Consider the following 115,026-nt stretch of genomic DNA (forward strand, 5'->3'; position numbering starts at 1 on the left):
ACCGACGGCTCAGAACTGTCCGCCCATGCTGTCACCCATGCATTGAACCTGGCTAAAGCCACCGGCGCCAAACTGCTGGCTTTGCGCGTCATTCCCCGGTACCGCCAAAGTTACCTGGAAGGAGGCCCGATTCTGGATCAAAAACTCGATAGCCGCATCGAAGCATCCTGGGTGGAACACGCACAATCCGAACTGGCCGCAGTCAAGCAGGCCGGTAAAGATATTGGCGTGTCTGTCAAAGGCCTGGTGGTGAAATCAGAACTGGTAGCCGATGCAATCATCGCCACTGCCGAAAAACAAAAGGCCGACTTGATCGTCATGTCCTCGCACGGACGCAAAGGCTATAAACGTCTGTTGCTGGGCAGCGAAACCCAGCACGTATTGACGTATTCGGAAATTCCCGTGTTGGTCATCCGCAAAAAAGCCAAGAAAAAATAACACGCGACCAAGCATCTAAACGCAAACTCCGGTTTGCGTTTTTGATTCTCAGGAGGCTTGCATGAGCGTCAGCACACAGGAAAAACGTCGCCGTTTTCGGGCCTTGCATGAAAATGGCCTACTGATTCTGCCCAATCCCTGGGACATAGGCAGTGCCCGCCGGCTCGAGCGCATGGGCGCTCAAGCCCTTGCAAGCAGCAGCGCCGCGTTTGCCTGGTCCAGAGGATTGGAAGACTTTGAAGTGGGGCGCGACGCCCTGCTCGGCCACTTGCGCGAGCTGAGCGCCTGTACCAGCCTGCCCATCAACGCCGACTTTGAAAATGGCTTTGCCGATGAGCCCGAACACGTGGCCACTAACGTCAGTCTGGCCATTGAAACCGGCATCGCCGGTTTGTCCATTGAAGATCGGCAGACGCAGGGCCTGTATGACCTGGATCTGGCCGTTGCCCGGATGCGAGCCGCCAAACAAGCGATTCGCGAGAGTGGTGAGGATGTCATGCTGGTGGGCCGCTGTGAAGGCCTATTGATCGGTGCGCTCAGCCTGGAGGAGACCATAGCAAGACTACAGGCCTTTGCGGCGGCCGGGGCTGACGTGGTTTACGCCCCCGGTTTGCGAGTGCTGGACGACATCGCCCGTCTTGTTCGGGCACTGGCCCCTACCCCGGTCAATGTTCTGCTGATCAACCCCGGCCTGACCGTGCCCGATCTGGCCGCCATAGGTGTGCGACGAGTCAGCACCGGTTCCCAACTGGCCTTGGCAAGTTGGAATCATTTCGAACAAGTGAGCCTGCAACTGCTGGAGCAAGGCCACCTGCCCCCCACTGCAGCGCATCGCCCTTGGCCTTAGCGTGCCGTGACAGACCGGGCAGGCATAAAAAAGCGCAAGCAACCGGGCTTGCGCTTTTTAAGCTCTCAGTCAGAACTCAACTGTCCTGATTCTGCTCGCTGGAAGTGTCCGCCTTGGACTTCTGATCGGCTTCCACGACAGCTTTCTTGGGAGCCACCCAATTCAAGGGCTCGACCTCAAAGGCTTGCTTACGACGTACTGGTTTCGATTTGCTCACGAATAACTCCTGCTCAATATCGACAGGGGGCGCTGCCCTTAGCACCCCGATTTCTTTATTATATCAATGATTAGACCACAAATCAATTCCACACGCGTTATAAGCGCATTATCAGATCAAATTAGACGACGTTGAGCAAAAATAAAAGAAATTAAAACCTAGCTTTTCATAGACAAAAAGGACATCGACTTCTTCGCCCTGCCTTGCTGGCAGGAACCGAACAAGGCCCGGCCCTCCCCTCTCGCTTCACAAGTTGGATTACAACAATAAAGAGACCACGACATGCGCGATTCACACCCCACCGACCACCTGGATCGATCCTTGCGCAGTTTTCTGCGTATTGCACAATTAGGCTCCGTCAGCAAAGCGGCTGAAGATTTAGGACTGAGCCAATCGAGTCTGAGCAAACAACTGAGCGCACTGGAGCAAAGCCTGGGCCAGACGCTATTTATCCGCACCGGACGCGGCGTCAGCCTGAACGATGCCGGCGAGCTACTGCGCCAGGCAATTGAACCGGCATACAGCCGCATTGACAGCGCTATCCACGCCGTGCGCCAGGAACATGGCATCCATTCGGGCACGGTACGGCTGGCGACGGTGCATACCCTAAGCTACTACTTCATGTCGGATGTTGCAGCCGCTTTCATGAGCACCCACCCTGGCGTGAACTTGTCTCTGTTGGGGCGCAGCTCACCAGAAGTGGTGGCCTTGGTCGAAAGCGGCAAAGCCGACGTAGGATTTGTCTACGATTCGGCCGTAGACTGCGGAGGGCTGATTTCCCATTCTTTGTTTGACGATCATATGTGCCGCATCTCTGCCAGACACGAGGCCGTGCCCAGCACGGACCTCCGTCATCAGGACTTGCGCCTGATTGGTTTTCCGCCCCACTATGCCCTGCGCCGCATGATTCACAGCAGCGGGCTGCATCCCGAGTTTGTGGCTGAGGTCGAGACTATAGACGCCATGTTGCGACTGGTGGCGTCCGGACTGGGCGACTGTATTTTGCCCAGCCGTATTCCCGACACCTTGCTGCACGAGCATCAACTGCATAAATACCCCATCGAGCTCCCCAGCCTACAACGTCGGGTGGTGGCGATCTTGCGGGCAGACCGTGACCCACAAGCCCTGACCTCACGGCTGCTCGAATGTGCTTTACGCATAGCTCAAAGCGTGTGACAAGACACTGCAACAAGAGCGTGTCACAAGGGCTCGTTACAGATAGCCAAGCCGTAAAAAAACGGGCCTGACGACCGACATTTCAAGTCTGGAAATTGCCCAGAATCTTGAAGGCCCATCACCTGGCCCGCTCACTTAACGGCTCTAGCCCAAGGCCGGGTTCCCTCTGCGGCCTTGGATTGCACACTGCTTTATTTACTGTGCCACGCAGTCCACGTAGTAGCGTTTCTGACCAGTGGCATCCACCTCTTCCACGAAACCGTGAATATCAGTCCCAAAACCCGGGCACTGACGATGCAGTTCACGCGAGAACTTCAGGAAGTCCACAATCGTTTTGTTGAACGCTTCACCGGGGATCAGCAATGGAATACCCGGTGGGTACGGTGTAATCAGGTTCGTGGTGACACGACCTTCCAATTGATCGATCTCCACGCGCTCTGTGCGGCGCTGCGCAATGCAGGCAAAGGCATCCGCCGGACGCATGACCGGCACCACATCGGACAGGTACATATCGGTCATCAGGCGGGCAATGTCGTGCTTGGCGTAAAGCTGATGCACATGCTGACACAAGTCGCGCAAGCCCATTTCCTCGTAGCACGGGTACTGGCGCGCAAACTGCGGCAGGACACGCCAGACTGGCAAGTTGCGGTCATAGTCATCCTTGAATTGCTGCAGGGCAGTCACCAGGGAATTCCAGCGGCCTTTGGTAATGCCAATCGTGAACATGATGAAAAAGCTGTAGAGCCCAATCTTCTCCACGATCACGCCGCGCTGCGCCAGGAACTTGGTCACGATGGAGGCGGGAATGCCGGTTTCCCCGAATGCCCCCTTCAGATCCAGGCCGGGTGTGACAATCGTTGCCTTGATCGGGTCCAGCATATTGAAGCCGTCTGCCAGGGGACCAAAACCGTGCCATTCGCTATGCTCGGGATCGTCCGTGATGATCCAGTCCTCGGGCTGGCCCACCCCATCTTCGGCCAAGGTCGGCGGACCCCAGACTTTGAACCACCAATCGTCCTCATCGAACTGGGATTCCACCTTGCGCATGGCGCGGCGAAAATCCAGTGCCTCGATAATGCTCTCCTCGACCAGCACGCGACCGCCGGGCGGCTCCATCATGGCGGCCGCCACATCGCAAGAGGCGATGATCGCGTACTGCGGGCTGGTGCTGGTATGCATCAGATAGGCTTCATTGAACAAGTGGCGGTCCAGGCTACGGGTAACCGAATCCTGAGCCAGCACATGGCTGGCCTGACTCAGACCAGCCAGTAATTTGTGCGTGGACTGGGTGGAGAACACCATCGTCTCTTGAGGACGCGGGCGGTTCTTGCCCATGGCATGAAACTGACCATAGAAAGGATGAAACGCCGCGTGCGGAATCCAGGCTTCGTCAAAGTGCAGCACTTCCACATAACCATCCACCGCATTTTTGATGACCTGAGTGTCATAGATGATGCCGTCGTAGGTGGACTGAGTCAGCGTCAGCACACGCGGTTTCACCGTATCGGCATCCAGATGAGACAGCAACGGATGGTTGCGGATCTTCTCGCGAATGGTTTCGATATCAAATTCGCTACGCGCAATGGGGCCGATAATCCCGAAGTGATTACGAGTCGGACGCAAAAACACCGGAATGGCACCGGTCATCACAATGCTGTGCAGGATGGACTTGTGGCAGTTGCGGTCGACGACCACCACATCACCCGGTGCCACAGCATGGTGCCAGACAATCTTGTTACTGGTGCTCGTGCCGTTGGTCACGAAAAAGCAATGGTCAGCATTGAAGATGCGCGCCGCATTGCGTTCGCTGGCACCAATGGCACCGTTGTGATCGAGCAATTGGCCCAGTTCCTCGACGGCATTGCAGACGTCGGCCCGCAGCATGTTTTCACCAAAGAACTGGTGAAAAATCTGCCCCACCGGGCTTTTCAGAAAGGCCACGCCACCGGAGTGACCGGGGCAGTGCCAGGAATAGGAGCCGTCCTCGGCGTAATCGAGCAAGGCTTTCAAAAAGGGGGGTTTGACCCCTTCCACGTAACTGCGCGCCTCCCGCACGATGTGACGCGCCACGAACTCGGGCGTGTCCTCGAACATGTGAATGACGCCTTGCAGCTCGCGCAAAATATCGTTTGGCATATGACGAGCGGTTTTGGTCTCGCCATAGACATAAATAGGCACATCGGTATTGCGCCGGCGAACAGCCCGGATAAAGGCACGCAGATTGACCAGCGCAGGCGCACTGTCTCCATCTTGCGTGAACTCCTCATCATCGATGGACAAAATAAACGCACTGGCACGACTTTGCTGCTGGGCAAACTGACTCAGATCGCCATAACTGGTGGTTCCCAACACCTCGAAGCCCTCGGCCTCGATCGCATCTGCTAATACACGAATGCTCAGACCAGACGCATTTTCAGAACGAAAATCCTCATCGATGATCACAATGGGGAATTGATATTGCATGCCATGTCCTTAATACAAGGGAGTGCCGCAGGGGGCGGCAAAAAAAGGGAGGGACGCCAGTCGCTTTTGTGCTGCAGATCGTACCGATTTTCACGTCCCGTCATTTGACACTTGCTTTTCCCTACGTCCTTGGGCATAATTTTACATGTCCCAGGACAAAACAAAAGGCGTGGTGACAGATTGGCTATGTGACGGACTGCAAATCCGTTCAGGTTGGTTCGATTCCAGCACACGCCTCCATCTTGCTTGCATTCAAGACCGACAAAACTGGCTTAAGTTCCGGTTTGATGCACACAGAAAAAGTCGCCTTTAGGGCGATTTTTTTATTCACTTTTCCTGGGCTGCAAATCGGCACACTCTGCGCTGCGGCCAAGCATTTTCATCCCACTTGGCCCACCAATCCAACTTGGCCTGCAATTTAACACAAGCACGCGCGTGATCTGCGCAAAAAGCCCGCTTTTTCGTGCCCTAAAAACATCACTGCGCATGCAAGACCTGCGAGGTCTTGAACCCTGTCTTTGGAGCTGTTACATGCAAATAATGAACAGTGAAACTCCTGGCCTCACGTGTCTGCTTTTTACTACGACCTAGTACAAACATCCGCCATCCGTATTTGATTCACCCCCGCAAGCCTGCTGGCTTTAAAACCAGCCTTTGGCCTGCGCTGATATGATGGCGGCATTCGCGCATGCTCCAGGTCATCGAGCGGCTTTGTCCGCCCTGCTGGCCGCCTCTGCCTCACCCATAACCATAAGACCGTCTGCAAACGGTTTTCACCGATTCAAGTCGATTGTCGAACACCATGAAATTAACCACCTGGAACGTCAATTCTCTGAACGTTCGTCTTCCCCAAGTGCTGGACTGGCTGGCAGCCAACCCCGTTGATGTACTTTGTCTTCAGGAATTGAAACTGCCGGACGAACGTTTTCCTTTGGAGGCCTTTCAGGAAATGGGCTATCACGCGCATTGGGCTGGTCAGAAGACGTATAACGGCGTGGCCTTGATTTCCCGCGAGCCAGGCACGGACGTACAACGCAATCTGCCCAATTACGAGGACCCCCAGCAACGGCTGCTGGCTGCCACCTACCCCTCGCCGGATGGCCCGGTCCGTGTCGTCAGCGCCTATTGCCCGAACGGGCAATCGCTGGACAGCGACAAATACAGCTACAAGCTGGAATGGTTCGCCGCCTTGCACGACTGGCTGGAAAAAGAATTGCAGCAGTACCCCCGACTGGCTATTTTGGGCGACTATAATATTGCCCCGGCCGACCAGGATGTCTACGATCCCGTGAAATGGGGGGTGGATGTGCTGGTCTCCCCGCCCGAGCGCGCGGCGTTCGAGCGCCTGCTGGCTCTGGGACTACATGATGCCTACCGTCTGTTTGAGCAAGAGGGCAGCCCGTTCACCTGGTGGGACTATCGCCGTTTTGCGTTTCGCCGTGATGCCGGGCTGCGTATTGACCATGCCCTGCTGTCTGATGAACTGAAGGCGCGCTGTCTGGCCTGCGAGATTGACCGTGAGCCACGCGCCAATGAGCAACCTTCGGATCACGCCCCCGTTACCGCCATCCTGTCTTTTAGCTGACACACTCACTTCATTATGCAAATTCAAAGCCAAATCATCGAGCAGACCGACTCGGCCTATGTGCTTGAGATCACCTTGGAAGAGGAACACAAGGTCTGGGCCTATCTGGCCGTCAGCGAACCTGATCTGGATGCGGTTGCCACCATTGTGCCTCCCGAACAATTCGAGGCAGGAGGCGATGTGCATGTCATGGCCATTGCTCAGGCAACGGACGCCCCGCAGGAAGTGGAAGCCGTGCTGTTTTCCATGAACCCCAACGATACGGTCGTCTTTCTGTGCGCCGACACGGCCAGTGTGCAGGCTGTCCTGAATGAGTTTGGGCAGACCGACCCAGACAGCCATTAATTTTTTTATAAAAACACCACTATTTGAGTCCGCTCTCCATGTCCACGAGCTATCCTGGCACCGTTTTTATGGTTGTCGCCCCTAGCGGGGCCGGCAAATCCAGTCTGGTCAACGCCCTGTTGACCAACGATTCCAACATCATGCTGTCCATCTCGGCCACCACGCGCGCGCCGCGTCCCGGAGAGAGTCACGGCGAGCACTATTTCTTCGTGGATAAACCACGTTTTGAGCAGATGTGTGCTGACAACGCCATGCTGGAATGGGCTAAAGTCCATGACAACTACTATGGCACCCCGCGCGAACCCATTCAGAAAGCCTTGCAAGAAGGCCGTGATGTGTTGCTGGAAATCGATTGGCAAGGCGCTCGTCTGGCCCGAGCCCATTTTCCTGAGGCCGTAGGCATTTTCATCCTGCCGCCCTCCTTACCCACCTTGCAGGCGCGTTTACGCAAACGCGGCCAGGACAGCGAAGAGACGATCGCCCGTCGCCTGGAGGCGGCCGAGCACGAAATCGCCCATGTTCACGACTGTCAATATGCTATTATCAATGAGGATTTTGATACGGCATTACAGCAGCTATTGAGTATTGTGCAGGCCAGTCGTTTGCGCACTGCCACTCAGTCAGTACGGCATCGCCAACTCTTTCAACAATTAGGCGCAAATGCCCTGCTGAACCAGGGCTGATCTCCTTCTTATTTCTTTTTGATAACAGGTCTACTATGGCTCGCATCACTATCGAGGACTGCCTGGAGCAGGTCCCTAATCGTTTCAAGCTCACTTTGGCCGCAGCTTACCGTGCGCGTGAACTGGCCCAAGGCCACGAACCACGCCTGGAGAGCAAGAACAAGCCTACGGTTACCGCCTTGCGAGAAATTGCCTCGGGCGCGACCGGTCTGGAAATGCTGCGTAAAGTTCCTACCTGATCGACACGGGCGGAGCACAGTATGGCATTTTCTGGTTTACGGGGCGCATCGTCTGGGCTGTTGGCCGTCCTTAAAAAAGGTTCACGGCTAGGGCGGCGCAAGCCTAAAGAGAAGACGCCCGCGGCCCAGGCATCGGCCGTGCCAGACAGCGCCAACCCGCCGATTGCCTCGCTGGCTCCCCTCACCAAGATCATCTCGCAGTACCTGGACCCCAAAGATGTGGAACGGGTACGCGAAGCCTACCGCTTCTCCGACCAGGCGCATCTGGGGCAGTTTCGCGCCAGTGGTGAACCCTATATCTCGCACCCGATTGCGGTTACGGAAATCTGTGCCGGCTGGAAGCTGGATACCGATGCCCTGATGTCAGCCCTGCTGCACGACGTGATCGAAGATCAGGATGTCACCAAGCAGGAACTGGCCGAGAAGTTTGGTACAGATGTAGCCGAGATCGTGGATGGCCTGTCCAAACTGGAACGGCTGGAGTTTGCCACCAAAACGCAACAGCAAGCTGACAGCTTTCGCAAGATGCTGCTGGCCATGTCGCGCGATGTACGCGTCATCCTGATCAAGCTGGCTGACCGCTTGCACAATATGCGTACGCTGGACGCGGTCAAGCCCGAAAAGCGCCGCCGTGTGGCCCAGGAAACCCTGGACATTTATGCTCCGATTGCACATCGTCTGGGCTTGAATGCCCTGTTTCGCGAGCTGCAAGACCGCTGCTTCAAGGCCATCTATCCCAACCGCTATAAAGTGCTGCACAAGGCCTTGCTGGCTGCGCGTGGCAACCGCCGAGAAGTCTTGAGCAAGATCACCGAAGCCGTCAAGATTGCCTTGCCGGCTGCCGGGATTGATGCCGAAATTTCCGGCCGCGAAAAGTCGCTCTACAGCATTTTCTGCAAGATGGTCGAGCAGAAGAAATCCTTTTCGGATGTGCTGGACATTTACGGCTTTCGCGTCATTGTGCATACCTTGCCCGAGTGCTACCTGTCTTTGGGCACCCTGCACCAGCTCTATCGCCCCGTGCCAGGGAAATTCAAGGACTACATTGCCATCCCTAAAGTAAATGGCTATCAGTCCCTGCACACAACCTTGATTGGCCCCTACGGCACCCCCGTCGAGTTCCAGTTCCGCACGCGTGAAATGGACCATGTGGCCGAGGAAGGTGTCGCCTCTCACTGGCTGTACAAAGAAGATGACGTCACCCTGAACGATCTGCAAAAGCGCACACACCGCTGGCTGCAGTCCTTGCTGGATATTCAAAGCCAGACGGGTGACTCCACGGAGTTTCTGGAACACGTCAAGGTTGACCTGTTTCCCGATGCCGTTTACGTTCACACGCCTAAAGGCAAGATTATTTCTCTGCCACGCGGCGCGACGCCAGTCGACTTTGCCTACAGCATCCATACGGATATTGGCAATCACGCCGTGGCGTCCAAGATCAATGGCGAGTTCGCCCCCTTGCGCACTGAGCTGAAAAGCGGTGACTCGGTGGAGATCATTACCTCCCCGGCTGCCCGACCCAGTGCCCAATGGTTGAACTACGTCCGTTCGGGCCGCGCCCGTTCGGAGATTCGCCACTACCTGCGCACCGTCAAATACGAGGAATCCGTCGCCTTTGGCCGTCGCCTGCTCGATCAGGCCTTCGACCAGCTAGGTTTGCCTCACGCCACAGACGACGATCCCAACTGGGACAAACTGGCCAAGGGATCGGGCGCCGCATCCCGTGAAGAAATTCTGGCCGATATCGGTTTGGGCAAACGTCTGGCCGCCGTGGTAGCCCGGCGCTTTGCCCCGGAAAACCCTTTGCTGGAAACAACAGCTGCTGAATTTGACGAAATCAGCGCCAACACCTCGGCCCCTATTCTGATTCATGGCAACGAAGGTCAAGCCGTGCAACTGGCCCCCTGCTGTGGGCCTTTGCCTGGTGACGCCATTATTGGGGGGATTCGCCTGGGCCATGGCCTGGTAGTGCACATGGCGGAATGCGCGGTGGCACAGCGCGCCCAGGCCAAGGAGCCGGAGCGTTGGGTGCCGGTGATGTGGGACAGTAATACCGCCCGCCATCTGTCCACCCGACTGGATGTCACCACCATTAATGAACGGGGCGTTCTGGGGCGTCTGGCCGCTGAAATTACCGATGCCGACTCCAACATCTTGCACATCTCCATGCCCGACGAGTCGGCAGCCACTTCCGTACTGCATCTGACCGTTCAGGTGGACAGTCGTACTCATCTGGCCCGCGTTATCCGGGCGATTCGACACGTTCCTCAGGTTCAGAAGATTGTGCGTGTCAAAGGCTAAGCCCATCCGCCCAAGCAAGGTCTGCCCTTAAAACAAAAAAGCCTACTGACAACAGTAGGCTTTTTGTTGGCTTGCCGCCTCAGTCAGCGCGTAGATATCGGCCTACCGTGAAAAAGACAAGCGCGGGCCACAGCATTCAGACCCCGACATAGGCCGTGCACAAGCCATAGGCCACCACGCCCAGCAATGTTGATCCCGCAATCCCCCCTGGCCAGCGACGGCCCAGCAGGACGCCGGCCAGGCCGGCCAGCAAAGGGGGCAAATCCAGGGCCAACTGATCGGGACGCAGCAAGGATATCAAGGACACGACCAATAAGGACACCACGCCCGCAGGACCAATCGCACCGAACAAACGGGGCCAGATCGAAATACGACTGGGATCAGCTTTGGGCTGACGTCCCCCAAGGCGCAAAGGTAGATAGCGAATCAAAAATGTGCCCAGTCCAGCCAGCACAACCATGAGCAGGAAACTCCAGTCCATCTCCACCCCCTACGCGCGGCGCAAAGCCATCAAACCCCCGGCCAGCATGCCCACAATAATGGCCAAGTACGAGGGCAGCAAAGTCATGGCAAGCAAGGCTCCCAACGCCGCAGCCAGCAGCACGGCCATGGGTGCCGAGCGGCGGATTTCCAGCAGCAAGGCAAAAAACAGCGCTGGCAGAACAAAGCCCAAGGTTTTTTCCAAAACCGGTGACTGCCCCAACAAGTCGCTGGCAAAATACGCGCCTACCGCCGTACCCAGCACCCAGGACAGATACGATCCCAGTTGCAAACCGCAATACCAGGACTCCTGTTCCAGGGGTGGTTGACGCGCTATGCCGGCCGCAGAGGCCGCAAACACCTCATCGGTCAGGCCAGGAGCCAAAAACAGGCTGGAGACCGTCCTGGGACCGGTAAAAAAACCCATCAGGCTGGGGCCATAAAACACATGACGCAGGTTCATTACCAGCACAATCCCCAAAATACTGGGATAGGCGGCACCAGCAAGCAGCAGGCTGATCAATATAAACTGGCTGGCGCCGGCGTACACGACCAGAGACACCAACACCGCCAACCACGGCGACAGACCCGCATGCACGGCAGCCAAACCAAACGAAATGGCGACGGGCACATAGCCCAGAGCAATGGAGGCGCTGTCGCGCAAACCACGTCGATACGCCGAACCGATCATCATGAAAAACCTTGTTGCGCCTGTCTAGGCCTGAAAAGCACCAATAAAGATCGCTGGATCTACCCGAGCATTGTTCAGACTGACATTCCAGTGCAAGTGAGGGCCAGTTGCACGGCCCGTCGCACCCGAACGTGCCACCACATCACCCCTGCTGACGCGGTCGCCCACTCGTACATCAAAGGTCGACAAGTGGCAGAACATGGTGATCAGGCCCTGACCATGATCAACAAATACAGTTTTGCCGTTGAAGAAGTAATCCGCCACGATGGTCACGATTCCGTCTGCCGGCACCTTGACCGCCGTGCCGGTCGGCGCTGCGAAGTCCAGGCCGGAATGGGGGTTGCGCTCTTCACCGTTGAAGAAACGGCGTAGACCGAAAGGACTGGTCAGACGCCCCGGCACTGGTTTTTCAAAAACCACATTGCTGGGTCCCTCTTCGCGGAAACTGGCATAAGCCTGCATCTGCTCTTCGTACTCACGCTCGAAACGGGCCTGCTGTTGCGGGTCCGGATTCACATGGGACTTGTTCTTAAGGGTGATACGCTGCTCACGATACCGTTTGCTGCCCACCTGGAACCCCACCGCAGGCTGGCCTTGCACCACGAGGCTGTGTTGACCAGGCCGTGTTTTCAGGTCCAGGCCCACAATGGCTTTCCAATGCCGGTCAGCATCCTGAATCACCAGGACACGCTGGCCGTTAAAGTTCGCTACCGGCATCGTGGCGGCCGTTCCCAAGTCCAGCACGGCCACTCCGCCCGGCACTGGGTGGTGAAGCGTACGTTCGATGAATGTGCCCGCAGGCGGCGCCGCGTGGGCCCACCACGGAGCGGTCAAGCCCCAAACAGTTGCGGCGCCTATAAGGCGCCGCCGTACCATCGAAATATCCGTGTGAGTCATGCTCATACTCTTTGAAAATGCCCCTGGAGCCCACGGGCTCCAGAGTTGTGTCGTGTGATGCGCGTCGCCTTATTCGTTATCGCCGCTAGCGCTCAACTCTTTTTCCGCCTCGGGCAGAAGCTGAACCTTTTCCTCAACACGCATGGCCTGCAACACAGCCTGCGTCTCGGTACGAGCCATGGCTTGTGTCAGTTGTGCAGTCAGCATGTCCAGACCAGGATTGCCCGCCTTGCCAGGCTGATGGCTCAAAATCTGCACCACCGTGTAGCCCTGGGGCTGACGATCACCTACATAGGCGGGCAGCTTGTCCACCGGATTGGCAAGCACCTTGTTCAACAAAGCCTCATCCATCTCCGGGAACTCGGCACGGCTCACGGCAAACTGGGCCGAGAAATTCTCAGGCTCTGCCCCCGCCTGCAGCTCCTTCAAGTAGTCCTCACCGGCCTGAACGGCCAATGCAGCAGCTTTTTCACGACGCAGGTTTTCTTCGGCAATACCGCGCACCTTATCCAGTGCCGGCACATGCGCTTGCTTCACATCCACAACGCGCAGCGCGATCAACGTGTCTGGCGAGACTTCCACGACACCCGCATTCTTACGCGAGGCCATGGCTTCAGCGTTGAACAAGGCCTGCCGCACGCGACTGTCATCGAGCACGGCCGCATCGGGACTGTCGGCCGCAGCCAGTTCACCGTCAACCTGGGAAGCCGGAATCAAACCCTGACGGCTGACGCCTTGGGCCTGCTTCAGGGTCAGCCCCAGTGCATTGGCGGCCGCTTCCAGATTGTCTTCATTTTCGTATACCAGATTGGTCAGCTTGCTGGCCATATCGGCAAAGCGCTCCGAGGCCAGCTGTTTGCGCACTTCATCCTGCACCTTGCTACGGGCTTGCTCAAAGGACTCACCTTGTTCTGGCTGAACCTCATTGCTCTTGAAGATATGAAAACCATTAGGCCCTTCGATCACGCCCGACACATCGCCTTTTTTCAAGGCGAACACGGCGTTCTCCAGCACGCTGGGCCAGGAACCTTTGCTGACCCACCCCAGTTCCCCGCCTTCACGGGCGCTACCCTCGTCCTGGGAATGGGCGCGGGCCAAATCGGCAAAACTCTCTTTATCGGCCTGTGCCTTTTCAGCCAGCTCGCGCGCCTTGGTCTGGGCCGCTTCGCGTTCGCTGTCAGAGGTGCCAGCCGGCAAGGTCACCAGAATATGACTGATATTGACCCGACCGGCCTGCACATAACGCGCCTTGTTTTGCTCGTAGTATTGCTTGAGCTGCTCATCGGTCGGGGTGGGCAAATCCTTGGAGGCCGCCGCTTCATTGAGCAGCAGATATTCCACCTTGACTTGCTCGGGCAGTTCCAACGATTGCTTGTTCGCGTCATACCAGGCTTGCAAGTCGGCATCACTGATCTGCACCTTGGATTCAAAGTCACGAGTCAGGAAGCTGCGAACACGCACGCCACGCTCTTCCGTCAGCGCGATCTCCAGCTTGTTCATCACGCTGGGCAGCATGGAGGCGCTGGCTGCCACTGGGCCGAGAACACGTTGCAGGGCCAACTGGCCACGCTGGCTTTGTTCGAAATCGCGGGTATTGATACCGGCCGAGGCCAATACCTGGCTATACAGAGCCGGCGAAAAGACGCCATTTTCCTGAAACTCCGGCATGGAGGCAATGTAATCGCGCAGCGCAATGTCAGACACGTTGAAGCGGTCAGCAGTAGCCACTTCAATTTGTACTCGCTGATCGATCAAAGACTCCAGCAAAGCACGACGGCTCTCTATGCTGTCGGCCTGGGCCAGATCAAAACCGGAAGGATTGTTGCGCTGCATATCATCGAGCTGCATGCGGCGCGCACGATCAAATTCCTGGCTGGTAATAGCGCTATCGCCAACTTTGACAATATCGCTATCGCCAGAAACATAGCTGGAGTAGCCGCTGACGCCAATCAGTACAAAAGACGGCAGAATCAGCACTAACAACACCAGCTGCATGACGCGTTGGTTCTTACGGATAATCTCGAACATTAATCATCACCTACTTTCGCTTGCAGCAAGGTGCTGCGGGCGGCGCATCAGACCGGAGAGAGAGCCCGGCTCGGCCTGAAAATATACCGTGTTTGAATCAAGTGTGTTTGGCTTAAACTGTGGCTTCACGAAGTGCCCAACAGCGCTCAAAATAGGGCGTTATGAGTACTTGATGTGGCCTAGGATCGGATTGTAAATCCAAAACCTTAACCGTACAGTGTACAGCCCCGGTTAAAATAGTACATTGGCTTTTTATCACGCCGCTTGCGAGTCCGCCATGCCTTCAATGAATCATCACTGGCCCTACCCCGCTTTGATCGCCCACCGTGGTGCAGGCAAGATTGCGCCGGAAAATACCCTGGCCGCCATTCGGGTCGGTACACAGAACGGTTTTCGCATGATGGAGTACGACGTCAAACTGAGCCGTGATGGGGTTCCCGTGCTGCTGCACGACGACACGCTGGAGCGCACGTCCAATGGACAAGGCTTGGCCTCCCGACTGACACTGGCCGAACTGTCCGCCCTGGACTTTGGCGCCTGGCATTCCTCGGCCTATGCTGGAGAGCCCATACCCACTCTAGGTTCGATTGCCGCCTTTACCCTGGCCAATCAGGTTCACAGCAATATCGAAATCAAGCCCACCACGGGACACGAGGCGGAAACCGGACGTCAGGTCGCCCTGGCTGCCCAGGCTTTATGGGCTCAGGCCAGCCTGCCTCCGCTGCTGTCCTCTTTTTCCGAAGTCGCTCTGGAGGCGGCGCAGCAAGCCGCACCTACCTTGCCCCGAGCCCTACTGATTGAAGAGGAAGTTCCTGCTGATTGGCCGGAGCGTCTGGAGCGTCTGGGCTGTATGGGGCTGAATCTGAACGACCGCTTTGTCAGCCAGGCCCTGGTGCAGGCGGTCCGTAGCAAAGGCTATACCGTCGCCGTCTGGACCGTGAACGACGCCGAGCGAGTGCGCGAACTGCTGGACTGGGGATGCAATGCCATCTTCACCGATAAGGTCACCACGATCCGCCCCGACACGCTTTAACTCAACCGCAACACCAGGATTTCTTTTGTTCAGCTATCGTCACGCTTTTCACGCCGGCAACCACGCGGATGTACTCAAACACGCCACCTTGCTGCATATTTTCAATTATTACGCTCACAAAGACAGCGCGTTCAGCATCATCGACACCCACTGCGGTGCTGGTATCTATGATCTGGAACACGACTGGGCGCAAACCAAAGGCGAGTTCTACGACGGCCTGGACCGCGTCTTGCAGCAAGATGAGTACCCGGAGCTGGTGGAGCACTATATTGACGCCATTGCCGACCTGAATCCGGACGGAACCGCCCGCTATTATCCCGGTTCTCCCTGGCTGGCCCTGATGCATCTGCGTGCGCAAGACAGCTTTCATGGCTTCGAGTTGCACCCGACTGAATTTGACGTTTTGAGCACGAACGTGGCGCGACTGTTTCCTCAAGGAAACCGCCGGGTGCGCCTCTATCAGGAAAATGGCTTTGAACAGCTGGGACGGCTACTGCCGCCGCCATCACGACGCGCCATCGTGGTAATGGACCCTTCGTACGAGGCCAAGTCCGACTATCAGCAAGTCTTGAACAGCGTCAGAAACGCCCTCAAGCGTTTTGCCCAGGCCTGCATGGTCGTGTGGTATCCGATTGTGCAACGCCCCGAAGTACAGGCCTTGCAACGCAAGCTGGAGCAACTGGAGACACCTTGGCTGCATGTGAGCCTGACGGTTCGTGCTCCGGCCAAAAATGGTTTGGGTTTGCATGGCAGTGGCCTGTTCATCAGCAATCCTCCCTGGACGCTGCTCAACGCTCTGGAACAAAGCATGCCTTGGTTAACAAAAACGCTGGCCCAGGATGACAAGGCCAGCTTTCAACTTCGTCATTCGGGGCTGTAAACCGCCCCGTTTGCCTTTAGGCCAGACGCTCGGACTCTTTCATGTAGCGCCACTGGCCCATAGGCAGATCACCCAGCACCAGTTCGCCAATACGCACGCGCTTCAGGCCCACCACTTTCAGGCCAACCAGTTCACACATGCGGCGAATCTGGCGTTTCTTGCCTTCGCGCAAGATGAAACGCAGCTGATCATCGTTTTGCCAGGACACTTGGGCGGGCAGCAAAGGCTTGCCATCCAGGCTCAAACCAAAGTTCAGCAGCTCCAGCCCCCGTTCGCTGAGCTTGCCGGTCACTCGCACCAGATATTCCTTGTCGATGACCGAGTCTTCGCCAATAATCTGGCGCGCAATACGACCGTCCTGTGTCAGGATCAGCAAACCGGTGGAGTCAATGTCCAGACGGCCTGCAGGCGCCAGACCGCGCAAATGCGCCGGGTCAAAGCGTTGACTGCCACGGCCGCCCTTGTATTGGTTGGCGGCACTGATCAGCGACACCGCATTGCGGTAACCGGCCTCGGCCTGTCCCGACACATAACCCACGGGCTTGTGCAGCAAGATGGTGGCACGTTGAGTCTGACGCTGACGCGCCTGCTTTTCCAGTGTGATTTTCTGATTGGGGTAGGCTTTGCTCCCCAATTCAGAGACGATTTGACCGTCCACACGGACCCAGCCGCGCTCGATAAAAGCGTCCGCCTCACGGCGTGAACACATGCCGCGCTGGGCCATCAATTTTGAGATACGTTCTTTTTCCATGAGCGCTATTTTATGGCTTTGGCGATAATACAGGACATGAAATTTCCCTCCAGCATAAAAAAACCTTGGCATGCGCAGGTCCACCCCAGCGCAAGCCCTGCTCAAAAGTACTGGCTTCATCGTCCGGGCGCCCTGACCGCGGGCCTGCGTCGGCTGGGCCTGGTCCATCTGGACGTCGTGCGCGAATACGCCTGCCGCCTGAACCCGCAAGAGGCCGCTTTGATCCGAAAGCCGCCGGGCACGCTGGCCTGGGTACGGGAAGTGTCCATGAGCGTGGACGGAATCCGCTGCGTGGTCGCCCGCAGTTTCACGCCCTTGGCTGCCTCCCACAGTGTCTGGCAAGGCATACGACGGCTGCGCAGCCGCCCGCTGGCCGACATGCTTTATAACGATGCCCAGATACAACGCTCGGCCTTTCTCAGTTGCCGTTTACATCGCGGCATGAGCTTTTTCCGCAGTGTTGAGCGTGCCTGCAAACAGGATAAGGAGCCGGTACCCCACGCGCCGCTGATTCTGTCACGCTGCTCGGTTTTCTGGCGCCACGGTCAGCCCCTTTTGGTGGCCGAGTCCTTCATGCCCGCCTTCTGGGATCACGGTGCTACACTGGCTTAGTCATATTTCGACATTAGTTAATAATACTGAGTTATATAACGAGCCTAACCATGCCCACGCAAGTCGATCAAAGCCGCCGCAACGCCTTTATTCTGTCTGGAATGCAAGCGCTGGGGGGAGCAAATCCGGCATTGGTGGTGGCCTTGAGCAGTCTGGTCGGCCAGAAAATGGCCAGCAGCCCCGATCTGGCAACCTTGCCGGTGGGTATTTTCAATCTGGGCTTGGCAGTCGGTATTTTGCCGGCCGCCTATCTGATGCGCCGCCTGGGACGCCAGGGCGGCTACCTGATTGGCGCCTTGCTGGGTGTCGCAGCGGGTCTGCTGGCCGCTGCAGGAATCTATGGCCTGTCCTTTGCCATGTTCTGCATGGGCACACTGCTGGCCGGATTCTATGCTTCCTACGTGCAAAGTTATCGTTTCGCCGCCGCCGACGAGGCCAGCGAGATCTTCCGACCCAAAGCAATCTCCTGGGTGATGGCCGGTGGGCTGCTCGGCGCCATTATCGCCACCCAGACCATTATCCATACGCAAGACATCTGGCCTGACCATCCTTTTGCCGCTGCCTTCCTGGCACAAGCCGCCTTGGCAGCTCTGGTGTTGCCTTTCGCCTTCAGCTTGCGTCTGGCACCCGGTACACGCCACCAGCGGCAGAAAGTGCCCTATACCGGCCGCCCCTCGCGCGAGATTGCCTCCAATAGCTACTTCATCATTGCCCTGATCGCCGGGGTCGCCTCTTATGTGCTGATGAACTTTCTGATGACGGCCTCGCCCTTGGCTATGGTCATGCATGGCCACAGCCTTAAAGAATCCACGCTGGGCATTCAATGGCATATTCTGGCCATGTTCGGCCCCAGTTTTTTCACCGGCCATCTGATCAAGCGCTTTGGCAAGATCCCGGTCACCTTTGTGGGTGTGCTTTTGCTGGGTCTGGCCAGCATGGTGGCTTTACTGGGCATGACCGTACCGCACTTTTGGGTCAGTTTGATTTTGCTGGGGCTGGGCTGGAACTTCGGCTTTATCGGCGCTACCAATATGGTGGTGGATTGCTACCGCCCTGAAGAGCGTAGCCGGGTGCAGGCCCTGAATGATTTCATCATCTTTACCTGTGTGGCCTTGTCCTCCTTCACCTCGGGCCGTGTGCTGGCCGTGTATGGCTGGTATGGCGTCAACACCTGGACTTTACCGATTTCCGCCGTGGTGATGCTGGCTCTGGCCTGGTTGTACTTCAAGAACAAGCGTCAGCCCTACTTCGCCAGTTAAGCAAAGCGACAACCGCAAAGCGACGGCTCATGGAAAACGGCCCCAAAGCCCTGGATGGAACCCTGGCTTTGGGGCCGTTCTTCTTGCGTTCAAATCATCGGCAAATAAGGCGGCTTGGGCCCGCGTGGAAACTGGGCATCCAGTGCCTGAATATGCTCGGGCTGCAATATCAGATCCCCAGCAGCCGCATTTTGCTGGGCATGAGCCGCACGTGATGCCTTGGGAATCACAAACACATGGGGGTCACGCAGCAAAAAGGCCAAAGCTACTTGACGCGCGGTGGCCTGATATTGGGTGGCAATCTCGGCCAACAAGGCCCCGCCTTCAGAATCCGGCTCCGGAAAATCATCATGACCGAAGGGACTGTACGCCACCACGCTAACTTGATGCTCCTGACACCAGGGCATGACCGCGTGTTCAATCGCACGCTCATTCAGGTGATACAAAACCTGATTGCAGGCGATCTCGCCCGGGCCCACGATGTCGTACAGCGCTTCCAGTTCCGGCACGTCAAAATTGCTGACGCCCCATTGCTTGATCTTGCCTTGCTGCACCAGCTTGTCAAAGGCTGCGCAGGTTTCTTCCAAAGGAATCTGGCCCGGCCAATGCAATAAGTACAGATCCAGATAATCGGTGCCCAGACGCTTTAGGCTGGCCTCGCAAGCGCGGATCACGCCCTGCCTACTGGCATTGAAGGGCAAGACCTTAGACACCAGAAACGCCTCATGGCGACGACCTTGCAAGGCCTGCCCGATCAGGCTTTCTGCCTGACCATCCCCATACATTTCTGCCGTGTCGATATGGTTCATTCCTGCATCCAGGCCCGCCCGAAAGGCCGCAATACTCTGCGCCCGATCCGACTGCTCGACATACCAGCTGCCTTGTCCCACGCGCGAGACGCGCGAAGCGGAACCCAAGGGTGCGTATCGCATCAGTCCGTCCTTATCGTGCTGCGCTCAGAGCCCGAGATACCGGGACACGAGTGCCTGTTAGAGCGCATCGCGGCCGCTTTCCGAGGTACGAATACGGATAGCCTGTTCGACCGGCGTCACAAAAATTTTGCCATCGCCAATCTTGCCGGTATGAGCCGCTTTGATAATGGCTTCGATGATGGCATCACAGCGATCTGCCGCCACCACAATATCCACACGAATCTTGGGCAGAAAGTCCACCACGTATTCAGCCCCGCGATACAGCTCGGTGTGGCCTTTCTGACGGCCAAAGCCCTTGACCTCGGTCACGGTCAAGCCGTTCACATCCAGCTCTGCCAGAGCCTCACGTACTTCATCCAGCTTGAAAGGTTTGATAATGGCCGTAATTTGTTTCATGGTTACTCACACGTCAAATTGAAAGAGATTCTTTGCCACTGTCCCGCAAGGAGCGGTGACTTTCTGCTGCCAGGCTCAGGCCCAGACTCAGATCCCGGCCAGTAGGCGACTGGAACAGACGCAAACCGATTTCAGGCAGCACCGCCAGAAAGTGATCAAAAATATCGCCCTGGATACGCTCATGGTCCACCCAGGCCGTTTTATTGGTAAAGCAATACACCTCGACAGGAATACCCTCGGCAGTCGGCTCCATCATGCGCACCATCTGAATCATGTCCTGATGGATTTCAGCATGGCGCTTGATATAGGCCATGCAGTAGGCGCGAAACGTACCCAGATTGGTCAAGCGGCGATAGTTGACCGCATCCATGCCCGCACGGCTGAGCTCCTGGTTGGAGCGCTCCAGATCTTCTTTTTTCTCGTTCAGATAATCGCGCAGCAAGGCAAAACGCGACAGGCTGTCCACTTCGGAAGGGGTCAAGAACCGCACGCTGGACGCATCAATACTCAAGGTGCGCTTGATCCGTCGCCCACCAGACTCGAACATCTGGCGCCAGTTGCGATAACTTTCGGAAAACAGCTTGTAGGTCGGAATGGTAGTGACCGTCTTGTCCCAGTTCTGCACCTTGACGGTATGCAAAGCGATATCAATCACAAAGCCATCCGCACCGGCCTGTTTCATCTCGATCCAGTCACCAATGCGCAGCATGTCATTGGTGCTCATTTGCGTACTGGCCACCAGCGACAGCAAAGTGTCTTTGAAAACCAGCAGCAATACCGCCGACAGCGCGCCCAGACCGGAGAGCAGCAGCACAGGGGATTGGTCCAGAATAATGGAGATCATGACGATGATGCCCACCGCCCAGACCGCGATCTTGGCAACCTCCACGTATCCCTTGATGGATTTGGTGCGCCCTTTGCTGGAGTTGGCATAGACCTCTTGCCAGGCCCCCAGCAAACTGACAATTGCCATGATGAAAAAGACCAGAAAGCCCAGCAGAGCCACGCGCTCGACCACCTCCAGCAAGGTCTTGGTCAACGGCAGCAACGTCAGGTTGGAGCTGACCACCAACAAGGGCACGGCATACCCCACATTGCGCACGAAGCGCTTTTTAACCAAAGCCCGCGCCCAATCATCCTTGCCTGCCACTTTCAACAAACGCCGTACCAGACGGGAAAGCACCGACGTGGTCAACCAGCTGACAATCCAGACCAGCACGGTCAGCATGGCCAGGCCGGCCAGGATCTGTACCCAGCGATCCTGCGGTAAATACGCCTCGATCCATTGCCAGCCCAACAAATCGGCAAAGGTGCGTTCTTGCTCCATGTCGTGTTCCTTATCCAGCCAGCCCCAAAAAGGTCTGCCTGGTTTCCTAGAGTCTGAAAACTCTCTAATATACTGCACAGCGTCTGTTTCCTGCGGGACTGGATGACCTGCGTTCGTCCGTCCGATCCACTATAATTGCCCTCTATGTCAACACACACCCCCCCCTCTTCCCAAGACCAGTTTGCCAATAAAGCCATGGCCTGGTCGGCTCGTTTTTCCGAGCCCGTCTCTGATCTTGTCAAACGCTACACAGCGTCGGTGGACTTTGACAAGCGCATGGCCCGCTTTGATATTCAGGGTTCCCTGGCCCACGCCAGCATGCTGGCTGCTGTCGGTGTGATCACCGAGCAGGACAAAGCCGACATTGAGCGCGGCATGAGCCAGATTCTGGACGAAATCGCCCAAGGCCAGTTCCAGTGGTTGCTGGATCTGGAAGACGTGCACCTGAACATTGAAAAGCGCCTGGTCGAGCTGATTGGCGATGCCGGCAAACGCCTGCACACGGGCCGTTCGCGCAATGACCAGGTGGCAACCGACATTCGCCTGTGGCTGCGCAATGAAATCGACATTGCCCTGGACCTGCTGGCCCAGATGCAGCGCAAGCTGGCCGAGCTGGCCCTGGCCCAGGCAGATACAATTTTGCCCGGCTTTACCCACCTGCAAGTGGCCCAGCCCGTCACATTTGGCCACCATTTGCTGGCTTACGCCGAAATGTTCCAGCGCGATGCCGAGCGTCTGCAAGACTGCCGCAAACGCGTGAACCGTCTGCCTTTGGGCGCTGCCGCCCTGGCCGGTACCAGCTACCCCATCGACCGCGAAATGGTTGCCAAGCTGCTGAACTTTGACGATGTGTGCCGCAACTCGCTGGATGCTGTGTCGGACCGCGACTTCGCCATCGAATTCTGCGCCGCTGCTGCCCTGATCATGACGCACATCTCCCGCTTCTCCGAGGAGCTGGTGCTGTGGATGAGCCCACGCGTGGGATTTATCGATCTGGCCGACCGCTTTTGCACCGGCAGCTCCATCATGCCGCAAAAGAAAAACCCCGACGTTCCCGAGCTGGCCCGTGGCAAGACGGGTCGCGTCAATGGTCACCTGATCGCCTTGCTGACCTTGATGAAAGGCCAACCGCTGGCCTACAACAAGGACAACCAGGAAGACAAGGAAGGTCTGTTCGATTCGGCTGATACCATTCGCGACACCCTGACCATTTTTGTCGACCTGATCTCCGGCATCAAGGTCAAGCCAGAAGCGATGCGCGCCGCCGCCCTGCAAGGCTTTGCAACCGCTACCGATCTGGCCGACTACCTGGTCAAGAAAGGCCTGCCGTTCCGTGACGCCCACGAAACCGTGGCCCTGGCCGTACGCGAGTGCGAACAACTGGGCTGCGATCTGGCTGATCTGAACCTGGAACAGCTGCAGAAATTCGACAGCCGTATCGAGTCGGACATTTTTGGCGTGCTGACACTGGAAGGCTCGGTCGCTTCGCGCAAACACATCGGTGGCACCGCCCCCGAGCGTGTCCGCATCGAGGCACAGCGCATTCTGGATCGTATTCCAGGCTGATAAGTAGCGACAGCTGAATGCTGAAAAACCGCTCCTGAATATCAGGAGCGGTTTTTTTGTCTTAACTCAGATTGGATCTGACATGTACTGTCAGCTGAGTTAGGGGTAGTCCGCAACTTCTGCTTTCGGCCACTAGCTGTCGGTCACACTTGGAAAAAGTGAACGCTTAATGTTTGAAATAAAAGGGGGGGCCGACGACATTTCTATTCATCAAACTAATTAGCCGATTGCTTGCTCAATAGCCTGTATTAGTGGGTCGAACTCGCTGCTAATTTCCTCTATATATCGCTCGATTGCGAGAGTTCGAATAACCTCCACTTCGGCTTCGGCCTCTTTAGCTATGCAAGCTGCAACTGCGTGATGATCTTTGACCTCATCACGCAGAAGAATCCAATCTACGTCAACCCCATACTTATTCCTCATCAGCGCCCGAACTGCGGTATGACTGAAGACTTCAACCTCAGGTGGCTTAGTGCCTGGAAATGAGAACAAACCCTCCGATGGGTTAGGGCCGACATCAGCATCTCGCACAGCGATTGCATTCTTTCCTGTCTTTTTTAGGACGCGCACGGCTTCGCGCACTGCGTCTTTACATCCGATGTCATGGATAGCAACGGTCTTCAGTAACTCTTTGCGTTTTCCCCTAATGATTTCAGATAAAAGAACTTTCGCGAAGACATCTTCGACGCAAATATCTAGCGCTCGGACGTGTCCTGAAGAGAGGATTGAGCGAACTTGGTTTGATGAAATTTCGTTGAGAAGCTCGACGCCATTCGAGTCGCGAATAAGCAGCTTTCTGGATTTACTTGGGAGAGCGTTAAGTATGACACTGGAATGCGTGGAAAGTATCACTTGGTGGTGACGCCTGTTACATACGTCAAGAAGGTACTTGGTGAACTCGTACTGAGCACTTTCGTGCAGCGAGGTCTCTGGTTCTTCAAGAATGAACAGGCTTTGCTCTGGGGACTTCTCAAGTGCATCTACGGTGTAAAGAATGCGCCCCTCTCCGAATCCCATGTTGTTCTCTGAGTATGAGTAGCCGAGTCGAGATGCAACTCCTATCTCCGACTCTCGATTTTTGTGTGAAACCCCTTGAAACCCAACTGTGTCGTACTTGTGCCCAATTATTCTGGCCACATGCTCGATCACTTCCTGGTCAAGATCTCGCTTCTCTGTAAACGTCAATGTGGCGCCGCCATACACACTGAGGTCTCTGCGTTCAACCTTGGGTATGTAGACAGTAAATCCGATGTAATAACAGTGGCGCTCCGGTTGTCGTTTGTAGCCTGACCAAGCGGAGCTGGCACGCGAGATCGTTACTTCTTGCGGCTTTTTGTGGTCATCCGTCTCGTAGATGTAGACAACCTTTGCTTTGTCAGTAACTGGCTTTGGGTCGGCCACGGAAATTGGAAAGAAGTCTTTGATGTATTGACGTCTATAGTCAAGTGCCGTTGACGGCTTTCGGTACGCGCAGATCGCAAGTTGACCAAGCGTACTTTTTCCTGCCCCATTCAGCCCGGAGATCGCTGTAACTGGATGGTCGAGAGTCAAATCCATCGCAGATATACCTCGGAACCCATCAATATGAATCTGTCGAAGACAATGGCCGAAGTTCGAGTAACGATTTTTGGTAGTGTACTTGCTTTGCAGTTTGTTGGTGGAGTCAGCCATATTTATCCCCGAATTACTTAACAAGAATCTGGACCGCACTAAGAGCGGACCACACATAGAGACGACTAACACGACCATAAAAAAGAGCTATGGGCTTTTGTAGCCTTAGCTCTACGGTTTCTAATTAGTGCAGAAATAAATTCTTCAAATTAGCCATGAAAGCTGCTGCTCCTTCAACGTCGCGAGCCAAACCGTTGTTGGATATTATCCAGCTAACGTTTTTAGTTATGGGCAATATAGCAGATGTATCAGAATCATTCTTTGCGCAATGTCGCTGCCCATTTAAAACCACTTTTCAATATTTTTTTCTCAGTGACTGTTTAAGGTCGGAAGTCGCCTACCGCACGTCGGAGGGCGGCGCCCAGCCAGTTTCTGTCATGCGGCCGATTCAGAAGAATATCGATAGACTGGCTGGTCGTTCTACGCAAGCAGGCAGACTACCGGAGAGCCTTGCTACGCGCATCGGAAAGCAATGCGATTAACACGGCAGCAGCGATAAAGGTAAGCATTCTACAGTCGCCTGGAGCCTAGTCGGGCGGGTTGGCGTCTGGCCACTATGCGACGTCCGCGCCGTTCGACGGCTCGTAGCTTAGTGGTTTAAATGTCACCGGAAAGCAGCGTTCGTCTCGACCGGACTGCGTTCAGGCTGGCTCTATTGTTGTGCACTCCCACGCTAGGCATTCGAAGTTGAACTGAGCTTCCATTTCCGCTGATGTCAGAACGATTAGACTGGGATTTTCACGCGCAGAAATCACAACCGCGAGACGCCAGTTATGATTCAGATTTGAGCATTTACGTTCATTTCGAGAGATGAAGAAGCGCGGTGCGATCGCATCCGTACCCTTTACTTCATAGAGAAGCTCTTCCCGCCCACGTCGAGCGAGCAGATCGTAACCACAGTTCTCCCGCTGACGGTCCTGGACTGTAAAACCTTGGTGTTCCAACTGTTGCGTAACGTAGTCGATTGCCGCCAGCTCAATTTCTCGCCTAGTTTGTGGGTCGGCGAAACCGCCGCCGCGCACTGCTACTGAAATAGCTTCGTCGGAAACGAGAAACAAAATACCCGCGATATCATCAGCTATGCGGTTGCCACGGTACCTCTCGATCGTCGACCTATCGGTCCTGTAAGCCGTTGCTCTGTATTTCCCAAGATACACCCACGCATTGGTGCCCCGCTTAACATAGGTTGGAACGGCCTCCGGAGTGTCGATGAGCAGCTTCGCGCGTTGTTGGATGCGCGGGCCCTTACCAATAACAATGACCTCAGGAGCACGTTCGTTCAAATCAAGGCGAAGGGCAAGCCCTTTGACCTTCCCATTCTTGGTGCGGATATAGTCGTCCCCTCCGGCAGTCAAGCGCGCTAGCTCGCGCGTGTCAATCAACTCGGGATGCTTCGCTGCCTTTTTACTCTTGGGTTTGTGGCTGAGAGAGCAATTTCTGTTGCGATGCAAATGCTCAAAGTGAGCTGGAGTATGGCCGCCCCCTTGGTGTGGACGAACATTTCGATCGCATTCTGTACATTTGAACGCCGGTACTGGCCGTTTTTCCGTGCGAGCGATTTCCCGCAGTCGAATCGCCTCTTGTACGCTGATCTTCCTTTGCTCCAATTTGCACAGTATTGCTGTCGCCATTATTTCTCCTATTCATAAGCGATTACAGCTTTGCTAGCACCGGATTCTAACTCAGGCCCTCGGAGGCGGCGTGATATACCACTAGGCGCTTCTTACTGTGCAGGCCACCGACCGATTTGTCGTAACAGCCGCCGTTGGTCGTCAAGGGGACGGGCTATCTGCTTTGGGTCGACAGCAGCAATTATGATAGGCTGCTTCCAGCCAGAAGCCGTCATTTCATCATTGATCTTTGGACTACTTGCAACAAGATCCAATCTAGAAATTTTTAGATTTTCCTAAAAATTTTCTTGTTATTGCTCACTCCCTGGATGGAGGATAGATTCTTTTTTACAAGAACGACGGACCTACTTTCCTGTTGTCTAAATCTAGTTAGGACTCAGGCTCATCATGTTTGTGAAACACCTATGAAATTAAACGCTAAATTCCTGAACAAAATTATTGAGCCGGCACTAGATAATTTTTTTAAGAATGAAATCAACTCGATACTTGCCGACGTTTCTGAGCGGAATCTGTGCGCACGGCTGGCACTGCATTTCGAAAGCCAAATGAAAGTTGCTGGCCTCGTCGGTTACTACGCCGATCCGGAATACAGCCGCAAGCAAGAGGGGCAGGTTAAGACAATTCTTAACGGCAACATGGAAGTAATTTCAATCACTTGTGATTTGATCATTCACAGTCGTGGGGAAACTGTAACTAAGGACAATTTAATCGCGATCGAAATGGCAAAACCCAACAAGTCGCCAGCGGAAATGCAAGACGACAGGAATCGTCTGATGGCACTAACTAAGGCTAGTTATGACGGAGTCTGGTCGAATGACGGCATTGCACATCCCGAGCATGTGTGCGGTTACGTAAAGGGACTCTTTTTGATTGTAGATAGAAAGGCTCGCCATGCGCATTTGGAGTCATATGCGCATGGCGTAGTTTCGCAGCCGCCTAAGCAAATTATTTTCTAAGGCCGCTTAGTCCCAAATGAGGTCAAACACGACTCTCAAGCCGACCCGCCTTCGGCGGTTGGCTTAGCTTTTTCGTTAGTGTGTGCTTGCTAGATCGTTTCCTGCCTGATAGATTTGGCAGCGTCTGTCAGATCTATCTGAGTCAATAAGTTTATACCGCTTCGACCTACTTCCAATCCTGCCCGGCTTTGCATCTTAGACTTAGTACTCAGCTTCGCTGCTGATATCGGCAAGCCACCTTTACTAACTACATCTTCTAGCCTACTAAACCCCTCCAACAGCATTCGAAAAAACGGCACCGCCCCAAAGAGCAAGTGCCGCACTTCATTGTTAAGGCTGAGGCTGAATCAACAGCATCGTGCTGCTTTGCGCATTACGACGAATGTCCGCATGCGTCACATCCATCGTCTTGCACTCGAAGTTCTCGTACAACTTCAGCTGATCCTCATAATGCGGGCTGCGCACTCCATTGCGGTCGGTGAAACCGCTTTGGCCGGGCGGCATGGCGTCGCAGAACTCCACGCCCCTGGCATCAAACACCACGCGGTTATTTTCCGTGCCTCGATTCTGATAGCCGGTAAAGGCAAAGGTATTGCCCGGCATCGTCTGCGGGGTTCCCGTGAAGTTCTTGTCGCTGAAACGATGCACGGAGGTCGGCATGGTCCAGCGCGCCATCTGAGCGCCCTGCTCCTGGCTCAAGAGAGCCTGCGCATGTCGCAAAGCCTCCAGCATGATTTCTTCAGAAGAGCGCTCACCAAAGACATTCACACGCTTGGGATCGGGATGGGCTTCCAGCGCCAAGGCACGCAACAAGACCTTGGTGCCCATGCTCAAGTTGATGGAACCGGGGTTGGGACCTTGCTGCGTGGCAAAACCAGTCTGGCTATACATGGCGCGATGCGATTCAGGCACCACCGGCATCAAGACCTGCTTGTACATTTCTTCCAGCCAGGTCTTGAAGAGCACCCGCGCCGGTCCGGCATTTTGCCCTCCCTGATCCTGTTCCATTCCATCCCAGGCGAGCAACATCGTCAGCGCCGCCTTGCTGCTATCGTCGGCCGGCAGCTGTTGCGCCAGCTTTTCCAGATGTGGGCGGAAGTAGCGCCAGTTCACATCGCTATAGGAGGCTTTTTGATTGAACTCCCAGATCTCCTGCACACTGAAGAGGTCTTTCTGCTGGTACTGACTGACCAGTTCATTCATGCGGTCGCCATAGGTCCAATAGTAAGTATCCGTATTGGTTTTGTCCGGCGCAGGCTTGTTGTTCCAGTTGACCAGATAGCCCTGGGGTGGATTGTAGGCTTTGGGAATCGCGTCGAAACTCTTGATGCCCAGCCACTCCATGCTGCCATCCCCCTTGGCAGGGACACGGATGTCCTGATCGGCAGGACGCTGGGGCAGGAAGGCCGGCGAGACATAACCAATATTGCCGTGCTTGTCGGCGTAGTACCAGTTGATCGAAATCGCCATCTTGCTGGCTTGATCCAGAAACTCCGTCCAGTTGCGGGCCTTGGCCACGTTCAACCAGGCTAGCAAGGACTGCACCTCATAGCCATCCCAGCTGCGTTTCTTGCTGTACGCCGCGCCCTGATCGTAATCAAACTGCATCACAGGGCCGTGCACGGTGCGCCAGATCGTCATTTCCCGATCAGCCTGACCGCGTACCTGGATACGTTCCTTGCGCTGCTCCATCGTGCGCCAGGCATTGTTGAACCAGTACTGATCGGCACGCGAGGGGTTCAATTTTTCCTGATATATGTCCACCACATCTTGCGGGCCAGCAGTCGCCCCCCAGGCAATCTCGCTATTGGTGCCAAACAGTACGATCGGATAGGCAAAAGGCGTATTACCCACCACATCGAAGCCGGCGCCATGCAAGCCAATGCCATAGGTGTAGGCCGGGTTGTACCAGCCAAACTGTGGGCCGTTGATCAGTACGGTCGAGCCCTCCTGCACTCGCTCGGGGCGAGTGCTCCACAGGTTGCTGGCCTTGGGCGCGAAGTCCGGGCCACGGCCGCCCCAGTGCTTGTCCTGGCGCTCTAGCTCGGTAGCCAGTACTGGCGAGGAAACATGAGCCAGATCCTGCGTCCCTGCTTGTGCCTGCGGCTTGTGCTCGGCAGCGGGGGCCGGAACCGTAGTGGGAGCTGTTGTGTCATTGATCCACAGCAGCTCATCAAACAAGGCACGGCCTCGTTCCGGGCCGTGCTGTTTCTCCAGAGACTGACGCATGGCCAGTGCCGTCACTTCCAGATTCGTGTCGGAGAAGCGATTGGCCATGGAGCCCACCCAGATCATGACCACATCAAAGTCGGTCAGCGGCTCGGGCTGGAAATCAAAATCCACATATTCTTTGGGCAGCAACTCAGGGCGACGCCGCACCTGCTCCAGATAGGCGTTATAGCCATCGGCATAGCCACGAAAAATATCGCGCTCATCCTTGGACAAGGCCGCGATCTGCCGCTGTATGGAAGCCGGGGTGAAGTTCTGCCGCACCTGCATGTCGTACTTGACGTAGGCATCTTGCTCACCAGGGCCTAAGACGGCGGCGGTTGTGCCGACAAAGGAGCGACGCGCCATATCCATCTGGAACAGACGGTCTTGGGCGACCGCATAACCATAGCCGTAATACAAGCCATAGTGGCTGTCGGCAAAGACGTGCGGCACGCCATAACTGTCCCGCATCACCTCTACCGACTGCACTTGCGCGTGGGTCGGTGCCCCCGCCCAACCCAAGATCAAACCAGCGGCCACAAGCCCGGTACGAACAAGCCCTTTCTGCATATCTGTCCCTTGTTTTTATGATACTGAAAATTATTATGAACCTAAAATATTGAAGCCAATACAAATAGGAAATCACAATGTAAAGCAATCAGGATCGAAAACAAGTAAGGGCTTGCCCTAGTCAACGCCGCTGAGCAGGGACTTGAAAGCGTACTTAGAAAGACACCAGGCGACCGGGATTAACCGCGCTCATCATGCCTATCGCGGCCTTGACCACGGGGATGGCCAGACCCGATAAGTGATGGCCCAAAGGGATGCTGCGGTGGGTAATATCCGTCAGCATGGCAAAGTCCTCGTTGCGACCCATGACGTCGTCACTAATGGCTTTACCAATACGCACGGTTTGCGCCACGCCGTGACCACTCCAGCCATGCACCATGTACACGGGAACCGCATCCTCGGTCTTGCGCGAGTCCGTGGCACCGTTCAGAGTAAAGTCACTGATCCCGCTCCAGGAAAAGTCCAACTGCACCTGCTCCAGCTGCGGGAAAACCGTCTGGATACGATCCAGCAAGTAGTCATTGATACGGTCAGGAGACCAACTGGTACCGGTGCCCTGCCCGCCAAACAGCAAACGGTTTTGACGCACGGCTCGGTAGTAGTCGATCTGGAATTGTGTGTCATACACCGCACGGTCGGTTGGCAGCAGCTCGCTGACTGGACACTCCAGGGGTTCAGTCACACCTACATAGGTATAGAACGGAACAGTGGTATTGGACTGCGTGGGCAAGAACTGCGAAGTCGTGTCATGCACGGCCAGCACCAAGGCCTGACGCGCCAGAATCGTGCCACCGGGGGTGATGGCCATGGCGCCCTTTTCCGTCTGCTCGATCTCCTGGACCGGGCTGCCTTCGTAAACTCGACCGCCATGCTGAACCAGGCCATACACCAGTCCGCGCAGCAGCGCCAAGGGGTGCAGTTGACCACCCAAGGTATCCACCACGGCACCGTGATACAGCGGCGAGCGGATTTCCTGCTCCAGCTCGTAACTACCCACAATTTCCACACTGGTATCACCCAGATAGCGGCGGGCATCCGCCCCCTCTACCAGAGCACCCATATGGCCGGCATGAACGGCAGCCGTCAAATGGCCGCGGCGACGATCAAAATCCAGTTCGTAATCCTGAGCGATCTGATCCAGTAGATCCATGGCTTCGTGCGAGGCAAAGCGCCACAAGCGACGAGCTTCATCCAAGGGCAGATGCGCGATCATGTCCGCCGCTTCCCATCGAGCCAGACCCGGTGTCAGTTGCCCGCCGTTGCGGCCTGAGGCCGCCGAGCCAATACTGTCTTTTTCCACCAGCACCACATCCAGACCGGAGCGGGCCAGGTGCAAGGCGGTCGAGGCCCCCAGCAGGCCGCCACCGACCACCAGCACATCGCAGTGCGTGTCAGCTTGCAGGGGTTCAAAGCGGGTCCAGGGTGCAAGAGACGCCTCGTAGTAGGTAGCAGGCGCGACCGCGTCGTTCAGATGGCCTTGCCGCCAGTTCCACAATCGAGGATTACTGGTCAACAAGCTCTGTGCATGAGAAACATCGTTTAAAAGCGTGGGTTTGGAAATAAGCATAAATGTCCTGTGTCTGTTACGGCCCTTTGGCCGCCTGGATCACAGAGCGGAATGCTCCGGTGACGCCCCGTCAACGCGGCGTTCCGTTCTGTCTCGTTATCAACATCCCGTTGCAAAAACGGAATGGAACGATCTTCTTCTACGCTGTAGAATTGAATTTATTCTACTCTGTAGAGTTAAACTTGGCAAATTGACCCGTTACTCTTTTCTCGCACTAAAGGAACACTATTGGCGCACGCATCCCCTCTCACCGCGACCCGAACACGCAAACTCAATAAGAACGAGCTGGTGCTGGCGGCCGTCAACTTGATCGAAGAAGCTGGGGATCATGGCTTTTCACTGCGGAAATTGGGGGAACGGGTAGGCTGCGACCCCATGGCCGTGCTCTATCACTTCAAGTCCAAAGAAGGGCTGCTGCGTGCAATGGCGGATTACTTAAGTGGTCGCATTCAACCCGTAGACCGTCACCTGCCCTGGGACGAACGACTCTATGATCTGGCCCGACAATATCGGACTCTGGCGTTGAATTATCCGCAGACTTTTCAACAAATGCAGCGTTTTCTGAATACCGGCAGTGCCGACTACCTGGTCCTTGAGCAGGTGTATGGCGCTTTGCGCGATGCAGGGTTGAGTGATGCCGAGATCCCCGCCGCGTGTGTAGGCTGGTATGCCGCCCTTTACGGCTTGATTCAAGGTGAGCTAAGTGGTTTGATCCGTCCCGTGACAAGCCAAGAACTGGACGAACTTCAACAGTGGCCTGCTGAAGACATCCCCATGCTGCGCCGGGTTCTGCCGCGCTTTGTGCATTTGCACTCCGAGCAGGTATTCAAAATGATGATGGAACTGATACACGATGGCTTGGCTGCCCACGCCAGCAAAGCGGCCACGCCTTCCCCAGACCTGTAACAGCAGAAACGGGCTCACTCCGGATCACAGCACGGATCAAGCTGCGTGGCCCCTACGCGCCCGAATGCAGAACAGCGTGCTACCCGCTGGCATGGCAAGAACAGGAAGTCCACTCCGAGCGCCCGACCAAACAGTGCATACGGCCTTGAGTCAACCTTCGATCCGCCTTTAAACGCCGTTCAGCCCACGTTTTTGGGCTTGAAAGCAGCAGCGTAGGCGATTGAGTGGGCAGGGCTGGCGTGAGGAAAAAAAACGCCCCGCAAACTGGAACTCTGTCCACTTTGCGAGGCGCTCTATAACAAGTCTGTCCAGGGCGTGTTAACGCGTAAAAACAGCAATCGACTCAACGTGCGCCGTATGCGGGAACATATTCACCACGCCCGCCGATTCCAATGTGTAGCCACCTTGATGAACCAGCACACCAGCGTCACGGGCCAAGGTACCAGGGCTACAGGACACATAAACCAGACGCTCGGGACGTTCGTGCTTTTCCAGTTGCGCCAAAGCGGTGGCCACCGCGAAGGCACCGTCACGCGGCGGGTCAATCAACATACGATCAAAATGGCCCAGATCACGTAGCCATTGCACATCCACTTCAAACAGGTTCAGCGTTGTGAATGTAGCCTTGTCCTGCAAGCCGTGAACCAAGGCCGCTTCACCAGCACGTTCGGTCAAGGTGCTGCTGCCCTCAATGCCGACCACTTCGGCAGCACGACGTGCCAGGGGCAGGCTGAAGTTACCCAGACCACAGAACAAGTCGGCCACACGGTGCTCGGGCTTGACGTCCAGCAGGGTCAAGGCACGCGAGATCAGGCTACGGTTAATGTCGTGGTTCACCTGCGTAAAGTCCGTAGGACGATACGGCATGCGCAAATCAAACTCGGGTAAGGCATAGGCCAGCTTGTCCGCATCTTCGCGCAACAAGGGGTGCGCCGTTTCCGGGCCCTTGGGCTGCAACCACCAGCTAATGTCGTGCTCTTGCCCGAAATCCTGCAAACGCTGGATATCCTCGCTGGTCAGCGGCTCCATATGACGCAGGGTCAGGGTAATGACCCGGTCGCCCATGGCCAGCTCAATCTGTGGCAATCGGTCCGGGCGCGACAGGCCTGCCAGGCAAGTGCGCAAGGGCTCGAGCAGAGCCGATACCTTGGGAGGCAACACGCGGCATTCAGTCATGTCCACAACATAACGGCCATTCTTCTCACGAAAGCCTACCAGCACTCCTCCCTTTTTGGGCACATAACGCATGGAGAAGCGCGCACGGTAGCGGTAGCCCCAGTAGGGGCCATGCAAGGGCGCCAGCACCCGGCCCGGCTTGACCTTGCCGATGTGCGCCAATGAATCCTCCAGCACACGTTGCTTAACCGCCACCTGGGCCGAGGGCTCCAGATGTTGCATGGCGCAACCGCCACAAACCCCGAAATTGGGACAGGGAGGCTCGGCACGCTGGGACGAAGCCTGCAGCAAAGCGGTCATGCGGGCCTTGTCATACGAGTCTTTGGAGCGCACCGTCTCGGCCAACACTTTCTCGCCTGGCAGCGCGCCTTCCACAAACACCACTTTGCCCTCTTTGTGGGCGACGCCGCGGCCTTCCAGATCCAGCGACTCAATTAACAATACGTCAGACATTCGATAAAAACCCAAATAAGCGTCCTGCCAGGCAGATAGGCGCAGTTGCACCGCCGCTAGCGATGGCGAATCGATGATTTTACAATGAGCATCCGGCTCAACGGGTAAAAACAAGCACAATCCGACCATGGCGGTTCCGCGAGGTCACTACCTATGCGGCACATAGATACCACAGAAGGCTGTTGGCTTCCCCCTCAAGATCCGTCTTGGGATCATTCAGGCCCGGCGCTCCACTCCAAACACGTCAGACAAAAAAAGCGGCCAGAAGCCGCTTTTTTCAGACACACTACCGAGTTTATCGCGCAGGCAGATAAGACATCGGGTTAACCGGCGTACCGGAGCGTCGAATCTCAAAGTGCAGACGAGGCGAGGTCGTGTCCGACTGGCCCAGATCGGCAATACGCTGACCCTTCTTCACTTGCTGACCTGTTTTTACATGCAGGACGCTGTTATGAGCGTAGGCGGTAATAAAGCCATTGCTGTGGCCGACCAGGACCATGGAACCCAGGCCACGCACGCCGTTACCGGCATACATGATCTTGCCGTCAGCCGCCGCTACAACCGGGTCCCCCACCTTGCCTTCAATATCAATCCCTTTGGTGGAGGCATTGAAACCCTGGATAATCTTGCCACTGGCTGGCCAGCCCCAGGCAATGAGCGCCGCATCACTGGCGCGAGGGGCCGACACCGGCGTTTCCGTCTTGACAGGGGTGGCAGGACTGACCGGCGAGGTCTGGGTGCTGCCGCTGCTGGCAGGACGTGTAGTGGTCGCCGCCATCGACGTACTTCCATCCAGACGCAGGGTTTGGCCCACACGCAGCATGGATGGATCGGTAATCTGGTTCAACTGTATCAGCGAGTTCACGTCCATGCCGTGCGCTTGTGCAATCTTGTAGAGCGTATCGCCGGGGCGTACGACGTACGTACCCGAAGCCGTGCTGACACTGCCCGCTGCTGAAGAAGAACTCAGGTCAGTGACTGGGGCGCGCTCGGTACGGCTTGCACAACCAGCCAGCAGGGTACTGGTGACCACAGCCGCCACCAGGCACTGACGGGGCGTCAAGAACCACTGTGTACCGGTGGAAGCAGCGGTTAACGGTAACCTGACTGCATGCTGCATATAAATCTCCTGAGAATATCTGACTAAATCTGGGTTCCGGCTCGCATCGGCACGAAGCGAACCGCATCAAGTTCTTCACGACGCCAAGCAGCCTGTCCGGTGCGTTCCACCAAAACCAGGCGCTGTTGTGTCGTACCTTCGGGAGCGATCAGTCGCCCCCCCACTGTTAATTGTTCCAGCAGGCTTCTCGGAATGACCGGGCCGGCTGCCGCCACAACAATAGCATCATATGGCGCCGCCGCCGGGTAACCTTGCATTCCGTCACCAAACATTATGCGTGCCCGTTGCGACAGGCCCAGTTGGCGCATGTGGTCACGCGCCAGATCGCACAGGCCTTTGATGCGTTCTACGGCATACACTTCTTTTACTAATTGTGCCAAAACAGCGGCCTGATAACCACACCCGGCCCCCACTTCCAGCACTTTACTCGGTATTTTATGGTCGCATACCAGGCTGATCATGTGGGCCACGACCCACGGCTGAGAGATGGTCTGCGCAAAGCCGATAGGCAGGGCGTCATCTTCGTAGGCCCGACTGGCCAGACCCTGATCGACAAACTGATGGCGCGGCACCGCCTGCATGGCGGCCAGCACCCGTTCATCAGTGATACCCTGTCGGCGCAAGCGCTCGATCATCATGCCACGCGAGCGTTCCGAGTTCAAACCCAGATTGACACTTGTTGACACTTGTGCAGACAACACCACCGTCGGTGCGGGTTGTAACTGACCGCGCTGCACAATACGGGTATTGCTGTTGGTGGCCGACAGACCACTGCCCAGGCTGGATTTTCCAAACCGGTTGCGTGTTCCGTCCGCAAAAGGATAGCGCTTGCCTGGCTTACTTGTCATTGCACCCAGTCCCGCAAACCCGCCAGCTGCTCGTGATGAGTCAAGTCGGCACGCAAGGGAGTAATAGAAACGGCCCCTTGCTCGACAGCACCAAAATCTGTTCCCTGCTCACTATCGGATACCCCGCCAACGCGACCAATCCAATAGACCGGCTCTCCATAGGGCGTCTGACTCTTGACTACCGGCTCCGAGGGATGCCGCTTGCCAAGACGGGTCACCTGCATGCCCTTGAGCGCCTCATAAGGCAGACACGGAATATTCACGTTCAGCAAGGTATTGGCCGCCAAAGGACGCTGCTGGCAGCGCTCGACCAAATCGCGCGCCACGCGGGCAGCACTGTCCAGATTCTTCCAGCCGCGCTCGATCAGGGAAAAAGCGATGGCGGGAATACCGAACAGATGGCCTTCCATCGCTGCGGCAACCGTACCCGAATACAAGGTGTCATCACCCATATTGGCGCCATTATTGATGCCGGACACAATCAGATCAGGACGAAAATCCAGCAAGCCGGTCAGGGCCACGTGGACACAATCGGACGGTGTACCATTGACAAAATAAAAACCATTGTTGGCCTGGCGCAGCGACAAGGGACGATTCAACGTCAGGGAATTGCTGGCACCGCTGCAATTGGTCTCGGGTGCAATGACAGTGAGCTCGCCCAGTCCTTGCAAAGCTTCATACAAAGCCTCGATACCGGCTGCCGTGTAGCCATCATCATTGGAGACCAGAATACGCATGCTTTACTTTTCCGTTAAAAATCTAACAGGGGCAACAAATTGTACCCGCTGCCTTTGGTATTTTGCTGCAAGGCCGGTAGAATCCGCGCAACAATAATTGTGGAGCTCGATCCTCATGAACGCCGTTTCTTTTGCCGTGGCCGCCCCGCTGGTCGCTCTCTTGTCCTATTTGCTCGGCTCCTTGCCGTTTGCCGTCATCGTGAGCAAGATCATGGGCTTGCAGGACCCGCGCACCTTTGGTTCGAAAAATCCGGGAGCCACTAATGTACTACGTAGCGGCAATAAAAAAGCAGCCATTCTGACCTTGCTGGGCGACGCGTTCAAGGGCTGGCTGGCTGTCTTTCTGACCCAACAAGCCATCAGCAATTGGGGCTGGGCGCCTGCCTTGCTGGGAATCAGTGCCTTTTGTGCCTTTCTAGGTCACCTGTACCCGGTCTTTCTGGGATTCAAAGGCGGCAAAGGTGTGGCCACCGCACTGGGGGTCATTTTAGCGCTGCTGCCCTGGATGGCGCTGGCCACCGCCCTCACCTGGCTGATCATCGCCTATGTCAGCCGCTACTCTTCGCTGGCCGCCCTGGTCAGCGCGATCTTCGCCCCTTTGTATTACCTGCTCGGCGCCAAGGTCGTCTGGCCCATGAATACTTCCATTGCCACCGCTCTGGTCCTGATCAGTGCCTTTTTACTGTGGCGTCACCAGGAAAACATCCGTCGCCTGATGACCGGCAAAGAAAGCAAGATCGGCGCCAAAAAGAAGTAATCTTCAGGGCTTCAGCTGGGACACGGACTGATTGACGCAGGCCAGATCCCAGCGAGGTCGGATGGCAAAGCCATGCTGACTATCGTCCAGGCGGGCCAGGCCATGCTTGACCCGCATCGCCGCCGCAAAAGCAATCATGGCCCCGTTATCGGTACAAAACTCCAAGGGCGGAAAAAATACCTCGCCCTTCAGACGCGCCACGGCCTTTTGCAAATAGCCGCGCAAATGACGGTTGGCGCCCACCCCTCCGGCCACCACCAAGCGCTTCAGACCAGTTTGCTTCAAGGCCTTGATCGCCTTGGCCGCCAATACATCCACGATGGCCGCTTCGGTGCCAGCAGCCAGATCTGCACGTTGCTGTTGCGTTACCCCTCCCTCCTGCGCCTCCAGCTTGCGCAAACGAGTCAGCACGGCAGTTTTCAGGCCACTAAAGCTGAAGTCCAGCTCTTTGCTGTGCAACATGGGCCGCGGCAGCTCGTACACCGTGGCATCGCCTTGCTCGGCCAGGCGCGACAAGGCTGGCCCACCGGGATAGCCCAAACCCATCAGCTTGGCGCTTTTATCAAAGGCTTCACCAGCCGCGTCGTCCAGCGTTTCGCCCAGCAGCTCATACTGCCCCACCCCGTCGACGCGCATCAGTTGCGTATGCCCGCCCGACACCAGCAAGGCCACGAACGGAAATTCCGGTCGCGGTTCTGCCAGAAGCGGCGAGAGCAAATGGCCTTCCAGGTGATGGATGGCAATGGTGGGTTTTTTCAGTGACCAGGCAATCGACTGCGCCACGCTGGCCCCGACCAACAAGGCGCCCGCCAGCCCGGGACCGGCGGTGTAGGCAATGGCATCGACCTGATCGAGTTGCATCTGACAGGAGGCCAGGACCTGACGAGTCAAGGGCAGGACGCGGCGGATATGATCGCGAGAGGCCAGCTCAGGCACCACACCACCGTATTCACGATGCATGGCAATCTGGCTGTGCAAGGCATGGGCCAACAGGCCCTGTTCCGTACTGACCAGCGCCACGCCGGTTTCATCGCAGGAACTTTCAAATCCAAGAATATTCATGGCACTTATTTTAGCCTGCTGTATTGGGGAAAACAGGAATTTATCCCTTCCTTGAAACCAGCCGATAGTATCGGGGTTGTGCCGATACATCGCATAAAAGGGGGGGACGCAGTGGCACACTCGTGGTTAAAATCCCGCATCGATACACTCACGCTCCGATCGCCTAATAATCACAAGGAGGCTGCCCATGTTTGAACGTCTCTTCAAACTCGCTGAGCACGGCACCAACGTTCGCACCGAGGTCCTGGCAGGTATTACTACCTTCCTGACCATGTCCTACATCATTTTTGTGAACCCAGACATCCTGTCGTCCACCGGGATGGATCGCAATGCCATCTTTGTAGCGACCTGCCTGGCCGCCGCTCTGGGCACCTTCATTATGGCCTTTGTCGCGAACTGGCCCATCGGCATGGCACCGGGCATGGGCCTGAACGCCTTTTTTGCGTTCACTGTGGTCGCAACCCTGGGCTATAGCTGGCAACAGGCACTGGGCGCCGTGTTTATCTCGGGTGTCATCTTCCTGATCCTGACGGTGACTGGCATCCGGTCATGGCTGATCCGGGGCATCCCGAAATCCCTGCAAAGCGCGATTGCCGCCGGTATCGGCATGTTCCTGGGCCTGATCGCCCTGATGAACTCGGGCATCGTCGTCGCCCACCCCGCGACCAAGATTGGTCTGGGTGATCTGACCCAGCCCGCGGCCCTGTACGCGATTCTGGGCTTCTTTATCATTGCTGCCCTGGATGCACTGATGGTACGCGGTGCGATCCTGATCGGTATTCTAGCTGTGACCATTCTGTCCATGCTGACTGGTCATAGCGAGTTTGGCGGCGTGGTCTCCGCGCCTCCGTCGCTCATGCCCACCTTCATGCAGCTGGACATCATGGGCGCCCTGCACACGGGTTTTGTTCACGTGATTCTGGTGCTGGTTCTGGTTGAGGTATTTGACGCTACCGGCACCATGATCGGGGTTGCCAAACGTGCCCGTCTGATCGAAGAAGGCAAACCCAACCGTCTGGGCCGCGCCCTGCTCGCTGACAGTACCGCCATTGTGGCCGGCTCCATGCTCGGCACCAGCAGCACCACCGCGTATGTCGAGAGCGCCTCAGGCGTGCAGGCCGGCGGCCGCACGGGCCTGACGGCCTTGACCATTGGCGTACTGTTCCTGCTGGCGCTGTTCTTCTCGCCGCTGGCCGCGACCGTTCCCGGTTACGCCACCGCCCCCGCCTTGCTGTACGTAGCGTGCTTGATGATGCGCGAAATTACCGAAGTGAAATGGGATGACATGACCGAGGCTGTGCCTGCTGCGCTGGCCGCCTTGACCATGCCGTTCACCTACTCCATTGCCAATGGTCTGGCCTTTGGCTTTATCAGCTATGTGATCCTGAAGCTGAGCACGGGCCGGTGGCGCAGTATTCACCTGGCCACGCTGATTGTTGCCATCTTGTTTGTGATCAAGTACGCAATCGCTACGGAATGAAAAACCTTACAGCAAATTCGTCTGGCGCTTTAGGGCTGTCTGGAAAACGAGTACACTGATCGCATGTTTAACGAAGCGGCTGAACACCATCAGCCGCTTTTTTATTGCGGAGGCTCCCCCATGAGCATCGTCGAACTGAACGAAGAAACATTCCAGGCCGCCGTGGAAGACGGCAAGCCACTGATTATCGACTTCTGGGCGCCCTGGTGCGGTCCATGCCGCCAATTTGCCCCCGTCTTTGACGCGGCAGCGGCCAAGCACCCGGATGTCACGTTTGCCAAGGTCAACACCGAGGAAGAGCAGGAGCTGGCCGCGGGCCTGCGTATCCGCTCCATTCCCACCTTGATGGTGTTTCGCGAGCGCGTTCTGCTGTTCTCGCAGGCCGGCGCCCTGTCGGCGGCCCAGCTGGACGACCTGGTCGAACAAGTCAAGGCGGTGGACATGGAAAAGGTCCACGCTGAAATTGCCGCCCAGCAAAACCAAGAGCCTGATCAAGCCTGATCGGCTTCCCAACAAGAAAAACGCCAGACATGCAGTCTGGCGTTTTTTTGTCTGCAGCAAGCCTACTCGCAGTTCTCCAGCTCAATGATGGCAAAGCCCCGCCGTTTGATTTCGTTCTCTACCGGCGCCGAAGCGATTTCCGTATGGCAAAAACGGCATTCACGCGAGGTGAAAGTCTCCACATTCACCCCTTTGGCCGCCAGATAACGCTGGCCATAACTTAACACCTTGTCCATATCCTTGGCGTCGTCACTGACCAAAATATCAAAGTGCATGCGACGCCCATCAGGGCGCACCACATAGGTATCAAACACCGCAATCTTCATGACAAACCCTTTTCAGCAAAAAACTCAGTAGGTACACGTCGGCCCGCAAGATGCAGAACCATTCTTGTCCGCGACCGCTTGTGCCTCCTCCCCTTTCTTATCCTGTACAGGAGTATTTCGGGCAATCAGCTGACCGACAAAGGCCCCCAGACGTAAATCATCCAGATGCCCCAGCTCTTTCAACGCCAGCTTGCCGTCTCGATCAAAGATGATCGTTGAGGGCGTCCCCCCCAAACCCCATGCCTTCATGGTACGCGGCAAGGGGCCGGTGTCTGAGGGCTGGTCAATGGCGATGGGAAAATTCAAACGGTACTCGTGAACAAAAGCCTGCAAAGCGGCAGGCCCCATCACATCGAGGTGCTCGAACACGCTATGCAAACCGATGACGCGCAGATCATCACGCGAAAACAGAGTATCGAGTTTTCTGGCTTGTGGCAGGCTGTTGATGACGCAACCAGGGCAAAGCATCTGAAAGGCGGTGACGACCACTACCCGGCCCCGCAAGGACGCCAGGCTTAAAGGTGCCGAGGTGTTAAACCACTGGCTGGCATGGATTTCATAAGTCATGACGTACCCCCAATGCAGACTGGACCCAATCGAACCCACTGGCCGGATAAGGACGTAAAAGGAATCACAGAGAGGTAGTATGGCCACAGACTGGACGGCACAGAGAGACAATCGTCTGGAAAAGATACCTTTTCGTCCAGAAAACCGCAGCAGACGCTCTAGCGACAACAGACCAGAGCCAGTCTGCCGTAAAGCGATCATTTATGCCTGTTCGACAGGCTCGCATTCACCTTGGCCGCGCGTCATATTGATAAAGGCTTGCTGAAAGTCTGCTTGATGCCCGAGCGGCAGATTCAATAGCCAGCGCACGCCTTCTGCATCGAACTGCTCGTCCTGAACCTGAACGCCAAAACTGTCGAAACGGGATTGCACCAGGGCCAGATCGGCAAATGAACAGCGGCAGCGCAAGGCGGCCATGGGAATCAGTTCCTGCTTGTCAGCAAGACGCAAACATTGAGCGGCGACGCCGCCATAGGCACGCACCAGGCCACCCGTGCCCAGCTTGACGCCCCCAAACCAGCGAATGACCAGCACCGCGACGCGGTCGCAATCCTGGCCTTCTATCGCTTGCAAAATGGGACGCCCGGCTGTGCCGCCGGGTTCGCCATCATCGTTAAAGCGGTATTCAGACCCGATCTTGTAGGCCCAGCAATTATGCGTGGCATCGGGCACACCCCTGGCCTGAAAGAAGGCCAAGGCTTGGCTGGCACTGTCGACAGGCGCAGCCAAAGCCAGAAAACGGCTTTTTTTGATGTCCTGTTCGAAGCTGGTGGGCTCACGCAGGGTAAAGACCGCCACCCCTAGCCTCAGTCCTGTTCGCGACTGGCCAGGTAGTCTTCATAGCCGCCGCGGTAATCCACCAGACGGCCTTCGGGCATCACTTCGATAATGCGGGTTGCCACACCGGAGACGAACTCACGGTCATGGGACACGAAAATCAGGGTGCCTTCAAACTTTTCCAGGGCCATCTGCAAGGATTCGATCGATTCCATGTCCAGGTGGTTAGTCGGTTCATCCAGCAACATGACATTGTGACGGCCCAACATCAGGCGGGAGAAGGTCATGCGGTTTTTCTCGCCACCGGACAGTACTTTCACAGGCTTGATGATGTCGTCGGCTGAAAATAGCATGCGGCCCAGTACGGAGCGCAAAGACTGATCATCGTCGCCGGCCTGACGGAACTGACTGATCCAGTCAAATACATTGTCGTCCGTATCGAACTCATCCGAGACGTCCTGCGCCATATAACCGATATCGGCATTTTCGGACCAGACCACCGAACCACTGTCGGGGGCCAGATCGCCGGCCAACAAGCGCAACAGGGTCGTCTTACCCACGCCGTTCGCACCCACAATCGCGATTTTCTCGCCCGCTTCAATCATGGCAGAAAAATTCTTGATGACGGGATGGTCATAGGATTTGCTCAAACCCTCGACCGTCACCGCCAGGCGGTGCAAGACTTTTTTCTGCTCAAAACGAATAAACGGGTTTTGGCGCGATGAGGGCTTGACCTCGATCGTGTCCGCCTTGAGACGACCAATCTGCTTCAGACGCGAGGTAGCCTGGCGGGATTTGGACTTGTTGGCCGCAAAACGACGCACAAAGTCCTGCAGTTCCCCTATGCGTTCCTTGGCCTTGGAATTGGCTGCCAGCACACGCTCGCGCGACTGCACCGAAGCCAGCATGTAATCGTCGTAGTTGCCGGGATAGACACGCAGCTCGCCGTAGTCCAGGTCGGCCATGTGGGTGCAGACCTGGTTCAGGAAGTGACGATCGTGGCTAATGATAATCATGGTGCTCTGATAGCCGTTGAGCACATCTTCCAGCCAGCGGATGGTGTTGATATCCAGGTTGTTGGTCGGTTCGTCCAGCAGCAGGATATCGGGATTGGAGAACAGGGCCTGAGCCAGCAGCACGCGCAGTTTCCAGCCCGGCGCAATTTCGCTCATGGGCAGTTGATGCTGTTCGACCGGAATTTCCAGGCCCATCAGCAATTCACCGGCCCGGCTCTCGGCGGTATAGCCGTCGTACTCGGCAAAACGGGCCTCCAGCTCGGCGGCCTTCATATAGTCTTCTTCAGTGGCTTCCGGATTGTCGTAGATGGCATCACGCTCTTGCATGGTGTTCCACATCTCGGTGTGGCCCATCATGACGACATCCAGCACCCGCTGGTCTTCGTAGGCAAACTGGTCCTGACGCAACTTACCCAGACGCACGCCGGGGTCCAGCGATACATTACCCCCACTTGGCTCCAGGTCGCCGCCAATGATTTTCATGAAGGTAGACTTGCCCGATCCATTGGCACCGATCAGGCCGTAGCGGTTGCCTCCGCCCAGTTTGACACTGACGTTTTCAAATAAAGGCTTGGCACCAAACTGGATCGTTAAATTAGCGGTGGAGATCACGTAAACGTACTTTGAAAAAGGTTGAGTTCAACCCACTAGTGTATCAAGCAGGCGCGAAATCCGTTAGTGCTCGTGCTCATCGAGGACCAGATAAGCCATGCCATCCTCGGTGGCCAGACCCACTTCCTGCCCAATAGGCAGACTAACCTTGACCTCCACATGGCCATAAGGTAGTCCCGTTACGACCGGAACCTTGACGGTTTCACGCAACCAGCGCACCACCGACTCCATCTCGAAGCCGTTATCCGAAGCTCCTGTCTTGTAGGCAGTGAAACGACCCAACACCACCGCCATTTGACGGTTCAGCACGCCGGCATGCCAAAGCTGTGTCAACATGCGCTCGACCCGGTACGGAGCTTCGCCCACATCTTCGAGAAACAGGATTCCGCCATCCACCTGCGGGAAATACGGGGTGCCCAGCAAGGAGCAAACCAGGGCCAGATTGCCGCCCCACAGCACACCGTGACCGTCGACCGCATCCGAATCCTCGGACTCAAAACTGAACAACTCCAACTCGCCACGCATCAACTCACCAAAGAGCTCGGTGGTCAGTTCATCCGTTTCCTCTCCGCCAAAATCCGCAATCGCAGTAGGCCCGGTGTAGCTGATGGCGCCGGTCTGGGCAAGCAGCGCTAAATTGAAGGCCGTGAAATCCGACATGCCCACAAAACGCTTGCCACTATCAGCCACCGCACGCCAATCGATCTGACCCAATATGCGGCTCAGGCCGTAGCCACCTCGCGTGGCCATCACAATGGGCTGAGGCTGCTGCAAGGAGCGCTGCACGGCGGCCAGACGCTGAGCGTCCGTGCCGGCAAAGCGTTCGTGGACGGCCAGGGCATCGGGGTCGATATCCACGGCAAAACCCTGTTGCTTCAGTCGTTGACTGGCCAGCTCCAGCCGTTGGGGTTCCATGAGGTGCCCAGAGGGCGAAAACAGGTAGATGCCCGAGCTGTCCGGCTGCCCACACTGGCATTGGCCATGCTCGTGGTGATGATGGTGAGGGTCGTGCTCGGGGCTGCTCATGATTAACCTTGATAATAAAGTGTTTGTTATTTTAGCCAGACTACGGTGCGCCATCCACCAAGGATTGGCCTTGCTGACCCTGCTTTTGCAACTTCTTTAGCTCGCGCCGTTGGCGAAAGAAGTCGCGCAAAGCCTGAGCGGCCTCGTCGGCCATCAGCCCACCTGTCACCCGGGTGTGATGATTAAGCGTGGGATGCAAATGCAAGGACTCCACGCTGCCGCACACCCCGGTCTTGGGATCAGCCGCCGCCCACACCACCCGTGACAGGCGCGCATGCATCAAAGCGCCCAGGCACATCATGCAAGGTTCCAGGGTCACGAACAAGCTCGCTCCGGGCAGGCGGTAATTACCCACTTTACGCGTTGCCGCCCGCAGAGCCACGATCTCGGCATGCTGGGTGGGATCATGATCGCAGACAGTGCGATTGGCACCCACGGACAAAAGTCTGCCGTCTGCATCCAGCAAGACTGCACCGACCGGCACCTCTCCCAGGCTCGCTGCCTGCCGCGCCTGCTCCAGGGCCAAAGCCATGGCCTGGGCATCACTCAAAACCTCACTCTGCGTTTGCGGTGGTAAGCTAGTTGGCATCGTCATATCCATTGCGTTATTCAAACCCTCTCAGCCCAGCAAAAGGGGCATTTTACTGTCTATGCGCAACACTCCCGATTCTCACGCTATTTTGCGTGTCCGAGGCCTGAGCAAACAATACGCAAACGGGCATCAAGCCCTGCACTCATTGGATCTGGATATCTGGCGAGGCGAGATTTTTGCCTTGCTCGGCGCCAACGGTGCGGGCAAAACCACCCTCATCAGCATTATCTGCGGATTGGTCAATCGCAGCAGCGGCACCGTGCAGGTCGATGGCGCCGACAATGTGAGCGACTACAAACGCGCCCGCCAGAAAATTGGCCTGGTGCCACAAGAGCTTAGCGCGGACTCGTTCGAGACGGTCTGGAACACGGTCAACTTTAGCCGGGGCCTGTTTGGCAAAGCGCCCGATCCGGCTCTGATTGAGCAGATTCTGAAAGACTTGTCCTTGTGGGACAAAAAAGACAGTCCCCTGATTACCTTGTCGGGCGGCATGAAACGGCGCGTCCTGATCGCCAAGGCGCTCTCGCACGAACCTGAAATCCTCTTTCTGGATGAACCCACCGCTGGCGTGGATGTGGCTTTGCGCCAAGGCATGTGGGCCCTGGTCAAACGACTGCGCAGCCAGGGCGTCACCATTATTTTGACTACGCATTACATTGAAGAGGCACAGGAGATGGCCGACCGTATCGGTTTTATCAATAAAGGCTCGCTGCAATTGGTGGAAACCAAAGACAAGTTGATGCGTCGCCTGGGCGGCAAAACACTGCTCCTGAATCTGGCTGAGCAGTTGGTCGCCCTGCCCGCCTCCTTGGCCGGCCTGGGTCTGCAAGCGGCCGCTGATGGCATGAGTTTGTTATACCCCTTGGCCAATCGCGAGCAGGACCATGATTTGAGCGCCCTGTTGGCGGCAGTGGGACAGGCCGGCTTGCGAATTACCGACATCCACACCCGGGAGCGCAGTCTGGAAGATATTTACGTTGAGTTTGTAGGGGCACAGTCATGAACTGGTACGCCATCCTGGCCATTTATCGCTACGAAATGTCACGCACCCGTCGCACCCTGCTGCAAAGCATTGTGGCGCCCGTGATCTCGACTGCCTTGTATTTTGTGGTGTTTGGTGCGGCCATTGGCCATCGCATCAATGAGATTGGCGGCATCTCTTATGGCGCATTTATCGTGCCCGGGCTCACCATGCTGTCCGTGCTGACCCACAGCGTCTCGAACGCAGCCTTCGGCATTTACTTTCCGCGCTTTACCCGCAATATTTACGAGATCCTGTCGGCCCCCATCTCCCATTTTGAGATTACCCTGGCCTTTGTCGGCGCTGCGGCCACCAAATCGCTGTTTCTGGCCGCCATCATCCTGATCACCGCGCGGCTCTTCGTCCCTTATGAAATTGCCCATCCGGTCTGGATGCTGGCCTTTCTGGTGCTCACCGCCCTGACCTTCAGCCTGCTGGGCTTTATTATCGGCATATGGGCCGACAACTTTGAAAAGCTGCAATTTGTGCCCATGCTGATCCTGACTCCCCTTACCTTTTTGGGCGGCACCTTCTACGCCATCGACATGCTGCCCCCATTTTGGCAAAAGCTGACCTTGCTCAACCCGGTCCTGTACCTGATCAGCGGTTTTCGCTGGAGTTTTTTTGATCTGGCCGACGTCAATGTCTGGCTCAGCCTGGGCATGACACTGCTGTTTTTAAGCCTTTTTCTAGGCGTAGCGGCCTGGATATTCAAGACCGGCTACCGACTCCGCCCCTGACAGACCGGCCTCAACGCTACTAGGGGAAAAATCCGGTGCCTGCCTGTCCTGGCAGGCACGATAAAACCTACTTTTCGGGCGCTGGCAATACAAAAAAAATATATAGAAACTCAAAAATCGGCTAAGCAAGTATTAAGAAAGTCGAATCCTGAGAAAATACCGTAAATTATTAGCCCATTAACAATAATTAACGCACTTGATAACGCTAAAATTTTTTCCATCAGTCTAGAAAAATCAAGTGTTTATATAGCCTGTTTTTTTGACACAGGACAATATTGACAGTAATAACAAGCCTAAATACTATCGAAAAGTCATTTCAACGATTTTTCGGAATAGATCCTCATGGATATCAGCTTGTTATGCTCGCAAGGCCGTGTTGCGGACCGCACTGACAATACCTTGGCAGGCTCCCGCTATACAGCACAGCATCTTGCGGCCTTACTGGGCAAAAAAGAAATTACAGTCGGTCAGCTCAGCCCGGCTGAAAAAGACAAATGGCCCGAAAGTCTGGATAAAGCCCGTCCACACTTGGAAAAAATGGCCGCTGCCCTCAGCCAGGAGCTCAGCAAGAACAAGCGGGTCATCCTGACCACCAGCACCTGTCCCACCAGCCTGGCCACCATTCCTGAAGTCGTAAAAAAATATCCTGATATCAAGCTGCTTTGGTTTGATGGCCACGGCGACTTCAACACCCCTACCAGCAGCGATTCGGGATATCTGGGTGGCATGGTGGTCAGCGCCGTCTGTGGAGTCTGGGACGCCGAGCTGGATGCCACCATCCCTCCCGAGAACGTGATTATCGTCGGCGCCCATGATATCGACGCTGCCGAGCAGATCCTGCTGGAGCAGCACCGCGTTCGCGTCATCCCACCCGCCCACGTAAAGCCCGAGACGATTCTTCCGCTGATTGGGGACTCGCCAATCTGGATTCACGTGGATTGGGATGTGCTGGAACCCGGCAACGTGCCCGCCGAATACAAAGTCAAGGGTGGAATCACCCTGGAGCAATTGCGCGCCATTTTCCGTGCCCTGCCGATTGATCAGGTCAAAGGTCTGGAGCTGGCCGAGTTCAGCGCGCAGGACGACGACAACCAGCCGTGGCTAAACAATATTGAAACCCTCGTCACTGACTTACTGAACTAGTCTTGCTGTCACACCGCCCCGGGAGGAGAGAATGTTGATTTCACAGCAGGATCTGCACGAGAAGCTGCCGTCAATGCAGGCGTGGGAAAACACAGCATGGAATGAAATCGAGCAAAAAATACAAAATCCCGATTTCCCCTGCATCTTCAGTCTGAAAGCATGGAAAATCCAGTCCCTCTATCTGGTGTTCTGTCATAAAGGATCACCCGGCAACGAGTATGAGGATTTTATTCAGGGCCTGAAGTCGTATTCCGAGTTCATCATCACCACCCCTGAAAGCGAGCGGCTGTTCAATCCCTTGCTCGTGGTTTTCTCGCCGGATTTTCACGATGGCCACAGCCTGCTGGCCCATGGTTGGGAAGCACTCAATCACGCGCATCGCCATGATCCCTCCCCTTGGCCGGACAGCGTCTCTCGCAACCCCGATGACGCCAGCTGGAGCTTTTGTTTCTGCGGGATTGAATACTTTATCAATATGAGCTCTCCGGAGCACATTCAACTGCAAAACCGAAACCTGGGCTCTCATCTTGTATTCGTGATCAATGCACGCCGAAACTTTGATCTGGTTGCCAATGGGCAAACACCCGATGGCCAAGCCACCCGTACACGGATCAGGGACCGGGTCGCCGACTACAACCAGGGTTTCAGACCGGTGGAACTCGGTTCCTACGGCACCGTCGAGAATCTGGAGTGGAAACAATACCAACTTTCAGAACCGCAGGTACCGCGTCCGGCCATCTGCCCTTTCACACAGAAAAAAACGGGAGAAAATTTTGCCTAACAATGACAAAAACAAAGGCCTGATAGAGCTCTTGCTCGCCATGATCATGATGGGCACAGTGGGCCTGTTCGTTATCGAATCGGGTCAAAATGCCTACAACGTCGTCTTTTATCGATGCCTGCTGGGCTCGGTTTTTCTGCTGATCTACTGCCTGGCGAGCAAGAAATTCAGCGATAGCCAGCTTACGGCCCGAAACCTGATGCTCATTATTGCCAGCGGCATATTCCTGGTCTTTAACTGGGCTTTGCTGTTCGAGTCCTTCAAGGTCGCCTCCATTTCGACCTCCACCACGATCTACCACACCCAGCCCTTTTTCTTTTTGATCATCTGGTCGGTCATCTTCAAGGAAAAGACCGAAAAATCCAAACTGTTCTGGATGCTTATTGCGTTTGTAGGGGTAGCGCTGGTCGCCGATCTTGCCCAGACCTACGACTCGCTGTCCTTCGCCCAACTATGGGGAACACTGCTGGCTCTTTCCGCTGCCGTGTTATGGGCCTTGTCCGCCGTCCTCGTCAAGTTCCTGTCTCAGATTTCGCCGTTTATCGTCACCCTGATACAGCTGGTGGTAGGAATTTTCGTGCTTTTCCCCTTTGCCGAACTACAGACTGTGGGAACGATCACCCCGACTCAATGGGCCTGTCTGGTCACGCTCGGCCTGGTGCACACCTGCTTGACCTATGTCTTGATGTACTCGTCCTATAAAAAACTGCCGGCCAGCACCATTGCCATCATGACGTTCATCTACCCGGCCGTCGCCATCTTCATTGACTATCAGTTCTACGATCAAAGCCTGAACGGTTTCCAAATTGCCGGGATTTTCATGATTTTCCTGAGCAGCTATGCCTCCACGCAGAATTTGAAGTTCCCCTTCAAATTATTCAGCCGTCAAGAAACACAATAAACCCTCTCATCCCTATGACAATCCATCATTCCATTCTGGACACGATCGGCAACACGCCCATCGTCAAACTCAACAACACCGCCCCCGAAGGGGTTGAGCTTTTCGTCAAACTTGAATCGTTCAACCCGGGTGGGTCGGTGAAGGACCGGCTGGCCCTGTCGGTCATCCTGGACGCGGAGGCCAAGGGTGAGCTCAAGCCCGGAGACACCATCATCGAATGCACCTCGGGCAATGTCGGGATCGCGCTTGCCATGGTGGCCGCCGCACGCTGCTACAAGTTCATCGCCGTCATGGGGGATAACTATTCAATGGAACGCCGCAAACTGATTCGGGCGCTGGGCGGCGAGGTCATTCTGATTCCGGGGCATCTGGGCAGCAGCGGCGGCAATAAAATCGCGGATGAGCTGGCCCTAGAAAATGGCTGGTTCCGGCCCCGGCAATTTGAAAACCCAGCCAATCCCAGTTATCACCGCATGACGACCGCCTCCGAGATTCTCAGTAACTTCGCCGGCAAACGACTGGACTATCTGGTGACGGGTTTTGGAACCAGCGGAACGCTGACCGGCGTGGGGCAAATGCTGAAGCTGGCTCGACCAGACATCAACATTGTCGTGGCCGAGCCCGAGAACGCCCAGATCCTGGCTAAAGGTCACTGGGAAGTCCATCAGATCCAGGGCTGGACGCCGGATTTTGTCCCCAGCTTGCTCGATCGCGATGTCATCGATTCGCTGGTAACGATCACTGGGCAACAAGCCCTGGAAACCGCCCGGCTCATGGCCGCCAAGGAAGGAATTCTGGTGGGCATTTCGGCGGGCGCCACCATTGCGACAGCAATGCGACTGGCTCAATCTGCGGCACCTGGCAGTGTCATCCTGGCTATGGCTCCCGATACCGGCGAGCGCTATCTCAGCACCGAACTGTTCAATGAGCTGGGTCAGCTGGAAACCGACCCTGGCATCCGATACTGGGAATCGGCCCTGCAAACCCTTGAAAACAGCGAGGCCTGATCATGAGCACCGCCTTGAGCGCCAACACCGAAACAGTCCGCATCAATATTGACAGACTGTGGGACTCACTGGAAAAAATGGCCGAAACCGGCCCAGGCATTGCTGGAGGCTGCAATCGACAAGCCCTGACCGACGAAGACGATAAAGGACGCAAGCTGTTCGTAGAGTGGTGTCAACAGGCCGGTCTGTCCGTTACGGTCGATCAAATGGGTACCCTCTTTGCGAGTCGGCCCGGCAGCGACCCGCAGGCAGCTGGCATCTATATTGGTTCTCATCTGGATACCCAACCGACGGGCGGGAAATACGATGGCGTCCTGGGCGTATTAAGCGGTCTGGAAGTAGTACGCACCCTTAATGATCATGGCATCAGTACTCAACGCCCGATCGTCATCAGCAACTGGACCAACGAGGAAGGCTCCCGCTTCGCCCCCTCCATGCTCGCCTCAGCCGTCTTTGCAGGGGTCTATTCCTTGGAGTATGCACATGGCCTGAAAGACCAGGCGGGCATCACGCTTGGCCAGGAACTGACGCGTCTGGGCTGGCTAGGGTCAGAACCTGTGGGCAAACGCACGATGCACGCCTATCTGGAATACCACATCGAGCAGGGCCCCATTCTGGAGGCTCAGCACAAAACGGTGGGGGTGGTCACGCACTGTCAGGGCCAATCCTGGCTGGAGGTGACCTTGACGGGACGTTCAGCTCACACCGGCTCCACTCCCATGACCATGCGCGCTAACGCCGGTTTGGCGATGGCACGCATTATCGATGCGGTCGACCACATTGCCATGGCCCATCAGCCCAATGCAGCCGGCTCCGTGGGGCAGATCAAGGTCTATCCCAACTCCCGCAACGTTCTGCCCGCCAAAGTCATCTTCACCATCGATATACGGGCGGCAGACAAACATAAATTCGACCGGATCTGCACTTTGGTCAGGGACAAAATCCGCGAGATCAGTCATGCCCATGGCGTGGCCTTCTCCATTGAAAAAATAGGCCACTACGATCCTGTCGAATTTGATGCTGGCATGACGGGAATCATTCGCCAGGCTGCTGAGGACATGAACTATCCACACATGGATATCACGTCGGGCGCCGGACACGACGCCACCTGGATTGCCCGTGTGGCGCCCACCGCCATGATCTTTTGTCCTTGTGTCGGCGGCGTCTCCCATAACGAATCGGAAGCGATTTCCCCGGAATGGGCGCAGGCGGGAGCCAATGTCCTGCTGCAAACCGCCCTGCAACTGGCCAATACCTAAGGTGCCCCCACGGGCTTCACCGCCCGACCGGCTCCTCCAGGCCGCTCAGTCCAAAGGCAGCAAGCAATGCATAAAGCGTGCTTGCTGCCCATATTGCCGAAGCTTGTTTTCCAGGACCGCGGGCTCCATGCCCTGTACAGGCTGATACCCCCGTTTGAGCCAATAGCCGACCGACGGCCCCAACGACACCAAACTACCCCGACGCAACCCCCGTTGCCGCGCATACTGCCGGCCGGTACGCAGCAGCGCCCCTGCAATGCCACGGCCCTGTCCATGGCGTCGCACGGCACAATCGTGAACGAACCATTGATCGGCCAGCGAAGGCAACTCTTCAAGCGTGTCTCCCAGCGAGGGAGGTAACAGCCCTGCCCAGGGATAAGACACCAGATACCCCTGCAATTGACCGTCCCGGTCACGTGCTACCCAACAACTCTCGGGGGACAGATCCAGACGGTTCTGATAAAAGTGGCGGTCTTCCAGAATATCTGCGTCATACACATCGGCCTGAACGTCCAGCACCTGGTCCAGGTCGTGCAAACGCATTAACTCAATCTGTAAGGTCATAACAGCTACACGGCGGCCCAACATCACCACCGTGCCAATTCACTCGGTTTAATCGCGGAAGTTATCGTACTGCAAGGGCAGTTCCACATCGGTCTGCTTCAACAAAGCGATGGCCGCCTGCAAATCATCCCGCTTTTTGCCGGTAACGCGCAGCTTCTCGCCTTGAATCTGGGTCTCCACCTTAAGTTTGGCATTCTTGATGGCGGCAATCAGCTTCTTGGACGTAGGCTGATCCAGCCCCTGACGCACCTTCACTTTCTGACGCGCACCTGCCACATTCTCCAGCACCTTCTCGGTTTCCAGACAGCGCACATCAATGCCACGGGCGGCAATACGGCCACGCAGAATCTGCATCATCTGCTCGAGCTGAAAAACGCTGGGAGCCGACTGCAAAATCGTGGTTTCATCCTCAAGTTCAAATTTGGCATCCGTACCTTTGAAGTCAAAACGGGTGGCCAGCTCGCGGCTGGCCTGTTCGACTGCGTTACGCAGCTCGTGCGTGTTGACCTCGGATACAACGTCAAAAGATGGCATTCCTAACCGTCCTGTTCCATAAGTGCCTACAGGCCGCCCGAAGCGACCTGTGTGCTTTTTAAATAACGCCGGCCTCAGTCCGAAGCGACTTGCTTGGCCTGCTGACGCAGCGCGAATTTCTGTATTTTACCGGTTGCCGTTTTGGGCAATTCCATAAAACTGAAATATCGCGGTATTTTAAAGCCAGCCAGGTGTTGCCGGCAATGCGCGCGCAACTCCTCGACCGTGACCTGGGCGCCAGGGCGCAGTTCGACATAGACATGCGGCGCTTCGCCCCAGCGCTCGTCGGGCTGGGCAACGACGGCCGCCGCCTGCACCGCCGGATGCCGGTACATGACATCCTCAATTTCAATGGAGGAAATATTCTCGCCCCCGGAAATGATGATGTCCTTGCTACGATCCTTGATGCGCACATAGCCATCGGGTTCACACACCGCCAGATCGCCAGTATGAAACCACCCCGCTCCCAGGGATTCCTGGGTAGCCTCGGGGTTTTTCAGATACCCCTTCATGGTGATATTGCCGCGGAACATGATCTCACCCATGGTCTGACCGTCTGCCGGAACCGGCTGCATGGTTTGCGGGTCCAGAACCTTGACCGCCCCTTGCAGGTGATAACGCACCCCCTGTCGGGCGTTGCGCTGCGCGCGCTCCTGGATGCCCAGCTCATTCCAGGGAGCGTGCTGCGCACAGACGGACGCCGGACCGTAGGTTTCGGTCAGCCCATACACATGGGTCAGCGCAAAACCCATGCGCTCCATGCCCTCGATCATGGTGGCCGGTGGAGCCGCACCCGCCACCATGGCGGACACGCCTTTGGGCAAACGAGACTTCAGGGTTTCATCGGCATTGACCAGCAAGGAGTGCACGATGGGCGCGCCACAGTAATGGGTAACACCGTAATCGACCATATTGTCGACCATGGCCTGCGCTTCCACTTTACGCAAACAGACATTCACACCGGCACGAGCCGCGATCACCCAAGGGAAAGTCCAGCCATTGCAATGGAACATGGGCAAGGTCCACAAGTAAACGGCATGCTTGGGCATGTCCCACTCCAGCACGTTGGACAGCGCCCCCAGATACGCCCCCCGATGATGATAGACCACGCCTTTTGGCTTGCCCGTTGTGCCACTGGTGTAATTCAGGGCAATCGCGTCCCACTCGTTGGCCGGCAGTTGCCAATCGTAATCTGGATCTCCACCATCCACAAACGCTTCATAAGTTTGCGAACCGATCCCTTCGGCCCCTTGGTCGAAATAGGGGTCCACCACATCAATGACCAGGATGGGCGCTTTGCTCTCACGCAGGCTCAAGGCTTCCTTCATGACGGCGGCAAACTCGCTGTCGACCAGCACGGCCCGTGCTTCACCATGATCGAGCATATAGGCGATGGTACTGGCATCCAGACGGGTATTGAGCGTATTCAAAACGGCACCACACATGGGTACGCCGAAATGTGCCTGCACCATGGGAGGCGTGTTGGGAAGCATCACGGCCACGGTATCGCCCTTGCCGATGCCGGCCTTGGACAACGCGCTGCCCAACTGACGGGTGCGGGCATACAGTTGCGACCAGCTCATCTTGATACCGTCTTGGGCGGGCCCGTAAACCAGAGCCGGGTAGTCAGGGTAGACAAAAGCACTGCGCTCGATGAAATCCAGCGGCGACAAAACACGATAGTTGGCGTCTGTCTGGGGCAAATCCTGATCGTAAATACTCACCACAAAGTCTCCAAAAAAGGGCGGTCTAACCGAAATTCACGGTGGTCCGTCTGATAATTGCGCTCTTACATTAGCTGGACACAGCGCTTTGGGCAAGGTCGCCTTTTCAGCTGTACAAGAGCATAATGACACGCTATCTAAGGTATATATCGCGATCGGCTGACTGCTCGCTGACAGTTTGCCCCCCCTACCCGAAGGCCTTTCATGCCCGTAGCCATGCTTTATATTGCCGCCGGCGGCGCCCTGGGCGCGCTGGCACGCTGGTTCCTCAGTCAGGCACTCAACACCCTGTTCCCCACCTTGCCACCAGGCACCTTGCTGGCCAACTTGATCGGCGGCTATTTGATGGGCATCGCCATGGCCTGTTTCAACCAGTGGGGACTGGGTCACGAAGGCTGGCGCATGTTTGTCATGACCGGCTTTCTGGGTGGCCTGACTACCTTTTCCACCTTCTCTGCCGAGATCATGACCTTAATGATGCAGCAGCGCTATCTGTGGGCACTGGGCGGCATTGCCGTGCATGTCATCGGTTCTTTACTGATGCTGGGCTTGGGCATGGTCACGTGGAGCCTGTTTCGAGGGCAAGCATGATGGACGTCCATTTTCTTCAGGCCGGTTCACCTCCGCCGGATGTTGAGCAGCGCTTTGGCAATCAGAACGCCTGGTTCAAACGTGCACTGCAAACACTGCCGGTCAACATCCGTACCTGGCGTGTGCATCAGGATAAAGCCTTGCCCGCTGCAGACTGCCCGGACCCTGTGGTGATCAGCGGTTCCTGGAACATGGTCACTGATCGTCTTGACTGGAGCGAGAACCTGGCCGCCTGGATTCGTGAGCGTTATCAGACTCAAATGCCTCTGCTGGGCATTTGTTACGGTCATCAACTGATGGCTCATGCCTTGGGTGGACGCGTCGATTACGCTCCAAAAGGCGCTGAGGTGGGCTATTTACCTGTCCAGCTCTCAGAGCAGGCGCAACACCATGAACTGCTGGCAGACCTGCCCATGCAATTTCCTGCCTTGCTCACCCATCAACAAAGTGTGCTGAGCCTGCCCGATCACGTAGAAGTGCTGGGTCGTTCCGCGCAGGACCCTCATCAAATCCTGCGTTATGGCCCATCGCAATGGTCGGTCCAGTTTCACCCCGAATTTTTCGCCGGCTTGCTGCGCTACTGTGTCTTGCGCAAGGCCGACTTCTGGAGAGCACAAGGCATCGACCCACAGGCACTGGCCGACCCGATCCAGGACACGCCCGACGCCCACCGCCTGCTCTGTCATTTTGTACGGACTTACTCATCCAGCGGGCCCAAGGGGCGACGGAAAAACTCGCCTGGCGTTTGACCCATCAAGTCTCTAAATGCCGCCACAAAAGCCGACATGCTTTCGTAGCCACAGGCCAAGGCTACATCAGTCACGCGCTCGTGGCGCTCTAACAAGGGCAAGGCGCTCATGACGCGCAGGCGCTGGCGCCACACCCGAAAAGTCAAACCAGTTTGTTGCCGGAATAGACGGCTTAGCGTTTTTTCTGACAAACCTTGCTGCTCAGCCAGCTCGTGCAAACTCCAATCGACCGCTGGCTGAGCCTGAAGCTGCTCACAGACCTGCAACAAGCGTGAGTCCGATGGCCAGGGCAGAATCAGACCGCTTTCAGGGGCGGCCAACAGGCGATCGAGCAGGACCTGTACCAAACGCCCTTGCGCCCCCTCTCGCTCATACAGGACCGGCAATAAACTAAACTCGCGAATCAATTCCCGCAATAAGCGGTCCACCGCCACCACCCGACACGCAAGGGGTGCCTGCGGCAAGGCGCTGACATCAATATAAAGACTGCGAATCTGGGCATCGGGTGAACTGCGTACCCCATGCTCGACGCCTGCTGGCACCCAGACCGCCTGCTGGGGCGGTGCCATGAAGCGCCCACTGGCCGTGCGCACCTCAATCACACCGGTCAGCGCATAAGAGAATTGCACCCAAGGATGACGATGCGGGCGCGCAATGGCCTGATTGGGCAAGGTACGTTCCTGACCATAGAGTGGTCTGGGCAGATACCGCAGCTGCTGCAAACTCTCTGGAATCCGCTCGGCGGGTTGCAGAATGTCCGTTTGTCGATAATCCATATCCGTTTAGCGATAAACACCCAAAAAAGTCTACGGTAAAGTGAGGCCTTTCATAACGCAAGCCTTTCAAGCCTCTCACAAACCCATGCTCTCTCAACTGCGACTGCTTTTTGACAACTTCACTCTGATCCTGATCGGCGTTGTGGCGCTGGCCAGCTTCTTTCCCGCCTATGGTCAGGGCGCCGTGATTTTTGATGTGATTACCGGTCTGGCCATTGCCCTGCTGTTTTTCATGCATGGCGCCAAGCTGTCTCGCGAGGCCATCATTGCCGGCGCAACCCACTGGCGTTTGCACCTGTTGGTCTTTGCCTGCACCTTTGTGATGTTCCCTCTTTTGGGCCTGATCTCCAAGCCCATTTTGTTGCCTTTGCTGGGCATGCCCTTATTTGTCGGCATTTTGTATATGTGCGCCTTGCCCGGCACCGTGCAATCGGCCATTGCCTTTACCTCGATTGCTCGCGGCAACGTACCAGCCGCCATTTGCAGTGCCTCGGCCTCCAGCCTGATCGGCATTGTGCTCACTCCCGTGCTGCTCAAGCTCTTGCTGGACGCGGACGGCGGCTCGGCCAGCTCGACGGTGGACGCCATCAAGAAGATCAGCCTGCAATTGTTGCTGCCTTTTGTTGTGGGCCATCTGATGCGCCCCCTGATTGGCAAGTGGATGGATCGCAACCGCAAATGGCTGCGCAGTGTGGATCAGTCTTCCATCCTGCTGGTGGTCTACACGGCTTTTAGCGCGTCGGTAATCGGCGGTCTGTGGCAAGCTGTTCCACCCAAGTCCCTGGCTATTCTGACCGTGGTCTGCGTGGTGTTACTGGCCATTATCTTGTTTCTGACGACCTGGATGGCCCGCAAGCTGGGCTTTAGCAAGGAAGACGAAATCACGATTGTGTTCGGCGGCTCCAAGAAAAGTCTGGCAACCGGTGTGCCCATGGCCCAAGTGCTGTTTACCGGCGCTGCGATTGGCCCCGCTCTGCTACCCATCATGATCTTTCATCAGATTCAATTGATGGCCTGCGCCTTCATTGCGAATCGATACGCACAGCGCCCAACAACACCAGAAGAAAAGATGTCTCTGCAAAAAGCCTGATACGTAAGCGATGATGGCCCAGTTTCAGGAACACTGGGCCATTGCGTGCCAGGGCACTGAAACGCAACAAGCCGCAGGTCTTCTCAGCCCAAAGCTGTTTGTCGCCGCCCTCACTTGCTCTCTAGCGCGCCGTAGCTCATTGAGAACGCCATGGACAATGCGCCCCCCGCTCACTGCAAGGTATTGATCTTGTCATTCAAGGTCGCTGCCGACAATTCTCCGGCCCGCACATCCACCAGACGACCCTGCTCATCCAGAAACAAGGTCGTTGGCAAACCCCGACTGCGCACGGCCTGCCCCAGCTGCATATGCGGATCGCGCCACATATTGCCCAATTCCAGGCTTTCCTCATCCAGATAGTGCTGGATCGCCGTCAGCTCCTCGCCCTGGTTGGCGAACACAATATTCACATCGCTTCGGCTGGCTTGCACTTGCTGGAATGCTGGCATCTCGCGGCGGCACGGCGGGCACCAGCTGGCCCAGAGATTCACGACGGTTACCTTCCCCTTGTACTGATCCAGATTGTCCGGCGTACTGAAGTCTGCCTGCAGGGGAATCAAGTCTATCTCGGTCAAGGGGATGGATGGTTCAAGGCCACCTCGGCCCGTTGCGACCATAACCAGCGAAAACGCAGCGACACCAATAGCCAGGCCACCGGCCACCGCTGGCAAGACCGCCTTGTCACGCAGCACACGCCACAGCACGTAGAACCAGCCCGCCGTCACTGCAGCCGGAATCATCAAACCGCCATCGCGCACATCCAGCCAGCTCAAGGGGTCGTTTTGATAGAACTCCCATTGCTGAATGAGAAAGCCCAGGCGGCCGACCAAGACCCCCAGAAGAACGGCGCGCCATAAGACTGATTCCGCCCGGGTCTGTCGGCGTCTGTCCAGCCAGGCCGCCAGAAACAGCCCCAAGAAGGCCGCGACCAAGAACGCAAACAAGGACGTGGCAAAGGTAAAAGGACCGAGCTGTATGCTTTGCATAACTATAAATCCTGACAAGACCAGATAAAAACAGACCCGCCTTAAGCGGGTCGGGCCAACAAGAACAGACAGCCATCGCGCGTAAAGATTCCCTAGTTCAGGGAAGCCTCGCTCAACATTTGCATGAATTGACCCATCTTGGCAGGACATTTGACGCCGGGCTCCAGCTCAACACCGCTGCTCACATCAATCGCATAAGGTCGATGCAATGCGACTCGATCGGCCACATTATCGATACGCATGCCTCCAGCCAGAACCAGGGGCGGCAGGCCTTCCTGGGAGCGCAGACGCAGTTGCAGGCCCTGGATCAAGGCCGGATCGAAGGCCGTACCCGTGCCGCCATAAGCATCGTGATAGCCGTCCATCAACCAGGCTCGCGCATCGGGATACTTCATGCACTGCTCAAACAGGCTGTCTACCGTGTCCAGGCCGGGCGCCCCGACACGGAAAGCCTTGATATACGGATGAGCATAGCGCCGGCATTCTTGCGGACTTTCTTCCCCATGAAATTGCAGCAGGTCCGGTTGCACCTGCTCCAGAATCTCCCGCACAAAGCCTTCGGGGGCGTTCACAAACAGACTTACCGCCTGCACGAATGCCGGGACATGGGCGCGCAAGGCGACAGCGTGCTGGGTGCTGAGCATGCGGGCACTTTTCGGATAAAACACAAACCCCACCGCATCCGCGCCCAATTGGACGGCAGCATCAATATCCTGCGCTCGGGTAAAGCCACAAATCTTGACTCGGGTACGGCTGTACATCATTGATCCTCGAATAAAAAACGGGGGCCCGATGCCCCCGTTTGAAAGATGGAACGACTTTATTGGAAACTGCTGGCGGCGTCATCCATACCAAAGCCATAGCTATCAGAGCCGTAGGTCGACTCGGTACCAAACTGGATCTGCGAGTCCTCCAACAGAACTTCGCCGTCTTTGTAATGCGTGACCAGCCCGGGAAAGACCAGCACAGCGGCGACCATCAATAACTGGATGATAATAAAGGGCACCGATCCCCAGTAAATATCGGTCGTTGCCACTCGCTTGACCCGCTCGCCCGTTACCTTGTCGGTGTAATCCTCTTTCGGAGCGACCGAACGCAGGAAAAACAGCGCAAAGCCAAAAGGCGGGTGCATGAAGGAAGTCTGCATATTGACCGCCAGCAAGACACCGAACCAGATCAGGTCAATCCCCATCTTGTCGGCAATCGGCCCGAGCAACGGCACAATAATAAAGGCCAGCTCAAAAAAGTCCAGAAAGAAGGCCAGCAGAAAGGTCAGAATGCTGACAATGATCAGAAAGCCCCACTCTCCGCCAGGCATGTCGATCAGCAGGTGCTCCACCCACAAATCGCCATTGATGCCGCGAAAGCTCAGGCTGAACACCGTAGAGCCCACCAGAATAAAGACCACAAAGCAGGACAGACGGGTGGTGGACTCCATCGCCTGACGCAACAGCTTCCAGGACAAACGCCCACGCGATACGGCCATGATGATGGCCCCTACGGCCCCCATTGCCCCGCCCTCGGTCGGTGTCGCCACGCCAATAAAGATTGTGCCCAGCACCAGAAAGATCAGAAACAGGGGCGGCACCATCACGAAGACCACGCGCTCGGCGATCCTGGAGAGCATCTTGAGCTTGAGCAGCTTATTGGCCAGCGCGATCAACCAGGCCGTCATGCCCCACAGCAACATCAGCACAACAATATGCTCGTCCATCGGAATATTGGGATGCGTGGCAAAGTAGTGCTGAGAACCAAAATAGGCCACAGCAGACGCCACGATCGTCAGGACTACCAGGGAAGTCAGGCCACGACTGCCATCAGGCTCCATGTACACACGGGCCTCGGGCGGCAGGGCTGGCGCCGACTTGGGCTTGATGTACGACATCACCACAATGTACAGAATATAAATCACCACCAGCAGCAAGCCGGGCAGCATCGCACCGCGATACATGTCGCCTATGGATCGACCCAGTTGGTCAGCCAGAATAATCAACACAATTGAGGGAGGAATGATCTGCGACAGCGTGCCCGAAGCAGCGATCACGCCGGTAGCCAGTTTGCGGTCATAGCCATAGCGCAGCATGATGGGCAAGGAAATTAAGCCCATGGAAATCACCGAAGCCGACACCACGCCTGTGGTGGCGGCCAGCATGGCACCGACCAGTACCACCGCAATGGCCAGCCCGCCACGCAAGGGGCCGAACAACTGCCCGATGGTATCAAGCAGATCTTCCGCCATTCCCGATCGTTCCAGTATCAGGCCCATCAAGGTAAAGAAGGGAACGGCCAACAAGGTGTCGTTCTCGACGATTCCAAATACCCGTTGCGGCAAGGCCTGGAACAAGGCCGGCTGCATCATGTCCAGCTCAATGGCGACCAGACCATACAACACCCCGATCGCCGACAAGGTAAACGTCACGGGGAAACCCAACAGCAAAAACACGATCAGGTTAAAAAACATGATCGGAGCCAGATTATCAACCAGAAATTCCATTGTTACTGGCCCTTAGAAACAGAAATCGTTGCGTCATTTGCCCGGGCTATCTCCAGGATCTCCTTGGCCAGCTCTTCCTCAGCACTTAACCCGCCGTTTTTAAGCAAGGGGTTGGGACAAGCACCCCGCAAAAAGCCGATGCATTTGATCAGATGCGAAATACCGGCCAGTGCCAGCAAGGCGAATCCGACCGGAATCAAGAGCTTGACCGGCCAACGCGCCAGCCCACCCGTATTGGAGGACTGCTCGTTCAACACATAAGACTGCTCAAAAAATGGAATGGAGAGCCAGAAAATCAACAGCGTGGCGGGCAAAAGAAAAAAGATGACGCCAAAAATGTCGATCCAGACTTGAACACGAGGTGGGAAGCGTTCTGCCACGGCATCCACCCGTACATGCTCATTGACAAAGAAGGTATAGCCCGCCGCCAGCAGGAAAATTGCACCGAACAAATACCATTGCAATTCCAGCCACTGGTTGGAGCTAATGCCGTAGACCTTGCGCACCACGGCATTGATCGCACTGACCAACACCACAATGAGCGTCAGCCAGGTTACGGATTTACCAACGACCGTGTTCAGTCGGTCGATCAAACTAGACAATCGTAAAAAGAATTTCATGGCCTTGCTCAGGATATGGTCGCCTTCAGGACTCGCTTGTGGCGGATGCCCGAAGGTGGTCGGCCTTATACAGATAAGAATGTAAGAAAGAAAATGGCTTCACATTTTATACGATTGAAACAGGTGAAGCCGATTCGGATACCGGGGATAAACCCTTTAGAAATGCGCTAGATCATCATTTATTTTCAGCTGCCTTGGCAAAACGCAGTCCGCTCAATTCATAGAGCAAGTCATCGGGGTCCGACGTGGGGAGATCAAAGTGAGCCGGATAATCCACCCCGGCCAGATACAGGCCACTGGCCTCAAAAGTCGGAGCCGACAAGCGGCGATCACGCTGGGCCAGGAGATGCAGCACCCAGGAGGGAGGCTGGCGGCCTTGTCCGATATAGACCAGCATGCCCATCAGATTACGGATCATGTGATGCAAAAACGCATTGGCGCTAAAGCGAAATAGAAAAAAATCACCCTGCTGCTGAATCTGAATCTGGGTCATGGTCCTTACGGGACTGGCAGCCTGGCACTGCGAGGAGCGAAACGCACTGAAGTCGTGCTCACCCACCAAGTGCTGGGCAGCTTGCTGCATCAGGGACAGCTCCAAAGGACGAAACACCCAGGCAACCCGCCCCTGCAACAAAGGGGAGCGTACCCGGTGTTGGCGCAGCAGGTAGATATAGTGACGTCCTTGCGCGGAAAAGCGCGCATGGAAGTCTTCCGGCACTTCGCGCGCCCATTGCACCGCTACCGAGTCCGGCAACAACGCGTTAAGCCCGCGCACCCAGGACTCCAGACTACGCTCGACTGTCGTGTCCAGATGAACCACTTGATTGAGCGCATGAACGCCCGTATCCGTGCGCCCGGCGCAGATCGTAGAAACGGGCTGGGCCGTAAAACGGCCCAGTGCCTGCTCCAGAACATCTTGAACGGTGTTGCCACCGGCCTGACTTTGCCAGCCTAGCCAGGGCGTCCCCTCATAGCAGACACCCAGTGCAATACGTCTCATGGTGGGTTTGCCTTACTGACGTACAGGAGGCTCGTCCGAAGGCGGCTGATCCAGGTCCAGATTGATTTTTTCCAGCTTCTCCCGAACCATTGCCTCGCTGACAGGCGCAGGCGAATCATCACCATGACGATTTTCGGTATTGGCCCGGCGCAAGACCCAGGTCACCAGGACCACGATCAACGCCAGTACCACGGCCATGACGGCCAACATATGTTCTTGTATCCAGGACACGGTCTTTTTTGCCTTGTTAACTGCACCGGCCATCTTGCCCTGCTCGGGCTCGGGAGGCACGGAAATCGCTCCTGCCACCGCGGCAGAAGAAGCGGCGCCAGAAGCGCCAGATTGAGAAGATGAGTGGGTCGTCTCATTGCCGGACTGGCCCAGACCCAGCTCGTTAGCAGAGTCCAGAATCAAGTCTTTGGCCGCCTCGCCTTGGGACTGCAAGGCACGGCCCAGCGTCGAGACATTTTCTTCCAACTGCGAAACACGATCCCCGGTCTCACGTAATTCGTGCTGCAATTGCTGCTTGTCATCACGGGCTTGAGAATCGGCCGACAGAAGCAGACGATCCTGGCCTGCCCCATTTGCAGCGGATTCGCCACTCTCGGTCTGCATCCGACCTTGGGACGCATCGCCCTGATCGCCTCCAGCTTGCGCTGCCAAGCGCAACGCCTGGGCCTGATCCACGTAGAAACGGCGGGCCTGGGCATCGTTTATCGCCAACATGGCCGCCGCATCCGGAATCTGCAGAGTCTTGCCGGCCTTCAGACGATGCATGTTCTGATCGATGAAGGCATCGGGGTTGTGCTGCTGCACCGCCCGCATCCACTGGTAAGCGCTGACACCGGCCACGGCGTGGCGACGGGCCAAAGCATGCAAGGTATCGCCCGAGCGGACGCGCACCGCATTCGCGCCTTTCGTATCCGATAAGTTCGACGCAGCTGAAACCTGCACCGCCACAGAGGCCGGACGAGCCACCTGATCCTGGGCCACCGGCCGGACAGTCAGCGGGGCGGGAGCCAGAACACTGACCTGATGCAAGAACTGCCCGCTGTCGCTTTGAATCTGCAACAGCACATCCGCAACAGAACCCGAGAACATCTGCTCGGAGGACAGCCGGATACGTCGCACCTGCCCCTGCTCGTCACGCTCGATGAATGCTCTGAGAGACTCCAGATCAACGGGCGGTGTCAAGCCAGCCTGTTGCCAGGCCGACAAAGGTGCGGGCGCCACTTTCAATGACAGACTTTCTTCGGGACTGATCTGGCGAATACCCACATCCAGCGTGAAAAGCTGATTGGGCGCGGACACCAGACGACTATGACCGAGCTCCAGCGCGCACACCGGCGCGGCCGCCAGCATCCCGGCCACAAGCAGGGCCGAACCCAGCGTACGTACAGGATGCAGACGGCCAGCCATGATCAGAGCTCGCCCAGGGCAATACGCAACATGCGGCGCAATGGCTCAGCAGCACCCCACAGCAACTGGTCGCCCACCGTGAAGGCGCTCAAGTACTCGGGGCCCATGTTCAGCTTGCGCAGACGACCTACCGGGATGTCCAGCGTGCCAGTCACGGCAACCGGCGTCAGCGCTTCTATCGTGGCCTGACGCTCGTTGGGCACGACCTTGGCCCACTTGGAGCCCTCCGCCAGGATGTCCGTGATCTCGTCCAGCGGCACATCACGGGTCAGTTTGATGGTCAGTGCCTGACTGTGACAGCGCATGGCACCAATACGTACACACAGGCCGTCGATAGGAATGTGCTTGTCCTGTGCACCGCGGCCCAGGATCTTGTTGGTTTCCACGCCGCCCTTCCACTCTTCGCGCGTCATGCCGTTGCCCAGGTCGGAGTCGATCCAGGGAATCAGGCTGCCGCCCAGTGGAACACCAAAGTTTTTCTGAGGCAGATTGGGATCGCGCTGAGTCTGCAAGACACCGCGATCAATATCCAGAATGGCCGAAGCAGGATCGTCCAGCAAGCTGGCAACGGACTGGTTAATCAGGCCAAACTGTGTCAGCAGCTCACGCATGTGCTGAGCGCCACCGCCCGAGGCAGCCTGGTAGGTCATGCTGGTCATCCACTCAACCAGATTCTGGTTGAACAGCCCCCCCAGGCCCATCAACATGCAGCTGACCGTACAGTTGCCGCCAATGAACTGCTTGCCACCTTTGGCCAGCGCCGCGTCAATAACAGGACGGTTGATGGGGTCCAGCACGATCACGGAGTTTTCATCCATGCGCAGCGTGCTGGCCGCGTCAATCCACAAACCGTTCCAGCCGGCGGCACGCAGCTTGGGGTAGATCTGGCTTGTGTAATCTCCACCTTGGGCGGTCACAATAATGGGCAGCTTTTTCAAAGCGTCAATATCGTGAGCATCCTGCAATGGGCCAGCGCCATCAGCCCACGAGGGAGCTGCGCCGCCAGCATTGCTAGTCGAGAAAAACACCGGCTGAAAAAGGGAAAAATCACCTTCGTCGCGCATGCGCTGCATGAGCACGGAGCCCACCATCCCACGCCAGCCGACCAAACCTACCGCTTGAGTCATGGTAATACCACCTGGATATATAAAAAAATAAAACGATAAAAGATACTATCGCAAAGCCTTGAGCACTGCATCCCCCATCGCGCTGGTGCTCAGCAATTGACAACCGTCTTCGTAGATGTCGCCGGTACGCAGGCCCTGCTCCAGCACGCTGGCAACCGCCGCCTCAATGCGTTTAGCCTGATCTTCTGCGTTGAGCGAATAGCGCAGCAACATGGCGGCAGACAAAATGGTGGCCAGGGGATTGGCTTTGTTCTGGCCGGCAATATCGGGGGCCGAGCCATGGCTGGGTTCGTACAAGCCTTGCTGGGAGGCATTCAGAGAAGCCGAGGGCAACATACCGATCGAGCCCGTAAGCATGGCGGCTTCATCCGATAGGATATCGCCAAACAGGTTGCCTGTGACAATCACGTCGAATTCTTTTGGCGCACGCACCAATTGCATGGCAGCGTTGTCCACGTACATGTGGCTCAATTCGACGTCCGGATACTCACGGGCCACATCAATCATGATGTCGCGCCAGAACTGGGATGTTTCCAGCACATTGGACTTGTCCACGCTGCACAAACGTTTCTGCCGTTTTTGTGCGGCCTGGAAACCCACGTGGGCAATACGGCGCACTTCGCTTTCGGCGTAGTGCATGGTGTCGAAACCCTGACGCTCGCCTGCGAAGTTACCCTCTTCCACGGTACGCACGCCACGCGGCTGGCCGAAGTAGATATCGCCCGTCAGTTCACGCACGATCAGGATATCCAGACCCGACACGACTTCTGGTTTCAAGGTGGAAGCGTTGGCCAGTTGCGGGTACAGGATGGCGGGACGCAGATTGGCGAACAGGCCCATAGCACGACGCAGGCCCAAAATGGCCTGTTCGGGGCGCAGGTGGCGCTCCAGCGAGTCATATTTCCAGTCACCCACGGCACCGAACAGCACGGCGTCGGAGCGTTGAGCCAGGCTCAAGGTTTCGGGTGGCAGGGGGTGACCGTGCAAATCGTAAGCGGCGCCGCCCACCGGGGCCACGGTCATCTCCAGATCCAGGCCCAGAGCGCCCAGCACACGCTGAGCCTGTTCGGTAATCTCGGGACCGATGCCGTCACCGGGCAATACTGCAATTTTATGAGTCATGATCAATGGGACGTAAAAATGAGAGAGTGGAAGGGAAAGGTTCCGGCCCGATCGCCGGAACATCCCAACAAAATCCTAGCGGGACGATCTTGCGCCTGGCATCAGGCCCCTGGCTGGCCCACCAGCCAGGGATGACGGGCCAAACGCTCGGCCTCGTACTGACGAATCATGTCCGCCTTTTGCAAAGTCAGGCCGATTTCATCCAGTCCATTCAAGAGGCTGTGCTTGCGCGATGCATCAATGGTGAACGGCAGCTCACGACCTTCGGGCGTAATGACGCGCTGTTCAGCCAGGTCAATACGCAATTTGTAGCCAGGAAAGGCTTTGACCTCATCGAACAGACGGGCTACATCCAGCTCGTTCAATACAATGGGCAACAGCCCATTCTTGAAGCTGTTGTTAAAGAAAATATCGGCAAAGGACGGCGCGATAATGGCGCGAAAGCCATATTGCATCAGGGCCCAGGGGGCATGTTCGCGACTGGAGCCACAACCGAAATTCTTGCGGGCCAGCAGCACGGAGGCGCCCTGGTAACGGTCCTGGTTCAACACAAAATCCGGGTTCAGCGGACGGCGGGAATTGTCCATGCCAGGCTCGCCGTGGTCCAGATAACGCAGCTCATCAAACAGATTGGGGCCAAAGCCGGTGCGCTTGATGGATTTGAGGAACTGCTTGGGGATGATCAGGTCCGTATCCACGTTTTCCCGATCCAAGGGAGCGACCAGACCTTCATGAGTAGTAAATGCTTGCATGGTGTGGATTTCCTCAGTTGAACGAACGCACGTCGACAAAATGGCCCGCAATGGCGGCCGCTGCGGCCATGGCCGGGCTGACCAGATGGGTTCGTCCACCCTGCCCCTGACGTCCTTCAAAGTTACGGTTGGAGGTTGAGGCACAGCGTTCGCCCGGCTCCAGGCGGTCGGCGTTCATGGCCAAACACATGGAGCAGCCTGGTTCGCGCCACTCAAAACCGGCATTCAGAAAAATCTTGTCCAGCCCTTCCTGTTCAGCCTGACGCTTGACCAGGCCAGAGCCGGGGACGATCATGGCCTGCTTCACATTGGAAGCCACTTTGCGCCCTTTGGCCACGGCGGCTGCGGCGCGCAAATCTTCAATGCGGGCGTTGGTACAGGAGCCGATAAACACGCGATCGATACGGATATCAGTCAGGGGCATATTAGGCGTCAGGCCCATGTACTCCAGGGCACGCTCCATACCATTACGGGTGACTTCATCTTTTTCTTTATCGGGGTCCGGCACCCGGCTGTCGATGGGCAGTACCATTTCAGGCGAGGTTCCCCAGGTCAGCTGAGGGGTAATCTGACTGGCATCAATCTGAACCACGCGATCAAACTGCGCCCCTTGGTCAGTATGCAAGGTTTTCCAGTACGCAACGGCCTGATCCCACAACGCGCCTTTGGGCGAATAAGGTCGACCACGCAGGTACTCAATGGTTTGCTCATCGACGGCAACCATCCCTGAACGAGCCCCGGCCTCAATCGCCATATTGCACACGGTCATGCGTCCTTCCATGGACAGGGCACGAATGGCCGAGCCACCGAACTCAATGGCGTAGCCCGTTCCCCCGGCAGTGCCGATCTGCCCAATGACATACAGGATCAGGTCTTTGGCCGTGCAGCCAAAGGGCAGCTTGCCATCCACCTGAATCAGCATGCTTTTGCTTTTTTTCATCAGCAAGGTCTGGGTGGCCAGCGTATGCTCAACTTCAGAGGTGCCAATACCGAAGGCCAGAGCGCCCACGGCACCGTGCGTACTGGTGTGAGAGTCGCCACACACCACCGTCATGCCGGGCAAGGTAGCCCCCTGCTCAGGACCGACAATATGCACAATGCCCTGACGCACATCATTCATGCGAAATTCGGTAATGCCAAACTCTTCGCAGTTGGCGTCCAGGGTATCGACCTGCAAACGCGAAATGGGATCTTCAATGCCATTCTGACGCGAGGTAGTGGGGACGTTATGATCTGCCACCGCCAGATTGGCACTGACGCGCCAAGGCTTGCGTCCGGCCAGAGTCAGACCCTCGAAGGCTTGCGGGCTGGTCACTTCATGCAGCAAGTGGCGATCAATGTAGATCAAACAGGTGCCATCCGTGTCCTGATGTACGACGTGTTCGTCGAACAACTTATCGTATAAGGTTTTTGCCATTGCACTCTCGCGATTCAGTTGTGATTGCGTCCCGCAGCACACGGGGCGCACTAAAATTTGCACTTATTATGACAGGCGCAGTAACTGGGACAAGACCAATCACCATCCTAGTATTGGAACTACCACGATAGGACGCTTTCCCCGAATCCAAGGCAGACACTCAAGCCATATTCTGCTTCGCGCAGTCAACTCCCGTGATTCACAGCCAGGGCTTGGCTAAAGAGTGATAAGCACCACTCGCCTCCCCGACTAAACGCTGTCACCCTAGGCCTCATTCAGACCAAACTGGCGCTGGACAAAAGCAGCCTGGGCAAAGTGTTGGTCGAGCGGGTGTATTGACACACTTCACCAATCAAGGACGGCTCTTTCTGTCTGGACATGCATGCCACCTCGCTGGGCAACCCGGGTGTGGCGAACGCCAAGCATGGGCAAGTAAACCGCGTTCCATAAAAAAACCCAAACCGGCACCGGTTTGGGTTGTGGTCCGAACGCGGTCACCCCGTCACGGCTTGGCCGCCTGCTGATACAAGGGCATGACCCGCTCCGAGATCGCCTGCAAATCTGCAATGCGAGTTGAGGACGCCGGGTGAGTCGACAAGAACTCGGGCTGGGCTCGGCTCTGCTCCAAAGACCCCATTTTCTGCCATAGCGTCACGGCAGCCCGTGGGTCATACCCTGCACGAGCTGCCAATTCAACACCGATCAAGTCTGCCTCGGATTCATGCGTGCGACTATTGGGCAATTCGAACATCACTTCACTCAGCGTGCCGCCCAGATCATTGACCGCTTGTACCCCTGTCAGGGCGGACAAGACTGTCAGCCCCAAGGAAGTCGCCATTTTCTGGGACACCTGCTCGCGTGAGTGCTCTCGCAAAGCGTGCGCGATTTCATGACCGATCACCGCTGCCAATTCAGCGTCGCTAGGGGCGATGCGCTTGAGCAAACCACTGTAGACCGCAATCTTGCCTCCGGGCATGCACCAGGCATTGACCTCGTCCGCATTGATGACATGCACCTCCCAGTTCCAGGCAGGAGCATCGGCACGGAACGCGCCAACCTGTCCAATCAAACGTTGAGCGATCGCTTTCACCCGCTGAGTCTGGGCAGCGTCCGTATCCAGCGCCTTTTGCTGGCGTGCTTGCGACAGGACCTGCGCATAGTTCTGGGCGGCAGCCTGATTCAGCTCGGCCTCAGAGACCAGATTGGAGATGAACTGTTTGCGTTCGACCCCCACTGCCCCGCTTTGCGTGGTCTGGACCGACGCACAACCCGCGCTAGCCAGTATCAAACCGACCGCCAAGACGCGTTTTCCGTTCACAATACCTTTCATGATCAGCTCCTGCAAACCAACCTGACTAGAAAATGACGTGCCGGCCTCCGGCGCAAACCCTTACATCAGACTCCGCATTGCGAGCGGTGACGCAAGCAATGATCCATCAGCACAATGGCCAGCAAAGCCTCGGCAATCGGTGTGGCACGAATACCCACGCAGGGATCATGACGACCCAGGGTTTGAACCTCGACCGCTTCTCCGGCCCGATTAATGGAGGGGCGCAGGGTACGAATGCTGGCGGTCGGCTTGATCGCCAGCGAGACGGTAATGGCCTGCCCTGAAGAAATACCACCCAGCACGCCCCCGGCCTGATTTGTCTTGAATCCATCCGGGTACAGCGCATCACCATGCTCTGAACCTTTTTGGGTGATGCAATCAAATCCGGCCCCGATGGAGACACCTTTAACCGCATTCAAGCCCATCATGGCGTGAGCAATATCAGCGTCCAGACGGTCATAAATCGGCTCTCCCCAACCGGCAGGCACCCCTTCGGCCACCACTTCAATGCGGGCCCCAATGGACTCACCTTCTTTGCGCAGCTCGTCCATATAAGCTTCCAACTGCGGCACCACATCCAGATCGGGGGCATAGAAGGGATTTTGCTCGACCATGTCCCAGCTTTTGAACGGAATGGCGATGGGGCCCAGTTGGCTCATATAGCCGCGAATCTTGACGCCGACGTGTTCGGCCAGCCATTTCTTGGCAATCGCCCCCGCAGCCACAGTAGGCGCGGTCAAGCGAGCCGAAGAACGCCCCCCTCCACGCGGGTCACGGTTGTCGAACTTTTTCCAGTAGGTGTAATCGGCATGACCGGGACGGAAAGTATCGAGCAGATTGCCGTAATCTTTGCTGCGCGCATCGGAATTGCGAATCAGCAGACTAATGGGCGTGCCGGTTGTGCGGCCTTCGTAAATGCCGGACAGAATTTCCACCTGATCAGGTTCGCGGCGTTGGGTTACATGGCGCGATGTGCCTGGACGACGGCGATCCAGCTCAAACTGAATGTCCTGTTCAGACAGCTCCAGACCCGGAGGGCAGCCATCGATCACTGCGCCAATCGCTGGACCATGGGATTCGCCGTAATTCGTGACGCGGAAGCTTTTACCTAGAGTATTGCCGGACATAAAGAAAGTGAACGCAAAGAAATGGAAAATTAAAAGTCAGGCACGATTATGGCATTGTTCCCGAATCCGGACATGCCCTGGACCGCGCCCGGTCTTTTAGGAAGAACAACTGACGGCCAGTTCCGCACTGCCTTCAGGCGGCGGCATGGCATAGGCCTCAAAACCGGCCCGCTCGGTGTAAGGATCTCGCAGCAACATCAGCAAGGTGTCAATTTCGCTGGCATCGTCCTTGGCAGCCGCCTGAATGGCCTGCTCGGCCAAGTGGTTACGCAAGACATACAAGGGATTGACGCGATTCATGGCCTCGCGCTGCTCAGGCGTGTCGGAGCCGTCCAGAGTCAGACGTTGGCTATAGGCTTGCCACCAGGCCCGAGCCTGATCTTCTGAGCCATCAAACAGGCTCAGAAAGGCCTCAGGGGCCTTGCTGGCTTGTGCCAGAGCACGGAAGGACAAGGTGAAATCCGCCCCGCTGTTATGCAGCAAACGCCACCAGTCATCGACCAGTTGGGCATCGTCCGCCCGCCAGGTACGCAGGCCGAACTTGGCCTGCAAGTTGGCGTGATAGCGATTCAGGAAACTGGCTTCGAACGTCTGTAAACGCTCTTTCACCACTTCCACATCCAGGCCCAGCACCATCAAGGCACTGGCCAGGCGATACAAGTTCCAATGCACAATCGCAGGCTGCGCATTCCAGGCATAACGGCCTTGATTGTCGCTGTGATTGCAGACGTGATTCACACGAAATCGGTCCATGAAGCCGTACGGGCCGTAATCAATGGTCAGGCCCAGGATGGACATATTGTCGGTATTCATGACTCCGTGGCAAAAGCCGACGGTTTGCCAGTCCGCCACCATCTCGGCACTGCGGCGCGTGACCTCCTGCAAGAAGCGGCAGACGCGCTCCTGCTCCGAATCGCCGTCCTGGCGCAGTTCGGGATAGAAATCGCGCAGCACATAGTCCAGCAGCTCACGCAAGCGCTCGGCGTCGTTCGCCCAATGCTCAAATGAGCCAAACCGCACAAAACTCGGGGCGACGCGGGTGACAATCGCGCCCGTTTCCACGCTTTCACGATAGACAGGCGTATCGGAAGTGACCAGCGCCAACGCGCGACTGGTGGCAATGCCCAGACCCGCCATCGCCTCACTGGCCAGATACTCACGCACACTGGAGCGCAGCACGGCACGACCGTCACCCATACGGGAATATGGCGTTTTGCCCGCGCCTTTCAATTGCAGCTCCTGAGGGCCTTCGGGCGTATCAATCTGTCCCAGCAGATGCGCCCGGCCATCACCAAGCTGCCCTGCCCACACACCGAACTGGTGCCCGCTATAGACGGCCGATACGGTCAGCCCCCCGGGCAAGGGAGACTGGCCACTGACGACATCGAGAAACTCTGGCTCGCCCAGGCGTGACACATCCAGACCCAGTTGCGCCGCCAGCGCCTGATTGACATGGAGCAAACGGGCATTTGCCAAAGGTTGCGGCGGCACTGCCGTATGGAAAGCCGACGGCAGATCGGCAAAATGATGACTGATGGTCAGACCATCGAACGCACTGGACATACGCCCCCCTCAGGCTGATTTGGCGGCTTTGGCAGCCTCGGCTTTTTCGGCTTTGCTGCGCTGCTTGGCCGCTTTTTTGGCAGGCCAGAGATAAAAAATGGCGCAGAAATAATAGATCAGGGACAAGACAATTTCTGCCACCGCCCAGGGTAAAACCTCTGCGACCGGATCGGACCAGGCACGCATGACCCCTTCTGCGAAATACAGAAGAATCATCATGGACGTCCATTGCAGCGTATATAAATTGCCCTTGAGCACGCTGCGCAACGGCAACACCAGAGGGATGACTTTCAGCGCCAGCCAGGAGCCGCCCGGTTTCAGGGGCGCAAAATGCAGCTCCCAAGCCAGACACAAAACAATCAAGGCGACCAAGGCCAGGGCCGCCACTCGATGAAGTATGGGGTTTAAAGGTTCATGCATGCTGTTATTATCACCTGAACCCTGTCGAAAAGCAGCGTCCGCCGCATCAAACCGCTATGAAAAACGACGAGAATCCTCCTATGCCCTCTGAGCAAGCTGAACCCACAGACTTGAACCCAGACACAACAGACCCTGCTGTCGGGCAGAAGCCCCCGCCACCCACTGCCAGACACCACTTTTTGAATGTGCTGCGCTTTGCGATCAAGCGGGTAGCAGAAAAAGATCTGATGAAGGTGGCCTCCAGCCTCACCTACACCACGATTTTGGCTATTGTGCCTTTATTGACCGTGGTGCTGGCCCTGTTCACGGCGTTCCCCCTGTTTCAGGAATTTGAACATGCCCTCGAAGGGTTTCTGACGCGCAATCTGATGCCCGAGGTGGTTTCAGAGAACGTCATGCTGTATCTGAACCAGTTCGCCGCCAAGGCCTCGGGTCTGACGGCAGTAGGCAGCTTGTTTTTGATCGTCACCTCCATCATGCTCATCATGACCATTGATGAGACGTTCAACAATATTTTTCAGGTCCATGTTCAACGTCCGCTGGGCCAGCGCCTGTTGGTGTACTGGGCCATTATTTCCCTAGGCCCGATTCTGACCGGTGCCAGCTTGTGGGCAACCACCATTCTGGCGCGCGAGTCCATGGGGTATATCGGGGACTTGTCCGGTATTGTGTCTTTCGCCCTGGCCTACGTGCCCTTTTTGTTCACGGCGCTGGGGCTGACTGCACTGTTCATGTACGTACCCAACCGGCGCGTATGGTGGCGCGATGCGCTGATCGGCGGGGTCGTGACAGCGGCCCTGCTGGAGCTGATGAAAGCCGGCTTCGCCTTTTATCTGACCCGCTTTCCCACCTATACGATTATTTACGGCGCCTTTGCGATCTTGCCGATCTTCTTGCTGTGGATCTATATCTCCTGGCTGATCGTCCTGCTCGGAGCTTCCATGGTCGCCATCTTGCCCGACTGGCGAGGCCGCAACTGGGTCAAAACAAATGTGCCCGGCATCGCCTTTACCGACGCCGTCAATCTGCTCCATCAACTCTGGCTGAACCGCCAGAACCCGGAAGGCCTAAGCGTCAGAGAGCTCAGCCACACACTGGAACGAGACCCCGACGAGCTCTACAACGTTTTATGCCAGCTCAAGTCCATGGGCCTGATTGCCGATACCCAACTGAACAATGACGAGCAATGGGTATTGAGCTGCGATCTGCGGCTGGTCAGTCTGAATCAACTTATCACCGCATTTTTGCTGGACCGCGCCCATACGCACGAGGGTCCGCTAGAATATGTATTCAACTACCTTTCTCAGTTTTTCGATCAGCGACTCTCTAATCTGGAAGCACTGTTCGAGTCGCCGCAAGGCATTCTGACAGAGCAACCAGCCATACCAAACGCCGATCCCGGTCAGGAGACCCAGTATGCTAAAAGTCAGTGAAATCCTGCGTGTCAAGGGAGACACGCTTTATACAGGCACCCCCGAAATGACCGTCGAAAAAGCGGTGCAGAGCATGAGCGAGCTCGATATTGGTTCGCTGGTGATCATGGAGCACGGTCAGTTGGTGGGTATGTTGACCTTTCGCGAGATCATTCGCCACTGGCACGCCCATGGCAATAAGGCCCCAGGCTTTACCGTACGCAGCATCATGGATGACGCCCCCGTCAGCGTGACTCCTAATACCAGTGCCGACGAAGTCCAACGCCTGATGCTGAACAACCACGCACGCTACATGCCCGTCATGGATGGCCCGGTGCTGATGGGTGTGATTTCCTTCTTTGACATGGCGCGCGCCATTGTTCACGCTCAGCAGTTCGAGAACAATATGCTCAAGGCGTATATCCGCGACTGGCCGACCGATTCCGAGGCTGCCAGCGCATCCTGATCCATCCGATTCGGGCCCGTTTTACTGGCGACTCTGCAATTGCTCCCAGGCCTGCGCAAGCAGGCCTGGATCGTTTTTGGACAGCCACGTGTGGTCCGACAAGGTACGGCGCCACTGACGTGCGCCTTTTTTGCCATGCGGCCAGCCGAGCATGCTTTTGATCACGATACGCAAGGGCACACCGACTTGAACATGATGCCGGGCGTAATCAATCATGCGCTCGACCACGGTGTTTTCGTCCATCAGGGGATGTTCGGGCCACAAACGACGATGTATCTCGCTTAAGACGGCGGGCGTATGCCAGGCCGCCCGCCCCAGCATCACCCCATCGAACTGCTCTTGCAAGGCCACCGCCTGATCAGGCTCCTGGATGCCTCCGTTCAAGATAAACAAGGCCAGGGGAAAGTCTTTTTTCAATTGCAGCGCCATGTCGTAGCGCAACGGTGGAATTTCCCGATTATCTTTGGGCGACAGACCTTTCAATACCGCATTGCGGGCATGCACGGTAAAGACACGGCAGCCGGCTTCAAACAAAATCCCGACAAAGTCGCGTACAAAATCGTAGGACTCGTTGTAATCCAGACCCAGCCGGTGCTTAACGGTAACAGGCACCGATACCGCATCTTGCATCGCTTTGACGCAATCGGCCACCAGGCGCGGCTCGCTCATCAAACAGGCACCAAAAGCCCCTTTCTGGACTCGCTCCGACGGACAGCCACAATTCAGATTGATTTCGTCATAACCCCACTTCTCACCGGCCAGGGCGCTGGTGACCAGGGCGTCCCGGTCACTGCCACCCAATTGCAGGGCAACTGGATGCTCCGCCTGATCAAAGTCCAGATGGCGCGCCTGATCGCCATGAGTCAAGGCGCCGGTCGTGATCATCTCCGTAAACAGCAAAGCGCGTGGCGCTAACAGACGATGAAAAAAGCGGCTGTGGCGATCGGTCACGTCAATCATGGGCGCCACACTCAAACGCCACATCTGGCTGTCCGGCATCACAAAATTAGTCATAAGCAAGGGAACAGATGGCCTGACTTCAGGCCTGATACGAAGAAGAAACGTTCATTTTAATGGTTTCAGACCCGCACAGGATGAAGATAAAGCGCCGTAAATTGTCGCAAGACTCCAAAAAGGCGGCGCACTGGTCTAAAATCGGCCGTTTGACATACTTGCGCGCCCGATAGTGCGCCAACAACCGGACCCTCACTGAAAGCATGGCTGTTTTTACTTCTGTCAGCGAACTTGACGCCCGCGAACTGCTGGAACACTACACAATTGGCGAGTTTGTTTCCTTACGCGGCATTACCGCCGGCATTGAAAACACCAATTACTTTCTGAGCACCACCCAGGGTGAGTATGTTCTGACCTTGTTTGAAGTTCTGACCCAGGAACAACTGCCTTTTTACATCGAACTCATGCACCACCTGGCCGCCAAAGGTGTGCCGGTGCCCCAGCCCATGACCCGCCGCGACGGCAAACGCATTTGCGTCATGCACGGCAAGCCCTGTTCGATCGTCACGCGCCTGCGGGGAGGCTACGAGCCCGAGCCCACCGTTGAGCACTGTCGCCAGATCGCCCGCACCCAGGCCCAGGCCCACCTGGCGGCTCAGGATTTCCCGCTGGAGCAACCCAATCTGCGGGGGCTGAGCTGGTGGAAAACCACCGTGCCGCAGGTGCTGCCTTTTCTGGACGACAGCCAGGCTGAGCTGATCCTGGCCGTCCTGCAGGAGCAGGCTGAATTTGCCGACAGCGACACCTACCGCTCCTTGCCCAAGGGGCCGGCCCACTGCGATCTGTTTCGCGACAATGTATTGTTTGCGGGTACATCGGACGCTCCACAAATGGGTGGCATCATCGACTTTTACTTTGCCGGCTGCGATACCTGGTTGTTTGATGTGGCCGTCGCTGTCAATGACTGGTGTATCGATCGGCTCAGCGGAGCCCTGAATCAGGAAAAGACCCAGGCCTGGCTGCAGGCCTACGCGCAGGTGCGTCCTTTTACCGAAGCTGAGCATGCCGCCTGGCCTATACTGATCCAGGCTGCCGCACTGCGCTTCTGGATCTCGCGCCTGTACGACTTTTATCTGCCCCGCCCCGCTCAAACCCTCAAGCCGCACGATCCACGGCACTTTGAGCGCGTACTGCGCCAGCGTCGCGAACAGGCTGTGCCGACGCTTCCTCGATAAACACGGATACTGATATGCAAGCTGCCAAACTTCCCTTTCTCTACGGGTGGTACTGGATTCAGGAAGGGTTGCGTTTGTTCAAGCTGCAACCGGCCGCCCTGTTTTTCTGGAGTTTGATTACTTCCATCCTGATCAACCTGAGCAATATCTTTCCCATCTTCGGGCAGATGGTGCTGATCGTGCTGGTCCCCACCATGACCTTCATTATCCAGAATGCCTGCCGCCGCATTGATGCCGGGGAAGTGATGCGTCTGGGCATGTGGACCGAACCCTTAAAGCCGGTGCCCGTGCGCAACCGACTCATCAAGCTGGGCTTTATTTACCTGTTGGCCTGTCTGGCCGTGGGTTTTATTGCGACCTTCCCCTTTGTCAGTGAATTGTCGCAGTTGATGGATAACCGCGAGGCCAGCCCTGAAGCCATCATGGCGGCGTTTCGTAAACCTATCTTCCTGTTCTTTATCCTGTACCTGGGTTTATCGGCCTTGTTCTGGCACGCTCCTGCCCTGGTAGGCTGGCACGCCATCCCGGTCAAACAAGCCCTGTTTTTTTCCATGGTAGCTTGCTGGCGTAACAAAGCCGCCTTTCTGCTCTACGGCCTGTGCTGGGCTGCCGCCTTCTTCACCATCCAGACACTGGGCGAGCTGCTGCTGGGTGCCGGTTTAAGCCCGGGCACAGCCACTTTGGTGCTGACACCTATCAATCTGGCAATGGCGGCTATCCTGTACGCCAGCTTTTACCCGGCTTACCGCAGCGTGTTTGGTGACTCAATCCGCGACCAACACCGCATCTAAGGTCGATTCATCCATACCCCGCCCCCTGACCGCCGCAGCTGTTGCATAGCAGCGGCCCAGGGGGCAAATTGTTCTGGCCTTGACAGTGAGCCGGCTGGAGCCTCCAACACCGATCTGGCCCGCATGAGCCAGCACACCCTCCCAGGCGATACCGAAGGACAGAATCTTAAGGGTTGATCGCGATCGTCCAGAAAGCAAATATCCAAGGGCTGGGTCATTCCCCACAGATGCACCGCAAAGCAGGGGCGCAGCCAGACCGCCGCCACACAGCCATTCGTCTGTGGTAGCGCTTTCAAACCTCGCCAACGCGTCCAAAAAGTGCGGGCTTCCAGCAAATAAATAGACTGCAGCATTGCGCCCGGAAGGCTCGTCATCCTGCCCCTCCTGCCAACCAGGGCCCGAGCAGACTCATGGCGATCACCAGAAATGTGCAGGGAAAAATGCACACCACTAAAGGGGCCAATAAGTACACCGGTAGCTTGAGCGCTCGTTGCTCGGCTTCAAGCTGCAGATGGGCGCGCAGCTTTTCCGCCTGCGATCGCAGCAACAAGGCCAGAGACAGGCCTGTGTCTTGCGCCAGTTCCAAAGACAAGGCCAACTCCTCCAGCTCCACCACTCTGAATGTCGAGGCAATCTTGCGCATGGCCTGGGGCAAACGTCTGCCTGCCCGAAGCTCTCCCTGCACCTTGTGCAAACTGATCGACAAACTGCCCTGCGGGGTGGCCTCCAAGGCACGTGCCCAGGCTTGTTGCAAGCCCAGACCCGACTCTACCGCCAGCACCAACAAATCCAGGAAAAACGGCAGATCCCGTCGGCAGCGAACATGATGTCGGCGCTGAAGCGCTCTACCTCGTGAGGCTGCCTGCAGCACACTCAGCAGCAAACCGGCCGCAGCCATTCCCAGAATATCCATCAGGGCGCCACCCCAACTCACGTACCAGGCCCCTATCACGGTCACCAGCAAAATGAGTATGGCCACTCGCTGACCCAGGTAAGCTTGCATCTGACGGGTATAGGCTCCCCACGATCGCTCCGACCACTCATGTACAAAGGGCAGGGACAAACACAGGCTCACCCCCTGGGCAAACGGGGCTTGCCAGGCCTGCCATGCAGCCTGCCCCAAACTGCTTCCCCCTTGCAGAAAAAACAGGTAGCGCTTGCGCCAGGCCCATAAACAACCCATTACCAACAGGACCGCACTTGCAGCAGACAACAGCCAGATCAGGGAAAGTGTCATTCCCCGTCTCCTTGCAAGATCCTATGCATCCACCAAAGCCCAACAAGCAACATGGCGCCGATGATGGCACTTACCCAAAGACCGATGATATTGAACCAGGCTTGCCTGAATGCATGGGAATCCAACATGTACAAGGCACCAGCCACAAAAGCTGGCAGACAAAACATGATTCGCGCTTGCAAGCGCGCCTGGGCAGTCAGCGCAAGGATTTTGTCCTCGATGTTCACGCGTGCCCGAATCGTCTGGGCCAGTATCTTCAGACGCTCGCCCAAACCTGCGCCCGTGCTTTGCCCCATTTGCAGTGCGCTGGTCACCATCGCGAGCTCGGACACCGGGACGCGCAGCAAGAGATTTCCATAGGACTCCCGAGGACTTAAACCTACCCGCTGCTGGCGCAAGAGCAAGCGTAGCTCTGGCCCCAACGGGGCCGGCAAAGACTGCGACAGTTGCTGCATGGCAGCTTGCAAGGCCAGTCCTGCCTGCAAGCTCAAGGCCAATGACAAGACAAAATCCGGCAACTGCCGTCGAAGCAGCTCCAGCCGTCTTCGTTCCATCCAACGCAACACCACCAATGGTGTCGCCGCAACAAACACTGTTACAGCGACTGCCAGCCAGAACGACTGAATCAGCCACCACGCCAGCAATAAGCTCACGGGCAAGAGTCCCCAGGCCAGGCCCCCAAGATAGTGACTGCGCACAAAAACAAAATGTGACTGCAAACTACGTTCAGACTGCCCGAGCAACTGCTGTCTGTAATGCATGAGCAGCCGGTGCCCCAAACGCAAGCACACATAGGCCAGCAGGCCAGCGCCACAAACTGCCAGCAAGATACTCAAAAGCCTCATGCTTGCTCCCCTGACTGAAAGAGATGTTCGGACCTGAGGCCACTGGCTGCAAAGCCCAGTTCGGGGCGATAGCAGTACAAGGTCTGTAACTGGATACGCTGCGCCTCGATGCCGGTAAGCTCCACAATTTCATGAACCAGGCGCCTGCCATCGGGCAAGCGGCTCAGTTGCACGATAATATGCAAGGCCCGGGCGATATGTTCACGCACCACCTGCAAGGGCAAGTCCAGACCAGCCATCAACACCATGCCTTCCAGACGCGACAAGGCATCCCGAGGCGTGTTCGCGTGCAAGGTTCCCATTGAGCCTTCATGCCCGGTATTCATGGCTGACAACATGTCGAAGGCCTCCGCTCCACGGCACTCCCCCACCACGATCCGGTCAGGCCTCATCCGCAAGGCCTGGCGTAGCAAACTTCGTATATCTACCTGTCCCTGACCCTCTGCATTGGCGGGGCGGGCTTCCAGCGCAACCCAATTGCTATGCTGCAGCTGCAGCTCGGCCGCATCCTCCAGCGTCACCAGGCGCTCACCCTCATCAATACAGGTACTGAGAACATTGAGCAGTGTGGTCTTACCGGTCCCTGTTCCACCGGACACCAGAATATTGCAACGCCGTTGCACTGCCTGCCGCAGAAATGCGCCCATCTCTGAAGACAGACTACCCATCTGCAACAAATCCTCCAGACCGAGGCGGCGCTTGGGAAATTTGCGTATGGTCACGCAGGTTCCCTTGACGGCGATGGGCGACAGGACCGCATGGAAACGGGACCCATCTGCCAGTCGCCCATCCACGGCCGGAGAACTGATATCCAGGCGTCGTCCCAGCGGCGCCAGAATTCGGTCGATGACGGCGCGCAAGGCTGCATCGCTACTGAACACCATGGGATGAGCCTGCAGCCGTCCGGCCTTTTCCACAAACACCCGGTCATAACGATTGACCATAATCTCCGAAACAGCCGGGTCAGCCAGCAAAGACTCCAAGGGCCCCAGACCCACCGCCTCCGCGCATACACTGGCCTGCAATCGGGCCTGCTCATGGGGCGGTAGCGCACATTGCGTCTGAATCAGACGGCCCAGACAATCAAACGCCTCCTGTTCAAGCTGCTTGTCCGTTACGCGAGACAGATCGCGACGCTCCAGGTCCAAGGCCGATAACAAAGCCTGGTGCAAGCGCTGCTGCTCTTGCCTGAACAGCTCGCTGTTTGATAAAAGTGGCGCCCCCTGCCCCTGCACATGTTCAATCTGCTCCTTAGCGGATGTCTGATCCGCTTTGGACGGAGCAGACACTGATACAGGTATGGAAGCAGCAGTTGCTAAGGCCATCGCCGACACCCGCGTTTCTGGCTCAGTCATGGGGGGCGCAGAGCCAGGTCGTAGTGGCGACCCCAAGCCAGCAATGCGCAGTTTGAACCCCCCGGCAGTGAGCACGTCACCGACACGCAACGGCCCATCGTCGTACACCCTTTTGCCGTTGAGCTGCACCCCTGTCAAGGAGCCATGATCCTGGATATACACCGCTCCCGCCCGATTCAGCAGGCTGGCATGCTGACGCGCGATACGCCAGGAGGGCAGGACTACGTCACAGGCCGGGTCGCGGCCTATGAGCGCTGGCAAACGAAGGGTGCAGGAACGAGTTGTCCCCAACTCCGACTCAAGTTCAAGGTTCAACACGAAACACCTCGCTCTGTGGCTCTACCCATTGCGACCATCGACCTTGGCGGCTCCCCTCGGACAGGGCACGAACAGGCGTATTCAACCGCGGTGCATCAGGGAAGCCCTGCTCCAGCCACTGAGCGGCATTCGCCTGCCGGGCCAGCAAATCAGGATGTTCGGCCGCCACCAAAGTGGGGGTCACAAATACCGCCAGCTCTGTTTCCTGCCGGGCAAACCGTTCAGAACGAAACAGGGCTCCCAATACCGGCAGACTAGCCAGTCCCGGCAAGCGATCCATATGCATGGACTCTTCCCGCGATATGAACCCGGCCAAGACCAGTGTTTGACCCGAACGTACGTTGAACTCGGTCGACGCCCGCCGGGTTTTCAAGGATGGCCCGGCAGGCTGGGACAGACTGGCATCCACGGAACTGACTTCCACCTCGATCTGTGATCGGACCAGCCCCCCTCGCTCGACGCGCGGAACGATGCGCAGCGATACACCGTAGGGCTTGAAGCTGGTCCTGCTGTTTCCTTTGTCGTCGGTGGTGGTATAAGGCAGCTCGCCCCCTGCCAGAAATTCGGCCTGTGAACCGCTGCGCGCCAAAAGCTGCGGTTGGGCCAGCACCAACGCGTGGCCCTCCTGCGCCATGGCCTGGACGCGTGCGGACATCAAGGCCCCGACGCCAAAAAAGGCGGCCCCCTGACTGGCAGGAAAAGCCAAGGGCAGCACCGCTTCGCCAGGACGATCCAAAAACTGATGCGTCGCTGCGTCCCAGGCACCGCCCATGCTCAAGCCACCTTGGGACTGCCCCTGCCAGCGTACGCCCAATTCGCGCAAACTGTTGCGCGGCACCTCGACCACCTGCACATCAAGCAAAACCATGGGCTCCCAACCATCTTGCTGCGTGAAATCCAATAATTGGGGATGCTCCTGGCTCAAGGCCTGAATACGCTGCTTGTCCTGATCACTCAGTCCCTCTCCTTCCAGCACCAGCTTGCCGCCTAGTTCACTGATGCGAAGCTCTGGAATACGCTCCAACAAACTTCGTAACTCCGCCAAAGTCTGCCTGTGATTTTCGGGTAGCACCTCAATCTGATAAGACTGGCTTTTTCCTGCCAGAGACCAGACCTGCACTACCGTGCTGCCCGTCTTGCGTGCGAACAGAATCAGCTCACCGGACTCGGTCGTGACCGCATGGACAATATCGCCATCTCCTACCGCCACCCGCTCAACCTGCGTATCAGGCAGCACCATCAGCTCACCGACTTGCAGCCCCAGATCCCGAGCTGCACTTTGCACGCTGACGAGCAGCAAGGCGGCAACAAGCATTCCCAACACCAAGCGCCTAGACCCCGATCGATTCATGCTCATGGCTGCGGTCCCAATGAAAAGCTGTCAGGCATATCAAGCCAGCCCAGACGCTCTGCTTCTGCCTGAACCTGCTGCCCTCCCGGCCTGTTGCCATACAGCACCTGCACGGGCGGCCTGGCCACCACACTCTGTCCCAGCCCCAAAATATCAGCCAGCTCTCCCCGGACTGCCGCCTGATGGGGAGTGTGGTCCTCGGGGTTACGCAACAAAGCACTGATACGCCCATGCTGCCTGGCCGCCAGCAACTTCAAGGCATCGTCGGGGCCAACATCCAGCGTCAAGGTGTTGTAGACATCCTTATCCGTGCGCATCGTTGCAGAAGCCTCACCCGACTTTTGCCCAGTCGCCAGAACCAGTACCGACTGCAGCAAAGGAGCCGTCACCCGCCTTTGTCTGTCCTCGAAACTGACATAGATATCAATCAAGTCTCCTGGCCGGATCAGGCCCGACACCGAGCTGATCGCATCGACCGGCACCGTCAAGGCACGCCTGCCGGATAAGAGCTGCTGAGAGAAAGGGCCGCTGGCCTCCTGCACATGCGCATTGCTAATCAGATCACCTGCCCGTAATGGCTGGCTGAGCACCCGTCCCAACAAGTTCTCAAACTGTGCTGCGTCCCAGCTATCGCTGGGCACCAAGTCGGCAGGAAAGGCTCGCGCCGCCAGATGCTCCGCTTGCAGCACCGTTCCCGCAGGCAGGCTGGAGGCCGCTACCACCCTGTCCAGATGGGCACGCTGCGCAGCCTGTCGCAAAGCCTGCTCCTGCCGCTCCAGGTAACGGCTGCTGGCCCCCGCCGCCATCAGGCCAGCCAATAAAGCCAGGAGACCAAAGCCGACGCTGGGATGACGGCATAGCCAAAGAAATTTTGCCCGAATCATGACGCCTCCTTCTCACAGGCACGGCAGATCACGAGCAAATAGGCTTGCTGCTCGTGTTCCAGCTCCATTACATCTAGTTCGGCGGGACCTCTTCGCCAGTAACGTCCATCCGTTTCCGCACCCCACTTGTTGCGGCGCAACTCCGCTTGCCAGCCTGGCTCAGCCAGCAGCAGCCAGCTTTGCGCCTCTCCCGGTTGTTCGTGTTGCCACAAAACGGTGCCAGCTACGGGTGCTACTGCCTGAATATATGAGGGAACAACCGTCTGAGCCGGCTCGGAAACACTTAACAAGCCTGACAGAGTGGGTGCCGCTATATCGTCCACCCACAGCACACAGTTTCTGCCATCACGAGCGCGCAGAATGACCCACTGCGCTTGCAGGCGGATTGCGCCATAGTGGCTACCGCAGAACGGCTCAAGACTGTCTGACAAGACGTGTGCCTCCAGATCGGCTGTCAGTCCCCAGCTCTGTATGGGCCCAAGTGCGGTCTGCGTGATCTGCCCTTGATCCCAATGAATCCTTGCATCCGGAACAGGACCAGACACGGGCTGTGTTTTGACAGGCAGGGGGCTCAGCGTCCACAAAAGTAATAAAAACAAGGCATATACCCGTCTCATGCTCACTCCCTGCCTCGGTGATCGGGTGAAAAATCCTGCCAGGGTCCCAACCAGTCCAGGTCAACGTCTGCCCGCCCCCACGCGGCATCCAAGGGACCCGCGGCCCGTATTGTGTCCTGCGCCGCTCGCCTGCTCGATTCCATCGCCTGTGCCCAGGCCGTTCTGCTGCTTTCAAGCCGCCGTCGCGCTTCTTGTGTGGAGGCCGCCTGCCCCGCAGCAGCCCACAAGTGAGACTGCCGTTGGAGTTGTGTTAGGCGGGTCAAGGAACGCAGCCACTGTGGCCACGGAAGGGAAAATCGTGACTCCACCGCCCAGAAACCATCTGACAGGCTCAAAAGCTCCTGCTGCAAAGACGGCGCGGGCGATGTAGGGAGCTCCAGAAAACCGGCAGTCACCGTGCTGGGACTCGGAGAAGAGCTCAGAGAAACCGGCGCTCCTTGGGCGTCATGCAGGAACAGGCTCAGATGCGTGGCTTGCTGCATCTGCTGCAAGCGGTACTGTTGCTGCATCAGCCAACGCCCTGCCATCACCATCAGGGCCAGCACCATGCCCAGCAAGCAGGCCTCCAGTAACGCCATCCCTTGTTGCCGCTCGCTCATGATCGCCGCCTCCCTGCGTCCTTTAGTCGCGCCTGCCAGAAAGGCATAAACAGGCTGGGCTTTGGGCCTGCCCCAGCATCTGTGCTACCCGGAGGCAAAGAGAAAAAAGACTGGGCGGCTGCCCGGGTATAAATGGTCTGCCCCAGATGACCACGAGCCTGCAAGGTCAATACCAGATCTGGCCCCTCATTCCGTCTGGAATCAGCCAGCGCATACCCCTTTACCCACGGACGTTGACTCCAGGGGCGGGCATCGCGCCGCGCCCAGGACTGCGCCACGGTATTGCTCTTAGCCGACAACAAGGAACTGTTACCCTGCTCCAGCGCCCACTTCCAAAAACTTTGTCCTGAAAAGTCCTGCGGCGCATCAATCCCGGACGCACCCGCTGGCGTCTGTAAGGCCCATGCCATGGCATATTCGCGAAAGTAACAGCCTATCCAACGATTGGAGCGCACCATATGCATGGACTGCGTATCGTTGGAATGCCAACGGCCCAGATGATCAAGCGCGGTGCGGCCAGCGCGACGCAATCGATGCTGCCACAAAGGACAACGCCGATCGACGCCAGGGTAGGAGCGGGCCTCGTAATCACGCGGAGCCAGAAAGCCGTACAAGGAGATCAGATGCCTCAGACCGCTATCCCATTGTCCTTGCCCTGACTGCAGCAGGAGGAACTGAGGCCAATCGTCCTGTTCGGTGTGCCAACGAATCACCTGCTCCGGCCAATCTGGCAGGCTGCCGTCCAGAGTGGCTTGAATAATGGCTTGTCGTCGTTGTGGCAAGCCCTGCACCAACTGTTCCTGAGCTTGCGCCAACACCTCATAAATCACATGTTGATGTGCTTGAAAAGCCTGCTGCAAAGCGTCCTGATTATCTCCGGCCGAACGTGCCCGGGTGTACGCCAGGCCATGCGCAGAACCAAACATCATCGCGACCAAGTGTGCAGGCGGATTGGCCCGACGCACCTGTCCGGACTGTGTTTGTACTGCCCTGTCCCAAGTTGCCAGCGTCAGCAGGTGCCCGAGGGCAAGCTGATGTCCCAACTGCGCCCGATTGATATAGGCCAGTAGATTCAAGGTGCGCGCCTGTTCGGTTGCCGCCCCATAGGCCGCCGCATCCAGCACCAGGGACAAGCGTCCTTGTTGCTCCGCGATCTGGTTCACATGAAAGTAGCCGCCCCATGCAACAGAAAGGAGCGCCAGCGCGATCAGGCCCCAGGCCAGTGCCGCACCTTGTTGCGGATGGATGGGGCGTCTCATTGCGCGTTGCCTGTAAAGGATTTCAGGCTCTTGGCAGCGCCTTGAGCGGCCGCCGCTGATGCAGCAGATTGCGCTTGTTGTGTCTGCTCGGAGCCGTCCTCGCCGGCCAGCTCCTTGGCCATGGCTGCGGTCTGGTTGCGAATGACCTGACCAAATGACTGATAAACGGCGATGGCTGCCACGGCAACCAAAGCCACAATAATCAGGTACTCGACCATGCCCTGCCCGCGCTGTCGTCTGGTGAACTGTCTCATTGGAATCTCCCAAAAGTCAGTTCACAGTCTGCCTGCCGTCAGGGGGCCGTACTATTCGGAAAAGCCGAGCGGGACGGCTTTGTCTCGCCAGCCTCTATACGCCAGCAGCGCGCAAGACCTCGTTATTCGTGTCAGCATCCGATCACTCAGCACGTTTCCTTTGCTCCTGCTCGTCTGCTGCTTCTTCGTCAGACCGGAAAGACAAGCGGCCCCAGGGCTGACAGTCATAAAAAAACCCGCCTGATGGCGGGTTTTTCTGCAAACTCATATAGATCAGACCAGACGCACGTCTATGCTGCCCAGACCCTCGATCACCCCGTGCATCACATCACCACGTTCCACCGAGCCGACACCGGCCGGGGTTCCCGTGAAAATGATATCACCCGGGAACAGCTCGAACAGACCTGACAGATAAGCGATGGACTCAGCGACATTCCAGATCAGCTGATTCAAATCGCCAGTCTGGCGTCGCTCACCGTTGACGTCCAAGGTAATGGCCCCTCGGGATAGATCGCCAATACGGCTACGAGGCACCAGCGGGCCCGTCGGTGCGGAGTGGTCAAAGGCTTTGCCCACTTCCCAGGGACGACCGGCTTTTTTGGCTTGCGTCTGCAAATCCCGACGGGTCATGTCCAGACCCACCGCGTATCCCCACACACATTCAGCAGCCTGCTCCACCGTCAGATCACGCCCGCCCTTGGACAAAGCCACGACGAGCTCGATCTCGTGATGCAGATCCTGGGTGCGGGAAGGATAAGGCATGTCGCAGACTTGGCCGGGCAGCACATTCAAGATGGAGTCGGCCGGTTTGCAGAAGAAGAAAGGATCTTCGCGCCCGGTAAAACCCATTTCCTGTGCATGCTCGACATAATTGCGGCCGACGCAATAAATGCGGCGTACAGGAAAAACCTGCTCACTGTCCTGTACGTTCAGCGCCGCAACCGCTGGCGTGGGGATGACGGTACTCATTTTGCCTGGCCGTCAGCAAAACGCTTGGCGCCGTCTACCAGTTCTTTCTTGGCAGCTTCGATGCCGTCCCAGCCCTTGACCTTGACCCATTTGCCTTTTTCGATGTCTTTGTAGTGCTCGAAAAAGTGCTTGATGCGCTCCAGCTCCTCAGGCTGCAGATCTTCAGGCGACTTCACGTTGCGGTACAGGGGGTACAGCTTGTCGGTTGGCACAGCCAGTAGTTTGGCATCACCACCGCCTTCATCATCCATGTGCAGCACGCCGATAGGGCGGCATGGAATAACCGCACCGATCTGGATGGGGAAAGGAGCAATCACCAGCACGTCAACCGGGTCGCCATCATCCGAAATGGTCTGCGGAACGTAACCATAATTGCAGGGGTAGTGCATGGCGGTCAGCATGAAGCGATCCACAAACACCACGCCGTTTTCGTCAACTTCGTATTTGACGGGGTCCGAGTTCATGGGAATTTCGATGACTACGTTGATCTCGTCGGGCAGTTTTTTGCCAGCTGGTACGTGGGCGAGGCTCATTCGTGCAAACCTTTAAAAATAAAAGAAATTAATCATTGGATCGTCGAGGACGATCCGAAGTTTGAGAGAGATCGACCCCGGGAATGGGAGCCGTATCAAAGTAATCATCCAAATCAGCGGAAGAGCTCAGGCTGTCTTGTTCCGGTTTTGCAGCAGGCACAACAGGCTCTGCAACCACCGGCAAAGGCCGACCCTGATCGGGTAAATCCTCGGCCACGACGCTGGCTGCGTAGGTGTAATGCGGCAGGCCCTCGTCCTGCGAGGGCAGGCTGTCAGCATCGATATGGCTGGGGTCATGACGGGTATCGGCCGCTGGCAAGGCGGTGCTGACGGCTAGAACCGGTAGGGTCCCCGCCATGGACGCGGCCTTGCGCCAGTACGAAACAGCCTCGTCGTGACGCCCCAGGCTATCGTACAGATTACCCAACAAGGCATGATTGCGCAGATCGCCCTGAATTTTCAGACTGCGCAGCAAGTAATGCTCCCCCTGCCCCCACAACTGGCTGGTCAGGCACAAATGACCCAGCGTGGACAACAGAACCGGATTATTGGGCTGACTACGCAGCCATTCCTCGGCCTTGGCCAAGCGACGCCCCACAAACTCCGGCGGACATTGGGCATAGGCTTCGAGCAGACGACTGTCAAAGCTAGCTGCGATTGCTGGCTCCAGGATACGACCGGCTTCTTCGTAATTACCGTCGCGCTCCTGAATCAAGGCAGCCTCCAGGGCCACACCCGGCAAGGTTTTCTCTTCAGACTTCAGATCGGACCACAAGGCCTTGAACTGCTCTGCCCCGCCGGCACGCAATCGAGCGGCAGCCGCAAATTCAATGTGACCTAGCGCCTCTTGGCGTTCAATGCCACTGCGGCGCATCAGCAAGCGAGTCAACTCATACACACGTTCGGCATTGCCTTCTTGCCGATAAGCACGCAACAACAAACGAGTGGCATGCAAATGGCGGGAGCTGGCATCCTGCAAATCCTGAAGCAGCTCGATCGCTTCTTGCGTGCGGTGCTGATCCAGATACAGTTCAGCCGAGGCTACGGCACTGGCTTCTTTCAAACGCACATCATTGCCAGCGGCAGCACGGGCGGCGGCCAGCGCCTGATCACGCTGAGCAATTTGCCCCTGATAATGTGCGGCACGCGCCGCTGCCAAACCGGCCACGACTTTGCTTGACTGCGAGCGGGTCTTGCTCATCAGCTTCATCAGGTCTTTTTCAGCTTGCTCGTAACGACCTTCCAAAATACTGATCCAGCCTGTTTCCAGCAAGGTCTGGTCACGTCGCTGTGCACGGCGTCCCCGCCACAAGCGAAAACGCTCCGGGCCATCACCAAACCAGGCCAGCAAACGCAACAGTACATACAGCACAATGAACAAGCCCAGTATGCACAGAACCACGTAGGTCAATGAAGCACGGGCCAGATAATGCGGAGTCACCAGATAGACATTACCGGCATGCTCGCGCAAGACCAGCGCCAGGGCAACCGCGGCGATAAATAGGATAAGTGTCCAAAACCAGGTACGCATAGTTTACCCCTGCGCCTGAACGGGCGGTTCCGTCTGGGATGAAGCCGCAGAGCCAGACTCAACCGGCTCAGCGACAGGGTCAGTGGGCTCCTTGCTGTCGGGCTGCGCGGATTGAGAGGGGTCAGGCAGAGCGGAATCTGCATCGTTCTGTTCAGTGGCCGAGTCGGGCACACTGTCCTGAAGGCGACCCGCCTGGGCCTGACGCAGGCTTTCAATCGCCGCCAGCGTATTATTGACCGTCGGCAAGCGCGCCCCAATGCGGGTGTCTTGCAACTGCCGTGTCAGGCGCAAGGCTTGCTGAACCTGAACAGACTGCGTGTCAAAGCGCTTTTCCAACGCGGTAGCCACAGCATTGAGCTCTGTTTGCCATACAGCAGACTGATTCATCATCATGGCCAGTTGAGCCGCCATGACACGTAGACGCAAGTTCTCACGCAAGCGGGCAGCCTGATCGGGTGACATCAACAAAGCGGCAGCATCGTCCACGCGTCGGATGGAGACAAATTGTCCCAGATCATGGCTGAGCGATCGCCACGCACTGCTGCCCCACTGTTCAACCGTGTTCCAGCCGCGCTCCCACCAGGGGGCATCTGCGAGCAACTCGGGAGCCGGAGCAACGGCATCAGAGGACAAGTCCAGCGCTTGCGTATGAGCTCCCCCCGCCACATCATCCGGTACCAGCAAGGGAGCTTCCGACACGTAGCGCGAGAGAGTATCGAGTTGACGCGACAGCGAGGCCACATCGACAGTCGCTGCCGCACGCAGACGCTCCAGATCACCATTCAGGGTTTGCTGCAAAGAAGCCAGACCCACCCGATTGGCACGCGCCAACTGGGCCTGGGCGGCTTCCAGAGAAACGATGGCATTGGCCACATTGCCACCGAGCATCAGTTGCTGCTGGGCAATAGTGGCCAGATGATCGATGTCGTTAAGCAGAACCAGCTCAGAGCCGCTATCGGTCATGGTCTGGAAAGCCTGGCTCAGATCATGAAACTGTTCGGTGGAATCCTTGAAGGATTTTTCCAGCTGCTCAAGCTTGTCAGCCTGCCGCTGTGCCAATGCCAGAGCCTGCTGGGCCGTCTGACGCGCTTGTTCCGTGGAATTGATATTGGTCGCCAGTTGAGCCTGCAGCTCAGCCTTGTGCTTGTCCAGCAATGAATTCTGGTACCAAAGACCGGCAGCGGCCAGCACCACAACAACAGCTGTCAAGGCATAGGCCGGACCCGCCGCGCTTTTACGCTTGTCAGGTGCCCTCGTGCTGTCTTGAGGTTCAGAATACGGACGAGGCGCCGCTGTACTGGCTGGGCTGGAAATGGGAGTCCCCGGTTCGCTTGCGGATGCGTTCTCTGTTTTATCGTTCATGGCAAGATTGTAATCCGTGTGAGGCTAATCGCGCGAGAGCACCGCCATCATGGCAGCGACAATGTCATCATCGTCTGGCGTACACCTTTTTACCATTGGTGGCGCTGTGATTCCAGCCTGCAGCAATAAGGACTGTAAATGTTCTTCAATACGCGGATGAATGACCACGTAAGCACACTGCGACCACACATCCGTCAAGCCCAGGCTTTGCACGTTGGCAAATACGGCGTCGGCACTTTGGGAGCTGCTGAGCAAAACAGCCAGGCGGCCTGCCTGCAAGCTGTCACGAATTTGACGGCCCTGCTGCATGCTCCACTTGGCAGGGCTACGCTGGTAAATGGCCAGACGCTGAACCTGAATACCGTGGTTCTCCAACTGCTGCCCCAACCATTCACGACCGCTATGGCCACGCACAATCAGAACCCGCTCGAGTTGTGCGAGTCGGGGCTCCAGAACCGCCCACAAGGCCTCTGAATCCTGCAAGGAATCAACGCCTGCAGGGTGAAGCACGGCTTCCGGGGACACGCCGGGCTGGGCACGCAGACAGGCAGCAGTAGCAAAACCAACGGCAGCCAGCAAGACCTTGTCAGGCCAGTTTTGACCGCGCGCCTGCAAGGCGGCAAAGTAGAACTTGACCGCACTGCTGCTTACAAAAAGCACCAGGTCAAAATCCTTGGGGTCTTGCCATTGCGTTTCGGAGAGGTTTTGCGGCTCCAGGCTCAAGGCGGGCAAAACCAAAGAAGAAAAACCCTGCGCGGCCAGGGCGGCCGACAGGGTTTCGTTCCGTCCCGCGGGTCGGGTCAATAATGCGCAGGGCAGGTTCATGCCGCTTTACTCGCCCTCTGCAGGCTGCTCCGTCAGCAAGCGATCCAGAATGGCTTGAGCACCTTGTCGTTTCAGATCCTCAGCCAGCGACAGTCCCAGTTCTTCCGCATTGTTAGCTGGACCATGAATCTGCGCGCGGTAAACCGTGGAACCATCCGGCTCGGCCACCAGGCCACTCAGAGTCAGTTCGTCGCCATCCAGCGTGGCATACGCAGCCAAAGGAACCTGACAGGAACCACCCAAAGCGCGGGATACAGCACGTTCAGCCAGCGCGCACACATGGCTGGTGGAATGCGCCAAGGGCGCCAGCCATTGGGCCACATCGCTGCGAGTTTTCAGAATCTCGATACCCAGGGCGCCCTGCCCAGCGGCCGGCAGGCTGTCTTCAATGGAGATGTAATCGCGGATACGCTCGGCCAGTTCCAGACGGCGCAAACCGGCCGACGCCAGAATGATGGCGTCGTAATCGCCCCGATCCAGCTTGGACAAACGTGTCTGAACATTGCCACGCAAGGGGCGAATGTCCAGATGTGGATAACGCTCACGAATCTGGGACTCGCGGCGCAAGCTGGAGGTGCCTACGATGGCACCAGCAGGTAAAGCCGCAAGATTGGGATACGTATTGGAAACAAAAGCATCGCGTGGATCGTCCCGTTCCATGATGATGGGCAGATCAAAGGACTCGGGCAATACCACCGGCACATCCTTCAGGGAGTGCACGGCCAGGTGAGCACGGCCATCAAGCAAGGCCGTTTCCAGTTCTTTGACAAACAAGCCCTTGCCGCCCACTTTGGACAAGGTGCGATCCAGGATCTGATCACCACGTGTTGTCATTTCCAACAAGGACACCTTGCACTGCGGATACAGCGTTTGCAAACGGTCGCGCACATGCATGGCTTGCCACAAGGCCAGTTGACTGGCACGCGTGGCAATGACCAATTCTTCTGGAGTAGAAACCACAGCGGTCATGCAGCAAAGTAGCGCACGATGGCGGCTGCAACAATACCGATAATGGCCAGGATTCCTAAGCCCTGTAGCAGGGACAGGCCGCTTTCCTGACCTTTGGCGTCAGAGGATTTAAAAATTGCCATAGAACTATGTTTCCTTGGTAGAACCTTTACGGCGCGCCAGCCATTTGCCCAGCGCCACCACTAATAAGGCACAAACAATCTCGACCCCGAGTTTAACAGGCTGTGGCTGGAGGCCAAATTGATTTTCCACAATCTTGTCCGTGACCAGCATGCCACCGGCAATCCAGCCCAACAAGGCGCCGCCCAGGGTCACCACGACAGGAAAGCGGTCGATCAGCTTGAGCACCAGGGTACTGCCCCAGACAATAATGGGAACGCTGAGCAGCAAGCCAAAAATCACATAGCCCAACTGGTGGTCCAAATGCGCATTCTGCGCCGCCCCGGCAATGGCAATCACATTGTCCAGACTCATCACGAAGTCCGCGATGATGATGGTTTTGACGGCAGCCCAAACAGTGCCACCGCCTTGAATATTGCCATGCTCGTCATCATCGGGCAGCAAGAGCTTGATACCGATCCACAAGAGCAACACGCCGCCCACCAACTTCAGGAAAGGCAGATCCAGCAGGGTCAACGCAAAAAAGATCAGGACGACGCGCAATATAATCGCCCCTACCGTCCCCCACAAGATTCCCTGCATGCGCTGCTGCTTGGGCAGGTTACGACAGGCCAGCGCGATCACGACGGCATTATCACCGCCCAGCAAAATATCAATCAGTACAATCTGAAACAATGAACCCCAATGCAGGGTCTGGAGAAATTCGATCATGGTGTTCCCGTGTCGCTAAAGATGAACTCTCTTTCCAGCCGCTGGACACTTCTTCTTTTTCTGTCGCCGGGCTGTCCCAAGACAACAATGCCCCATCACGCACAAGGCTGAGCGCCAGTGTCGCAGGGGGCTTCTTTTTACGTCATTCAATTCAGCATGAACAGGCTGGCCAGATTCGGGAAGGAATGCGCCGGGTTGTGGTGTTTTTCTTGACGAAACCGGCTGGCCAATCGTGTCGGACTGCCAGGTAGCCGGACAAGGAGCCCGCCTTGGCGGGCCCCCGTACTACTTGTTTACAGCACCGATTTGAGCAACTTGCCCATTTCGGATGGGTTGCGTGTGGTACGAATACCGCAAGCTTCCATCACTTCCAGCTTGGCGTCGGCCGTGTCGGCACCACCGGAGATCAGGGCACCCGCGTGACCCATGCGTTTTCCGGGAGGCGCTGTCACACCAGCGATAAAGCCAACCACAGGCTTGGTCATGTTGTCTTTGGCCCACAAAGCCGCGTTGACTTCGTCTGGACCGCCGATCTCGCCAATCATGATAACGGCATCGGTATCAGGATCGTCGTTGAACATCTTGAGCACATCGATGTGCTTCAGGCCGTTGATTGGATCGCCACCGATACCCACAGCCGAGGATTGACCCAGGCCCAGTTCAGTGACTTGAGCAACAGCTTCGTAGGTCAGCGTGCCGGAGCGGCTAACCACACCGATGCGGCCCTTGCGGTGAATGTGGCCGGGCATGATACCGATCTTGATCTCATCAGGAGTGATCAGACCGGGGCAGTTCGGGCCCAACAGCAACGTTTTGCGGTTTTCAGCGCGCATGCGGTTGCGAACTTCCAGCATGTCGCGAACAGGGATGCCTTCGGTAATGCAGATAACCAGATCCAGGTCAGCTTCAACCGCTTCCCAGATAGCTGCTGCAGCGCCTGCAGGTGGAACGTAAATAACCGACACAGTCGCGCCAGTTTCAGCCTTGGCGTCGGACACGGAGGCGTAGATAGGTACGCCTTCGAAATCCTCGCCAGCACGCTTGGGGTTCACGCCAGCCACAAAGGCTTCCATGCCGTTACCGTATTCACGGCACATGCGGGTGTGGAACTGGCCGGTCTTGCCGGTGATCCCTTGCGTGATGACTTTGGTGTCTTTATTGATCAGAATCGACATTTGCTAATCCTCAACCTTTTCTTACTTGGCGGCAGCGACAACAGCAGTCGCCGCTTCGGCCATGGTGTCAGCACTGATGATGGGCAGACCGGAATCGGCCAGCATCTTCTTGCCCAGCTCTTCGTTGGTACCCTTCATGCGTACCACCAGAGGCACGTTCAGGTTGACGGCCTTGCACGCAGCGATCACGCCTTCAGCGATCACGTCGCAGCGCATGATGCCGCCGAAGATGTTAACCAGAATGGCTTTGACGCCCTTGTTGGCCAACATGATCTTGAAGGCTTCAGTAACTTTTTCGGCCGTAGCGCCACCGCCCACGTCCAGGAAGTTGGCAGGCTCGCCGCCAAACAGCTTGATGGTGTCCATGGTCGCCATGGCCAGACCGGCGCCGTTGACCAGGCAGCCGATGTTGCCGTCCAGCTGGATGTAGGCCAGATCGTATTTGCTGGCTTCAACCTCAGCAGGATCTTCTTCAGCCAGATCACGGAACGCCACGATATCGGGGTGACGGAACAAAGCGTTGCTATCGAAGTTGAACTTGGCGTCCAACGCAATGATGTCGCCCGAGCCGGTCAGGATCAGAGGGTTGATCTCAGCCAGTTCCGCGTCCGTTTCGGTGTAGCACTTGTACAGCTTCTGGAATTCGGCAACCGCCTTGTCGATCGAAGCGTCAGGCACGCCAATACCGCGGGCCAGCTTGGTAGCCTGCTCATTGGTCAAACCGACAGCAGGGTCCACGAACTCTTTCAGAATGGCGTCGGGGTTGCGCTCGGCCACTTCTTCAATTTCCATGCCGCCTTCGCTGGATGCCATCACGGCTACACGCTGGGTAGCACGGTCGGTCACGATACCGACGTAGTACTCTTTCTTGATGTCCGCGCCTTCCTCGATCAGCAGGCGACCCACCTTCTGGCCTTCAGGACCGGTCTGGTGAGTGATCAGCTGCATGCCCAGGATTTCCGAGGCCAGTTGACGCACTTCGTCAATCGAACGAGCCAGTTTGACGCCACCGCCCTTGCCACGGCCACCGGCGTGAATCTGGGCTTTGACAACCCACACAGAGCCACCCAGCTCCTGCGCAGCTGCAACCGCTTCATCGACGGAGAAGGCAGGAATTCCGCGTGGCACGGCAACGCCAAACTGCTTAAGCAGTGCTTTGCCCTGATATTCGTGAATTTTCATGTGATACCTGTCAGTCTAAAAACACAATAAAAAAAGAAGGCAGGAACTCCAGGCCTGAGCCTGAAACCTGACTAAAACAAAAAACTACTCCACCCCATCCGTCACTTTGGGTCGATACCAGACGGGGTAAAACTCCTCAACCACGGGACCGCTCAAGCGCAAGGCATGGCAGCCATCCAGATGGAAAGGCTGCTTGTCGGTACGATAAATTTCTGATTCCCCACTACTGCGACGCCGACCGGCCATGGTCTGCACGGCTGCGGTGGGCAGGACCAGCGCCAGCTCGCTCATGTGCGTACAGCCTGCCGAGCGTCCGAAACGCTCTTTGACACCCTGACGAAATTGCTTGAGCAAATTCAGACCGACCAATTTGCGATAGGCATCTGAAATGGACGAACAGTTGTCCTGGTAGGGAGCTGCGTCATAGACCGCCACGGCATCCACAATGGCAAAGCTGCTGTCGATGGTGACACGCAGATGCATCAGGTGAACAGGATCGCCCGCCTTGTGGGTCTGACCGTTACGGATGGGAAAGTCATAGGACTTGATATCCAGCAACGACGCCTCCAGATCCCAAAGGCCATCTTCCCGTGCGAACGACTGTACCGTGATGGTACGCGTATGCAATGGTTCACGGGCAACGGACGGCGGAGGCAAAGGCATTGATATGAACGAGGCGGCAAGATTGAAACTGATCAAGTATAACGCACCTCGTATGTTCCGTATCAGCCACTTACATAATCTGTAAGCGCATTCCAGGCGGGCCAAACGCAGGTTTCATGCGCGGTGCATCCTACGATATACCAAATTCGCATGAAAAAAACGACCCTTTGCCGGACAAGCCCATCCACCCTGCCTCACCGTTCCTGTGAACTTGGTCAGGTGTGCCGTTTTACCCCCCCTGTCCAGTGCAACCGGGCATTTCCGTTTCCCCGCTGGGGAGCGCGGAACCTGAACGCTTCCGCTCGGCTTGGCCGACTAAAGTGGTCCCCAAGCCTGCCCTAGCCCGATGCGGGGGCACCCACACCCAGATCATGAACAACTGTCATCATCAACACGCTGTGCATCAATAGAGAGCCCTTATCAAGCAGGAGCGAATCATTGACTCTGTATAATTAGTATGAAAATCAGATACGCTGTGTGGAATATGAGTTTTTCTCAACATGCTTGAAATCCGTCACCTGGAGACCCTAAGCGCCATCCGTGACAGCGGAAGCTTGCAAGAGGCCGCCGAGCGCCTGAATGTCACCCAGTCTGCTCTCTCGCACCAGTTGCGCGATCTGGAGTCCCGATTGCACGTGCCACTGCTGAACCGTCGCACCCGCCCCGCCCGCCTGACCACGGCCGCCTTGCGTATCCTGATGTTAGCTGATGACATCTTGCCGCGTGTGCGCGCTACCGAGCGTGATCTGCAGCGTCTTGCCGCCGGGCAAACGGGGCGCCTGCATGTCGCCATCGACTGCCACTCCTGCTTTCAATGGTTGATGCCGGCATTGGATGCCTTCAGACAAGAGTGGCCCGATGTCACACTGGATTTGAGCGCAGCTTTTTCTTTTGCCCCCTTGCCCGCCTTGATGCGCGGGGACCTGGACGTGGTGATTACATCAGATCCTCAGGCCGATCCGGCTGTACATTACGAGCCTCTTTTCCGCTACGAGCTGGTTTTAGCGGTTTCCAGACAGCACCCCTTGTCGCAATATCGCTATATAGAACCGTCTCAACTGGCAGATCAAGTTCTGATTACCTATCCGGTAGAGCGCCACCGTCTCGATATTTTTATGCAATTTCTGACACCAGCCGATGTAGAGCCTGCTGCGCTTCGGCAAGCCGAACTAACCCCTATGATCGTGCAATTGGTGGCCAGTCAGCGCGGAGTGGCGGCTCTGCCCAATTGGGCCTTGACGGAGTTCTTGAACCCGGCCTCAATTCGCACCTGTCGCCTGGGGGAGCATGGTGTGTGGCGAACGCTTTACGCAAGCGTCAGAAGTGAAGATGTGCAAGCGAACTATGTGCAAGCCTTCCTGGCACAGGCACGCGCGACCTGCTTTAAAAGCCTGCAAGGGATTGTGGCTGCTCAAGCGTGACTCATTGACGCCTTGCGGCAAAAGGATAAACCCCGCGGGTCAGATTAAAAATTCAGGCAAGGGGCGGCAGTCAGACATGCCCCAAGCCGAGAGGGTTCAACGTAGGCAAATGGATCGGATTACCGGCAACTGCGCCCCGCAATCACCAAGTGCGCGAGCAATGCAAAAGAGGCAGCTTGCTCAGGCTAGATCGTCTTCCCAGTCGCCCAGGATCTGCTGCAAGATACGACCCGAAAAGCCACGGCTGGCCATGAAACGATACTGCTTTGCGTAACTGCGAGGGTCATCCGGGGGGGCGCTGAACTTCTTGCCCCACACCTGTTTGGCACGCTCCAGCTCAGTTGCCATCAATTCTTCTTTAATAATTTCAGTCTGATGCACATCGACGCCATGCTGGCGAAGCTCTTGCAAAATGACCCGGGTGCCCACCCGCGAGGCGCGCCGATTGACGACGCTGTGCGCAAAACGTTCGTCAGACAGCCACTTTTGCTCGACCAGTGCGTCAAGCAGGGCTTCCACTTCTTCTGCACTATCAGCATGGGGCGCCAAGCGCCGGCCCAACTCCAGACGTGAATATTCACGTCTGGACAGAAAATTCAAGGCTCTGGCCTTAAGCGAAAGCCCCGCCCGTTTGGAGGTCGTTTTCTTTTCTACAGCCGAAGCATCATCGCCAACGCTGGCTGGCTCGCCATTCCTGCCCGAGTTTGTAGATCGGGCAGAAAGCGCAGCGATACGCTCCCTTTGAGCCTGCTTCCGTTCCCGGATTTCTTCCGGATCGGTCTCAAAGGGCTCCTCATCGAACTCAGGAGGAGAGATCAACGATCACCCTCGGGCGCGTCAGCAACAGGCGCAGCTTCGGCACGGCTGACCGTGGTGCTCATCAAGGCTACGCCCAGTTTCTCGCGAACCTTGTTTTCGATTTCACGCGCCAGCTCCGGACGCTCTTTCAGGAATTCCCGCACATTGTCCTTGCCCTGGCCAATCCGGTTGCCGTCGTAGCTGTACCAGGCGCCCGCCTTGTCGACCACACCGGTTTGTACGCCCAGATCGATAATCTCGCCTTCACGCGAAATACCGCTGCCGTACATGATGTCGAACTCGGTCTGTTTGAACGGAGGCGCGACCTTGTTCTTGACCACTTTAACGCGGGTTTCGTTACCCACCATTTCGTCACCGCGCTTGATCGAGCCGATGCGACGAATATCCAGACGCACGGACGAGTAAAACTTCAATGCGTTACCGCCCGTGGTGGTTTCGGGGTTGCCGAACATGACACCGATCTTCATGCGGATCTGATTAATGAAGATAACCGTACAATTGGCACGCTTGATGGTGGCGGTCAACTTGCGCAGGGCCTGACTCATCAGGCGGGCTTGCAGACCAGGGAGGGAATCGCCCATATCGCCTTCGATTTCAGCCTTGGGGGTCAGAGCCGCGACCGAGTCGATGACAATCAGGTCCACCGAGCCCGAACGTACCAGGGCTTCGGTAATTTCCAGGGCCTGCTCACCCGTGTCGGGCTGAGAGATCAGCAGATCAGCCAGATTAACGCCCAGCTTTTGAGCATACTGCACATCCAGCGCGTGCTCAGCGTCAATAAACGCGCACGTTCCCTTGAGCTTTTGCATTTCGGCAATCACTTGCAAGGTCAAGGTGGTCTTACCCGAGGACTCCGGCCCATAAATCTCGATAACGCGACCACGAGGCAGACCACCAACGCCCAAAGCAATGTCCAAACCCAGCGAGCCCGTGGAAACCACCTGGATGTCGTGCTCGACGGTGTCGTCGCCATAGCGCATGATCGAACCCTTGCCGAACTGCTTTTCGATTTGCGACAGAGCGGCGGCCAACGCCTTGGAACGTTCCGAGGCCACTGCTTTGCTGTTTTTATCGTCCATGAAAAATCCTTGACTGTGGAATGGCGCCCCAACGGACGGGCACGACAATTAAAATTCAAACCTCATTATTGCATCAAATTATACTGTATATATACACAGATATTCAAATAAATTAGGCCTGCAGCCTCGTTATCCCCTACTGACCGGCCTGACAGCCTTGTGCCACAATGCCAGCCAGCCATTCAATCATTTGTTTGTGTAGGGTCATGCGCATACTCATAGCTGAAGACGACAGTATTCTCGCGGATGGACTTTCTCGCTCCTTACGCTACGAAGGCTATGCGGTCGATGTCGTGCACGATGGCGATAGCGCCGACTCGGCCTTGCAGCTTCAAAGTTTTGACCTGTTGATTCTGGACCTGGACTTGCCCAAAAAGCCTGGCCTGTCCGTATTGCAGTCCATCCGCCAGCGGCAGGACACGCTTCCCGTGCTGATACTGACTGCCAGCGACACGGTGGAGCAGCGCGTGCGCGGCCTGGACCTGGGCGCAGACGACTATATGTCCAAGCCCTTTGCCCTGACGGAGCTGGAAGCGCGGGTACGCGCCCTGACGCGGCGCAGTACCGGCACCAGCAGCGCCTTGCTGCATCACAAACGGCTGAGCTTCGACCTGAAGGGCCGTATGGCGTATATCGACAATCAACCCCTGGAGCTGTCAGCCCGCGAAACCAGTTTGCTGGAGATTTTCCTGTCGCGCAGCGGGCGCATGATCAGCAAGAACCAGTTCGTGGATCTGCTCTGTGAGTGGGGGGAGGAAGTCACCCCTAATGCCATTGAGGTCTACATTCACCGCCTGCGCAAAAAGCTGGAGCCCAGCGGCGTGCGCATCTTGACTGTGCGGGGCCTGGGATACTGTCTGGAACCGGAAAAACTGCGAGAAGACGCTCCAGCCTAAGCGAAGGGATCGTCCATGCAGCCCGCGTCGCCCCCATCACGTGCCACTGTCGCGCCCGCCCGAAAAAGGCGCGGGGCGCCACGTCCGCTCATCCACAAGATCATGATCTGGATTTTCGGGCCCTTGTTTCTGCTGTGGACCGTGGGCATTGTCATTACCTATTTCATCGCCCAGCATATTGCCAACTCGCCCTATGACCGCACCTTGCGCGATCATCTGGACCTGCTGCGGGTGGAAATCAGCCGCCAGGACCTGAACCAGCCTATTGAGCTGTCGCACGGCGCGCAAACCATTTTGCGGCAGGAAAGTCCCACGCCCACCCTCTGGCAAATCCGCGATGCCAATGGAGCCCCGTTGGCCGGCAATGCCCATTTGCCAGTTCCCGACAGCTGGAGCTATGACACCGACCTGCTGCGTTACCGGGATGTGGTTCTGGACGATCAGAGTCTGCGTCTGGCCTATGTCTGGGGGGGCAAGGACAAAAACAACACGCCTTTTCTGGCGGTTGCCGCTGAAACGAATGAACATAGAGCGGTGCTACACCGGGAAATCCTGATCGGAATGCTGACTCCGCAATTCATTCTTGTGCCGCTGGCAGCCATGCTGGCTGGACTGGGGCTGACGCACGGGCTGGAGCCCCTGAACCTGCTGCAGGCGCGCCTGCGAGCCCGGGCGCCGGGCGACCTGTCGCCTGTGGACCAGGAACAGGCTCCGGCCGAAATTGTGCCGCTGATCGATGCCATGAACGGTCTTTTGGCTCAGCAGGCCCAGTTCTCCGCCACTCAACGACAGTTTGTTGCCAACGCAGCCCATCAGTTGAAAACTCCTCTGGCGGGCATACGCACACAAGCCGAACTGGCCCTGCGAGAGCGGGACCCCCAACAAACGGAAGCCAGCCTGCAACAGCTGGTCCGCGGCACAGAGCGCGCCACGCGGCTGGTCACGCAAATGCTGGCGCTGGCGCGCGCCGAAAGCAGCGATGCCCTTTATGCCCCCACCAAGCAGAGCCTGGACCTGAACACCTTGACTGAACTGCATGTAGGCCAACGGGTGCCGGACGCCCTGAGTCTAGGGCTGGACCTCGGCTTGGAAAACCACCCCAAGGCCATCCTTTTGCAGGCCGATCCGGTGTTACTTGACGAGCTGATCAACAATCTGCTGGACAACGCCCTGATCTACACACCGGCCGGTGGCTGGATCACCCTGCGTACGGGTCAGGCAGCCGGCAAAGGCTGGCTGGAGATTGAAGACAATGGGCCCGGTATCTCCGCGGAGCATCAGTCACGAATCTTTGACCGGTTTTATCGCATCATGGGCAACCAGGCCGACGGCAGTGGTCTGGGCTTGGCCATCGTGCGGGAGATTGCTGACATTCATGGCGCCTCCATCGACTTCATGCCACTGACGGGAGGCCAACCCAGTGGCCTGCGCTTGCGTGTCAGTTTCCCACTGTCTTTGCCTTGGAGAGCCTGAACGCATGCCCCAGACAATCACCAGTGTCGCCTCCCCCAAAACCAAGAACAAACTCGACACCCAGGGACGCAAGGTTATTTTTGCCTCGGCCCTGGGGACCATGTTCGAGTGGTACGACTTCTATCTGTATGGCTCCATGGCGGCCATTTTGGCCCAGCACTTTTTTTCTGCCGTCAACCCGACGGCCGGCTTTATCTTTGCCTTGCTGGCTTTTGCGGCGGGCTTTGCAGTGCGCCCCTTTGGCGCCCTGATCTTTGGCCGCATCGGCGATCGTGTCGGACGAAAGTACACTTTTCTGATCACCATTTTACTGATGGGCCTGTCCACTTTTTTGGTGGGCGTCCTACCCAGCTATGAGGCTATCGGGATCGCCGCCCCCATCATGCTGATCGTCCTTCGTCTACTGCAGGGTCTGGCCATGGGAGGTGAGTACGGCGGCGCTGCAACCTATGTGGCCGAGTACGCTCCCCAGCACCGGCGCGGCTTTTATACCAGCTGGATTCAGACCACGGCATCAGTCGGTTTATTGCTGTCGCTGCTGGTCATCATGGGCATACGCAGTCTGGTCGGCGAAGAAGCTTTTGTCGTCTGGGGCTGGCGTATTCCATTTTTGATTTCCGTGCTGCTGCTGGCCATTTCTGTGTGGATACGGATGAACCTGAAAGAGTCGCCTGCCTTTCAGCACATCAAGGAAGAGGGCACGCTGTCGACCTCGCCCATTACCGAGTCCTTTGGCCGCTGGGCCAATCTGCGCATCGCTCTGCTGGCCTTGTTCGGACTGACGGCAGGCCAGGGCGTGGTCTGGTATACGGGGCAGTTCTACGCTTTGTTCTTCATTACGCAAATGCTGGGACTGCAGGCCACGCTGGCACAAACCCTGATGGTCATCTCCCTCTTGCTGGCCACTCCCCTGTTCATCTTTTTTGGCTGGCTATCCGATCAGGTCGGACGCAAACCCATTATTCTGACGGGCTGTCTGCTGGCTGCACTCACCTACTACCCCGTGTTTCAAGGGCTGGCTTATTTTGCCAACCCTGCTCTGGTGCAGGCCCAACGCAACGCCCCGGTTACGGTCATCACCGATCCGACCCGTTGCTCCTTCCAGTTCAATCCCGTGGGCAGCCATACCTTCACCAGTTCTTGCGACATTGTGAAGTCGTATATGGCCAGCCATGCGGTCAGCTACAACAACGTCAAGGGCGCCCCCGGCCAGGTCGCCCAGGTCCGAATTGGCGATCATGTGATTGATGGCTTTGAGGGTGGGCACCTGAGCCGAGCCGATTTTGCCCGGCACTCGCAGGAACTGAAAAACGAACTGACCGACACCATGCGTCAGTACGGATACCCGGACAAGGCCGATCCCGAACAGGTTAACAAGCTCATGCTGGTAGTCTTGCTGACTTATCTGGTAGCGCTGGTCACGGCAGTCTACGGCCCTATCGCCGCCATGCTGGTGGAGATGTTCCCGATTCGTATCCGCTACACCTCCATGAGTCTGCCCTATCACATCGGCAACGGCTGGTTCGGCGGCTTCTTACCGACCCTGTCTTTTGCCCTGATTGCGCTTACCGGCAATATTTATGACGGCCTGTGGTACCCGATTCTGGTGTGCCTGCTCACCGTCGCCATTGGTGCGCCTTTTGTGCGAGAGACGCGCCATAACGATATCAATCGTTAGCCCTGTCTGCAGGCGGATAGCCTGGCGTGTCGCAAAAAGGCCAGATGGACTGGCAAATGCAAGGGTGCGTAAATGGCCGGGCGGCACAAGAACATCTGCGCGTACAATCGAACATTGCCTCGGGCTGTATGCCCGCTCCTTTTCTACGTTTATTTATCTTCGTCTCCATGTGGTTTAAGAATCTACGCATCTATCGCCTCTCCCCCGACTGGACATGTTCCGCCGCAGAGCTGGAAGAAGCTCTGGCCAAACACAGCTTTACGCCAGGCTCCAGCCAGGAACCCTTGAGCCTGGGCTGGGTTAGTCCCCGTGAAAACAATGCCCTGGTGCATGAGGTCAACGGTCAGTATCTGATCGCCCTGCGCGCCGAAAAGAAACTGCTGCCCACCACAGTCATCAATCAGGTCGCGCGCGAGAAGGCGCGTGATATTGAGGAGCAGCAAGGCTACAAGCCCGGCCGCAAGCAGATGAAGGAAATCAAGGAACAGGTCATCGTAGATCTGATGCCGCGTGCTTTTGCGGTCTCGCGCGACACCCGGGTCTGGCTGGACACCCGCAACCACTGGCTGGCCATTGATGCGGCGGCTACGGCTAAAAGTGATGAAGTGCTGGGGCTGCTGGCCAAAAGCGTGGAACCGTTCCCTGTGCAGCCGCTTTACACCGAACAATCCCCCGGCGCCGCCATGACCTCATGGCTGGTGGAAGAAGAACAGCTGGCCAATTTCACCATTGACCAGGACACCGAGCTACGTTCGACGGGCGATAGCGGTGCGGCCGTGCGCTACGTCAAGCAAAGTGCCGATATCGACGAAGTGCGCAAGCACGTCGAAGCGGGCAAGCAATGCACCCGACTGGCCATGACCTGGGCGGATCGCATCAGCTTTGTACTGACCGACGCGCTGGACATCAAACGTGTCGCACCGCTCGATATCCTGACGGAAAAGCAGGATGTGACTGCCGTCAACGACGAAGAAATCTTCGATGCGGACATGACGCTGATGACGTCCGAACTGGCTAAAATGATCAGCGACCTGGTCGAGGTGCTGGGCGGTGAACGCAAGTAAGCCCACGTCCTTCCTGGACTGCTGGCTCCCACTTCAGCTTAGCTCCTGCTGAGCGGCACGATACACACCGGGCGTCATCCCCGTCCAATGACGGAAAGCCCGGTGAAAGGTCGCTGGCGAACTGAACTTCAATGCATACGCAATTTCAGCCAGCGACATATCTTTGCGCAGCAATTTGAAAATCGCCAGATCCCGGCGCAATTCATCCTTAATCCCTTGAAAGGACAGACCTTCTTCCTGAAGTCTGCGGATCAGGGTACGCGCCGAAATATGCAGTTTCCCCGACACGTCCTGCAGGGTCAAACCCAGATCGGTGTGCAAAATCTCCCGTACTTTCAATCGCAGGGCATGCTCATGATACGAGGTGAAAATCCAGTCGCGCGGGGCCCGCTCCAGAAAGGCCCTGGCCTCCACCTGAGTGCGCTGCGGACGCACCTGACCGAGTTCCGCGCCAAACACAATGTGCGAGCACGGCACATCAAAACTCACTGAAGCAGGAAACAAGACGGAGTAATCCGCCGCGAACGCTGGCCGCGCAAACGCAAAAGCCACTTGTTGCACGGGCACCTCACGCCCCATCAGCCAGGACACGATGCCGTGCGTGAGCTTGAGCATCAGGGCATGTCCGAAACGATGCACACAGGCATCCCCATAGCGGGGCACCAGCTCAATACCCAGGTCTGTATCGGTGCGGATCAGATTCAGGCTGAAATCGTCCAGCAACAGATTCCAGAACTGGGTAAAGCGGTACAAAGCCACATTGATGGACGGCGCATCCCGCACCGTGCGCACGATGTATTTCAAGGCTCCCGCCCGTATAGGCCGGGTCCAGAACCCCATCATCTCATCGCCTGTTTTACGGGCGCTGACCTGATACAAGCGCACCAGTTGATCCCGCGTCAGACGAGCGCCAGGGCGATCAATAAAATCCTTCACGATGCCTGACTGCTTCAGGCAATGATCCAGCACCTGTTCCGAATAGCTGGTGCGCAAACTGTGAAACCAGTCCTGCACCAGATCCAGCGCCACCGTGGCAGTGTGCGCAGCATCGACAGGAACCGGTAGCGTGCCGGGCAAAGCATTCATCTTTCCATGACCCTTCAAAGATTGTCACTTTTTGCATATTCAACGGCAGTATTCGCTATTGGGCAAGGGGCGAAACCATCCTATGCTGATAGTCATAATACAAGGAGACATCACCATGTTAGGCACTGGAAATATGATGCACATGCCCTTGCTCATCAGTTCAATTCTCACCCATGCCGTAGAGAATAACCCGGAGCAAGAAATCGTCACCGCCCTGGACAATGGCGAGCTGCATCGCTACCGCTATCTTGACTTTGCCCAGCGGGTTCAGGATTTGGCCCAGGGACTGCGACAGCATGGGGTGCAAGCGGGCGAGCGCGTGGCGACATTAGCATGGAACACCTATCGTCACCTGGAAATTTACTATGCCACCTCGGGTATCGGTCTGGTCTGCCATACCGTCAACCCCCGCCTGACGCGCGAGCAAATTGCCTTCATCATCAATGATGCCCAAGACGCGGTGATGTTTTATGACGAACATTTTGAGGACCTGGTCAGCGATCTGCGCAGCCAGTGTCCCAGCGTCCGACACTGGGTACGCATGGGTAGCAAGGCACAAGGTGACCTGGCCGACCAGTATGAAGATTGGCTGGGCAACGATACGACGGGCTTTGAATGGCCGGTCTTTGACGAGCACACCGCCAGCGGCCTGTGCTACACCTCCGGCACCACCGGCGACCCCAAGGGCGCGCTCTATTCCCATCGTTCCACCCTTTTGCATGCCTATGCCTCAGCGCACCCCAATGCGCTGTGCATTGCCAGCGCCGACGCTGTCATGCCGCTGGTGCCCATGTTTCACGTCAATGCCTGGGGCCTGCCCTACTCTGCGCTGATGTCCGGCGCCAAACTGGTACTGCCTGGCGCCAATCTGCAAGGTGAGCGCATTTATTCCCTGTGTGAGCGCGCCGGCGTGACGCTGTCCGCTGGTGTACCCACCATCTGGAAAACCGTGCTGGATTACGCCAACGCTCAAGGCAAGACATTTAGCACCTTGAGTCGCATTTTGATTGGCGGTTCGGCCTGCCCGCCCAATATGATTGCCAGCTGGGCTCAATACGGCATTACGGTACGCCATGCCTGGGGCATGACTGAGACCTCGCCGCTGGGCACCGTCTGCCAACTACTGCCCAAGCACCGCACCTTGCCCGAGGCGCAGAAACAGCACGTTCTAGCCTCTCAAGGCCGTGCCCTGTTCGGTGCACGCCTGAAGACCGTTGACGACCAAGGCAATACCTTGCCACGCGACGGCAAGAGCAGCGGCCACCTGCTGATCCAGGGCAACTGGATCATGGACCGCTATTACGGCAAGCCCGATCTGGCCAGCGAAAACGGCTGGTTCCGCACTGGCGACGTAGGCTCCATCGACGCCGACGGCTATGTCTACATTACCGACCGTAGCAAGGATGTGATCAAGTCCGGTGGCGAATGGATCTCTTCGATCGAGATCGAAAACATCGCCATGGAAGAACCCTTGGTTGAGCTGGCTGCCTGTATCGCCCAGGCCGACGACAAATGGGGCGAACGACCAGTCCTGTTCGTGGTGCCCCGCGAAGGCGCTGAGCTGGACGAGATCCACCTGCTCAAGCGCTACCAGGATCGCGTCACCCGCTGGTCCGTACCCGACAAAGTCATTTTCATCGACCAGATGCCCATGACAGCAACTGGAAAAATTCAAAAAATGGCGCTGCGCAAGATGCTGACCGATCAAACCGATCCCCGCTGACTTGCACCACTGCCCTCGCATTTACGTAACACAAGGAGTTTTTTATGGCCGCCCCTTTCCTGCTCACCACCGAGTTGGACAACATCGGAATTGTCACGCTGAACAAGGCGCACAAGCGCAATGCCCTGGATGAAGAGGCCATCGCTGAAATTGACGCCTACTTTTCCAATATTCCCGAGCATATCCGGGTAATTCTGATGAAGGCCGAAGGCGATCACTTTTGCGCAGGCCTGGACCTGAAAGAGCACCACGATAAAGAACGGAGCGCGGTGGACTTTCTGCGTGTCTGCCAAAGCTGGCACCGGGCCTTTGACAAGATTGAGCACGGCGGCATTCCCGTCATTGCCTGCCTGCAAGGCGCAGTGGTCGGAGGTGGGCTGGAACTGGCCAGTGCCGCGCACATCCGCGTTGCCGACAGCAGTACCTTTTTTGCCCTGCCCGAGGGTACACGCGGCATCTTTACTGGCGGCGGTGCCACCGTGCGAACGGCAAAAATCATCTCTCCGAACCGCATGATCGAACTGATGCTGACAGGTCGTGTGCTCGATGCCGTGGAAGGAGAGCGTCTGGGGCTGGCGCATTACGTGTGCAACAACGAAGCCAATCCCAAAACAGCCTATGAGCTGAGCCTGGAACTGGCCCAGCGCATTGCGGGCAATGCCCTCTTATCGAACTACGCCATCGTCAGTTCGATCAGCCGCATTGCCGATATGTCTGCCACCGATGGTCTCTTTGCCGAGGGCTTGATGGCAGCGGTCGTACAGACCGGGCGGGACGTACAAGAGCGCCTGGGCGAGTTCGTTAACAAGAAAGCTCATAAAGTGAAGCCGAGCAAATAACATCGGCCAGGCGGACATGGGCAGTAATCACAACAATACGGAGACAAAACCATGCTGTCGCATCAAGAGTTAAGCCGGGCACTGTCCGGACTACAGGAATATGAACAACTCAAGTCGCAGCGTCGGCGTCTGGCATTTGCCTGCGCCGGCATCTGCCTGGGACTGACTGGCCTGTTTATTGTAATGGCCATTTTCTGGCCGACTGTGTTGACCCATGACCTGGGCGGTGGAGGAGCCGTCAACGCAGGCATGGTGTACGGAATAGGACTGATTGTTGTGTCCTGGTTATTGACTGGCGTGTATATCCACATCGCCAACACCCGCTTTGACCCCTTGTGCGAGCGCGTACTGGCCAAGGTGAACCCATGAATACTCAAGCCATTTTGATCTTTGGGGCCTTTGTCGTGGTGACCTTGGGCATCACGTACTGGGCATCGTCGCGCACGCGCTCCAGCTCGGACTTTTACACGGCCGGCGGAGGCATTACCGGCACACAAAACGGTCTGGCCATTGTGGGTGACTATATGTCCGCAGCGACCCTGCTGGGCATTTCGTCCCTGGCGTTTACCAACGGCTTTGACTCCTTGCTGTACGCCGTCTGCGCCTTTATGGGCTGGCCGATCATCATGTTTTTGATTGCCGAGCGTTTGCGCAACCTGGGCCGCTACACCCTGAGCGATATTGTCTCGTACCGTCTGGATGAACGCAGCACCCGCATCTTTACCGCCATCAGCTCGCTGACCGTCGTGCTGTTTTACCTGATCGTCCAAATGGTCGGTGCCGGGCAACTGGTACAACTGCTTTTTGGTATTGATTACACCTATGCCGTGGTAGCGGTGGGTCTGCTGATGATGGTATATGTGGTCGTTGGCGGCATGGTGGCTACCACCTGGGTACAAATCATCAAGGCCGTCCTGATGATGGGTAATGGCTTTCTGATGGCGGCCCTGGCCCTGTATTACTTCAACTTCGACTTTTCCGCTCTGGTCAGCGCTGCGGCCGACCATCACCAGGCTGGTACTGCCATGAAAGGCCCCTGGAAACTCATGGCCGATCCCTTCTCCGGCCTGTCACTGGCCGTCTCGCTGGTGTTTGGCATTGCCGGTCTGCCGCACATCATGATGCGCTTTTTCACCGTGCCCGATGCGCGAGCCGCTCGCAAATCCGTCTTTGTGGCGACTGGCCTGATGGGTGTGTTCTTTGTGGTGATCTGTTTTTTGGGCCTGGCTGCCATGGCCATCCTGCCGAATCACCCCGAATTCTACGTGGACGGCAAGGTGGGCGGCATGGTGCTGGGCGGCTCGAACATGCCTATCATGCATCTGGCTACGGCCCTGGGCGGCAACCTCCTGTTCGGTTTGCTGGCCGCGGTCTCCTTTGCCACGATTCTGGCCGTGGTCAGTGGCTTGACCCTGGCCGGTGCCTCAGCCATTGCGCATGACTTGTACGCCAAGGTGATCCGTCGTGACGAGGTCACCCCCTCCCAGGCCATGCGCGTCAATCGTCTGGCTTCCATTGGCATTGGCCTTGTCGCCATTTTCCTGGGACTGTTGTTCCGCGATCAGAATGTCGCTTTCCTGGTTGCCCTGGCTTTCAGTATCGCGGCCTCGGCCAATTTCCCGGTCTTGCTGATGTCCATGTACTGGCGCGGGGTGACGACTCGCGGCGTCATTTATGGCGGTTTAAGCGGCCTGCTTGTGGCCCTGGGGCTGGTGATTCTCTCGCCCGCCGTCTGGGTGCGCATTCTAGGCTTTTCCGAAGCCGTATTTCCTTACGACTTCCCCACCCTGATTTCCATGCCTTTGGCATTTTTCATGATCTACCTGGTATCGAAGCTGGACAGCAGCCGCCGCGCCAGCCAGGACCGCGCCGGGTTTGACGCCCAGCAGGTCCGGGCTGAAACCGCCGTCGGCATTGCCGCCGTGTCTCACTAGATAACTGGTACTCTGGCGGCAAGTCACCTGACGAACTTGCCGCCCCTTGTTTCCATTCATCCCAGCAGGAGCATCACCATGACAGAGTTAAACACCCCCGAAATTGCTCACTACATCGGAGGTGGCCAGCACGCTGGCGCCGGCACACGCACTCAAGCGGTATACAACCCGGCTACCGGCCAGGTCAGCGCCAAGGTCAAACTGGGTAACCAGCAGGATATCGACAACGCCGTGGCCAGTGCCCAGGCCGCTTTCCCAGCCTGGGCCGACACGCCGCCCCTGCGCCGCGCCCGTGTGCTGTTCAATTTTTTGGCCTTGCTCAATGAGAACAAGGAAAAACTGGCTGCCATGATCACTGCTGAGCACGGCAAGGTCTTATCCGATGCTATGGGCGAGGTCACCCGAGGCATTGAGATTGTGGAATTTGCTTGCGGTATCCCCCAACTGCTCAAAGGTGATTTCACCGAACAGGTCAGCACCAATATCGATAACTGGACCCTGCGCCAGCCTCTGGGAGTCGTGGCGGGCATCACTCCCTTCAACTTTCCCGTCATGGTTCCCATGTGGATGTTTCCTGTCGCTATCGCGGCCGGTAACACGTTCGTACTCAAACCCAGTCCCATTGACCCCAGCCCCAGCCTGTTCATCGCCGAGCTGCTCAAGCAAGCCGGCCTGCCCGACGGCGTATTCAACGTGGTGCAGGGTGATAAAGACGCGGTTGAGGCCCTGGTCAATCACCCGGATGTTCAGGCGGTATCCTTTGTAGGTTCCACCCCGATTGCCAATCGCATTTATGAAATGGGCGCAACGGGCGGAAAACGTGTTCAGGCGCTGGGCGGCGCCAAGAACCACCTGGTCGTCATGCCTGACGCCGATATCGACCTGACCGTGGACGCCCTGATCGGCGCCGCCTACGGCTCGGCTGGCGAGCGTTGCATGGCCATCTCGGTGGCAGTGCTGGTGGGTGACTCTGCCGAACGCATCCTGCCCAAGCTGGAAGAACGTACTCGCAGTCTGAAGATTCTGAACGGCACCAATGCTGCCGCCGAAATGGGCCCCATCGTGACCCCTCAAGCGCGCGAACGCATCCGTGGCTGCATCGACAAAGGGGTACAAGAAGGCGCCAAGCTGCTGGTGGATGGCCGTAACTTTGACGGCGCCAAAGCGGGTGAAGGATGCGAGGACGGTTTCTGGATGGGCGGCACCCTGTTCGATCACGTCACCCCCGACATGAGCGTGTATCAGGACGAGATCTTTGGCCCTGTTCTGTGCTGCGTACGCGTACCGGATCTGGCCAGCGCCATTGAGCTGATCAACAAGCACCAGTTCGGCAACGGTGTGGCTTGCTTTACCAGCGACGGTAACGTGGCCCGTGAATTTGGCCGCCGCATCCATGTGGGCATGGTTGGTATCAACGTCCCTATTCCTGTCCCTATGGCCTGGCACGGCTTTGGTGGCTGGAAGAAGAGCCTGTTTGGCGATATGCACGCCTACGGTGAAGAAGGCGTGCGCTTTTACACCCGCCAGAAATCCATCATGCAGCGCTGGCCAGAAAGCATCTCCAAGGGAGCGGAATTTGCCATGCCTACGTCCAAGTAAAGGTGGATTTGCCGGGCTGACTCTTCGCCTCCTGGCGGCGATTCGGCCTGGCATATCGCTCTAAGCCTGCTCACCCAGCAGACTTAAAAAGCACTTTTATCAAAGACAAAAAAACCGGGGCTCTGATTCAGAGCCCCGGTTTTTCTATTCATGTGTATTTAGCGCTGACGCCTGCTCCACTTAGTACATACCGTGGAAAACCGCATCATCAGGACCGACGTGGGAGGGAGGATTCCAGGTCACATCCCGCATCGAGTGCTGCACCAGCGTTTCCACACCCAACAAAACGGCAAAGATAGCCATGCGGACAGGAATCCCATTGTCAGCCTGGCGGAAAATAGCCAGACGAGGGTCGTGGTTCAGATCCACGCTCAAATCATGGGCCCCTTCGCGGCTATCGCGTGGCAGCGGGTGCATCACAATCACATCCGGGCCGCAGCAGCGATCAATAATCGCCTTGTTAACTTGAAAGTCGGCCGTAAAGCTGCCGTCCTGCCCTTCCTCAAACCGCTCTTTTTGTACACGCGTGGCGTAAATCACGTCCACACCGGGCAAGCCTTTTTCCAAGGAACTGGTCTGCTCGATCACATGCTTACCTTGCTTGGCCACCTGCTCGACAATATGTTCGGGCATCTCCAGGCCAGGAGGCGCAATCAATGTAAATTTCAGGCCGCGGTACATGCCCAGCAGCTTGATGAGCGAATGCACGGTACGGCCATATTTCAAGTCACCCACCAGGGCGATATGTGCGCCGTCCAACAATTTGCCCAGACGGGAGAACTCCGTGCTGATGGTATACAAATCCAGCAAGGCCTGGCTGGGGTGTTCACCCGCCCCGTCACCACCATTCACCACCGGGATGTTGGTAGCGCGCGCAAATTCAGCAACCGAACCCTGTTCGGGATGACGAATCACCATGGCGTCCACGTAACCGCTCATGACGCGGCTGGTGTCGTAAATGGATTCGCCTTTGGCCATGGAGGAAAAGGTGAAGCCGGTCGTGTCACACACCGAACCACCGAGGCGGCAAAAGGCCGAGCCGAAGCTGACGCGGGTACGAGTCGAGGCTTCAAAAAACAGGTTACCCAGCACAGCGCCTTCCAGCACGCGCGATACTTTCTGACGGCGGGCGATAGGCTGCATGATGTCGGCCAGACTGCACAGCTCTTCCACGGTTTCACGGGTGAACTGGTCTACAGACAAGAGCTGATGTTTGCCACCGGTGGCAATGCGATCACGCAAGGGGCCCGACTGTGCGCTTTGCGCATACTTGCTCAGCAACGCTTCATTTTCCACGATTTCCGTGACAAAGCGCTGCACCACTTCGGGCATGGCCCGGGACTCCAAGGAGCCTTCCGGCAGCAGCCAGGTATCAAGAGCACGACGCTTCACCCCAATACGTGCCGCAAAAACGTCACGAGTCAGGTTCAGGCGACGCATTGCATCACGCAAAAAAACTTGTTGGGAGACGGCCATATCAGCTCTCGCTTATGAAATATACGCAATGCGCATATTTTAAAACCGCAAAGCTGAAAAAAGCGAGGAGGAATTGTGGCTATTGCAGAAAATACAACGCCGATCTACGCAGCAGATGGCAGGACACGACATGCGAAAGCCCAGCCCGCTGGCATGGCATCGTTCAAGGATGCTGCCGGATCACTATTGGGTACACTAAAAACCGGTCCGCTTTACTGGCCTGTCAGCCATTCACTATGTTGATAGGCAAAGTCGGCCAAACCCAAGGTGCCCCAGACGCCAATCACAAACAGCGCCAAGCTCAGGGCCAGAAAGAAGGCAGAACAGAATCCGGGTATCCAGGCCCAACGGCGCCCT

At 56.9% G+C, this 115,026-nt stretch carries 111 protein-coding genes and 1 tRNA gene (2 of these 112 cut by a window edge); 43 read left to right on the forward strand and 69 right to left on the reverse strand.

All coding sequences use genetic code 11. From position 1 onward, the window contains the following. Both VF694_RS00990 and VF694_RS00995 read left to right on the forward strand, forming a co-directional pair. Positions 1-438: the 3' portion of a universal stress protein gene (locus tag VF694_RS00990; RefSeq protein WP_003799679.1), read on the forward strand. The gene continues 24 nt to the left of window position 1, outside the view; only the last 438 of its 462 coding nucleotides appear in the window; its start codon lies off the left edge, out of view; it ends in the stop codon at positions 436-438. Positions 439-499: 61 nt separating this feature from the next. After that, the gene (locus VF694_RS00995; RefSeq protein ID WP_131070613.1) at positions 500-1,285 is read left to right on the forward strand and encodes an isocitrate lyase/PEP mutase family protein; all 786 of its coding nucleotides are present in this window, start codon (positions 500-502) and stop codon (positions 1,283-1,285) included. Positions 1,286-1,361: 76 nt separating this feature from the next. Here the strand turns inward: VF694_RS00995 and VF694_RS01000 are convergent, their stop codons facing one another. Further along, entirely contained in the window at positions 1,362-1,502 is a 141-nt protein-coding gene (locus VF694_RS01000; protein ID WP_157784319.1) for a hypothetical protein, read from the reverse strand. 282 nt (positions 1,503-1,784) lie between these two features. Between VF694_RS01000 and VF694_RS01005 the strand changes: the two genes are divergently transcribed. Next, positions 1,785-2,678, forward strand: a complete 894-nt coding sequence (locus VF694_RS01005) for a LysR family transcriptional regulator (RefSeq protein WP_003799675.1) — start codon at positions 1,785-1,787, stop codon at positions 2,676-2,678. 195 nt (positions 2,679-2,873) lie between these two features. On the opposite strand, the gene VF694_RS01010 is transcribed toward VF694_RS01005, so the two are convergent. After that, the gene (locus VF694_RS01010; RefSeq protein ID WP_219234865.1) at positions 2,874-5,141 is read right to left on the reverse strand and encodes an arginine/lysine/ornithine decarboxylase; all 2,268 of its coding nucleotides are present in this window, start codon (positions 5,139-5,141) and stop codon (positions 2,874-2,876) included. 166 nt (positions 5,142-5,307) lie between these two features. Here VF694_RS01010 and VF694_RS01015 point away from each other — a divergent pair. The 6 genes from VF694_RS01015 to VF694_RS01040 all read left to right on the forward strand — a co-directional run bounded on the left by VF694_RS01015 (position 5,308) and on the right by VF694_RS01040 (position 10,294). Beyond that, a tRNA-Cys gene (locus tag VF694_RS01015) sits at positions 5,308-5,381 on the forward strand. A 562-nt stretch (positions 5,382-5,943) separates the two neighbouring features. Beyond that, complete coding sequence (gene xth / locus VF694_RS01020; protein ID WP_003799672.1) at positions 5,944-6,726, forward strand: exodeoxyribonuclease III; 783 nt, start codon at positions 5,944-5,946, stop codon at positions 6,724-6,726. 15 nt (positions 6,727-6,741) lie between these two features. After that, the gene (locus tag VF694_RS01025) at positions 6,742-7,071 is read left to right on the forward strand and encodes a hypothetical protein (RefSeq protein ID WP_003799670.1); all 330 of its coding nucleotides are present in this window, start codon (positions 6,742-6,744) and stop codon (positions 7,069-7,071) included. Positions 7,072-7,109: 38 nt separating this feature from the next. Beyond that, entirely contained in the window at positions 7,110-7,754 is a 645-nt protein-coding gene (gene gmk, locus VF694_RS01030) for a guanylate kinase (protein ID WP_003799667.1), read from the forward strand. A 35-nt stretch (positions 7,755-7,789) separates the two neighbouring features. Next, entirely contained in the window at positions 7,790-7,993 is a 204-nt protein-coding gene (gene rpoZ / locus VF694_RS01035; protein ID WP_003799665.1) for a DNA-directed RNA polymerase subunit omega, read from the forward strand. 21 nt (positions 7,994-8,014) lie between these two features. Further along, a complete protein-coding gene (locus VF694_RS01040; protein ID WP_059317580.1) occupies positions 8,015-10,294 on the forward strand; it encodes a RelA/SpoT family protein in 2,280 nt (759 codons plus the stop codon). A 136-nt stretch (positions 10,295-10,430) separates the two neighbouring features. Here the strand turns inward: VF694_RS01040 and VF694_RS01045 are convergent, their stop codons facing one another. The 4 genes from VF694_RS01045 to VF694_RS01060 all read right to left on the reverse strand — a co-directional run bounded on the left by VF694_RS01045 (position 10,431) and on the right by VF694_RS01060 (position 14,390). Further along, on the reverse strand, positions 10,431-10,775 hold the full coding sequence (locus tag VF694_RS01045; protein ID WP_440163533.1) for an AzlD domain-containing protein: 345 nt from the start codon (positions 10,773-10,775) through the stop codon (positions 10,431-10,433). 9 nt (positions 10,776-10,784) lie between these two features. Continuing rightward, positions 10,785-11,468, reverse strand: coding sequence for an AzlC family ABC transporter permease (locus VF694_RS01050; RefSeq protein WP_165477512.1), 684 nt, complete (start codon positions 11,466-11,468; stop codon positions 10,785-10,787). Between the two features lie 21 nt (positions 11,469-11,489). After that, positions 11,490-12,362 (reverse strand): peptidoglycan DD-metalloendopeptidase family protein, encoded by an 873-nt coding sequence (locus VF694_RS01055; RefSeq protein ID WP_003799659.1) that lies wholly within the window; start codon positions 12,360-12,362, stop codon positions 11,490-11,492. A 69-nt stretch (positions 12,363-12,431) separates the two neighbouring features. After that, positions 12,432-14,390 (reverse strand): SurA N-terminal domain-containing protein, encoded by a 1,959-nt coding sequence (locus VF694_RS01060; RefSeq protein ID WP_440163534.1) that lies wholly within the window; start codon positions 14,388-14,390, stop codon positions 12,432-12,434. Positions 14,391-14,676: 286 nt separating this feature from the next. Between VF694_RS01060 and ugpQ the strand changes: the two genes are divergently transcribed. Then, complete coding sequence (gene ugpQ / locus VF694_RS01065; protein ID WP_240208839.1) at positions 14,677-15,423, forward strand: glycerophosphodiester phosphodiesterase; 747 nt, start codon at positions 14,677-14,679, stop codon at positions 15,421-15,423. A gap of 25 nt (positions 15,424-15,448) precedes the next feature. Beyond that, positions 15,449-16,303, forward strand: a complete 855-nt coding sequence (locus VF694_RS01070) for a 23S rRNA (adenine(2030)-N(6))-methyltransferase RlmJ (RefSeq protein ID WP_059317578.1) — start codon at positions 15,449-15,451, stop codon at positions 16,301-16,303. A gap of 16 nt (positions 16,304-16,319) precedes the next feature. On the opposite strand, the gene VF694_RS01075 is transcribed toward VF694_RS01070, so the two are convergent. Beyond that, a complete protein-coding gene (locus VF694_RS01075; protein ID WP_003799654.1) occupies positions 16,320-17,054 on the reverse strand; it encodes a pseudouridine synthase in 735 nt (244 codons plus the stop codon). Between the two features lie 36 nt (positions 17,055-17,090). Here VF694_RS01075 and VF694_RS01080 point away from each other — a divergent pair, with 36 nt between their 5' ends. Together VF694_RS01080 and VF694_RS01085 are read left to right on the forward strand one after the other, a co-directional pair. Next, positions 17,091-17,666: a chorismate--pyruvate lyase family protein gene (locus VF694_RS01080; protein ID WP_003799653.1), complete on the forward strand. Its 576-nt coding sequence runs from the start codon at positions 17,091-17,093 to the stop codon at positions 17,664-17,666. Positions 17,667-17,716: 50 nt separating this feature from the next. Further along, positions 17,717-18,925, forward strand: coding sequence for an MFS transporter (locus tag VF694_RS01085; protein ID WP_440163535.1), 1,209 nt, complete (start codon positions 17,717-17,719; stop codon positions 18,923-18,925). An 89-nt stretch (positions 18,926-19,014) separates the two neighbouring features. Here VF694_RS01085 and VF694_RS01090 read toward each other — a convergent pair whose 3' ends face one another. Genes VF694_RS01090 through VF694_RS01100 form a run of 3 tightly spaced genes read right to left on the reverse strand, consistent with a single transcriptional unit; the run spans position 19,015 to position 21,580 of the window. Beyond that, positions 19,015-19,857 carry an aldo/keto reductase gene (locus VF694_RS01090; protein WP_003799651.1) on the reverse strand — a complete coding sequence of 281 codons (843 nt, stop codon included), beginning with the start codon at positions 19,855-19,857 and terminating at the stop codon, positions 19,015-19,017. A gap of 57 nt (positions 19,858-19,914) precedes the next feature. Continuing rightward, complete coding sequence (locus VF694_RS01095) at positions 19,915-20,253, reverse strand: P-II family nitrogen regulator (RefSeq protein WP_003799650.1); 339 nt, start codon at positions 20,251-20,253, stop codon at positions 19,915-19,917. Positions 20,254-20,266: 13 nt separating this feature from the next. Next, a complete protein-coding gene (locus VF694_RS01100) occupies positions 20,267-21,580 on the reverse strand; it encodes a mechanosensitive ion channel family protein (RefSeq protein WP_003799649.1) in 1,314 nt (437 codons plus the stop codon). 144 nt (positions 21,581-21,724) lie between these two features. Between VF694_RS01100 and argH the strand changes: the two genes are divergently transcribed. Then, positions 21,725-23,146, forward strand: a complete 1,422-nt coding sequence (argH, locus tag VF694_RS01105; RefSeq protein ID WP_131070621.1) for an argininosuccinate lyase — start codon at positions 21,725-21,727, stop codon at positions 23,144-23,146. A gap of 219 nt (positions 23,147-23,365) precedes the next feature. On the opposite strand, the gene VF694_RS01110 is transcribed toward argH, so the two are convergent. Both VF694_RS01110 and VF694_RS01115 read right to left on the reverse strand, forming a co-directional pair. Then, a complete protein-coding gene (locus tag VF694_RS01110; protein WP_440163537.1) occupies positions 23,366-24,817 on the reverse strand; it encodes an ATP-dependent nuclease in 1,452 nt (483 codons plus the stop codon). A 641-nt stretch (positions 24,818-25,458) separates the two neighbouring features. Continuing rightward, on the reverse strand, positions 25,459-26,448 hold the full coding sequence (locus tag VF694_RS01115; protein ID WP_440163539.1) for a DUF3883 domain-containing protein: 990 nt from the start codon (positions 26,446-26,448) through the stop codon (positions 25,459-25,461). A gap of 404 nt (positions 26,449-26,852) precedes the next feature. On the opposite strand from VF694_RS01115, the gene VF694_RS01120 reads away from it, so the two are divergent. Next, entirely contained in the window at positions 26,853-27,404 is a 552-nt protein-coding gene (locus tag VF694_RS01120; RefSeq protein ID WP_440163540.1) for a hypothetical protein, read from the forward strand. Positions 27,405-27,734: 330 nt separating this feature from the next. Here VF694_RS01120 and VF694_RS01125 read toward each other — a convergent pair whose 3' ends face one another. Then, the gene (locus tag VF694_RS01125; RefSeq protein WP_440163541.1) at positions 27,735-30,185 is read right to left on the reverse strand and encodes a penicillin G acylase; all 2,451 of its coding nucleotides are present in this window, start codon (positions 30,183-30,185) and stop codon (positions 27,735-27,737) included. 154 nt (positions 30,186-30,339) lie between these two features. Continuing rightward, positions 30,340-31,752, reverse strand: coding sequence for an NAD(P)/FAD-dependent oxidoreductase (locus VF694_RS01130; RefSeq protein WP_301605793.1), 1,413 nt, complete (start codon positions 31,750-31,752; stop codon positions 30,340-30,342). A gap of 228 nt (positions 31,753-31,980) precedes the next feature. Here VF694_RS01130 and VF694_RS01135 point away from each other — a divergent pair, with 228 nt between their 5' ends. Next, positions 31,981-32,658 carry a TetR/AcrR family transcriptional regulator gene (locus VF694_RS01135; protein WP_059317573.1) on the forward strand — a complete coding sequence of 226 codons (678 nt, stop codon included), beginning with the start codon at positions 31,981-31,983 and terminating at the stop codon, positions 32,656-32,658. Positions 32,659-32,976: 318 nt separating this feature from the next. On the opposite strand, the gene rlmD is transcribed toward VF694_RS01135, so the two are convergent. The 4 genes from rlmD to surE all read right to left on the reverse strand — a co-directional run bounded on the left by rlmD (position 32,977) and on the right by surE (position 36,992). Then, complete coding sequence (rlmD, locus tag VF694_RS01140; protein ID WP_336579451.1) at positions 32,977-34,287, reverse strand: 23S rRNA (uracil(1939)-C(5))-methyltransferase RlmD; 1,311 nt, start codon at positions 34,285-34,287, stop codon at positions 32,977-32,979. A gap of 295 nt (positions 34,288-34,582) precedes the next feature. Further along, positions 34,583-35,407, reverse strand: a complete 825-nt coding sequence (locus VF694_RS01145) for a peptidoglycan DD-metalloendopeptidase family protein (RefSeq protein WP_003799634.1) — start codon at positions 35,405-35,407, stop codon at positions 34,583-34,585. Between the two features lie 23 nt (positions 35,408-35,430). Further along, positions 35,431-36,255, reverse strand: coding sequence for a protein-L-isoaspartate(D-aspartate) O-methyltransferase (locus tag VF694_RS01150; RefSeq protein ID WP_003799633.1), 825 nt, complete (start codon positions 36,253-36,255; stop codon positions 35,431-35,433). Beyond that, positions 36,252-36,992 (reverse strand): 5'/3'-nucleotidase SurE, encoded by a 741-nt coding sequence (gene surE / locus VF694_RS01155; protein ID WP_003799631.1) that lies wholly within the window; start codon positions 36,990-36,992, stop codon positions 36,252-36,254. Before surE ends, VF694_RS01150 begins: the two co-directional genes overlap by 4 nt. Before the next feature lie 115 nt (positions 36,993-37,107). On the opposite strand from surE, the gene plsY reads away from it, so the two are divergent. Beyond that, the gene (gene plsY / locus VF694_RS01160; protein ID WP_440163543.1) at positions 37,108-37,749 is read left to right on the forward strand and encodes a glycerol-3-phosphate 1-O-acyltransferase PlsY; all 642 of its coding nucleotides are present in this window, start codon (positions 37,108-37,110) and stop codon (positions 37,747-37,749) included. Positions 37,750-37,752: 3 nt separating this feature from the next. Here the strand turns inward: plsY and tsaD are convergent, their stop codons facing one another. Then, entirely contained in the window at positions 37,753-38,811 is a 1,059-nt protein-coding gene (gene tsaD / locus VF694_RS01165) for a tRNA (adenosine(37)-N6)-threonylcarbamoyltransferase complex transferase subunit TsaD (RefSeq protein WP_426345070.1), read from the reverse strand. Between the two features lie 187 nt (positions 38,812-38,998). Here tsaD and VF694_RS01170 point away from each other — a divergent pair, with 187 nt between their 5' ends. Beyond that, positions 38,999-40,291, forward strand: coding sequence for an NCS2 family permease (locus tag VF694_RS01170; protein WP_440163545.1), 1,293 nt, complete (start codon positions 38,999-39,001; stop codon positions 40,289-40,291). A gap of 120 nt (positions 40,292-40,411) precedes the next feature. Beyond that, positions 40,412-40,792, forward strand: coding sequence for a thioredoxin (gene trxA / locus VF694_RS01175; RefSeq protein WP_039943056.1), 381 nt, complete (start codon positions 40,412-40,414; stop codon positions 40,790-40,792). Between the two features lie 62 nt (positions 40,793-40,854). Here the strand turns inward: trxA and VF694_RS01180 are convergent, their stop codons facing one another. The 6 genes from VF694_RS01180 to tadA form a co-directional block, all read right to left on the reverse strand. After that, positions 40,855-41,118, reverse strand: a complete 264-nt coding sequence (locus tag VF694_RS01180) for a DUF2024 family protein (protein ID WP_003799622.1) — start codon at positions 41,116-41,118, stop codon at positions 40,855-40,857. 24 nt (positions 41,119-41,142) lie between these two features. Further along, positions 41,143-41,685, reverse strand: coding sequence for a peroxiredoxin family protein (locus VF694_RS01185; protein WP_440163547.1), 543 nt, complete (start codon positions 41,683-41,685; stop codon positions 41,143-41,145). 201 nt (positions 41,686-41,886) lie between these two features. Next, entirely contained in the window at positions 41,887-42,483 is a 597-nt protein-coding gene (locus VF694_RS01190; protein WP_003799618.1) for an IMPACT family protein, read from the reverse strand. A gap of 8 nt (positions 42,484-42,491) precedes the next feature. After that, a complete protein-coding gene (locus VF694_RS01195) occupies positions 42,492-44,090 on the reverse strand; it encodes an ABC-F family ATPase (RefSeq protein ID WP_003799616.1) in 1,599 nt (532 codons plus the stop codon). A gap of 63 nt (positions 44,091-44,153) precedes the next feature. Next, positions 44,154-45,116, reverse strand: coding sequence for an LD-carboxypeptidase (locus VF694_RS01200; RefSeq protein WP_059317570.1), 963 nt, complete (start codon positions 45,114-45,116; stop codon positions 44,154-44,156). A 40-nt stretch (positions 45,117-45,156) separates the two neighbouring features. Then, complete coding sequence (tadA, locus tag VF694_RS01205; RefSeq protein WP_051010390.1) at positions 45,157-45,705, reverse strand: tRNA adenosine(34) deaminase TadA; 549 nt, start codon at positions 45,703-45,705, stop codon at positions 45,157-45,159. 61 nt (positions 45,706-45,766) lie between these two features. Between tadA and VF694_RS01210 the strand changes: the two genes are divergently transcribed. The 7 genes from VF694_RS01210 (at position 45,767) to VF694_RS01240 (ending at position 52,560) form a co-directional block, all read left to right on the forward strand. Further along, on the forward strand, positions 45,767-46,711 hold the full coding sequence (locus VF694_RS01210; protein WP_003799613.1) for an ABC transporter ATP-binding protein: 945 nt from the start codon (positions 45,767-45,769) through the stop codon (positions 46,709-46,711). After that, positions 46,708-47,469, forward strand: a complete 762-nt coding sequence (locus VF694_RS01215; protein ID WP_003799612.1) for an ABC transporter permease — start codon at positions 46,708-46,710, stop codon at positions 47,467-47,469. The genes VF694_RS01210 and VF694_RS01215 overlap by 4 nt, the downstream gene beginning before the upstream one ends. A gap of 342 nt (positions 47,470-47,811) precedes the next feature. Then, entirely contained in the window at positions 47,812-48,612 is an 801-nt protein-coding gene (locus tag VF694_RS01220; protein ID WP_003799611.1) for an arginase family protein, read from the forward strand. 34 nt (positions 48,613-48,646) lie between these two features. Then, the gene (locus tag VF694_RS01225) at positions 48,647-49,393 is read left to right on the forward strand and encodes a YqcI/YcgG family protein (RefSeq protein WP_165477513.1); all 747 of its coding nucleotides are present in this window, start codon (positions 48,647-48,649) and stop codon (positions 49,391-49,393) included. Then, positions 49,386-50,294, forward strand: a complete 909-nt coding sequence (locus tag VF694_RS01230; protein WP_003799609.1) for a DMT family transporter — start codon at positions 49,386-49,388, stop codon at positions 50,292-50,294. The genes VF694_RS01225 and VF694_RS01230 overlap by 8 nt, the downstream gene beginning before the upstream one ends. 14 nt (positions 50,295-50,308) lie before the next feature. Beyond that, positions 50,309-51,301 (forward strand): cysteine synthase A, encoded by a 993-nt coding sequence (gene cysK / locus VF694_RS01235; RefSeq protein ID WP_003799608.1) that lies wholly within the window; start codon positions 50,309-50,311, stop codon positions 51,299-51,301. A 2-nt stretch (positions 51,302-51,303) separates the two neighbouring features. Continuing rightward, positions 51,304-52,560 (forward strand): Zn-dependent hydrolase, encoded by a 1,257-nt coding sequence (locus tag VF694_RS01240; protein ID WP_440163552.1) that lies wholly within the window; start codon positions 51,304-51,306, stop codon positions 52,558-52,560. 45 nt (positions 52,561-52,605) lie between these two features. On the opposite strand, the gene VF694_RS01245 is transcribed toward VF694_RS01240, so the two are convergent. The 3 genes from VF694_RS01245 to VF694_RS01255 all read right to left on the reverse strand — a co-directional run bounded on the left by VF694_RS01245 (position 52,606) and on the right by VF694_RS01255 (position 55,385). Beyond that, positions 52,606-53,124, reverse strand: coding sequence for a GNAT family N-acetyltransferase (locus VF694_RS01245; RefSeq protein WP_237714391.1), 519 nt, complete (start codon positions 53,122-53,124; stop codon positions 52,606-52,608). A gap of 48 nt (positions 53,125-53,172) precedes the next feature. Continuing rightward, complete coding sequence (locus tag VF694_RS01250; RefSeq protein WP_003799603.1) at positions 53,173-53,658, reverse strand: YajQ family cyclic di-GMP-binding protein; 486 nt, start codon at positions 53,656-53,658, stop codon at positions 53,173-53,175. Positions 53,659-53,732: 74 nt separating this feature from the next. Continuing rightward, a complete protein-coding gene (locus VF694_RS01255; RefSeq protein ID WP_003799601.1) occupies positions 53,733-55,385 on the reverse strand; it encodes an acyl-CoA synthetase in 1,653 nt (550 codons plus the stop codon). Between the two features lie 201 nt (positions 55,386-55,586). Here VF694_RS01255 and crcB point away from each other — a divergent pair, with 201 nt between their 5' ends. Both crcB and VF694_RS01265 read left to right on the forward strand, forming a co-directional pair. Next, positions 55,587-55,973, forward strand: a complete 387-nt coding sequence (gene crcB / locus VF694_RS01260; protein ID WP_003799599.1) for a fluoride efflux transporter CrcB — start codon at positions 55,587-55,589, stop codon at positions 55,971-55,973. Continuing rightward, the gene (locus VF694_RS01265; protein WP_003799596.1) at positions 55,970-56,722 is read left to right on the forward strand and encodes a glutamine amidotransferase; all 753 of its coding nucleotides are present in this window, start codon (positions 55,970-55,972) and stop codon (positions 56,720-56,722) included. Before crcB ends, VF694_RS01265 begins: the two co-directional genes overlap by 4 nt. On the opposite strand, the gene VF694_RS01270 is transcribed toward VF694_RS01265, so the two are convergent. After that, entirely contained in the window at positions 56,671-57,498 is an 828-nt protein-coding gene (locus tag VF694_RS01270; RefSeq protein ID WP_003799594.1) for an AraC family transcriptional regulator, read from the reverse strand. The genes VF694_RS01265 and VF694_RS01270 overlap by 52 nt on opposite strands. Before the next feature lie 85 nt (positions 57,499-57,583). On the opposite strand from VF694_RS01270, the gene VF694_RS01275 reads away from it, so the two are divergent. After that, a complete protein-coding gene (locus tag VF694_RS01275; RefSeq protein WP_003799592.1) occupies positions 57,584-58,588 on the forward strand; it encodes a bile acid:sodium symporter family protein in 1,005 nt (334 codons plus the stop codon). A gap of 170 nt (positions 58,589-58,758) precedes the next feature. Here VF694_RS01275 and VF694_RS01280 read toward each other — a convergent pair whose 3' ends face one another. The 14 genes from VF694_RS01280 to VF694_RS01345 form a co-directional block, all read right to left on the reverse strand. Beyond that, positions 58,759-59,574 carry a prolipoprotein diacylglyceryl transferase family protein gene (locus tag VF694_RS01280; protein ID WP_440163556.1) on the reverse strand — a complete coding sequence of 272 codons (816 nt, stop codon included), beginning with the start codon at positions 59,572-59,574 and terminating at the stop codon, positions 58,759-58,761. Positions 59,575-59,666: 92 nt separating this feature from the next. Continuing rightward, positions 59,667-60,335, reverse strand: coding sequence for a phosphoribosylanthranilate isomerase (locus tag VF694_RS01285; RefSeq protein WP_440163811.1), 669 nt, complete (start codon positions 60,333-60,335; stop codon positions 59,667-59,669). A gap of 59 nt (positions 60,336-60,394) precedes the next feature. After that, positions 60,395-62,068 (reverse strand): TRAP transporter large permease, encoded by a 1,674-nt coding sequence (locus VF694_RS01290; RefSeq protein WP_003799586.1) that lies wholly within the window; start codon positions 62,066-62,068, stop codon positions 60,395-60,397. Positions 62,069-62,070: 2 nt separating this feature from the next. Continuing rightward, a complete protein-coding gene (locus VF694_RS01295; protein WP_003799584.1) occupies positions 62,071-62,688 on the reverse strand; it encodes a TRAP transporter small permease subunit in 618 nt (205 codons plus the stop codon). Positions 62,689-62,863: 175 nt separating this feature from the next. Continuing rightward, a complete protein-coding gene (gene truA, locus VF694_RS01300) occupies positions 62,864-63,688 on the reverse strand; it encodes a tRNA pseudouridine(38-40) synthase TruA (protein WP_301605807.1) in 825 nt (274 codons plus the stop codon). A gap of 12 nt (positions 63,689-63,700) precedes the next feature. Continuing rightward, positions 63,701-65,107, reverse strand: coding sequence for a type IV pilus assembly protein FimV (locus tag VF694_RS01305; protein WP_440163559.1), 1,407 nt, complete (start codon positions 65,105-65,107; stop codon positions 63,701-63,703). A gap of 2 nt (positions 65,108-65,109) precedes the next feature. Then, positions 65,110-66,234, reverse strand: coding sequence for an aspartate-semialdehyde dehydrogenase (gene asd, locus VF694_RS01310; RefSeq protein ID WP_003799579.1), 1,125 nt, complete (start codon positions 66,232-66,234; stop codon positions 65,110-65,112). Between the two features lie 45 nt (positions 66,235-66,279). After that, positions 66,280-67,356, reverse strand: coding sequence for a 3-isopropylmalate dehydrogenase (gene leuB, locus VF694_RS01315; RefSeq protein WP_003799578.1), 1,077 nt, complete (start codon positions 67,354-67,356; stop codon positions 66,280-66,282). 101 nt (positions 67,357-67,457) lie between these two features. Then, the gene (gene leuD, locus VF694_RS01320; RefSeq protein WP_003799577.1) at positions 67,458-68,108 is read right to left on the reverse strand and encodes a 3-isopropylmalate dehydratase small subunit; all 651 of its coding nucleotides are present in this window, start codon (positions 68,106-68,108) and stop codon (positions 67,458-67,460) included. 13 nt (positions 68,109-68,121) lie between these two features. Beyond that, entirely contained in the window at positions 68,122-69,525 is a 1,404-nt protein-coding gene (gene leuC, locus VF694_RS01325; protein WP_003799576.1) for a 3-isopropylmalate dehydratase large subunit, read from the reverse strand. A 502-nt stretch (positions 69,526-70,027) separates the two neighbouring features. Continuing rightward, positions 70,028-70,855: a M48 family metallopeptidase gene (locus VF694_RS01330; protein WP_003799575.1), complete on the reverse strand. Its 828-nt coding sequence runs from the start codon at positions 70,853-70,855 to the stop codon at positions 70,028-70,030. 65 nt (positions 70,856-70,920) lie between these two features. Beyond that, complete coding sequence (gene aroC / locus VF694_RS01335; protein WP_003799574.1) at positions 70,921-71,982, reverse strand: chorismate synthase; 1,062 nt, start codon at positions 71,980-71,982, stop codon at positions 70,921-70,923. Positions 71,983-72,078: 96 nt separating this feature from the next. Next, entirely contained in the window at positions 72,079-73,545 is a 1,467-nt protein-coding gene (locus VF694_RS01340) for a protein adenylyltransferase SelO (RefSeq protein ID WP_003799573.1), read from the reverse strand. Positions 73,546-73,554: 9 nt separating this feature from the next. Then, on the reverse strand, positions 73,555-73,965 hold the full coding sequence (locus tag VF694_RS01345; RefSeq protein WP_003799572.1) for a DUF2069 domain-containing protein: 411 nt from the start codon (positions 73,963-73,965) through the stop codon (positions 73,555-73,557). Between the two features lie 80 nt (positions 73,966-74,045). Here VF694_RS01345 and VF694_RS01350 point away from each other — a divergent pair, with 80 nt between their 5' ends. Both VF694_RS01350 and VF694_RS01355 read left to right on the forward strand, forming a co-directional pair. Then, positions 74,046-75,398: a YihY family inner membrane protein gene (locus VF694_RS01350; RefSeq protein ID WP_003799569.1), complete on the forward strand. Its 1,353-nt coding sequence runs from the start codon at positions 74,046-74,048 to the stop codon at positions 75,396-75,398. Continuing rightward, a complete protein-coding gene (locus tag VF694_RS01355) occupies positions 75,382-75,843 on the forward strand; it encodes a CBS domain-containing protein (RefSeq protein ID WP_003799568.1) in 462 nt (153 codons plus the stop codon). Before VF694_RS01350 ends, VF694_RS01355 begins: the two co-directional genes overlap by 17 nt. A 21-nt stretch (positions 75,844-75,864) precedes the next feature. Here VF694_RS01355 and dusA read toward each other — a convergent pair whose 3' ends face one another. After that, entirely contained in the window at positions 75,865-76,857 is a 993-nt protein-coding gene (gene dusA / locus VF694_RS01360; RefSeq protein ID WP_237714390.1) for a tRNA dihydrouridine(20/20a) synthase DusA, read from the reverse strand. Positions 76,858-77,060: 203 nt separating this feature from the next. Here dusA and VF694_RS01365 point away from each other — a divergent pair, with 203 nt between their 5' ends. Both VF694_RS01365 and VF694_RS01370 read left to right on the forward strand, forming a co-directional pair. Then, positions 77,061-78,032 carry a homoserine kinase gene (locus VF694_RS01365; protein WP_003799565.1) on the forward strand — a complete coding sequence of 324 codons (972 nt, stop codon included), beginning with the start codon at positions 77,061-77,063 and terminating at the stop codon, positions 78,030-78,032. A 14-nt stretch (positions 78,033-78,046) separates the two neighbouring features. After that, positions 78,047-78,823 (forward strand): BPSS1780 family membrane protein, encoded by a 777-nt coding sequence (locus VF694_RS01370; protein ID WP_003799563.1) that lies wholly within the window; start codon positions 78,047-78,049, stop codon positions 78,821-78,823. Between the two features lie 370 nt (positions 78,824-79,193). On the opposite strand, the gene VF694_RS01375 is transcribed toward VF694_RS01370, so the two are convergent. From VF694_RS01375 to VF694_RS01470, 20 genes are all read right to left on the reverse strand, one after another. Next, positions 79,194-80,060 (reverse strand): type II secretion system F family protein, encoded by an 867-nt coding sequence (locus tag VF694_RS01375; RefSeq protein WP_336579434.1) that lies wholly within the window; start codon positions 80,058-80,060, stop codon positions 79,194-79,196. Next, positions 80,057-80,905, reverse strand: coding sequence for a type II secretion system F family protein (locus tag VF694_RS01380; protein WP_059317560.1), 849 nt, complete (start codon positions 80,903-80,905; stop codon positions 80,057-80,059). The genes VF694_RS01375 and VF694_RS01380 overlap by 4 nt, the downstream gene beginning before the upstream one ends. Beyond that, complete coding sequence (locus VF694_RS01385) at positions 80,902-82,575, reverse strand: ATPase, T2SS/T4P/T4SS family (protein ID WP_440163564.1); 1,674 nt, start codon at positions 82,573-82,575, stop codon at positions 80,902-80,904. The genes VF694_RS01380 and VF694_RS01385 overlap by 4 nt, the downstream gene beginning before the upstream one ends. Next, positions 82,565-83,893 (reverse strand): type II and III secretion system protein family protein, encoded by a 1,329-nt coding sequence (locus tag VF694_RS01390; protein WP_003799555.1) that lies wholly within the window; start codon positions 83,891-83,893, stop codon positions 82,565-82,567. The genes VF694_RS01385 and VF694_RS01390 overlap by 11 nt, the downstream gene beginning before the upstream one ends. A gap of 38 nt (positions 83,894-83,931) precedes the next feature. Then, on the reverse strand, positions 83,932-84,813 hold the full coding sequence (gene cpaB / locus VF694_RS01395) for a Flp pilus assembly protein CpaB (protein WP_059317558.1): 882 nt from the start codon (positions 84,811-84,813) through the stop codon (positions 83,932-83,934). Beyond that, positions 84,810-85,430 carry a hypothetical protein gene (locus VF694_RS01400; RefSeq protein ID WP_440163567.1) on the reverse strand — a complete coding sequence of 207 codons (621 nt, stop codon included), beginning with the start codon at positions 85,428-85,430 and terminating at the stop codon, positions 84,810-84,812. The genes cpaB and VF694_RS01400 overlap by 4 nt, the downstream gene beginning before the upstream one ends. A 2-nt stretch (positions 85,431-85,432) precedes the next feature. Continuing rightward, complete coding sequence (locus VF694_RS01405; RefSeq protein WP_440163568.1) at positions 85,433-86,029, reverse strand: pilus assembly protein TadE; 597 nt, start codon at positions 86,027-86,029, stop codon at positions 85,433-85,435. Further along, on the reverse strand, positions 86,026-87,288 hold the full coding sequence (locus VF694_RS01410) for a hypothetical protein (RefSeq protein WP_440163570.1): 1,263 nt from the start codon (positions 87,286-87,288) through the stop codon (positions 86,026-86,028). The genes VF694_RS01405 and VF694_RS01410 overlap by 4 nt, the downstream gene beginning before the upstream one ends. After that, on the reverse strand, positions 87,285-87,542 hold the full coding sequence (locus VF694_RS01415) for a hypothetical protein (protein ID WP_003799547.1): 258 nt from the start codon (positions 87,540-87,542) through the stop codon (positions 87,285-87,287). The genes VF694_RS01410 and VF694_RS01415 overlap by 4 nt, the downstream gene beginning before the upstream one ends. Before the next feature lie 273 nt (positions 87,543-87,815). After that, positions 87,816-88,511: a fumarylacetoacetate hydrolase family protein gene (locus VF694_RS01420; RefSeq protein WP_440163572.1), complete on the reverse strand. Its 696-nt coding sequence runs from the start codon at positions 88,509-88,511 to the stop codon at positions 87,816-87,818. Beyond that, complete coding sequence (gene ppa, locus VF694_RS01425) at positions 88,508-89,044, reverse strand: inorganic diphosphatase (protein WP_003799543.1); 537 nt, start codon at positions 89,042-89,044, stop codon at positions 88,508-88,510. Before ppa ends, VF694_RS01420 begins: the two co-directional genes overlap by 4 nt. Positions 89,045-89,072: 28 nt before the next feature. After that, positions 89,073-90,575 carry a heme biosynthesis HemY N-terminal domain-containing protein gene (locus VF694_RS01430; protein ID WP_440163574.1) on the reverse strand — a complete coding sequence of 501 codons (1,503 nt, stop codon included), beginning with the start codon at positions 90,573-90,575 and terminating at the stop codon, positions 89,073-89,075. Positions 90,576-90,578: 3 nt separating this feature from the next. Then, positions 90,579-91,784 carry a uroporphyrinogen-III C-methyltransferase gene (locus VF694_RS01435; protein WP_440163575.1) on the reverse strand — a complete coding sequence of 402 codons (1,206 nt, stop codon included), beginning with the start codon at positions 91,782-91,784 and terminating at the stop codon, positions 90,579-90,581. A 177-nt stretch (positions 91,785-91,961) separates the two neighbouring features. Next, positions 91,962-92,762 (reverse strand): uroporphyrinogen-III synthase, encoded by an 801-nt coding sequence (locus VF694_RS01440; RefSeq protein WP_003799537.1) that lies wholly within the window; start codon positions 92,760-92,762, stop codon positions 91,962-91,964. Positions 92,763-92,768: 6 nt separating this feature from the next. Further along, a complete protein-coding gene (gene hemC / locus VF694_RS01445) occupies positions 92,769-93,731 on the reverse strand; it encodes a hydroxymethylbilane synthase (RefSeq protein ID WP_003799535.1) in 963 nt (320 codons plus the stop codon). Continuing rightward, positions 93,728-93,853 (reverse strand): hypothetical protein, encoded by a 126-nt coding sequence (locus VF694_RS01450; RefSeq protein ID WP_003799533.1) that lies wholly within the window; start codon positions 93,851-93,853, stop codon positions 93,728-93,730. Before VF694_RS01450 ends, hemC begins: the two co-directional genes overlap by 4 nt. 4 nt (positions 93,854-93,857) lie before the next feature. Next, positions 93,858-94,562, reverse strand: a complete 705-nt coding sequence (locus tag VF694_RS01455) for a TerC family protein (RefSeq protein WP_003799530.1) — start codon at positions 94,560-94,562, stop codon at positions 93,858-93,860. Positions 94,563-94,855: 293 nt separating this feature from the next. Then, positions 94,856-95,737 (reverse strand): succinate--CoA ligase subunit alpha, encoded by an 882-nt coding sequence (gene sucD / locus VF694_RS01460; RefSeq protein WP_003799528.1) that lies wholly within the window; start codon positions 95,735-95,737, stop codon positions 94,856-94,858. A 21-nt stretch (positions 95,738-95,758) separates the two neighbouring features. Next, positions 95,759-96,919, reverse strand: a complete 1,161-nt coding sequence (sucC, locus tag VF694_RS01465; protein WP_003799526.1) for an ADP-forming succinate--CoA ligase subunit beta — start codon at positions 96,917-96,919, stop codon at positions 95,759-95,761. A gap of 84 nt (positions 96,920-97,003) precedes the next feature. Next, positions 97,004-97,582 carry a DUF2889 domain-containing protein gene (locus tag VF694_RS01470; RefSeq protein ID WP_039942913.1) on the reverse strand — a complete coding sequence of 193 codons (579 nt, stop codon included), beginning with the start codon at positions 97,580-97,582 and terminating at the stop codon, positions 97,004-97,006. Between the two features lie 500 nt (positions 97,583-98,082). On the opposite strand from VF694_RS01470, the gene VF694_RS01475 reads away from it, so the two are divergent. Then, the gene (locus VF694_RS01475) at positions 98,083-99,003 is read left to right on the forward strand and encodes a LysR substrate-binding domain-containing protein (protein ID WP_440163578.1); all 921 of its coding nucleotides are present in this window, start codon (positions 98,083-98,085) and stop codon (positions 99,001-99,003) included. 180 nt (positions 99,004-99,183) lie between these two features. Here the strand turns inward: VF694_RS01475 and recX are convergent, their stop codons facing one another. Together recX and recA are read right to left on the reverse strand one after the other, a co-directional pair. After that, complete coding sequence (recX, locus tag VF694_RS01480) at positions 99,184-99,822, reverse strand: recombination regulator RecX (RefSeq protein ID WP_440163580.1); 639 nt, start codon at positions 99,820-99,822, stop codon at positions 99,184-99,186. Next, entirely contained in the window at positions 99,819-100,901 is a 1,083-nt protein-coding gene (gene recA, locus VF694_RS01485) for a recombinase RecA (protein ID WP_003799517.1), read from the reverse strand. The genes recX and recA overlap by 4 nt, the downstream gene beginning before the upstream one ends. 206 nt (positions 100,902-101,107) lie before the next feature. Between recA and VF694_RS01490 the strand changes: the two genes are divergently transcribed. The 4 genes from VF694_RS01490 (at position 101,108) to VF694_RS01505 (ending at position 106,012) form a co-directional block, all read left to right on the forward strand. After that, positions 101,108-101,797 carry a response regulator transcription factor gene (locus tag VF694_RS01490; protein ID WP_003799515.1) on the forward strand — a complete coding sequence of 230 codons (690 nt, stop codon included), beginning with the start codon at positions 101,108-101,110 and terminating at the stop codon, positions 101,795-101,797. Between the two features lie 102 nt (positions 101,798-101,899). Next, positions 101,900-103,270 carry a sensor histidine kinase N-terminal domain-containing protein gene (locus VF694_RS01495; RefSeq protein ID WP_440163582.1) on the forward strand — a complete coding sequence of 457 codons (1,371 nt, stop codon included), beginning with the start codon at positions 101,900-101,902 and terminating at the stop codon, positions 103,268-103,270. 4 nt (positions 103,271-103,274) lie between these two features. Beyond that, a complete protein-coding gene (locus VF694_RS01500; RefSeq protein WP_440163583.1) occupies positions 103,275-104,948 on the forward strand; it encodes an MFS transporter in 1,674 nt (557 codons plus the stop codon). A 167-nt stretch (positions 104,949-105,115) separates the two neighbouring features. Beyond that, positions 105,116-106,012 carry a recombination-associated protein RdgC gene (locus tag VF694_RS01505; protein WP_003799509.1) on the forward strand — a complete coding sequence of 299 codons (897 nt, stop codon included), beginning with the start codon at positions 105,116-105,118 and terminating at the stop codon, positions 106,010-106,012. A gap of 33 nt (positions 106,013-106,045) precedes the next feature. Here VF694_RS01505 and VF694_RS01510 read toward each other — a convergent pair whose 3' ends face one another. After that, positions 106,046-107,098 (reverse strand): helix-turn-helix domain-containing protein, encoded by a 1,053-nt coding sequence (locus VF694_RS01510; RefSeq protein WP_003799507.1) that lies wholly within the window; start codon positions 107,096-107,098, stop codon positions 106,046-106,048. A 115-nt stretch (positions 107,099-107,213) separates the two neighbouring features. Between VF694_RS01510 and VF694_RS01515 the strand changes: the two genes are divergently transcribed. The 5 genes from VF694_RS01515 (at position 107,214) to VF694_RS01535 (ending at position 113,193) form a co-directional block, all read left to right on the forward strand. Continuing rightward, the gene (locus tag VF694_RS01515) at positions 107,214-108,821 is read left to right on the forward strand and encodes a long-chain-fatty-acid--CoA ligase (protein WP_131070638.1); all 1,608 of its coding nucleotides are present in this window, start codon (positions 107,214-107,216) and stop codon (positions 108,819-108,821) included. A gap of 44 nt (positions 108,822-108,865) precedes the next feature. Beyond that, positions 108,866-109,660 carry a crotonase/enoyl-CoA hydratase family protein gene (locus VF694_RS01520; protein WP_003799503.1) on the forward strand — a complete coding sequence of 265 codons (795 nt, stop codon included), beginning with the start codon at positions 108,866-108,868 and terminating at the stop codon, positions 109,658-109,660. Between the two features lie 51 nt (positions 109,661-109,711). Further along, complete coding sequence (locus VF694_RS01525; RefSeq protein WP_003799502.1) at positions 109,712-110,029, forward strand: DUF485 domain-containing protein; 318 nt, start codon at positions 109,712-109,714, stop codon at positions 110,027-110,029. Continuing rightward, positions 110,026-111,594, forward strand: coding sequence for a cation/acetate symporter ActP (actP, locus tag VF694_RS01530; protein WP_003799500.1), 1,569 nt, complete (start codon positions 110,026-110,028; stop codon positions 111,592-111,594). Before VF694_RS01525 ends, actP begins: the two co-directional genes overlap by 4 nt. Before the next feature lie 78 nt (positions 111,595-111,672). Continuing rightward, positions 111,673-113,193 (forward strand): CoA-acylating methylmalonate-semialdehyde dehydrogenase, encoded by a 1,521-nt coding sequence (locus VF694_RS01535; RefSeq protein WP_131070640.1) that lies wholly within the window; start codon positions 111,673-111,675, stop codon positions 113,191-113,193. Between the two features lie 180 nt (positions 113,194-113,373). On the opposite strand, the gene VF694_RS01540 is transcribed toward VF694_RS01535, so the two are convergent. Then, positions 113,374-114,669: an aspartate carbamoyltransferase gene (locus VF694_RS01540; RefSeq protein ID WP_003799495.1), complete on the reverse strand. Its 1,296-nt coding sequence runs from the start codon at positions 114,667-114,669 to the stop codon at positions 113,374-113,376. 212 nt (positions 114,670-114,881) lie between these two features. Beyond that, a protein-coding gene (locus tag VF694_RS01545; RefSeq protein ID WP_240208622.1) for a hypothetical protein crosses the window boundary here: on the reverse strand, positions 114,882-115,026 show its 3' portion. It continues 233 nt past the right edge of the window; the window shows 145 of its 378 coding nt (coding positions 234-378); the start codon falls outside the window, past its right edge; it ends in the stop codon at positions 114,882-114,884.

Source organism: Alcaligenes sp. Lyrl_28 (assembly GCF_051948705.1).
GTDB classification, from domain to species: Bacteria; Pseudomonadota; Gammaproteobacteria; order Burkholderiales; family Burkholderiaceae_B; genus Alcaligenes; species Alcaligenes ammonioxydans.

Coding starts and splice junctions, on each gene's coding strand:
- VF694_RS00995 (WP_131070613.1), top strand. CDS start 500: ATGAGCGTCAGCACACAGGAAAAACGTCGCCGTTTTCGGGCCTTGCAT.
- VF694_RS01005 (WP_003799675.1), top strand. CDS start 1,785: ATGCGCGATTCACACCCCACCGACCACCTGGATCGATCCTTGCGCAGT.
- VF694_RS01010 (WP_219234865.1), bottom strand. CDS start 5,141: ATGCAATATCAATTCCCCATTGTGATCATCGATGAGGATTTTCGTTCT.
- xth (WP_003799672.1), top strand. CDS start 5,944: ATGAAATTAACCACCTGGAACGTCAATTCTCTGAACGTTCGTCTTCCC.
- VF694_RS01025 (WP_003799670.1), top strand. CDS start 6,742: ATGCAAATTCAAAGCCAAATCATCGAGCAGACCGACTCGGCCTATGTG.
- gmk (WP_003799667.1), top strand. CDS start 7,110: ATGTCCACGAGCTATCCTGGCACCGTTTTTATGGTTGTCGCCCCTAGC.
- rpoZ (WP_003799665.1), top strand. CDS start 7,790: ATGGCTCGCATCACTATCGAGGACTGCCTGGAGCAGGTCCCTAATCGT.
- VF694_RS01040 (WP_059317580.1), top strand. CDS start 8,015: ATGGCATTTTCTGGTTTACGGGGCGCATCGTCTGGGCTGTTGGCCGTC.
- VF694_RS01045 (WP_440163533.1), bottom strand. CDS start 10,775: ATGGACTGGAGTTTCCTGCTCATGGTTGTGCTGGCTGGACTGGGCACA.
- VF694_RS01050 (WP_165477512.1), bottom strand. CDS start 11,468: ATGATGATCGGTTCGGCGTATCGACGTGGTTTGCGCGACAGCGCCTCC.
- VF694_RS01055 (WP_003799659.1), bottom strand. CDS start 12,362: ATGACTCACACGGATATTTCGATGGTACGGCGGCGCCTTATAGGCGCC.
- VF694_RS01060 (WP_440163534.1), bottom strand. CDS start 14,390: ATGTTCGAGATTATCCGTAAGAACCAACGCGTCATGCAGCTGGTGTTG.
- ugpQ (WP_240208839.1), top strand. CDS start 14,677: ATGAATCATCACTGGCCCTACCCCGCTTTGATCGCCCACCGTGGTGCA.
- VF694_RS01075 (WP_003799654.1), bottom strand. CDS start 17,054: ATGGAAAAAGAACGTATCTCAAAATTGATGGCCCAGCGCGGCATGTGT.
- VF694_RS01080 (WP_003799653.1), top strand. CDS start 17,091: ATGAAATTTCCCTCCAGCATAAAAAAACCTTGGCATGCGCAGGTCCAC.
- VF694_RS01085 (WP_440163535.1), top strand. CDS start 17,717: ATGCCCACGCAAGTCGATCAAAGCCGCCGCAACGCCTTTATTCTGTCT.
- VF694_RS01090 (WP_003799651.1), bottom strand. CDS start 19,857: ATGCGATACGCACCCTTGGGTTCCGCTTCGCGCGTCTCGCGCGTGGGA.
- VF694_RS01095 (WP_003799650.1), bottom strand. CDS start 20,253: ATGAAACAAATTACGGCCATTATCAAACCTTTCAAGCTGGATGAAGTA.
- VF694_RS01100 (WP_003799649.1), bottom strand. CDS start 21,580: ATGGAGCAAGAACGCACCTTTGCCGATTTGTTGGGCTGGCAATGGATC.
- argH (WP_131070621.1), top strand. CDS start 21,725: ATGTCAACACACACCCCCCCCTCTTCCCAAGACCAGTTTGCCAATAAA.
- VF694_RS01110 (WP_440163537.1), bottom strand. CDS start 24,817: ATGGCTGACTCCACCAACAAACTGCAAAGCAAGTACACTACCAAAAAT.
- VF694_RS01115 (WP_440163539.1), bottom strand. CDS start 26,448: ATGGCGACAGCAATACTGTGCAAATTGGAGCAAAGGAAGATCAGCGTA.
- VF694_RS01120 (WP_440163540.1), top strand. CDS start 26,853: ATGAAATTAAACGCTAAATTCCTGAACAAAATTATTGAGCCGGCACTA.
- VF694_RS01125 (WP_440163541.1), bottom strand. CDS start 30,185: ATGCAGAAAGGGCTTGTTCGTACCGGGCTTGTGGCCGCTGGTTTGATC.
- VF694_RS01130 (WP_301605793.1), bottom strand. CDS start 31,752: ATGCTTATTTCCAAACCCACGCTTTTAAACGATGTTTCTCATGCACAG.
- rlmD (WP_336579451.1), bottom strand. CDS start 34,287: ATGTCTGACGTATTGTTAATTGAGTCGCTGGATCTGGAAGGCCGCGGC.
- VF694_RS01145 (WP_003799634.1), bottom strand. CDS start 35,407: ATGCAGCATGCAGTCAGGTTACCGTTAACCGCTGCTTCCACCGGTACA.
- VF694_RS01150 (WP_003799633.1), bottom strand. CDS start 36,255: ATGACAAGTAAGCCAGGCAAGCGCTATCCTTTTGCGGACGGAACACGC.
- surE (WP_003799631.1), bottom strand. CDS start 36,992: ATGCGTATTCTGGTCTCCAATGATGATGGCTACACGGCAGCCGGTATC.
- plsY (WP_440163543.1), top strand. CDS start 37,108: ATGAACGCCGTTTCTTTTGCCGTGGCCGCCCCGCTGGTCGCTCTCTTG.
- tsaD (WP_426345070.1), bottom strand. CDS start 38,811: ATGAATATTCTTGGATTTGAAAGTTCCTGCGATGAAACCGGCGTGGCG.
- VF694_RS01170 (WP_440163545.1), top strand. CDS start 38,999: ATGTTTGAACGTCTCTTCAAACTCGCTGAGCACGGCACCAACGTTCGC.
- trxA (WP_039943056.1), top strand. CDS start 40,412: ATGAGCATCGTCGAACTGAACGAAGAAACATTCCAGGCCGCCGTGGAA.
- VF694_RS01180 (WP_003799622.1), bottom strand. CDS start 41,118: ATGAAGATTGCGGTGTTTGATACCTATGTGGTGCGCCCTGATGGGCGT.
- VF694_RS01185 (WP_440163547.1), bottom strand. CDS start 41,685: ATGACTTATGAAATCCATGCCAGCCAGTGGTTTAACACCTCGGCACCT.
- VF694_RS01200 (WP_059317570.1), bottom strand. CDS start 45,116: ATGAGCAGCCCCGAGCACGACCCTCACCATCATCACCACGAGCATGGC.
- tadA (WP_051010390.1), bottom strand. CDS start 45,705: ATGCCAACTAGCTTACCACCGCAAACGCAGAGTGAGGTTTTGAGTGAT.
- VF694_RS01210 (WP_003799613.1), top strand. CDS start 45,767: ATGCGCAACACTCCCGATTCTCACGCTATTTTGCGTGTCCGAGGCCTG.
- VF694_RS01215 (WP_003799612.1), top strand. CDS start 46,708: ATGAACTGGTACGCCATCCTGGCCATTTATCGCTACGAAATGTCACGC.
- VF694_RS01220 (WP_003799611.1), top strand. CDS start 47,812: ATGGATATCAGCTTGTTATGCTCGCAAGGCCGTGTTGCGGACCGCACT.
- cysK (WP_003799608.1), top strand. CDS start 50,309: ATGACAATCCATCATTCCATTCTGGACACGATCGGCAACACGCCCATC.
- VF694_RS01240 (WP_440163552.1), top strand. CDS start 51,304: ATGAGCACCGCCTTGAGCGCCAACACCGAAACAGTCCGCATCAATATT.
- VF694_RS01245 (WP_237714391.1), bottom strand. CDS start 53,124: ATGACCTTACAGATTGAGTTAATGCGTTTGCACGACCTGGACCAGGTG.
- VF694_RS01250 (WP_003799603.1), bottom strand. CDS start 53,658: ATGCCATCTTTTGACGTTGTATCCGAGGTCAACACGCACGAGCTGCGT.
- crcB (WP_003799599.1), top strand. CDS start 55,587: ATGCCCGTAGCCATGCTTTATATTGCCGCCGGCGGCGCCCTGGGCGCG.
- VF694_RS01265 (WP_003799596.1), top strand. CDS start 55,970: ATGATGGACGTCCATTTTCTTCAGGCCGGTTCACCTCCGCCGGATGTT.
- VF694_RS01270 (WP_003799594.1), bottom strand. CDS start 57,498: ATGGATTATCGACAAACGGACATTCTGCAACCCGCCGAGCGGATTCCA.
- VF694_RS01275 (WP_003799592.1), top strand. CDS start 57,584: ATGCTCTCTCAACTGCGACTGCTTTTTGACAACTTCACTCTGATCCTG.
- VF694_RS01280 (WP_440163556.1), bottom strand. CDS start 59,574: ATGCAAAGCATACAGCTCGGTCCTTTTACCTTTGCCACGTCCTTGTTT.
- VF694_RS01285 (WP_440163811.1), bottom strand. CDS start 60,335: ATGTACAGCCGTACCCGAGTCAAGATTTGTGGCTTTACCCGAGCGCAG.
- VF694_RS01290 (WP_003799586.1), bottom strand. CDS start 62,068: ATGGAATTTCTGGTTGATAATCTGGCTCCGATCATGTTTTTTAACCTG.
- VF694_RS01295 (WP_003799584.1), bottom strand. CDS start 62,688: ATGAAATTCTTTTTACGATTGTCTAGTTTGATCGACCGACTGAACACG.
- truA (WP_301605807.1), bottom strand. CDS start 63,688: ATGAGACGTATTGCACTGGGTGTCTGCTATGAGGGGACGCCCTGGCTA.
- VF694_RS01305 (WP_440163559.1), bottom strand. CDS start 65,107: ATGGCTGGCCGTCTGCATCCTGTACGTACGCTGGGTTCGGCCCTGCTT.
- asd (WP_003799579.1), bottom strand. CDS start 66,234: ATGACTCAAGCGGTAGGTTTGGTCGGCTGGCGTGGGATGGTGGGCTCC.
- leuB (WP_003799578.1), bottom strand. CDS start 67,356: ATGACTCATAAAATTGCAGTATTGCCCGGTGACGGCATCGGTCCCGAG.
- leuD (WP_003799577.1), bottom strand. CDS start 68,108: ATGCAAGCATTTACTACTCATGAAGGTCTGGTCGCTCCCTTGGATCGG.
- leuC (WP_003799576.1), bottom strand. CDS start 69,525: ATGGCAAAAACCTTATACGATAAGTTGTTCGACGAACACGTCGTACAT.
- VF694_RS01330 (WP_003799575.1), bottom strand. CDS start 70,855: ATGAAAGGTATTGTGAACGGAAAACGCGTCTTGGCGGTCGGTTTGATA.
- aroC (WP_003799574.1), bottom strand. CDS start 71,982: ATGTCCGGCAATACTCTAGGTAAAAGCTTCCGCGTCACGAATTACGGC.
- VF694_RS01340 (WP_003799573.1), bottom strand. CDS start 73,545: ATGTCCAGTGCGTTCGATGGTCTGACCATCAGTCATCATTTTGCCGAT.
- VF694_RS01345 (WP_003799572.1), bottom strand. CDS start 73,965: ATGCATGAACCTTTAAACCCCATACTTCATCGAGTGGCGGCCCTGGCC.
- VF694_RS01350 (WP_003799569.1), top strand. CDS start 74,046: ATGCCCTCTGAGCAAGCTGAACCCACAGACTTGAACCCAGACACAACA.
- VF694_RS01355 (WP_003799568.1), top strand. CDS start 75,382: ATGCTAAAAGTCAGTGAAATCCTGCGTGTCAAGGGAGACACGCTTTAT.
- dusA (WP_237714390.1), bottom strand. CDS start 76,857: ATGACTAATTTTGTGATGCCGGACAGCCAGATGTGGCGTTTGAGTGTG.
- VF694_RS01365 (WP_003799565.1), top strand. CDS start 77,061: ATGGCTGTTTTTACTTCTGTCAGCGAACTTGACGCCCGCGAACTGCTG.
- VF694_RS01370 (WP_003799563.1), top strand. CDS start 78,047: ATGCAAGCTGCCAAACTTCCCTTTCTCTACGGGTGGTACTGGATTCAG.
- VF694_RS01375 (WP_336579434.1), bottom strand. CDS start 80,060: ATGACACTTTCCCTGATCTGGCTGTTGTCTGCTGCAAGTGCGGTCCTG.
- VF694_RS01380 (WP_059317560.1), bottom strand. CDS start 80,905: ATGAGGCTTTTGAGTATCTTGCTGGCAGTTTGTGGCGCTGGCCTGCTG.
- VF694_RS01390 (WP_003799555.1), bottom strand. CDS start 83,893: ATGCTTGTTGCCGCCTTGCTGCTCGTCAGCGTGCAAAGTGCAGCTCGG.
- cpaB (WP_059317558.1), bottom strand. CDS start 84,813: ATGATTCGGGCAAAATTTCTTTGGCTATGCCGTCATCCCAGCGTCGGC.
- VF694_RS01400 (WP_440163567.1), bottom strand. CDS start 85,430: ATGAGACGGGTATATGCCTTGTTTTTATTACTTTTGTGGACGCTGAGC.
- VF694_RS01405 (WP_440163568.1), bottom strand. CDS start 86,029: ATGAGCGAGCGGCAACAAGGGATGGCGTTACTGGAGGCCTGCTTGCTG.
- VF694_RS01410 (WP_440163570.1), bottom strand. CDS start 87,288: ATGAGACGCCCCATCCATCCGCAACAAGGTGCGGCACTGGCCTGGGGC.
- VF694_RS01415 (WP_003799547.1), bottom strand. CDS start 87,542: ATGAGACAGTTCACCAGACGACAGCGCGGGCAGGGCATGGTCGAGTAC.
- VF694_RS01420 (WP_440163572.1), bottom strand. CDS start 88,511: ATGAGTACCGTCATCCCCACGCCAGCGGTTGCGGCGCTGAACGTACAG.
- ppa (WP_003799543.1), bottom strand. CDS start 89,044: ATGAGCCTCGCCCACGTACCAGCTGGCAAAAAACTGCCCGACGAGATC.
- VF694_RS01430 (WP_440163574.1), bottom strand. CDS start 90,575: ATGCGTACCTGGTTTTGGACACTTATCCTATTTATCGCCGCGGTTGCC.
- VF694_RS01440 (WP_003799537.1), bottom strand. CDS start 92,762: ATGAACCTGCCCTGCGCATTATTGACCCGACCCGCGGGACGGAACGAA.
- hemC (WP_003799535.1), bottom strand. CDS start 93,731: ATGACCGCTGTGGTTTCTACTCCAGAAGAATTGGTCATTGCCACGCGT.
- VF694_RS01450 (WP_003799533.1), bottom strand. CDS start 93,853: ATGGCAATTTTTAAATCCTCTGACGCCAAAGGTCAGGAAAGCGGCCTG.
- VF694_RS01455 (WP_003799530.1), bottom strand. CDS start 94,562: ATGATCGAATTTCTCCAGACCCTGCATTGGGGTTCATTGTTTCAGATT.
- sucD (WP_003799528.1), bottom strand. CDS start 95,737: ATGTCGATTCTGATCAATAAAGACACCAAAGTCATCACGCAAGGGATC.
- sucC (WP_003799526.1), bottom strand. CDS start 96,919: ATGAAAATTCACGAATATCAGGGCAAAGCACTGCTTAAGCAGTTTGGC.
- VF694_RS01470 (WP_039942913.1), bottom strand. CDS start 97,582: ATGCCTTTGCCTCCGCCGTCCGTTGCCCGTGAACCATTGCATACGCGT.
- VF694_RS01475 (WP_440163578.1), top strand. CDS start 98,083: ATGCTTGAAATCCGTCACCTGGAGACCCTAAGCGCCATCCGTGACAGC.
- recA (WP_003799517.1), bottom strand. CDS start 100,901: ATGGACGATAAAAACAGCAAAGCAGTGGCCTCGGAACGTTCCAAGGCG.
- VF694_RS01490 (WP_003799515.1), top strand. CDS start 101,108: ATGCGCATACTCATAGCTGAAGACGACAGTATTCTCGCGGATGGACTT.
- VF694_RS01495 (WP_440163582.1), top strand. CDS start 101,900: ATGATCTGGATTTTCGGGCCCTTGTTTCTGCTGTGGACCGTGGGCATT.
- VF694_RS01500 (WP_440163583.1), top strand. CDS start 103,275: ATGCCCCAGACAATCACCAGTGTCGCCTCCCCCAAAACCAAGAACAAA.
- VF694_RS01505 (WP_003799509.1), top strand. CDS start 105,116: ATGTGGTTTAAGAATCTACGCATCTATCGCCTCTCCCCCGACTGGACA.
- VF694_RS01510 (WP_003799507.1), bottom strand. CDS start 107,098: ATGAATGCTTTGCCCGGCACGCTACCGGTTCCTGTCGATGCTGCGCAC.
- VF694_RS01515 (WP_131070638.1), top strand. CDS start 107,214: ATGTTAGGCACTGGAAATATGATGCACATGCCCTTGCTCATCAGTTCA.
- VF694_RS01520 (WP_003799503.1), top strand. CDS start 108,866: ATGGCCGCCCCTTTCCTGCTCACCACCGAGTTGGACAACATCGGAATT.
- VF694_RS01525 (WP_003799502.1), top strand. CDS start 109,712: ATGCTGTCGCATCAAGAGTTAAGCCGGGCACTGTCCGGACTACAGGAA.
- actP (WP_003799500.1), top strand. CDS start 110,026: ATGAATACTCAAGCCATTTTGATCTTTGGGGCCTTTGTCGTGGTGACC.
- VF694_RS01535 (WP_131070640.1), top strand. CDS start 111,673: ATGACAGAGTTAAACACCCCCGAAATTGCTCACTACATCGGAGGTGGC.
- VF694_RS01540 (WP_003799495.1), bottom strand. CDS start 114,669: ATGGCCGTCTCCCAACAAGTTTTTTTGCGTGATGCAATGCGTCGCCTG.